Raw genomic sequence first — 114,339 nt, 5'->3', positions numbered from 1 at the left:
CGCGTTGCACTGCCGATCAGACAAGATAGACTGCCCCCTGATCCCCTCAGGGGGTTTTTTATTGACTTGGAATTGGAGTGCTTCATGGACGATCTGAAAACACGCGGCTTGGTTCTTTTGGGATGCGGCAAGATGGGATCTGCGATGCTCAAAGGTTGGCTGAAAGGCGGTCTGCCTGCCACGTCGGTGACTGTGCTTGATCCGCACCCATCTGATTGGCTGAAAAGCACAGGCGTGCATTTGAACGTTGATCTGCCCGCAAGCCCCGCCATCGTTTTGCTGGCTGTCAAACCGCAAATGATGGGCGATGCGTTGCCAAGCCTGCAAGCGCTGGGCAACAGCGATACAGTGTTTTTGTCTGTCGCCGCAGGCATCACGATTGCCACCTATGAAGACATGCTGGGGGCCAAAACGCCCATTATTCGTGCCATGCCCAACACGCCTGCCGCCGTTGGTCGTGGGATCACGGGGATCGTGGGCAATGCTGCAACCACCGCTGCGCAAGTCGATTTAGCGGATCAATTGTTGCAAGCTGTGGGTCAAGTGGTGCGCCTTGATGATGAGGCGCAAATTCGTGCTTTGACCGCTGTGTCTGGTTGTGGTCCGGCTTATGTCTTTCACCTGATTGAGGCCATGGCGGCTGCAGGCGAGGCGGCGGGCTTGCCTGCTGAAATGGCGTTGCAATTGGCAAAAGCCACCGTGGGCGGTGCTGGCGCATTGGCTGAGGACGCAGATGAATCTCCAACACAATTGCGCATCAATGTGACCTCACCCAATGGCGTTACGGCAGAAGCCTTGCGCGTGTTGATGAACAAAGACGACGGTTTCCCACCGCTGTTGGACCGCGCGATCAAAGCGGCTATGAAACGTGATGAGGAACTGGCGGGATGACTGAGGCGATCACCTTTGATGATTTTATGAAAGTTGATATCCGCGCAGGTGTGATCACCCGCGCGGAACCCTACCCAGAGGCGCGCAAGCCCGCGATCAAACTGTGGATCGATTTTGGTGATGAACTGGGCGAAAAGAAAACTTCAGCCCAGATCACTGCGCATTACACCCCTGAGACACTGATCGGCACGCAGGTTATGGCCGTGGTCAATTTTCCGCCCCGCCAAATCGGCAAATTTATGTCCGAAGTTTTGGTGCTGGGCGTGTCCGATGACACTGGCGGCGTGGTTTTGGCGCGCCCCGATCAATCTGTGCCACGCGGAGGACGATTGCATTGAAACTTTTGGTGACACAAACCCTGCCCGAGGCTGTTGAGACAGCGCTTAAAGACGTCTTTGAGACCACCTTTCGTGCCGGCGCCCCCATGACATCGGCTGAGGCAGCCGAGGCTTTGCAAAGCTATGACGCGATCCTGCCCACCTTGGGCGATCAATTCACCGCCAAGGCCTTCAAAGGCGATCTGCGCTGCAAGGTGCTGGCCAATTTTGGTGTGGGTTATAATCACATCGATGTTGAGGCGGCACAGGCCGCTGGCATTGCCGTCAGCAACACGCCCGGTGCTGTGACAGATGCCACCGCCGATATCGCCATGACGCTGATTTTGATGACAGCGCGGCGCGCATCAGAGGGCGAAGCGATGCTGCGCGCGGGCAAATGGACCGGATGGGCGCCAACGCAACTCTTGGGGATGCATATCACTGGCAAGACCTTGGGCGTGATCGGTATGGGTCGTATTGGCAAGGCCATCGCCAAGCGCTGTCATTTCGGCTTTGGCATGAATGTGGTCTGTTTCAACCGCTCCGAAGTGCAAGAATTCGAAGTGCCGTGCCATCAGCTTGATAGCATCGAAGAGGTGATGGAATTCGCCGATGTGGTGGTTCTGGCCCTGCCAGCCACGCCGCAGACGCGTCACATCATCGGGGCAGATCAGCTGGCTGAAATGCAATCTCATGCCATTCTCGTCAACATCGCGCGGGGCGATATTGTGGATGAGGCGGCTTTGATCGCGGCTTTGCAAACGGGGCAAATCGCAGGCGCAGGATTGGATGTTTACGAGTGTGAACCCGTGGTGCCGCAGGCTTTGATCGACTTGTCAAATTGTAGTCTTTTGCCGCATTTGGGCACCGCCGCGCTGGAAGTGCGCGCCTCGATGGGCTTTATGGCGTTCGAGAATCTGTCGGCCTTTGAGCAAGGCAAGCCTCTGCCAAACGCGATTTAATCGATTTTTGGCAATGGCGATAAAATTCTAGTCATTTTTTACGCTCTGGCTTTATGTGACGGCTGGGCATCCTAATCGGGCGTTTGATCGCCCATCTCTTCGCGCCAATGACGCCTGCACAGCGAGACATAGCGCTCGTTGCCGCCAATTTCGACCTGCGCACCAGATGTCAGCACCGTGCCGTCGTCGGTGGTGCGTACAACCATGGTGGCCTTTTTGCCGCAATGACAAATGGTGCGCACTTCACGCATCTCGTCGGCCAGCGCCAACAGCGCCGCTGATCCGGGAAACAAATTGCCCTGAAAATCGACCCGTAGACCATAGGCCATTACAGGTACGCCCAGATCATCCACCGCACGCGCCAACTGCCACACTTGGTCTTTGGTCAAGAACTGGGCTTCGTCGATGAATATGCATGCGATCGGCGATTTTGCCAAGCGGGCTTGGATTTTAGTGAAAATATCCTCATCAATGCCAAATGTATCAGCAGGCTCGCCTATGCCGATCCGCGAGGCGATACGCCCTTCGCCCGCGCGGTTGTCGAACTGCGCGGTGATCAAATAGGTGTCCATGCCGCGCTCGCGGTAATTGTGTGAGGCCTGCAACAGCAACGTAGATTTGCCGGCATTCATCGTGGAGTATTGAAAATAGAGTTTCGCCATAGATCACCGTTTGCCCAATGGCGTCGATTTGATCAAGTGCTCAGCCAGATTTTGTCCAAAAATTTGGACAGTACGGTGGGTGGAAGCTCTGCTACTGGTACTAAACATATGACCTCGCGCCGTCCTTGCGGACAATTGGGATGAGGGACGCAAAATCGACGCACTCGTTAAACACCTGTGGCGGGAACCACACAAAACTTCCACCCGAACGTATCTGCTTGGCAAAACAGGTGCCAAAACTCATAAACCCTTGCAACAGCAGGTAGACTATCTTTTGCCATGTGCTAATAAATTTAATAATGGGAAACGATGACAAGAATTCCCCCTAAGCTGGGGGTGATCGATGGTTTGAATTGGGGTTAATGATGAATGCTGCTGGCAACTATCTAAAGAAGCACGCAGAAGCGCTGGTCAAAGATGTAGGTCTAGAGGCCGCCTGTGCGTTGACAGGAAAATCGAAAGCAACACTTGGTCGGTATTATTCGACGTCTGACGAGCACGCGGACCGGTTTATGCCTGTGGACGCCGTGGCCCAGCTTGAGGCCGCGTCTAGCTATCCGCATGTGACATCGGCTTTGGCCGAGTTGCGCGGCATCACGATCTCTTATGATGTCACGAAAAAGAACACGCCTGAAAAAGAGGGCGGGGTGAATCACGACGTGATCGCTTTGTCGCAACGCTTTGCGATGTTGATGGGCGAATACACAGTCTCGATGGAAGACGGTATCATCACCATCAACGAGGCCAAACGCTTGCTGCGCGAGACGTTGGAACTGCAACAGGTTTTGATGTCTATGAAAATGCATTTGGAAGACGAAGCGACCTGATCGCATCTTTGCACAGCATTAGATACAAAAACGGCGTCTCAATTGAGGCGCCGTTTTCTTTTGTCTGAAAATGTCGCCCCACCCCTGAGACAGGGCCCCGTTTCAGGGAAAAGGGCGCAGCACTTTAAGCTGTAGCTTTGCGACGACGATTGCCGCCGCCAGAAGGCGCGCCACTTGGGCGTCCGCCACCGGATTTGAAACCACCGCCACCTGGGCCGCCACGACGTTGACCGCCGCCTGCGCCGCCGCCACCAGGGCCACCGCGACGATTGCCACCACCACCGCCACGTTTCGCGGCAGGCATCGCTTTGTCATCGGACCAAGAGGCCGGTGTCGCCACGGGAATAGAGATTTTCATCACTTTTTCGATGGCGCGAAATTCGCCAAGCTCTGCTGGTGAACAGAACGCCACAGCCTTGCCTTCGCGACCCGCACGCGCGGTGCGACCAATACGGTGTACATAGTTTTCAGGCACGTTTGGCAGCTCGTAGTTATACACGTAGCGCACCAGTGGAATATCGATCCCGCGGGCCGCAACATCTGTCGCAACCAAAACATCCAACTGACCATCGCGGGCCATCTTGAGCGTGCGCTCGCGCTGACCTTGGGATTTGTTGCCGTGGATCGAGCCAGATTTATAGCCTGCGGCTTCCAGCTGTTTCGACATCCGTTCTGCGCCATGTTTGGTGCGTGCAAACACAAGCGCCAATTCACCTTTGTGGGCGCTCAGGTGCTTTTTGAGCAACTCAGGTTTGTCGGATTGACCAACATAGTGCACTTCTTGGGTGATTTTATCCGCCGCTTTGCCCACAGGGGACACTTCGATGCGCACAGGAGACGTCAAATAGCTTTGCGCCATTTCGTTCATGTGTTTGTTCATTGTCGCAGAAAACAGCATCGTTTGACGCTCTTTGGCAAGCATTGGCACCAATTTGCGCAGCGCATGGATAAAGCCCATGTCGAGCATTTGGTCGGCCTCGTCCAATACCAAGAACGATGTCTCATCCAAACGGATAGCGCGACGATCGATCAAATCCATCAAACGACCCGGCGTGGCCACCAGCACGTCTGTGCCGCGCTCAAGGCGTTTGATCTGCGCATTGATAGACACACCACCAACCACGCGGTTGATTTTCAGGTGTGTGTCTTTCATGAACGGGAACAGGCTGTCTGCGATCTGGTTCACCAACTCGCGGGTCGGCGCCAAAATCAAAGCGCGTGTTGTTTTCGCGTTCGGCTTTGTGCCTGCACCCAAGAGCTGATCCATCAAGGGCAAACCAAAAGCAAGCGTTTTGCCTGTACCAGTTTGGGCCAAACCCATCACGTCGCGGCCGTTCATCACTTCTGGGATGGCACGGGCTTGGATCGGTGTCGGCTCTTTAAGGCCCATTTCGTTGAGAATAGTCAAAAGACGCGGCTTAAGGCCGAGCATTGTAAAATCAGTCATGTATCTCTTTCTGTGAGAAGAACCCACACGCAAAAAGAACGCCCCAATTGGAGCGTTTTATTAGGTCGCAGGAAAGGTCTCCGTCAATGCGCATCGCGCGCACCGCGTTATCCTGCCGGACCCCTTGCGTGACTGTGGGAACCATGGACGCGTTTGCGTCCGAAATCTTTACCTACGGCGCGGAGCATAGCTCAGAGCGGCTGCTCACGCGGCAGCATAGGATGTCGATGACTGCGCTATGCGCCTCAATGCGGCGTGAGTCAAGGATTTTCGCTGCGGGTGCAGTGTGGCGCAGGTGGGGGAGGCAGCGTATAATTTTTGTGAATTGCATTACGGTCTGCTTTGCAGGACTTTGCTGCCGCCCCCAGCCTTGCAGTCAACGTCCGCTTTTGCCCATGATCCGATATCGGGTGAGCTAAATTATGTTAAATATTAGGAGGCTGTTGAGGGCGGTTCCGCCTTGCTCGTATTCCACCATCCGTCAGTCCGGCTTTCACGGATGGTGTGGCCGCAATGCGCGCAATCAATCGGCTCTTGACAAGCGCCGCCGGGGACGCCCATTGCGTGCTCTGATACTGAAGACCAACAATCACACTTCGGGCATTGTTCCAAATCACTCATTCAACTGCACCTTTCTTCGAATTTTAAAAATATTGCGTCCAAAACTCAGTCTTTGGTTTGGCATGAGTGCAATCGTTTAGATACCGAGCCAACTCGATGAGCTGGATTTGGGTCTCATCTGAGCCTAGTTCATGGTTTCGCCACGCTTGCCAAACACGCTCGAGTAGACTTGGTAATACATGCGGCGGGTAAATACTATCATTACTCAGCATCTTAAAAATTGCTTTAACATCATCCCATTCTGGATCACAGCCTTCAATATTTGTTAACGTGGCCGCTGGAAATGCCCCATTTTTTTGCTTGAAAGTTAGCGTTTCACGCTCAAATTCCAACGAATATTTATCTGTGTGGCCCCATCTTGGGGAGTAAATCTCTATTTCAAAGTTCATCAATCCGTACCTTTCTTGGAAAAAGTTGAAAAAAAGATGCAACAGCACTAAATGTTCTAGACAGCATAAAAGCCCCTGTTTCTATCGTAAAATGGTGACTTTTATTGGAGTGTGTCAAGTTAACGACTGTTCACTTGACACACTGGGCCTTGCGCAAAGCCGACCTTTGCACAGCATGCAGCGTCGGTAACTTTGGGCTCTTTGCCGACTTTCGCTGCAACACCCCAACGAAAATGGGCACCCCGAAGGATGCCCATAAATTCATGTTATCAGCAACTGACTTAAGACAAAGCCTGCTCTTGCAAGCTTTCCACTTCGATTTCGCCTTCACCCCGTGATTTCATCGCCATGGCTGCTGCGTGCGCGCCGGCGGCTGTGGTGAAGTAGGGGATTTTATCGTAGAGGGCGACTTTGCGGATTTCGCGGCTGTCTTCAACGGCTTGTGTGCCCTCGGTGGTGTTTAAAACCAGCGCGATATCGTCGTTTTTAAGCATATCGACAATGTTCGGCCGCCCCTCGTAAACCTTGTTCACAATCGTGCTGGCGACACCTTTTTCGGTAAGGAAAGCCGCCGTGCCGCGTGTGGCGATGATTTCGAACCCAAGATCCACAAGCGTGGTGGCCGCTTCAATCGTGGCGTCGGTTTTGTCCATATCTTTGATCGACAAGAACACTTTGCCCTCGGTCGGCAGAACCGTGCCAGCGCCAAGTTGCGCTTTCAAGAACGCACGGGCGAAGGTTTTGTCCGATCCCATGACCTCGCCTGTTGAGCGCATTTCTGGGCCCAAGATGGTATCGACACCAGGGAAACGCGCAAACGGCAGAACCGCTTCTTTCACCGCGAAACGACCTGTTTTAGAGCTGTCGACCAGATCAAAGGTGTTGAGCTTTTCACCGGCCATAACGCGCGCGGCGATAGAGGCAATCGGCGAATTCACCGCTTTGGCGACGAAAGGCACGGTGCGCGAGGCGCGTGGATTGACTTCGATCAGATAGATCACATCGTCTTTCACCGCGAACTGGATGTTCATCAAGCCGACCACGTTCAAAGCCAAAGCCAAAGCGCGGGTTTGCACATGCAACTCGGCGATGATTTCTGCGGTCAGTGAATAAGGCGGCAAGGAACAGGCGGAGTCACCAGAGTGCACGCCCGCTTCCTCGATGTGCTGCATGATGCCCGCGACATGCACGTCGGTGCCGTCACAAATCGCATCGACATCGATCTCAACCGCGCCGGACAGGTAGCTGTCCAACAGCACAGGGCTGTCGCCAGAGACCACAACAGCGGACGAGATGTAGCGTTTAAGCTGCTCCATATCGCGCACGATTTCCATCGCACGACCACCCAAAACGTAAGAGGGGCGAATGACCAATGGGAAGCCGATAGAGGCGGCGATTTCAATGGCTTGTGCATCTGTGGACGCGATGCCGTTGTGCGGTTGTTTCAACCCGAGACGGTTCACGAGGTCTTGGAAGCGTTCGCGGTCTTCAGCCAAATCGATGGCGTCAGGCGAGGTGCCCAAAATCGGAATGCCTTCGGCTTCCAAAGCGTTGGCGAGCTTCAGCGGTGTTTGACCACCGAATTGCACGATCACGCCGTGCAATGTGCCGTTGTCTTGCTCAACGCGCAGGATTTCCATCACATGTTCGAACGTCAGCGGTTCAAAGTACAAGCGATCAGACGTATCGTAATCGGTGGACACGGTTTCGGGGTTACAGTTGATCATGATCGTCTCGTAACCCTGATCGGTCAGCGAGAAACAGGCGTGACAACAGCAGTAATCGAACTCGATGCCTTGGCCGATACGGTTCGGACCGCCGCCCAAGATCACGACTTTTTTGCGATCTGATGGACGCGCTTCACATTCCACGTCACCCATCATCGGCGCCTCGTAGGTGGAGTACATATAAGGTGTCTGCGCTTCAAATTCAGCCGCACAGGTGTCGATGCGTTTGAACACCGCGTTGACGCCCAAGTTGCGGCGCGCGCGGCGGATGTTGGCCTCGTCGCGACCTGTGAGCATTGCCAAACGTGCGTCTGTGAACCCGAGCATTTTCACGCGGCGCAGGCCGTCCTCAGAGACGGGCAAGCCTTCTTTGCGGATCACAGCTTCGGCATCAACGATTTCGCGGATGCGCTCGATGAACCAAGGATCATACGCGTTCGCCGCTTGGATTTCATCGTTCGTCAGACCGTAGCGGATGGCTTGGGCGATGACGCGCAGGCGATCTGGCGTGGCTTTGGACAGGGCTTTGATGACCGCCGATTTTTCTGGCGCGCCTTCGATTTCGATCTCGTCAAAGCCGCACAGGCCCGTTTCCATCGAGGCCAGCGCTTTTTGCATGGATTCGTGGAACGTGCGCCCGATGGCCATAACTTCGCCCACGGATTTCATCGCGGTGGACAGGTTTGGCTCTGAGCCAGCGAATTTTTCAAACGCAAAGCGTGGGATCTTGGTGACGACATAATCGATTGTTGGCTCGAAAGACGCAGGCGTCACTTTGGTGATGTCGTTGTCGAGCTCGTCCAATGTGTAGCCGACAGCAAGCTTCGCGGCGATTTTCGCAATTGGGAAACCGGTCGCTTTGGAGGCCAGCGCGGAAGAACGAGACACGCGTGGGTTCATCTCGATCACAACCATGCGGCCATCAGCTGGGTTCACAGACCACTGAACGTTTGATCCGCCAGTTTCAACGCCAATCTCGCGCAACACATTGATCGAATGGGTGCGCATCAATTGGTATTCTTTGTCGGTCAGCGTGAGGGCAGGGGCCACGGTGACAGAGTCGCCCGTGTGCACGCCCATCGGGTCGACGTTTTCGATGGAACAGACGATGATGGCGTTGTCGGCTGTGTCGCGGACCACTTCCATCTCGTATTCTTTCCAACCCAAAAGCGACTCATCCACAAGGATTTGCGCCATTGGGGACGCTTCCAATCCAGAGCGGCAGAAGTGTTCGTAATCGTCGCGGTTGTACGCCACGCCGCCGCCTGTGCCGCCGAGTGTGAACGCAGGGCGAATGATCGCCGGCAGGCCGATATCTTCAAGCGCCGCAAAGGCGTCTTGCATGCCGGCTGCGATGTTGAATTTGCCGTTTGGCAATTTAGGGGCTGCAACGATGGTTGCTTTGGGGTTCTCGATGCCAAGACGGTCCATGGCTTCGCGGAACAGTTTGCGATCTTCTGCCATTTCGATCGCTGCGCGCTTGGCGCCAATCAGTTCCACGTTGAATTTTTCCAAGATGCCCAAGTCGTCTAGCTCAAGCGCTGTGTTCAGACCCGTTTGTCCGCCCATGGTTGGCAGCAATGCGTCGGGGCGCTCTTTCTCGATGATCTTGGCGACAACTTCGGCTGTGATTGGCTCGATGTAGGTCGCGTCGGCAAGACCGGGGTCGGTCATGATGGTTGCAGGGTTGGAGTTCACCAAAATAACGCGGTAGCCCTCTTCGCGCAGCGCTTTACAAGCTTGTGCGCCGGAATAGTCAAATTCACAGGCTTGGCCGATAACAATCGGTCCCGCGCCAATGATCAAGATGGAGGAGATATCGGTTCTTTTAGGCATGGCAGACCCCAGTATTTTTTGCAGGCGCAATCCCTCCGCAAAAAGGCGGGGGAAGCAAATTGTCGTGAGTTATAGGCATGCGACGCCTATACGCAAGGGGCAGCGGCTGGCTTTTGGCACAAAGTTTGCGGATTCTTTTCAGCGCTATAGCGCCCGTTCTAGGAATGTTCAAAGGCAGGGCTCCTGTACCCTATATCATGTGTCGGTTTGGGCCGGATATAGTCTCAGCTTACCTGTGGTTTTGCGCTAATGATTCCCCGAGTAGACTTTAACAATTGACGGATTTATCCGGCTTAAACTGCGCAGGTCGCTCAAAACCCCCGAAACACCGCGCGATCCGCCCTGCAAGGCTTGACTTTCCGGCCCTATAACGGTGTATCAGCGCGACGACTAATATTAGTCCAAGACCTGAGGATTCCGAATTATGCACGCCTATCGTAGCCATACCTGCGCTGAACTGACCAAGGCCAATGTGGGCGACACCGTTCGTCTGTCTGGCTGGGTCCACCGTATCCGTGATCATGGCGGCATTTTGTTCGTCGATCTGCGCGATCATTACGGCATCACGCAGGTGCTTTGCGATCCTGACAGCCCTGTGTTCAAGGACATGGAAAAGGTACGCGCCGAATGGTGTATCCGCATCGATGGCACTGTCATGGCGCGCGATGAAAGCCTAGTGAACACCAAATTGCCAACCGGCGAAGTTGAAGTGTTCATCCGCGATCTGGAAATCTTGGGTGCCTCTGACGAGCTGCCATTGATGGTGTTCGGCGATCAAGAATACCCCGAAGAAACGCGTCTGAAGTACCGCTACCTTGATCTGCGTCGCGAGAAATTGCACGACAACATGATTATGCGCTCGAACGTGGTGAAAGACCTGCGCGAACGCATGTGGGCGCAGAACTTTAATGAGTTCCAAACGCCGATCATCACAGCTTCTTCTCCTGAAGGCGCGCGTGACTTTTTGGTGCCATCGCGTTTGCACCCCGGCAAATTCTACGCGCTGCCGCAAGCCCCACAGCAGTTCAAACAGCTGATCATGGTGTCTGGCTTTGACAAATACTTCCAAATCGCGCCGTGTTTCCGCGACGAAGATCCGCGCGCAGACCGCTCCCCCACCGACTTCTACCAGTTGGATGTGGAAATGAGCTACGTGACGCAGCAAGACATCTTTGACACTGTTGAACCCGTCATCGGCGGCATGTTCGAAAAGTTCGGCAAAGGTCGCAAGGTCAACAAAGACTGGCCACAGATTTCGTACAAAGACGCAGCGCTTTGGTACGGCTCAGACAAGCCTGACCTTCGTAACCCGATCAAAATGCAGGTCGTGTCCGAGCACTTTGCAGGATCAGGTTTTGCGATCTTCGCCAGCTTGCTGGAACAAGAAGGCACTGAGGTTCGCGCAATCCCAGCCCCCAAAGGCGGCTCACGCAAATTCTGTGACCGCATGAACAAATTCGCCCAACAAGAAGGCCTGCCTGGCATGGGCTACATCTTCTGGCGTGACCAAGGCGAAGGTCTTGAGGCGGCGGGTCCATTGGCGAAAAACATCGGACCAGAGCGCACAGAAGCCATCCGTCAGCAGCTTGGCCTTGGCCTTGGTGATGCGGCCTTCTTCTTGGGCGGCAAACCCAAAGCCTTCGAATCCGTTGCGGGCCGTGCGCGCAACGTGATCGGCGAAGAGCTGAAGCTCACAGACAAAGACAGCTTCCAATTCGCTTGGATCGTTGATTTCCCAATCTACGAGAAAGACGAAGAAACCGGCAAAATCGACTTTGAACACAACCCGTTTTCGATGCCACAAGGCGGCATGGACGCGCTTATGGGTGATCCGCTCAAAGTGCTCGGCTACCAATACGATCTGGCCTGTAACGGCTACGAATTGGTGTCTGGTGCAGTGCGCAACCACTCGCCTGAGATCATGTACAAAGCGTTCGAAATCGCAGGCTACGGCAAAGACGAAGTTGAAAAACGCTTCGGCGGCATGGTCAACGCCTTCCAATATGGCGCGCCACCCCACGGTGGTTGTGCGATGGGCATCGACCGCGCTGTGATGTTGCTCGCTGACGAGGCCAACATCCGCGAGGTTATCATGTTCCCGATGAACCAACGCGCCGAAGATCTGATGATGGGCGCGCCAAACGAGCCTATGAACGAACAGCTGCGCGAATTGCACCTGCGCGCGCTGCCTGCCGAAGACTAAGATCTCGGCACATCGACTTTAATCAGGCGCGGGGGCAACCTCGCGCCTTTTTTTATTGGAAAGCTTTGGGTAGTCTTTTGCAAAAGGGGGCCTCCATGCACAATGCGCAATCCATTATTGACACGCTTATCCATTATGTGGATCAAATCGAAAGCCTGCTGACCAAGATCGAACAGCGTCCCGATTGCGATGGGTTGCTGATGATGCGCGCCGCGCCCGATGTGTTTCCAGTTTGCCAACAGATGGCCATCGCAATTAATTTTGCCGCCCGCGCGGTTGCGCCCGTGACGGGACGTGCTTTGCCACATTTTCCAGATACGCCAACGCCACATGCGCTTCATAGTCTGACTGCAGATGTGCGCGAGCTGTTGCGGGATGTGACGCCATCAGACTTTATCGGCCAAACCGTCACGCACACCGCGGGCCACGCCGAATTGACCCAAAACAGCGACGATTTCATTCTGCGCTATGCCTTGCCCAATATGATCTTTCATTTCACCATGGCCTATGCGCCGCTGCGCGCCGCGGGACTGGATATCGGAAAATCTGATTTTGACGGGCAGCACAGCTATCCAGACGGTTTTTCTTTTGAGTGAGATGTCGTGCCATAGGCAATAAATCTCTCGCGAACAGCTGATCACAAAATCTTAAATCCCAAGGGTCAACTCTTGTGGTAATATTGGGGTATGCTTCATCACGCTGCCAAAAAGGTTGCCATTCACATGAGTTCTGCTTTTCCTAGAGCGCTTGCTCCCAAAGCCCTTGGTCCGATCCGCTTTGGCTATGGCCACGCGCCCAATGTCAATGTGCCTGCAACCGCGTCAAACATCTTTGCCTCTCTGTCCGTGCCTGAGTTCAATCCTGACGTCTATCGGCCGATGGCCTCTTATGAGACGGTTCTGGTCGAAATTGAGTCTGGAAAACTACGGTCAAAGGGTCAAAAGACAGGTGACGAAGACGCGCTGGAAAAGGGGATCGCGCTGCGCAGAACACAGCGCGCCAGTAATGTGAGTGACGCGGCGCGGGCTCTGGCTCGGATTGTTGACACCCCGTCGCCGTTGCGCAGTCGTTTGGAATGGCATTTTACCAATCATTTCTCACTGCGCCAACGCAACGGGCGTTGGGATGGAGCCATGCTTGGGTTTGTGGACGAGGCCATTCGGCCCCACATCATGGGATATTTCTCCGATATGCTGCGCGCCGTTGAAACCCATCCGGCCATGTTGATGTATCTCGATCAACATATTTCTATCGGCCCAAACTCTCGCGATGGCAAATCGCGCAAAAAAGGGCTGAATGAAAACTTGGCGCGTGAAATGCTAGAACTTCACACTGTCGGTACAGGGTACACGCAAACTGATGTGCGCCAATTGGCGCAGCTGTTGACGGGACAGATCATAAACGGGGCGCAGCGTTCTGATTTTAAACCCAATCGGGCCGAGCCCGGCGTCGCGACCGTGATGGGGCAGTCTTACGGCGGTGAGACCCCGCCAAGTTTCGCTGCGATCGAGGCCGTTTTATACGATCTTGCGAACCATCCTTTGACCGCCCGCCATGTGTCCTTGCGATTGGCGCAACATTTCGTGGCGGATGTGCCTGATCCTGATCTGGTCGACAGCATGGTGGATGCGTGGATGGCCTCAAACGGTTACTTGCCGCGTATTTACGAGGCCATGCTCGCGCATCCTGCCAGTTGGCGCGATTTTGGTGCCAAAGTGAAAACACCACTGGAATTTATCGCCTCAAGTTTTGTCGCCATCGGGGTGACGGGCGACGACGTGATGCAAGTAAAGCCCAATCAATACAAGAAACGCGTGCTGTCCCCTTTGCGATTTATGGGACAAATGTTTTTGTATCCTCCAAGCCCAGAAGGCTGGCCCGAAGATGCGGAAAGTTGGATTTCGCCACAACTGCTGTCCGAACGTGTGGCTTGGGCGATGAACGCGCCTTATTTGGATCGCATGGGCGGATTTCGCAGACCCAATATGTGGGCTGAAAAGGTTCTTGGCGAAGCCGCGCGTCCCGAGCTTTTAACAGCACTGACGCGAGCTTCTAATACGTCAGAAGGGGCTGGGCTGATGCTGGCCTCCCCAGATTTTCAACGTCGGTAAAGGCAAGGTGCTTATGATGACCAATATTTCGCGTCGAAATTTTGTACTTGGCACTGCTTGCTCTGTGGCAGCGCACCCTTTGATGTCGCGCGCCAGTTTTGCCTCGGTGCCCTCTGATAATCGCCTTGTGGTGATCATTTTACGCGGCGCAATGGACGGGCTTGATGTGGTGCGCCCTGTTGGCGCACCAGAATTTGAAAACTACCGCAAAGGCCTGCTTGAGGGCACGTTGCACACGGGCGGTTTTTTTGGATTTCACCCAAAGTTGGAACCGCTCATGCCGATGTGGGCAGACGGAGATCTATCGTTTATCCATGCCACATCAACACCTTATCGTGATGTTCGGTCTCATTTTGATGGGCAGGATATGCTGGAAACGGGTGGCGCAGATGGGATTGAAGGCGATGGTTGGCTCAACCGCGCGCTTGGGCAGATCCCTGGAGCGGCGCGCGAGACCGCCATTTCTGTTGGTCGGGAGCCATCGTTGATTTTAAGTGGCGACACACCGTCATTGTCTTGGGCGCCAAATGCAGATTTGGAAATGACGGGGCAAGCGCAGCAGCTGTTGGAATTGATTTATCACGATGATCCATTGTTTCGAAACGGATTGGAATTGGCCGAAATCTTGTCGCGAGATGAAGCCATGGGCGGGAACCGCGCTGGCAAACTGACGAAAAACATTCGTGGTACGCGCGAATTGGCCGAATACACAGCACTGCGATTGTTGGACGAAACACGAATTGCGAGTTTCTCTACCGCAGGATGGGACACCCATCGCAGTCAACGCAGTTCAATCAACAGGCCGCTGGAACAATTGGCGGATGTGTTGCTGACATTGAAGTCCGATTTGGGGTCAGTTTGGGATAAAACCACTGTGTTGGCGATGACTGAATTTGGCCGTACCGCGCGGGTCAACGGTGGGGGCGGAACAGATCACGGCACCGGTGGTGCGGCTGTTTTGGCAGGCGGAACTGTGCGCGGCGGACGTGTCTTTGGCACATGGCCAGGATTGGCTGAGGCCGATCTTTATAATGGTCGCGATTTGAAACCCACCAGTGATGTGCGCGCCCACGCGGGGTGGTTGTTGCACAGTCTGTTTGGTCTTGAGAAAAGCGTGATTGAAACCACAGTGTTTCCCAAATTGGATATGGGGCGCGCACCCGAATTGTTGTTGTAAGCTTGCGCTATACGACGCGTGCGTGATCGATACGGTCGTGAACTAGGCCTGCAATCCGTGCGATATCCGACCCAAAAGGCAGGCCTTGATTACGGTGGTCCGCCAATATTTTTGCTGCGTCTACTAATTCGGTGTCGCCCGCGGTGCGCGCGATTCCGGACAAGAATTGCGCGATATAATCCAACATGTCTTCGTCGCGGTTCAATGTCATCAAGTCTGAGATATGGATGAAATCGTCTTGCAGCGCGATGAGGTCAGGGGCGATCTCTTCGTCAGAGACCTTACGAATGCCGGTCAGCGTGGGGCGTGATCCTTTGGGCATGGCGCTGAGGATGATGTGTTGGAATTCAGCTAGGTTGGCAATGGGCTTGGCGATAAAACCATCGGCACCAGCCCCCCGCGCGAGGCTTTCGACACCGGTGTCGCCTGACATACCCAGCACGACATCGACGCGCGCACTTGCATGAGACAGCTCGTCAATCAGTTCCGCACCTGAGCCATCCGGCAGACCAAGATCAATGATCACCACATTGGGGCGAAACACCCGCAGATGTTTGCGCGCATGTGCCAAATTGTCCGCCCGTCTGATCCGTGCGCCAGAGCGCAGGCATAAAAGGCGCAGCGCCTCAGAGGCGAAACGGCTGTCTTCTACGATCAACACAGTTGTCCCAAGCAAAGGGCGTTCAGGGGTCGGCTTTTGAGGCGGCAATAGGCTTTCTAGGTCATCAGGCATGTCTAACAGCTCCACAGTGTTTGTGTCTGGTAGTTAAATCCATAAACGGTGAACGGAGCGTTAACCTTGCGGGGTGTCGTGACGGAAAGTCGCAATCACTTGCTATAGAGGCGCTAAAACTGCGTCGAAGCGCCGCTTGCAGGCAGGCATCAGCGCAGGTCATAACCGAATCTAAGAGTTTAGGAGAGGATAAGACATGATCGGACGTTTGAACCACGTGGCCATCGCCGTGCCAAATTTAAAAGCGGCGAGCGCGCAATACGCAGGCACTTTGGGCGCAAAAGTCGGCCCGCCCCAAGACGAGCCGGATCACGGCGTAACGGTCGTGTTCATCGAATTGCCCAACACAAAAATCGAATTGCTCTATCCTTTGGGTGACAATTCCCCGATTGCGAGCTATCTGGAAAAGAACCCAGCGGGCGGCATTCACCACATGTGCTACGAGGTGGAAGATATCGAGGCCGCGCGGGATAAATTGCTGGCAGACGGCGCGCGTGTTTTGGGCACGGGTGATCCGAAAATCGGTGCTCATGGCAAGCCTGTGCTGTTCTTGCATCCCAAGGACTTCAACGGCTGCCTGATTGAATTAGAGCAGGTCTGACCGGCTCAAAGATAGAGCAGATCTAGCCTGCTCGCAGATAAGGAAACGGCATTATGTCTATTGTCTCTGCTATCGTGCTTTATGCTGTGACGTGGTTCATGACCATGTTTGTAGCACTGCCCATTGGCCTGCGTACGCAAGGTGATGACGGAGTGATTGTTGAGGGCACGCACGCCGGCGCGCCCAACAATTACAACCCACGCCGCAAAGCAGTGATCGTCACGTTGGTGGCTTTCGTGATTTGGGGCATCATGGTTGGCGTGATCTATTCAGGGGTCTTTTCTTGGCATGATGTCGATTGGACCGCGCGCCTGCCTAAAGTTGGCGATACCTAAAGCGGGTTTTGCATGGGGGCGGCTAAGCGCGCGCCCTCAAGCCGCATGAACATATGCGTGAATGTGGCGGCCCCCAAAACGGGGATCAACAGGTTCACAATAGGGATCGACAAAGGCACCGCCATAAGAGCGCCTGCGATCCAAATTTTCGGCGCATGACGGGCGCGGGCGGCTTTTGCGCCCTCGCGCCCCAAACGCCGGATCGCGACCATTTGAAAATACTCACGCCCAAGCAAGAACCCGTTGAGGGCCCAGAAAATCAAAGGCGCTGCGACGTTAAGCAACACATACAGTACCAAGGCGATGAGATTGGCCACAATCATAAGGCCCAAAAATCCGATGGTGTCGCGCATCATATCGCCAAAGCTTTGGTGCGGGGCTGGGGGCAGGTGAGGATAGTGTTTGTCCTCGACCGCCTCAGCCACCTCTTCCAAAAAGATGCCGGTAAAGGCCGACGCCACAGGCACCATTAAAAACACTGACAGGCCTAGCATCACAAAAAACGACCCGATGGAGAGCACCAGCCCAAGGCCGATATCGCCCACAACTGGCAGGCTGATAGTGTCGGGCAAAAATAGCCCCAAAGTCCACACAAAAGCGATGTAAATGCCGATCAACAGCGCCACAGTCAGCCCGATACCTTTAAGTAGCACTGATTGAAACCGACTGTCGCCAAGCTGGCTGATGGCTTTGAAGAAGTCATCAAACATTACTCAGTCACCCAAGTTGTGATGGCGTCCAAATCAGGGCGTGGGCGTTCTGGTGGGGCGGTTTTTTCGGTTCCGATGTGGATGAAGCCTGCGATGACCTCGTGGTCTGCAAGGTCTAGCCCGCGCTTGCGAAATACTGGATCATGCGAGGCCCAGCCCGACAACCAGTTCGCGCCCCAGCCTGCCGCCAACGACGCATTCAGCAGCGCCAAACAGGCCGCCCCTGCGGAATAGACCTGTTCTATGTGAGGGACTTTTGGAGAGTCTTTCGGGGATGAAATCACCGCCACAGCCAAATCGGCATTGGCATATTGATTGATCGCCTTTTGGCGTTGATCGTCATCCAAATCGCGCCCCGCTGCCATGTCTGCAACCAAAATTGACAAGCGTGTCAGGGCAGGTTTTTCCAGCACGATAAAGCGCCAAGGTTCAAGCTTTCCGTGATCAGGCGTGCGCGCGGCCGCTTCCAGCAGCGGACCCAGCGCATCGCGGGTTGGCACAGGGCCAATCAGCGTTTTGGCAGGGCGAGACCGGCGTGAGAGCAAAAATTCAAGGGCAGCTGGATTTGGCGTCGGCATGTCATGGGCTTTCTTTTACGCGGCGTTATACGATATGTCGGTGTTTCGGGGCGGACAATCAACCACCTTTGTGAAAAAATGTAAAAGGTTATTACATGGGCGACGTGAGTTCCAACAATAAAGACACTCTACACGCCATATTGCGCGCCGATCTGATCGCGGCTTTAGACGGTGATCAATTGTCGGTGCGGGTGACGCCCAAGGCCTCGCGCAATGCTGTGATCGTGCAAGAGGGGCAAGTGCGGGTTTACGTGACCTGCGTGCCCGAAGACGGCAAGGCCACCAAAGAGGTGATCAAGCTTTTGGCCAAGGCGCTGGGGGTGTCAAAATCCAACGTCACCCTGCTGCGCGGCGCGATTTCGCGGGACAAACAGTTCACGATTTCAGGATTTTAAACACAGCCCTAAAAAACACAGCCTTAAACCTTGGCGGGCCCCAAAACATACGCGCCCTCTGGCAAATCCAAAGCCGCGCCCAAATCGCGCATCTGCGCCATCGACAGGGTGATTTTCTGGGTGCGTCCCGTGCGCGGATCATGTTGCTCGACGGTGATGCATTCCTCAAAGGCAGAGACGATAACGTCTTCTTGAAGCGGCGCTTCGCCATCATCCACCATCGTAATGACGGTCGCGTCAAATTCGTGTTCTATTGTAAACATAGGCTTTATGCTAACGGCGATGGGCAGATTTGCAAGTGCTTTGCTGGGGTTTAAAACTGCATTTTAAAGATCAATTTTCGCGCTGCATAACAGTCGCGCCGTTGCCACTGGTGTGATCTGTGGCATGCGGTTAAAATAAGCTGTAAATCTGCGCAGCTGTTTGACTTTTTTGCCCTGATCAAGGATATCGCCCGTGTTCAATCCCTTGCCTAAATCGCGGCTGCGCGTGTTTGTCAGTCTTTTGGCTGTCACAGGCTTGAGTGCTTGTGTGGATGTCAATGTGCCCAGCAGCACCTCTGCGCCAAGCACGCAGGTTCCAGACACGTCTTATGTGCAGCAGCCCGTAGCACGCGGCTTGCAATCGGGGCCTGTCACTGTGGAAAGCTTTGCCGCCATCGTGCGCCATGTGGAACCGATTGCGGAATCAGAATGTCGCGCACGCACCCAAGGGGCCAACTGCGATTTTAAAATCGTCGTGGACAGCGACCCGTCTGCGCCTGCGAACGCCTATCAATCCGTCGATAGCACAGGCCGTCCTGTACTGACCTTTTCCGTGGCTTTGCTGACAGATTTGCAAAACAATGATGAGTTGGCGTTTATTTTGGGCCATGAAGCGGCGCATCACATCCGAGGCCATTTGGATCGCAGTCAAGACAGCGCAATTCTTGGCGGCATTTTGGGTGGTGTTCTGGCCACTGCGATCGGCGCGGGTGCTTCTACGGTCGAGACGGTGCAAAACCTTGGGGCTACCGTCGGTGCGCGCCGCTTTTCCAAGTCTTATGAGCTTGAGGCCGACCAATTGGGCACCGTCATCGCCTACCGCGCAGGATATAATCCTATCCGTGGTGCGGCGTTTTTCACCCGTATTGCAGACCCCGGTGATCAATTCTTAGGCTCGCATCCGCCCAATGATCAACGCATCGAAACTGTCCGTCGTACCATGGCGACGCTCTAGCTGGTGGTGCTATAGTCCGGCGTGGTTGTGAAGAGCGCGGCGCTTTTGGGGGCAGGGCGCGGCACACCTCATTTGATCTCGATCAAAGACCTGCCTGCTAGGGTCCGGCAAAATCGTGGTGAGTTTTTGATGTTCACCACTTTGCCGTAAGGACCTGCTATGACCGATCTTCACAACACGCCCACAGTGTCTGACATTGATTTGCCCGTCGTGCCTCAACATGGCTCAGCCACTTTGATGCATGGCATGGGGGATCGTTTGGGGGTTGATGTCGATATGGCCGCGCGCAGTGGCATTATCGATGCGCCTGAGCTGACGCAGATGGTCACGCGTTGCGCAAAATGCACCCAGCATGATGCCTGCATTTTGTGGATGATCACGCATCAAGATAAGCAAGAACAGACCCCTGAGTATTGCTTGAACACCAATGAGCTTAACTACATCCGCGCGGTGAATAACGGCGCGCGTTGATCACTTTCGCCTCTGACTTTCGCGCCTGACATTTAGTCCCGCGCCATATATACGCGCTGCCATGCAAACCTTTGATGGCATCATATCGGATCGTGGATCGAAATACGCTGTTTCTGGCGGGGCTTGTGCCTCTGCCGATGAAGCTAAGGCTTTCCTGAAAAGCTTACGCAAAACCAAAAAATTCGCCAAGGCCACCCATAACACTTGGGGGCTTTTGGCAGGTGACATCCCGATCAAAAACGATGACGGCGAATCTGGCGCTGGCATGGTGATCTTGCGGATGCTGGAACGCGAAGGCCTGCGCGATCACATCATTGTTGTGACGCGCTGGTATGGCGGCAAGCACCTTGGTGGCGACCGCTTTCGTCATGTCCAAGACGCTGTGCGCCACTATCTGGACAATCGCATAGCTTAGGTCTCTCAGTCTAAACTGCGCTGCGTGCCTTTCGCCGAATATGCCAACGATAAATCATTGGCGCCAGCACCCGATCATACAGCCACTCACTGATAGGCAAGACCACCGGCCAGCCTGTTACGCGCGCCAACCACCTATATTTTGGCATCTGCGCCCAGAGCACGCGAAAGGCGGGAATGCCCGACACCAACTGGCCCTCGTGGGCCACGTAAAGCCTGCGCGCCGCCTGATCCGCTGTCAAATCCCACCGCTGCAAAGCGCAAGAATTCAGATCGTCAAAGCGAATTGGCAAGGCGTTTTTATCTGCGTATTGCGCGTAATGAGACATCTCGAAATTGCACACAGGGCAATCTGCGTTGAACAGCACGGTGGTCTGCTTTGCTGTCTGATCACCCGTCGTATCTGCGGCTGTTTGGTCTTTTGGGGCTTGCTCTGTCATACCCTCAACTTAGCGCGCTTCTGTAAAAGAACCATCTATTTCGCCGCGACATTTTCCACGGCGCCGCCAGCTTTCTGCCACGCGCCAAAGCCGCCTTCAATGTGGGCGATGTTATCAAACCCCATATCCTGCGCCGTTTTCGCCGCCAGCGCGGATCGCCACGCCGACGCGCAATAAAACACGATCTGTTTCGCCTGCGATAAAGCGGGTTTGTGATAGGGGCTGGTCGGATCAATCCAAAACTCAAGCATCCCCCGCGGACAATGAAACGCGCCGGTGATCTTGCCCTCCCGCTCCAACTCGCGCCTGTCGCGCAGATCGACAATTAGAGTATCTGGGTCGTCTACCAAATCGATAGCCAGCTCGGTCGGGATTGTGGTGATCTGGTCGTAGGCCTCACTCAGCAGGTCTTGGTAACTCTTGGTCATGCGGTGCTCCCCTTTGGGGCGAGCTTGGTCGATGGCGCATAGGTCCGTCAAGTGTTTCACCCGAGCGATGCTTGCATCGCTCAGCGCCTGACCCTCCCCGTCACACCAAAGGTGAGCAAGCACACAGGGGAGGGCGCTTTCAGCACCCACCCAGGGTCAGGTGCTGGGGCTTGTTTGTTCGTGGGCTGGGTTGCAGTTACGGACAATCCATTTAGGTTGGCCACATTCATTTGTTTTAGGAATTTGATATGGACGGATTGAAAGAAATTTACGACAGCATGACGTCTCGGTTGAAGAGCCACGTGTTTGGCTCAATCGCCGTCTCTTTCATTCTATGGAATTGGAAAGTGATTTACGTACTTTGCTTTTCCGAGATGCCGATTTTTTTCAGGTTCGCTTATTTTAACATGAATATGTCGAATGAGGACTTATATTACTGGCCAATCGGATTGGGCCTGATCTTAGGTTTGGGCGCACCTTGGGTGAATGCCGCAGCGCATTGGATTGTTAGTATTCCACTTAGTTACATCAAGTCACGGGATGAGCTTTCAGTTTTGATGAGAGAAGGATGGCTTGAGGATAAGAAGCTTGAGGTGGAGCGGAAGAAAACAGCGGTTCAAGATGAGAAGCTGAAAGCTGTAAATCTTGTGAAGAAACAACAAAGCGCGGAGAATTCACTGCGTGAACGGCAACGAGAATTAACCGATGCAGAGAAGAAACTAGATATGGTTCAAGGGCAAATTAATTCTCAAACACAAAAGCTTGAAGAACTGGAGCTACAGGTTGCGAAGGCCGAGATAAAAGACAAGGCGAGCGATGAGGCCGAAGGCTCGCCAAAGCTTTCCAAGATCGAAGAAACTATACTTGTTACCGCTTCTAGGCTAAATCAAGAGGTCTTTACTTTTGGGCCGGTCTCAAATTTACGCCAGTTTCAGAATGATTTAGGTGATGTCATCCCCGAAATAACATCAACGCGTGCTAAAGCAGAAGTTGATGACGCGCTTGTAAGGTTAAAAGCTCTCAAACTTGCCCAAAGTGGTAGGGACGGCAGCCACACCCTCACGAGCAAAGGGTACAAGCTGGCAGATGAACTTAAACAGTGAAGGCCTTTCTGGCTGGTAAATAACCCAGCGCTCCGACCCTGTCGGGTCTTACGCGCGTTGCCTCCGAAAAATGATCCCCCGGATCATTTTTTTGGCAGGCAACCCCACAAATCATACTCCCCAGCTTCATCAACCTCGACAGTCACCAAATCCCCAACATTCAAACCCTGAGTTCCCTCATCAATAAACAAGTTCCCATCGATCTCGGGCGCATCGGCTTTGGTGCGGCAGGTGGCGATGCCGTCCTCATCAATATCGTCCACGATCACTTGGCAAGTCTGACCGACTTTGGCCGCCAGTTTGGCCTCTGAAATCGCCTGCGAGGCTTCCATGAAGCGGTCCCAGCGTTCTTGTTTGACCTCTTCAGCGACGTGATCTGGCAAAGCGTTCGAGCGCGCGCCAGCGACGTTTTCATATTTGAAACACCCCACACGGTCCAGATTGGCCTCTTTCAGCCAGTCCAGCATATAGTCAAATTCCGCTTCCGTCTCGCCGGGGTAGCCGACGATAAAGGTGGACCGCAGCGTGATATCAGGACAGTCCGCGCGCCAAGCGGCAATCTCGTCCAGAACCTTGGCAGACGCCGCAGGGCGCGCCATGCGTTTGAGCACATCAGGGTGACCATGCTGGAACGGGATATCCAAATAGGGCAAGACAGCGTTGGTCGTGTCCGCCATCAGCGGGATCAGGTCGCGCACATGGGGATAGGGATAGACGTAATGCAAGCGCACCCACAGATCATCGGCCGAACCAAGCTGACCCAGCTCGCGCGTCAGATCGGTGATGTGGCTTTTGACGTCTCTGTCTTTCCAAGGATGCGTTGAATACCGACGATCAAGCCCGTAGGCCGAGGTGTCTTGCGAGATCACCAGCAATTCTTTGACGCCAGCCTCAACAAGCTTCTCGGCCTCGCGCAAAATCCCGTGCACAGGGCGCGACACCAATTTGCCGCGCATGTCAGGGATGATGCAGAATTTACAGGCGTGGTTGCAGCCTTCGGATATTTTCAAATAGCTGAAATGGCGCGGTGTCAAAGACACGCCACGCGCAGGCAGCAAATCGATAAACGGATCAGGCGCGGGCGGCACAGCCAGATGCACAGCGTCCAAAACCTGCTCGTATTGATGCGGACCAGTGACGGCCAAAACCTTGGGGTGAACGCCCGTGATGTATTCAGGTTCTGCGCCCAAACAGCCGGTCACAATGACCTTGCCGTTCTCTTGCAAGGCTTCGCCAATCGCTTCAAGGCTTTCGGCCTTAGCACTGTCCAAGAAGCCACAGGTGTTGACCACAACCGCATCCGCACCGACGTAATCGGGGGAAATGGCGTAACCTTCGGCGCGCAGCCGCGTCAAAATCCGCTCACTGTCGACCAGCGCCTTGGGACAGCCCAAAGACACCATGCCGATGGTCGGCTGGTCTTTGCGTTTTTTGGTAATCGCGGCGTCAACAAGAGGTTGCGGGGCGAGATCGGGGCGGAGGCTGGGTGGGTTCTGGCTCATATCCTCATGTAACCCGATTAAATGCAGCGCGAAACCCCTGTCATGCTTGGTTTTGCGCCTGTGAAGGTGATGAGGCGGCGTGTTATAAATAAAGGGGGCACGTGGCCCCCTTTGTGATCTATATGTGGTCCAGATTACTGCTTAAGACGCCATCCTGTTTTGAAAATCCAAGCCACGGCCGAGATGCATAAAAACAAAAAGATCGAAATCGCGGCCAAGGACACGGCGACAGGCACGTCTGAGACCTCGTAGAATGACCAGCGAAAGCCTGAGATCAGGTAAAGCACGGGGTTGAATTTGACCAAGACTTCCCAAAATCCGGGCAACATATCGGCTGTGTAAAACGCGCCGCCCAAGAACACCAAGGGTGTGACCACAAGCAGTGGGATGATCTGCAATTGTTCGAAATTGCTGGCCCAGATGCCGATGATAAAGCCCAAAAGTGAAAAGCTCACAGCGGTCAAAACCAAGAAGCCCAGCGCCCAAAACGGGTGGATGATGTGCAAATCGACAAAGAAGGTCGCGGTGGCCAAGATGACGAAAGCGATGATCATCGCCTTTGTGGCTGCTGCACCGACATAGCCGATCAGAATCTCGACAAAGGAAATCGGCGCTGTGAACAGCTCAAATATAGTCCCAGTGAATTTCGGGAAATAAATCCCGAACGAGGCGTTGGACAAGGATTGTTGCAACACGGTGAGCATCACCAGACCGGGCACGATGAAAGCGCCATAGCTGATGCCGCCGACCTCTTGAATGCGACTGCCGATGGCCGCGCCAAAGACCACGAAATACAATACCGTGGACATGACCGGCGACAAAATCGATTGGCTCAACGTGCGAAAAAACCGTTTCATTTCAGATATATAGATGGATTTAATGGCGAGCCAGTTCATGCTTTTTCCTCCACCAATGTTAAGAAGACGTCCTCAAGCGAACTTTGATGACTTTCCAAATCGCGCACGGAAATGCCCGCCGTCGCGAGATCAGAAATCAACCGCGTTATCCCTGTGCGTTCGGCGCGGGTGTCATAGGAATAGGTCAGCGTCATCTGGTCGTCGGATAGCGCAAGGTCGTAATCCGACAGCGACGCAGGGGTGTTCGCCAAAGGCTCTGCCAGCGACAGTTTCAACGTTTTCAGCCCAAAGCTTTGCATCAAGGTGGCAGTGTCTTCCACCAGCAGGATTTTCCCAGCATTGATCACACCGATGCGATCGGCCATTTCTTCGGCCTCCTCAATATAATGGGTGGTCAAAATGATGGTCACGCCCGCGTCACGCAGCTTGCGCACGACCTCCCACATGTCACGGCGCAGGGCCACGTCGACGCCCGCTGTCGGCTCGTCCAAGAACAACACTTTGGGTTCATGCGACAGGGCTTTGGCGATCATCACGCGGCGTTTCATACCGCCAGAGAGTTCCATGTTTTTGGCATCCTTTTTGTCCCACAAAGACAAGGACCGCAGGATGCCTTCAAGATAGGCGTCATCAGGTTTGTAGCCGAACAAGCCGCGGCTCATTTTCACCGAGTTCCACACGGTCTCGAAAATATCGAGCGCGATTTCTTGTGGGACCAGCCCGATTTGCGCGCGGGCCTTGCGCGGGTCGCGTTCGACATCGAAGCCACCAACGGTGACTGTGCCAGATGTGATTTTGACCATGCCACAAATCGCACCGATCAGCGTGGTTTTTCCTGCGCCATTGGGGCCAAGCAGGGCGATGATTTCGCCCTCAGCAATGTCCAAGTTCACCGAGTCGAGGGCAGGTGTGCCCGAGGCATAGGTCTTTGTCAGGTCTTTGATCGAGATAATGGGCGCCATGGGAGTTGGGCCTTTCAAACGTTTGAAATTGTTGTGTTGTGCGCAAAATAGGGGCGCAATCGGAATTAGGTAACCCCTTTGGCCGCACAGGTCAGGTGCGCTAGATGCACATAAAGGCGGTTTTGGGATATGTCTTGTGCGCAGGCGCAAGGCTGGCTGATGAGATTGGCCATGAAAAAAGCCGCCCATAAGAGCGGCCTTTAAACATTTTATACGGTGTGCAGTGCTTAGCGGCGGCGATCGCGACGTGATGACATCGGTTGGAAGGCCACGCCCACATGGGCTTCGCAATATGGCTTGCCGGTTTGCGATGGCAGGCCACAGAACCAAAATTCGTCTGTCGCGGGATCACCGATGGGCCATTTACAGGTCTTTTCAGTGAGCTCCATAACGGAAATCTTCTTGGCCTTTTTTTCGACCTCAGAGACTTTCGCCAAAGCTTCTGCCGGAATTTCATTGGCAGAGGGCTGAGGTGGCAAAGGCTGGCCCGCAGGAATAATTGCACGGCGCGCAGGCAGATTTGGTCTGGGCGCTGGGGCCGCTGGTTCTACAGGGGCGGCGGCGGCAGGTTTGGCTTTTGGTGCGGCAGTGCTTGCCTCGACCTTGGGCTTGGCGGCTGCCACTTTGGGTTTGGCCGCTGCCGGTTTTGCCGGCGACGTTGTGCCAGCACGATTGGACAGGCCAAGGCGATGCACTTTGCCGATCACGGCATTGCGGGTGACACCACCAAGTTCTTTGGCGATTTGCGAGGCAGATTGGCCCTCGCCCCACATTTTTTTCAACAGCTCGACGCGCTCATCGGTCCAGGACATGGTCGTTCCTTGTACTTCGCACGGCCAAATCAACCAAAGGCCGTGGGCTATGCATCATTCGTGTCGCGGGCGGGTTACCCGCGCAATTGGCCTGCATCTCTACACCCAGAGGGGCGGACGGGCAAGCGCAGTTACGCGAAAGCCAGCCTTGCGCCTTTGTGCAAAGGGCTTTTGCGCAGGAAACCCTTTTAGAAATCTTACTGCCTCTATTTTAAACACGCTGAGACAGGTTACAAGCGCATGCAGCGACTCAGCAGAGGAATAAACGATGACACAGGCAAATAATTCGACACAATCGGGTCTTGCGACGGGTCTGGACGCCGATCTTGGGATGGGGGTGCGCCGGTTTGGCCGCGTGAATTGGCTGGGCCTTTACACTTTGGCGCTGCGTGAGGTTGTGCGCTTTACCTCTGTTTGGACGCAGACCTTGCTGGCCCCCTTGATGATGGCGGGTTTATTTTTGGCGATTTTCACTTTGGCGATTGGCGCAAGCCGAGGCGATGTGATGGGTGTGCCGTTCATTCACTTTCTGGCGCCAGGCATTTTGACCATGACGGTGATTCAAAACGCTTTTACCAATACATCGTCGTCTTTGCTGGTGTCTAAAATCCAAGGCAATATCGTCGACACCTTGATGCCGCCTTTGTCGCCGCTCGAGTTGGTGCTGGGCTATATGGCGGGCGCTTTGGCGCGTGGGGTGTCCGTGGCTGTGATAATCTGGTTGGGTATGGCGGTGTCTGTTGGGCTTGGCTTGGCGCATCCTGTTTACGCGCTGGTGTTTGTCATGTTGGGTGCGCTTTTGTTGGGCGGTCTTGGCTTGATCGCGGGGATCGTGTCGCAAAAGTTTGACCAAATGGCCGCGATCACCAATTTCATCATCACGCCCTTAGCGTTTTTGTCGGGCACGTTTTATTCTGTCGAAGGCCTGCCTGCATGGTTTCGCACGCTTACCCACTTGAATCCTGTGTTCTATCTCATTGACGGTGTGCGCTATGGTATCATCGACCGCTCTGATACGTCGCCTGTTTTTGGTTTGCTGGTCGTTGGATCTGTGACGTTTGTGGTTTTGCTGATCTGTTGGGTGCTGTTCAAGCGCGGCACCAAGTTGAAGTCTTAACCGTATTTTCGCGGTCTAAAAAATGCGAGGCTGCGTGAAAATGTGTGGCCTCAACCCTATTCTTGCCAGATTTCCACTGCATACCGATCTTATTCATAGATGAGGACGCATGTTCGGCATGGCATTTTTAAGTATTTTGAACATCTCAAAGCGGGCTATTTTGCCCACTCTCATTGTGTGTGCGGGTCTGATCGGGTCGCAAAACACGCAAGCGGCGGACACCCAAGCCAAAGACCTAGACCGTCTGGACCGGCGTGCCGAATTGATCGGTTGGGAAGGCGTTGGGCGTTTGGACGTCTCAGGCATTGGCACCTGCAGCGGTGCCTTGATAGCGCCGGATTTGGTGCTCACCGCAGCGCATTGCGTGGTGTTTGAGAAAAGCAACAAAATCGTTGATCCGAAAAACGTCGTGTTCCGTGCAGGCCTGCGCAATGGAGCGTTTATTGCCGCCTCGCGGGGGCTGCAAGTGGCTGTGTCGCCCGACTATCGCAACGGCGCAAAAGTCACAGGCGCGATGGTACGCAAAGATGTTGCGCTGATCCAATTGGCCGATCCGATTGCGCGCTCTTTGGCGACACCTTTCGCGCTGCACAGCTCTGGCATTAAAAATGGTGAATTGGCCGTGGCGTCCTACGGGCAGGGTCGCAATGGCGCTTTGTCGGTGCAACGCGCTTGCAATGTGTTGGTCTATTCGAAAGGCCTGTTGGACTTTGATTGCGATATCACGTTTGGGTCGTCAGGCGCGCCTGTGTTCGCGCAAGAAGGGGGGCGCAAACGCATCGTATCGGTGGTGTCTGCCCTCTCGACCCGTGGCAACCGTAGCGTCGGTCACGGCATGTCTTTGCTCGACATCGTGCCCGCCTTGAAACGCCAGATCGCCAACGGTTCGTATAGCTCAGCCCCCAAACCCATGGTGACGCGGCGCATTTCTGTGGGCGGATCATCAGCGGGGGCGCGCACGGTGGGCAACTCGAAATTCCTCTCGGCCAATTGATGCGGGTGACGCTATATCCGGCATGATTTTGGGGGAAGGGTCACTTGGCCTTTCCCCTTAGATCGGCTTTGGGGTAACGCTATAAAAATGCGAACCACCGGAGTGCCCTATGACAGACCAAGCCACATCGCCTTTTCCCGCTGACTTTCCGCCCATCATACATCAGGCCTATGACTATTTTGATCAGGGAGTGGAGATGGCGAAAGGCTGGTTGTTCAGCCCCGCGGCTTGGTCGCAATTTGCGTTGCTTGTTGTGGCTTACGTTTTGGCGCGCTATTTGGCCGGAAAACTGACACCAAAGGTGAGCGTTTTTTTGACGCCAAAAGACGAGGGCGCCAAAGGAATCGTCAATGAGGTGCGCCGTTTTGCCGTGCTGTTCTTGCCACTTGGTCTGCCGCTTTTGGCTTATGTGCTCACTGGGCTTGGCGAAGGTGTCACGCGATCGATCTTTGGCTCTGGCGCTGTGATCGCCTTTGGCAAACGGGTGTTTTTGCTGTTGGCAGTGCGTGCTTTGGTGCACTCGATCCTCAAAGACCCTTTCCTCAAGCTTTTGGGAAAATACGCGTTGATGCCCATCGTTGTGCTCTACACTTTGGGCGTACTTGATCCGGTGATGGTGAAATTGTCGACGACCATCGTGGGCGCGGGCAATATTCAATTCTCATTGCTGTCCGTCATTCGCGGGCTTATCGCAGGGTCTATCCTGTTCTGGCTTGGGCGTTGGTCCACAGGGCAAAGTCGCAGCTATATCGTCGCCCAAGACAGCATGCGTCCTGCCACGCGTGAACTGGCGTCAAAAGCGGCCGAGGTCGCCATTTTCGGTCTGTCATTCTTGTTGCTGATGAACATCATGGGCATCAACCTGTCGACCTTGGCCGTGCTTGGCGGTGCCATTGGTGTGGGTATCGGTTTTGGTTTGCAGCGCATCGCCTCGAACTTTATCTCTGGCGTCATTTTGCTGATTGAGGGCCAAGCCACCGTGGGCGATTACGTTGAATTGGATGGCGGCGAAAAGGGCAAAATCGTCAAAATGACTGCCCGTGCTGCCATTCTTGAGACCTTTGATGGCCGCTGGATCGTGGTGCCCAACGAGGATTTTATTACCACCCGCGTGGTCAATTTCTCTGACAGCGGTTCTGCCAATCGCTTTGAAGTGGCCTTTTCCGTGTCCTATGACACCGATATCAACAAAGTGCCTGCTCTGATCGAAGCGGCTGTGTCCACCCATCCTGACATTCTTGATCTGCCATATCCTGCCGATTGCGAGCTGCGCGGCTTTGGCGATAGTGGCATCGATTTTGGGGTGGAATTCTGGGTCAACGGCTTGGATGACGGCGATAATAAATATTCGTCAGACGTGCTGTTCTTAATCTGGAATGCTCTCAAAGATAACAACATCGAAATCCCGTACCCACATCAAGTCGTCGAGTTCAAAAACGGCTTGCCGAGATAAGTCTGCCGCGCCGCCTAGACCTGCACGGTCACCGCATAGCCAAACGTAGCCTCACCACCCGCGGGCAGTGTGGTGCTGTTGGGGCGCTGATCAATTTGCGGTTCCGCACCAACATAAGGCGCTGTGCCGTGCCACGGTTCGATGCATAAAAACGGCGCCCCAAGGGGTCGCCAAAGCGCCAGATCGGGCAGGTTGGTGAATTCAAACGCAAGCGAGGGGCCATCAAGCGGACCGTATATCAACGATTGTGTGCCGTTTGGAAACACCAACGCATCCTCGGCAAACAGATCGTCACGCAGTTCCAAATCGCCCTCTGTGAAAGGACTTTCAACCACGTCCGCGCGCAGCAATCCACCATCGATTTTACGCATATCGGGGCTTGATTTGTCCGCCAGCGTCACATGATGCGCCTCTGAGCCTGTGTTGGGCAGGGGATAGGCAAAAGCGGGATGAAATCCAAACCCGAAAGGCATCGGACGGTCGCCTGTGTTGCGGACAACCGCTATAACATGCAAGGTCGCGCCTTCAATTTTATGGGTGATTTCCAGCTCAAAATCAAACGGATAGACTGCGCGGCTTTCATCGCTTTGGGTCAACAAATGCCGACACATCTGGTCGGTCTGTTCAACCAATTCAAACACCGACCGACGGGCAAAACCGTGCTGCTTCATCGGGCTGGTGTGATCGCCCACCGCGATGATGTCATCCGGCGCACGACCTACGATTGGAAACAAAACCGGGGCGCGTCCCGTCCAATGGGTCGCATCGCCAGACCAGAGCAGATCATCGTCAGATGCAGTGCGCAAATACTGCATTTCGGCCCCAAGGGGCGCGACAGATAAGGACAGCTGGTCGGTTTTCAACAGGCAATCAGAGGACATAAAGGGCGAGACCTTTTGTAGATGTTGGGAATGTTTCACCCCTTGCTTACCGCAGGTCCAATGGAGATCAAACCTGTATCAAACCGCCCAGTCCAAAAATGAACGCAGAGGGTGAATGTGCCGCTTTGCTGTGCAATACTAGTGTTTCAGTCAGGCTCATAGTCTCTATCCTCGTAATGCGCTTCGTGCGCACCGCACTTTAGACACATCATCCCACCTGCAGTTTCGACCTCTGTCCAACCGCAGGCCCAACCACAATTCCGGCAGAATTCGTCTACTGCGAACTCACCCCAGTGCCAGGGGCTTGCATACACTGGGATGGCATCGCGATCGAGACCAATGATTTCGAAAGGGTCGCCCTCCGTAGCAAGGAATGCGTCGTTGGAATATCGTCCGAAAAACCAACCTTGACTGAATAACGCCAGTCACCATCAGGATCTCGCTCAGCTAAAAAATATACAGCCACCCCAGTCATCCTCAAATACAAAAAATTATTGTCTCATATAGCGAATGAAAATGTGCGGTGGTCAAGGAGCTCATGCATCAGCGTCCGCAAAACAGACTTTAACCCAAATTCATGACGAGGCATCTCAAAAAACCTTTGACACAATGTCAACCTGTGCCTATCAGCAGCCTATGAACACAGCGCACACATACCTTCGCTCTATCCGACGAGGCCGATAAACCGGTTCGCGTTCGTTCATCCGTGCCGATTGCGGCACAATTCATGCGGAAAATTCCGCATACCCCATAAAAATCAATCTCCCATTGTTGACAGCCGTGTCTGCGCAGGTCACCCATTGATCTTTCTCAGGCGGCCAATACACCTTTAAAGGACCACGACCATGATTTCGTCCGTACTTCCGACCTACAACAGGGCTCCTCTTTCATTTGTCAAAGGGAGCGGCTCTTGGCTGATCGAGGCTGACGGACGACGCTTTTTGGACATGGGTGCTGGCATCGCGGTGAACACGCTGGGTCATGCCAATCCTGAATTGGCCGAAGTGCTTAAAGATCAAGCGGACACGCTGTGGCATGTCTCGAACCTGTATAAAATTCCCGCGCAGCAAAAACTGGCGGACAAGCTGGTCGATAGCACCTTTGCCGACACCTGTTTTTTCACCAATTCGGGCACCGAGACGGCGGAACTGGCGATCAAAATGGCGCGCAAATATTGGTTTGACAAAGGCCATCCTGAAAAGATCGAAATCATCAGTTTTCATGGCTGTTTTCATGGTCGGTCGACGGCGGCGATTGCTGCCTCTGAGGCCGAGAAGATGACCAAAGGGTTCGGCCCACTGATGCCCGGTTTTGTGCATCTGCCGTTCGGTGATCTGGACGCGCTGAAAACCGCGATCAATCCTAATACTGCGGCGATTTTGATTGAGCCTATTCAGGGCGAGGGCGGTATTCGCGCCTTGCCTGACGATATGCTCAAAGACATGCGCGCGCTGTGCTATGCGCAAAACGTACTGCTTGTGCTCGACGAAGTGCAATGCGGTGTGGCGCGCACAGGCAAACTGTTTGCCCATGAATGGGCGGGCATCACGCCAGACATTATGATGATCGCCAAAGGCATCGGCGGCGGCTTTCCTTTGGGCGCTGTTTTGGCCACCGAAGACGCCGCCAGCGGCATGATCGTGAGCACCCATGGGTCGACTTATGGCGGCAATCCTTTGGGATGCGCTGTGGGGTTGAAGGTCATGGAAATCGTGTCTGACCCTGCTTTTCTGGCCGAAGTGAACCGTAAGGCGGCTTTGCTAAATCAAAAACTTGAAGGCCTGATTGCAAGTCATCCCGACGTGTTCGAGAGCGTGCGCGGGCAGGGCCTTATGGTTGGTCTCAAATGCAAAATCGCACCCATCGATGTGGTCAACGCCGCTTATGCGCAAAATCTTTTGACCGTGCCTGCGGGCGACAATGTGCTGCGTATGCTGCCGCCGCTTAATATTTCCGACGAGGACATCGCCGAGGCCGTCAAACGCCTTGATGCGGCGGCCTCCTCCCTTTGATCCGCTGATAGAAACGAACATCCTATGAAACATTTTTTAGACATCCACACGACTGATCCTGCGGCCCTGCGCCAGATCATTGATACCGCGCGGGCCACCAAAGAGGCGCGCGCAGGTCTGCCCAAAGCGGCGCTTGATGCGGATCTGCCGCTCAAAGACAAAATGGTCGCGTTGATTTTCGAGAAACCATCCACCCGCACACGCGTGTCCTTCGATGTTGGTGTGCGCCAAATGGGCGGGCAAACCATGGTCTTGTCTGGCACTGATATGCAGCTGGGGCACGGCGAAAGCATAGCCGACACAGCCCGCGTTTTGTCGCGCTACGTCGATATGATCATGATCCGTACCTTTGATGAAAGCACTCTTTTAGAGATGGCCGAATACGCGACAGTGCCAGTGATCAACGGTCTGACCAATCGCACCCATCCTTGTCAGATTATGGCGGATATTTTGACCTTTGAAGAACACTGCGGGTCTATCAAGGGCAAAAAAGTGGTCTGGTGTGGCGATGGCAACAACGTGGCCGCGTCCTTTATTCATGCCGCTGGCCAGTTCGGGTTTGATTTCACTTTTGCGGGGCCAGAACAGCTGGATCCAGAAAAAGGGTTCATGGCCGATGCGCGCAAAAAAGGCGTTAAGGTCGAGGTCGAGCGCAACGCGGAAAAAGCAGTGCAGGGCGCTGATTTGGTGGTCACTGACACGTGGTTGTCCATGCACGACAGTCAATCCGCGCGCGAGCGGCGTCATGCGATGCTGCGCCCTTACCGTGTGGATCGCAAGCTGATGTCGATGGCCAATCCGGACGCTGTGTTCATGCATTGCCTGCCCGCGCATCGCGGCGAAGAGGTGACGAACAACGTGATGGATGGTCCGCAATCTGTGATCTTTGACGAGGCAGAAAACCGTCTGCACGCACAAAAAGCCGTCATGGGCTGGTGCGTGTCGTAACACTGCGCCGATCAGAATACCTTACGAAAAAGGCGCTCCAAATCAGTGGAGCGCCTTTTTTAATATCGATTGGCCGGTGCTTTTCAGGCTGGCGCCTTAGTGGAACAGGCTCGACAGCATTAAGAACACCAACCCCGACAGCAAAGCCGCCGCGGGCACAGTGATCACCCAAGCCGCGATGATGGTCATGAAATGTGAGCGACGCACAAGCTTGCGACGACGGCGTTCTTCCACCGCGATGCGTTGCTCAATGGGGCGCTTGGCGTTTGACGCACGTTTGCGACGCTCCAAATGCCATTCGCGGAAAAATCCAACCCCAAAAACACCACCCACGGCGATATGCGTGGACGACACAGGCAGACCCAACCAACTTGCGATAATCACGGTGATCGCCGCCGATAGCGCCACACAGTAAGCGCGCATCGGGTTCAATTTGGTGATTTGACTGCCCACCATTTTGATCAGCTTCGGCCCAAATAACAGCAGTCCGAATGAAATCCCGAAAGCGCCGATGATCATCACCCATTGTGGAATGTTCACCTTGCCCGCGAATTCGCCGAACTCATTGGCGTGCACGATCGCCGCCAGCGGGCCCACCGCATTGGCCACATCATTGGCCCCATGGGCAAAGGACAACAGAGCAGCAGATATCACCAAAGGCAGACCAAACAAAACCTTCAGCGACTTGTTGCGGTTCTCAAGGCCTTCAGATTGGCGACGGATCAAAGGCGCGGACACGATATACGACACAGCCCCCACGCCGACCCCGATCAACAGCGCTGTTGGGATGTCGATGGATACAAGTCGTTTGAGACCTTTGACTGCCAAATAGGCGGCAAATGCCCCCATCATAATGCCAACAAGAATGGGCACCCATTTGCGTGCGGCGGCGATTTTGTCGTCTTGATAGATGATCTTGGCTTTGATCAGCGCCAAAAAGCCCGCCGCGACCAAGCCGCCAAGCAACGGGGATATGACCCAAGAGGCCGCGATCTGGCTCATGGAGACCCAGTTCACTGCGCCAAATCCGGCCGCTGCGATTCCTGCGCCCATAACGCCACCCACAACCGAATGCGTGGTCGATACTGGCGCGCCGACCCAAGTGGCCAAGTTTACCCACAGCGCAGATGACAACAAAGCCGCCATCATCGCCCAGATAAAGATGCGCGTATCGGCCATCGATGCAGGGTCAATGATGCCTTTGGAAATGGTCGACACAACATCGCCGCCCGCCAAAAGCGCGCCCGCACTTTCGCACAGGGCCGCGATGACAATCGCGCCGCCCATGGTCAGCGCTTTCGCACCCACCGCTGGCCCCATATTGTTGGCCACGTCATTCGCGCCGATGTTGATCGCCATATAGGCGCCCAACGCGGCGGCTGCGATGATGATCATCGATCCGGGTTGGCTGCCAAAAATCAAACCGGCGATCAGACCTGCGATAATGATAAATGCTAAAGCCACACCAAGCCCCACCATGGGGCGGGCGACATAGGTTTGGGCGTATTCAAATTGGCTGATGCGGTTTAGATCTTTGTCCAGTGTCTTCCACTGATTGCCGTTTGGCGCGCTCATGGGTCACCCTTCAAATTTTACAAAACTGTTACGTTCCGAGCAGCGCTAAAGGTCCTAAGTCTTTGTATCAAGCTTTTTGGACTCTAAACGCGAGAATCCTTGGGTTTTTAACTGATTTTACAATTAGGGGCTGAGTTTTTCGTTGTGCAAGCGCGGGAAAACACTGCGCTTGCCACTATGTTGTGTGCTGTCGGTCCTAGGCCTCAGATAGCGGATCTAAAAAGCGCGTAAAATCGCTTTCAGGCCAGGTTCTTCCACAAGCTCTGCTGCTACTTTTGGGGCCATCCAGCCACGGGTCCGCTCATCCACTTCTGGATAGTTGTCCGCCAGCTTTTTCACTTCGATAGAATAGACATTCGCTTCAACGGGAGCTGACGCACCATTGTTCAAAATTTTGTCGTAATGAAACTGACCCACAGATTTTTTGTGGATTTTGAGGGGCTTCACGCCTGCCTCTTCCCATGCTTCTTGGGCGGCTGTGCTTGCGCCATCCAATCCGTTGATCGGCCAACCTTTGGGCAAAATCCAACGTCCGCGCTCACGCGATGTGATCAACAAGACCTCTTTGCCGCGTTTGCTTGTGCGATAGCAAAGTGCTGCTGATTGAATCCTATTGGGGCGTTTAATCATCGGGTCTATCACACCCGACCAAGCCGTTCTAAACAATGAAATCATGAACTAAAATTATGCCTATTTTATAATTATAATCTTAACCATAACGACTTTTCCCCAAAGAATCAACAATCTGCGATTTCCCAAAGCCTTGTTGCCCGATTTTGTGGCGTGCAGTGCCTGATTTTGTGGCATACTTTGGTACACAATTTGCTGAACTTGGGCAGAGCGGGCATGGCAATTCCCTATGTCATACGCTAACATATTAAGCATGACAAAATGCAAGCGACGCACGATTGAGCTGTCGCCGACACAATATGAAAGTGAATGACATATGGCACAAGCGCGCATCGGCCTGATCGGCCTTGGCGTTATGGGCGCAAACCTTGCGCTCAATATTGCTGAAAATGGGTTTCCTGTTGCAGTTTACAATCGCACGGGCTCGGTGACGGACGGTTACATCGCCTCCGCTGGCGATCTCGCAAAAAACTTGGTGCCGACGAAAACACTTGAAGATCTCGTGGCCTCGCTGACCAAACCCCGCGCCATTATCATCATGGTGCAAGCGGGTGGTGCTGTGGATTCCGTCATCGAAGGTCTGACGCCGCTGCTCGACAAAGGTGACATGATCATCGACGCGGGCAATGCCAACTTCCACGACACCCGCCGCCGCGATGCAGCCCTGTCTACCAGCGGTCTGAATTTCATCGGCATGGGTGTGTCGGGCGGTGAAGAGGGCGCGCGTCACGGTCCATCTATCATGGTTGGCGGCGACAAGACCTCCTTTGAGGTCATTCGCGACATCTTGGAAGCGATCTCTGCCAAGCACGACGGCGCGCCTTGTGCCGATCACTTTGGTCCAGATGGCGCAGGCCATTTCGTTAAAACTGTGCACAACGGTATTGAGTACGCCGACATGCAAATGATCGCCGAAGTTTACGGCCTCTTGCGCGATGGCGCAGGCCGCTCTGCTGCCGATATCGGCAAGTTGTTCGAGACTTGGGATCAAGGTCAGTTGAAGTCTTATCTCGTCGAAATCTCCGGCAAAGTGCTGCAGACAATTGACGAAAAATCCGGTCAGCCGATCGTTGACATCATCGTCGATAAAGCCGGCCAAAAAGGCACAGGCCGCTGGACAGCCATCGAAGCCTTATCTTTGGGTCAGTCCCCTTCCACGATTGAGGCTGCTGTTGCGGCGCGCTCTTGGTCTGCGGTCAAAGACACGCGTATCGCGGGCGAAAAACTCTTCGCCGATCTTGAAATGGATACGGCTGCGGCCCCTACCATTTCAGACGATGATCTGGAAAAAGCCCTTTTGGCGGCTAAAATTATCGCTTATGACCAAGGGCTTAACCTCTTGTCTGCAGCCTCTGATGAATACGACTGGGATCTGGATCTTGCCAGCTGTGCTGAAGTTTGGCGCGAAGGCTGCATCATTCGCTCTTCTATGCTAGACGAAATGGCCTCTGCCGTGCGCGAAGGTCTGCCCCATGGCAACTTGATTTTTGCACCGCGCTTTGCGCAGCGTATCGTTGATGGCGCCTCCGCTTTGCGTCATGTCGTGGCCTCGGCCGCGTTGCAAGGCCTGCCTGTGCCTGCCTTTGCTGCCGCACTCGCGTACTTTGACACCATGCGCCAAGGCCGTGGCACCACCGATTTGGTACAAGGCCAACGCGATTTCTTTGGCGCGCATGGTTTCGTCCGTGTGGACACTGGCGAAGAAAATCAGCACGGCCCATGGGCCTCAGACATCGCGCATTCCTAAGCGTATCAGTCTTATAAACGATCAAAAGCGCGGGGCTCGTCCCGCGCTTTTTTCATGTCTGATTTCTCAAGGACCTACTGATACTCAAAAGAGGTCAACTGCTTAGGTTTAAAGCATATTCTGTCTAAGACTGCCCGCCGCATTCCCATCCAGACCCCCTGATTTACGTTAACCTTAACCAGATTAACCTTAACGTTGGTTAAGGTTAATGCTCTGTCATAAAACGCAGTATAGGTCTTAATGCGCTGTCACATTTGTACGCGCTCGCCTGTCATAGTCTTTACTAAACCCTTACTTAACGCACCTTGCGTCACGTTCCGCGGCGTTTGGCGCGCAGGGTCGGGTCAGCAACTGTCGGGTCTTCTGGCCAAGGGTGACGCGGATATTGTCCACGCATGTCTTTGCGCACATCCGCGTAAGAGGTTTTCCAAAAATTCGGGATGTCCATCGTCACCTGCATTGGGCGATGCGCGGGCGAGGTTAAAACCACTTTCAACGGCACATGACGCGGCCCCACAGTTGGGTGGCGCGTGGTGCCAAACATCTCTTGAATACGCGCGGTGATTTCGGGGTGCTCGCCTGAATAGTCAATGGGCAGCTTGCGCCCCATGGGGCTGGTAAAAGACCCAGGGACTTCGGTGTCGAGGCGGTTCATTTGTGACCAATCCAGCATTGCGCGCAGGGCCTCGGTGGTGTCAAACCCGCGCAAAGCCCCTTCGGTTTTGGCGCCTTTAAGATGCGGCAAAAGCCAGTCTTCCAATGTGTTCAAAAGCGTCTCGTCGGACATGTCTGGATAGTCATCGCCCATCAGCGCCACACGGGCCGCAAAGCGCCGCGCCGCTGCCGTCCACGGTACGCCCATTTGGCGGATGCCGTCCAAAGCCCCAAGGGCGATCGCCGCACTTGGCGCATCTTTCCAAGGGCGATCATCCAAAATAAGCGCGCCAAACATTTCACGCTGACGCGCCACCACACGGCCCGCGCGTTTGTCCCAATGGCACAAATCGTGCCACGCGATTTGATCACTAAAAAGCCCGCGCAATTCGCTGTCACCCAGCGCCACAGCCTGTCTGATTTTGGCCTCTCGCGGGGCGCCGTCCGTATCGGTGATCACAATCAAACGCGTGGCGGCCATTGCATCGCCATCATCCATCACAGCACCCTTGCCACCAGACATGATATAGCGCGCTTGGTCGCCTTTGCGGCGCAATCCGATGCGGTCGGGATAGGCCAAAGCAGCCATTTCGCCCAAAGACATATCGGGGCCAGTGGGCAAGCCGTCGCGCAGGCGTTTGGCCTCGGTTTTGATCCGCTCAATTGCACCACGGTCCGCACGGGCGTCGCGATTTGATAGGGCAGAGAGCCTTAAGGCTAAATCCGCGCCTACCCCTCGCAGAGGGTCGCGTTCGTTCAATATTGCCGCCAGATTTGCAGCGCCTCTTCCCGATTTTTGCAGCATATGTGCAAGTCTCGGGTGCAGCGGCATGGCGGCGATTTTGCGACCGTGCGCGGTGATACGGTGCGCGGCATCAAGCGCGTCCAACCCGTGCAGCAAAGCGCGGGCCTCGGCCAATTGGCCGTGCGGCGGTGGGGTTAAAAACGCGAGTTCGGTTTCAGATGCGCCCCAAAGAGCCAGTTCCAAGGCCAAGCCGCTCAGGTCAGCGGCCTCGATTTCGGCGGGGGCAAACATCGGCATCGCGCCGTCTTCGCCGCGGGTCCATAGGCGGTAACAGATGCCGGTTGAAACGCGGCCCGCACGGCCTTTGCGCTGCTCGGCTTCGGCTTTTGAGGCGCGTTCGGTTACAAGGCGCGACATGCCAGAGCTTGGGTCAAATCGCGCGCGGCGCGACCGTCCGCCATCGACCACGATGCGCACATCTTCGATGGTCAAAGAGGTCTCAGCGATGGAGGTGGCCAGCACGATTTTACGGCCTGTTTTGCACGGCGCGATGGCAGCACGCTGCGCCTCAAACTTCATGGCCCCAAACAGGGGTCTGATGGCGCAGTCTTTCGGGACGCGGCCTGTAAGATGCTGTTCAACGCGGCGGATTTCGCCCTCACCAGGTAGAAACACCAAAGCGGATCCGTCTTGCGTGCTGACAGCTTGGATCACCAGATCGGCGATGGCTGCCTCGAAACGCGTGGTTTTGGGCACGGGTTTGTCGAGCCAGCGGGTCTCGACCGGAAAGGCGCGGCCCTCAGAGGTTACAATCGGTGCGCCGCCCAAAAGGTCGGCAACAGGCCCTGCATCCAAAGTGGCGGACATGACGACCAAGGCCAGATCGTCGCGCAAGGCCCCGCGCACCTCGACGATTAAGGCAAGGCCCAGATCGGCGTTCAAAGACCGTTCATGAAATTCATCGAAAATCACAGCGCCGATGCCTGTGAGTTCGGGATCCGATTGTAGCATTCGTGTAAGAATGCCCTCAGTTACGACTTCAATTCGGGTATTTTTGTTCGTTTTGTTCTCTCCGCGCATGCGGTAACCAACAGTCTGCCCCACAGGTTCGCCCAAGGTATCTGCCATACGTTCAGCGGCTGAGCGTGCAGCCAAGCGGCGTGGTTCCAGCATGATGATTTTGCCAGAAATAATTGGCAACAAAGCCAGCGGCACGCGTGTGGTTTTACCGGCACCGGGCGGGGCCATCAGCACAGCTTGGCCATGGGTTTGCACAGCGCTTACAAGCTCGGGCAAAACAGTATCAATGGGTAGGATCGTTTGGGTCATGGCTCTTTATGCGGGATTGGTTTGCGAAGGGAAAGAGGCCAACTGGCGCTTGAGTTTTGCGGGCTTTACCAAATGCCGCAGGCGGGCAATGCTGTCTGGACAGCGGACTGCCATGCAGGGCACACTCGGCAAAATTGCGTAGGAGATGCTGGACTTCGGTATGGATATTCAAGAACTAGCGGCAAATCTTTTGGCGGGCGACAGACGATCTTTGGCGCGGGCGATCACTTTGGTGGAAAGTGGCCGCGACGATCACCGTGTGCAGGCGCTTGAGCTGATGGAATTGGTGCAAAAGTCCAAACGCGAGGCTTTGCGCATTGGGCTGTCCGGCACGCCCGGTGTGGGGAAATCGACGTTCATCGAGAGCTTTGGCATGATGCTGGTCGGCCGCGGGCTGAAGGTCGCTGTTTTGGCGGTTGATCCGTCGTCTGCGCGCACTGGCGGGTCCATTTTGGGCGATAAAACCCGTATGGAGCTGCTGACGCGGGAGAGAAATGCCTTTATCCGGCCCTCGCCGTCGCAAACGGAATTGGGCGGTGTGGCGCGGCGCACGCGTGAGGCGACGCTTTTGTGCGAGGCGGCGGGCTATGATGTGGTGCTGATTGAAACGGTGGGCGTGGGGCAATCGGAAACAGTTGTGGCGCAAATGTCTGATCTGTTTTTGCTGCTGCTGGCGCCTGCGGGCGGGGATGAGTTGCAGGGTGTCAAACGCGGCATCATGGAGATGGCCGATTTGATTTTGGTCAACAAAGCCGATGGCGATTTGAAGGCGGCCGCACAGCGCACCCGCGCCGATTATGCGGGCGCTTTGCATTTGCTGCGCCGCCGCCCACAAGACCCCGATGGGTTTCCCAAGGCCGCGACTGTGTCTGCGATTGAGGACGCGGGTTTGGCTGAGGCTTGGGATGATATGCAGGCCCTCGTGGAGTGGCGTAAAACGCAAGGCTATTACGCCCAGACCCGCGCAGATCAAGCGCAATATTGGTTTGTGCAAGACATTCGCAATGGGCTTTTGGGGCAACTGGACCGCGAGCCTTTGAAATCAGCGATCAAAGGTTATGCAGCGCAAGTGTCCGAAGGCGAAATTTCTGCCAGTTTTGCAGCGCAAACGGTGTTGGATGCGTTGAAAGGTTTGCCTTGAAAGGGATGGCTGCCTTAGCGTATCCTTGTTATGTTTTGTTCGCAGAAAATAGATGGCATGGCCGTGCGGCAATGTGGGTATTGGGTTGTATTTTGAGATTGGGAAGAATTTATGTCTGTTAAAGTTATTGCACTGGTTACGATTAACGACGATCAACCGATGGCGTTGGCAACCTACCTTGCGGCAACAGGACCATTACTTGAAGCTGTGGGTGCCAAAATTATTCAACGTTTTTCAGTACAAGAGGTGGTCGTGGGGCGCAAGCCTGCGCAATCTGTGATGATTGTCGAATACCCCAATCGGCAAGCCGTGGACGCGGTGTTTGGCAGTCAGATTTACCAAGATATTGTGCCCATTCGCGACACAGCCTTTTCGACATATAATGTGTCAGTGGCCTCGATGGAGACAGATGTCGCGTAAAACATCTGTCAGGCGTTGAGGTCTTGGGGCAAAAAATGGCCTCTATGTCTTGCCTCAACGCCCTTCAAAACAAGCTTTAGTTGATCACAGCACGGCACAGTACAGTGTTGTCTGTTTCCAAATCCGTCCCCCAAATCAACTGCGCGGCCGCGTCCCATGTCACCTCTTCATAGCCGTCTTTGGGGCGTACAGCGCTTTCGGACCATTCCGTTGCCGCTTGCCAGTCCGAGGCGTCAAAATCTGCAGTGTCCCAACCTGTTGGTGTGTCTGTGGTCTCAAACCCGCAAGCGCCTGATCCGGCCACGGGATTGTCCTCGGAGGCGCAGGACTTTTGCAGGGGCGCCATATGGGTGACCAAGCATGACCAGCTGGCGTCGCTCACAGATACGATGTCACCGCCCGCGTCTTTGATCTGGAAAATGATGCCGCCGTCGCCCATCTGCTGACGGCCTGTGCCGATGTATTCTAGGCCTGTGTCGTTTTCTTTGAAATCCTTGGCCGTGACGCCGATCACGAAGGGGCGCGTGGCCTCAAACGTAAACTGTTCGGCGTTGAACGAGCGCTCCGTGGTGATAGGGACCGAATCTTCGGCCACTTGGGTGCCATTGACGGACATGGAAAACCAATTGTCGGCCCAAACATCGGCTGAAAAGGTCTCGGCCTGAGCGCCAAATGCGGTGAGAGTTGAAAGAATCGCGGCGGTGGTCGTGATACGTGCGAAGGTCATGGAGGATCCCTTTTATGTCTGTTCACCTTTATATACGCAGAGGCGGCAGAGTTCTGTCGCGTAAAATCTGTCTAAATGCACTAAAGATAAGGGGGCAGGGGCGTGCGAGGTCTTGACGACTCTTTCGATTCCTCCTATTCACCCGAAACTGAATTTCGGGCTCCGTTTTTTTGAACAGGCCCTTGGCTATTGAAATCAGTCTTATTTGTCGGCTTTTGAACGCGGGGTCTTGCACCTTTGTCGCCAAACCGTCATACGGGCGCGAATGATATAGACGACGAACAATTTCTAGGACGCGCCGCGTCTTGGTACCTAAACGAGGATGAACCCATGGCACGCCGCTGCGAATTGACTGGTAAAGGCCCAATGTCTGGCAACAATGTCAGCCACGCTAAAAACCGTACACGCCGCCGTTTTCTTCCGAACCTCAACGACGTGTCGCTGATGTCGGAAGCTCTCGGTCGCACTTTTAAACTGAAAATCTCTGCAGCTGCGCTGCGCTCCGTCGATCACCGTGGTGGTTTTGACGCGTTTTTGGCGAAAGCCAAAGATGAAGAGCTCTCTGCATCTGCATTGAAAATCAAAAAAGACATCGCGAAAGCTCAAGCCGCCGCTTAAGCCTTCTCGGAAGCCCTCTTTTGGCTGTCTTGACTGATTGAAACCCCGCTGGTTTTCCATGCGGGGTTTTCCCATGTGCGCGTGTCGCACGCATAGATTGGGGCAAGCGCCCCAAGCGCAGATCGGCTTACCGGTCAAAACGCTGCAAAATGTCGCTTTTCAATCTCGCGCCTTAGGCGGTATCAAGCGACATGCGTTTGTTGAAACCGATACTGGCCTTTGTCTTTGCCGCTGTGATCATTGCCACCTCTGGGGCGATGGCATCCGCGCGTGGCATGGCCCGCGATGCCTCTGGCGAGATGGTATTGTGTCTGGGCACTGGCTCGGTCACGGTTTTGATGGATGCGGATGGACAGCCCTTGGGCGCAGCACATTTTTGCCCCGACTGTGCGCTGGCATCATTGGCTGTGGCAGCCGCAGATGAGACGGCTCAGCTGCCCCTTGTCATCATCTCTGAGGTGTATGTCGCGCCTCATATTGCCCCAGTCGCGCCCTTCATGGGGTTTGGTGCGTCAGCGCGCGATCCTCCTGTTGGTTGAATATCGCCTTCATATCTAAAGATAATTTCAAATATTAGGAGGACACCATGTCCCTTAAATCCACACTTCTGGGCGGTTTCACCGCTATTCTTTTCGCGCTGCCTGCTGTGGCAGATATCACAATTGAGGACGCCTATGCGCGCTCCTCTGGTCCGTCGGCGAAAACAGGTGCCGCGTTTTTCGTGATCAAAAATACCAGCGCCGAAGAAGACCGCCTGATCGGGGCAACATCTGACGTGGCCAAAGTGGTCGAGTTGCACACCCATATCGAAGAAGACGGCATTATGAAAATGCGCAAAGTTGACGACGGCTTCGACGTGCCCGCCATGGGCGCGCATGCTTTGCAGCGCGGTGCGGATCACGTGATGTTCATGGGGTTGAATGCGCCAATGGTGCAAGGCGAGACATTTGATGTCACGCTGACGTTTGAGAACTCAGGCGACATCACCATAACAGTGCCTGTCGATCTGGAGCGCACGCCTGAGCAGGGTGCTATGGCGATGGATAAGGATAAAATGGACCACGCAAAATAGGCTGTTCTAAGCCATCAAACTCTACGCAGCGGCGCTCTTCGGGGCGCCGTTTTGCGTCAGCGTTATGGCGGCCTCAGTGTCAAAAAAAGAATTCATACAACACACTGCGAAAGGCAGGTTTGAGCCCATAACTACATCGGTTAGCGACCACTTGCTTCAATCCAACTTTCGATGGTCTGCCAACGTTTTTTCGGTCGATCCTGCAAATCAGAAAACTCAAATATGCATCCGCCCCCACCCGGCCCTTGGTCATATTCACGGCTTATCTCACGTCCGGACAGGTGGCAAAACAATAGCGTTCCAACGCCGCCATGTCCGACAAACAAAATGTCTCCGACCGGGTTTTTGCGCAGGCTGTCTTCGACTTCGGCAACAATTCGGGTTTGGGCTTCTTGGGCGGTTTCCCAACCCCTTACACTCTTAGTCGGTTGCGCAAAGAATTGATCTGCAACGGTTTCGAACTCAGCTGGCGGCAAGAACCCAGTCGCGCTTCGATCATTTTCGTGCATCTTCTCACGGATTTCGAAGTCACACTCGATGGCAGAAACCAGCGGTGTTGCGGTTTCGATGGCCTTCGTCTCTGCACTACTCACTATGAGCTTCGTGTCGGCTAGAACGCCCGACTTCGCTAGCACATCAACGCGAGCTTTCCCGACTTCATTGAGTGACCATTCAGGAACTGGCGTACTTGGATCGACAGAAACTTGGGGGTGTGAAAGATATCTAATTGTCCTTTGCATAAGCTGCTTATTTCACATTGGTCAATGTCTGAAAAGTCCACATAGCAGACATCGAGACAATAAACATTACAGGGCGGCTGTAAGCTCAACCTGTGCGAGGGTCGGATCAATCGTGCGTAGCATCACGCCATCATCCGCGCAAAATCTCATCCACCCAAGCGGGCACGATATCGCTGGCTTTACCCTCGCGTTGCACGTCAAAGGGGGCGTTTGAGGCTTCTAAGTTCAACTCAAGCGTCTTGATCCCCAAGTGCCGCGCCATTTGGCCAAAGCCCGCAGCCGGATAGACCGTGCCAGAGGTGCCGATCGACACGAACAGATCGCTGTCCTCGATTGCGTCTTGGATCACGTCCATGTGGTAGGGGATTTCGCCAAACCAAACGATATCAGGTCGCGTTTTCGGCTGACCGCAAGACGGGCAGGGGTCTGCCACCTGCATCTCACGCGGGGCCGTCCAACGATGCGCGCAGGCGGCGCACAGCGCATCTTTTACCGCGCCGTGCATGTGAATCACCTGTTCAGCACCGCTGCGTTCCAACAGATCGTCAACATTCTGCGTCACCAAATACACAGGCGCGTTATGGTTTTTCTGTAGCTTTGCCAAGGCCTTGTGTGCCGCATTCGGCTGGGCCTCAGCCGCTTGCCTGCGCCGCTCGTTGTAAAACCGTTGCACCAGCTTAGGATCGCGCTGAAACGCTTCGGGCGTGGCCACATCTTCGACGCGGTGATCTTCCCACAGCCCGTCTGCGGCGCGAAAGGTGCGTAAACCGCTTTCCGCTGACAGGCCTGCGCCTGATAGAATAAAGATCGCGCCAGTCATGCGTCTTTGTCCTCGCCTTGCGCGTCGGCATCTTGCAGCCCCAGCCAGCGAAAGGCGCGTTTCAGCTCTGCCGTGCCGTCTTGGGTGTACCAACGCCCATGCGAAATGATCACGCGCTCCGGCGCCCAAGAAATCAGCTCTTGGATCACAGCGCGGGCTTTATTTTTGTTCTTGAACGTCATGCGCATGTCCAGCGGCGCTTTGCCGTCAGGGTCTGCGTTGCCTGCGAGTTTGAACAGCAGGGCTTTAAACTTGCCGACTTTATGCGGCTCAAAGTTCTCGATCAGATCGGTCAAAACCAACGTGCTTGACAGCTCGTGATAAAACACCACTTCGTGCAAAAACTTATGTCCGTGCACCACGCGTTGACGGATCGCGCTGGCCCAATCCCATGGGGCCTCGTCGGTCAAAACCTCGTGCTGAGGCACCTTGATGTTGTACTCTTGCGCCCGCGCTTGCACGCCTGGGGCGGCATAGACATTTGCATCGGGAAAACGCTTTTTCCATGTGGTCAAAGACACGTAATGCAGCGGGTTTGGCCCGATCAACCAGCGCACAGGACCGAGCGCTTCCAATTCGATCTGTAGCTCAGAATCAATCGCGATGGGCGAATGCACCCACAGGCCGACAGTGCGCGTGCCTTTGTCGATACGGATCACGGTCATGCGGGTGGGAAAGCCCACGCCGTAAAATTGCACAGGTGGGCCATCGGCGATCCAGATTTCGGGACCGATTTGCTTGAGCGTGCCAAGCGGCTCGTACAGCGCGCTCACCTAGCTGCTACAATGCTGGGCGGCGGTGGTGCCGAAATTCTTGTAGCGTATCCAAAAGGTCTCGTTCGATGGCCCGTCCGCTTGGCGCAGCTCTTGCGCTTTGTGGGGGTCTTTGAAAAACTTGGCCGCTTTGCGCTGGTCTGAATTTTTCAGTGTCAAATCAGCGGCTTTCTGGATGCATCCGCATAAAGCCTGATTGGCCGCTTTGCGATCAGAGGCATTGCAGGCCCGTTCAATTGCGTTTGCCGAAGCCTTGGCTGGGATCATCGCTGGACCTGTAAACGCGATGGATGCTGCCAGTATTAGAATTGTTTTTTTCATATCTCTGCCTTTCGCCAACACCGCCACGTCTTATGCGCGATCTGATGTGTGGTTTACCTATAGGGGCAGTATGCCTGAAAGCTGTGCGCATTTCAATTTCCAGTTTTGACGCTGAGCGACTGCAAGCTGAGGTTTGCCTATGTTCTGATGTGACTAGGAAAAACGCTTGATTGTAAGTGCCATCACGCGACCGCACGGGTGGGGGCGTAAAACGCTCCCGTCCTCTTTGTTAGATGCACGCCTTTGGCGTGACGGGCGGGTTTCTCTGACCTATCGTGCCTTTTCCCGTCGATGCCTTGGCATCGACACGCGACCGCCCGCCCCAAGGCGGGAGCGTTCCGCCCCCACCCGTGCGGTCACGTGGGGCGTGCGTGTTTTCGGCGTGATTGTTGCCGATAAACTGGATATACTAGCCATTTCAAAGAACGCTTAGTTTCAAGGATGTATTCATGACTAAATTGGACGAACCCCAAAAGCTGTACCGGTTTAGGTCCATCAAAAATGACGAGACAAATGATGGTTTTGATAGGGCCAAAGGTGAGATTGAAAATGCCATTTTGGGTAAGGTTTGGTTTTCAAAATTGGATTCTCAAAATGATCTGCTAGATTCGAATTTTGTAATAGAAAATTCAAGCGATGAAGAGTTTTCTGAAGCTATATCCGCATTCCAAAAAATCCATGGAATGAACACTTCGTTGTATGGGCCTAAAATATACGACAATAGACTTTGGAAAAATCGACCTTGGCCTAAAGCCAAAAAACGCGAAATGTACTGGCAGGAGTGCAAGGATAACTCTTTGTCATGGGTGGACCGATTTAGAAAGAGTTCGATTTGTTGTTTTAATCTTGATTTGGCCTCAATGGTCATGTGGGGGCTCTATTCTGACTGTCATCGCGGTTTTGTGCTAGAGTTTCAAGTGACTGACAACGAGCTGCCCGTCAATTTCATTTCCGATAGGGTTAAGTATTTCTCACAAAGACCAATTGTGCGGTCACACGAATTTGTTGAACATTCGGCGGCTCATTTGGAACAAAAAAATGGCACAAAACGCCACGTGCCGCCTGCATTTTTCGATACATCTGTAAGGGGTATTCTTCTGGGGCATAAGTCTGAGGAGTGGAAGTTTGAGCAGGAATATCGTTTTTCGGATATTGAAGGGAAAACCGGTTTCCAAGATTTGATAAAATGGAAACTGGTTCGCATCATCGTCGGCAAAAACACACCAAATAAAATTGAAGATTGTATACGATCATGTGCTGGCGATATTCCTGTTATACGTGCTCGTCTCCACAACACCGAGTATAAGGTTGTTGTTGGCGATTAGTCGGCAACCACATTTCGAGCGATCCCCCCATCAGGGCTTGCCAATCCCCCCTATTTCCCCCATAGAAATCAGCTAAATCTGACGTCCTTCATTTTGCGCTAAAGGCCTGACATGACCGAGCTTAAAAACATCCGCAACTTTTCCATTGTTGCTCATATCGACCACGGTAAATCGACTTTGGCGGATCGTCTGATCCAGTCCACCAACACGGTTGCCGACCGCGATATGAAGGCGCAGATGTTGGACAGTATGGACATCGAGCGCGAGCGGGGGATCACCATCAAGGCCAACTCTGTGCGCATCGAATACAAGGCGCTTGATGGCGAATTGTACATTCTCAACCTGATCGACACCCCTGGTCACGTGGATTTTGCCTACGAAGTGTCGCGCTCTATGCAGGCGGTCGAGGGGTCTTTGTTGGTCGTGGATGCCTCGCAAGGGGTTGAGGCGCAGACCTTGGCGAATGTCTATCACGCGCTGGACGCGGACCACGAAATCGTGCCTGTGTTGAACAAGGTCGATTTGCCAGCCGCAGACCCCGACCGCGTGCGTCAAAATATTGAGGACGTGATTGGCATCGACGCCTCTGAAGCGTTGGAAATTTCCGCCAAGACAGGCATCGGCATTCCGGCGGTTTTGGAAGCCATCGTCACCCGTCTGCCCGCCCCCAAAGGCGACCGCGATGCGCCGCTCAAAGCGATGCTGGTGGACAGTTGGTACGACAGCTATCTCGGCGTTGTGGTGATGATCCGCGTCATCGATGGCACGATCAAAAAACACGACAAAATCCGCATGATGCAAACCGGCGCGCAATACGGCGTCGACAAGTTGTCCGTGCTCAAGCCGCAGATGGTCGACATCCCCGAACTTGGCCCCGGCGAAATCGGCATCTTTACGGCCTCGATCAAACAGGTGCGCGACACCCGTGTGGGCGATACGATTACCCATGACAAGAAACCCTGCGCCGAGGCCTTGCCGGGCTTTAAACCTGCGCAGCCTGTGGTGTTCTGTGGTCTGTTTCCTGTGGACAGCGCCGAATTCGAAGACCTGCGCAACGCCATCGAAAAGCTGGCGCTCAATGACGCGTCTTTCTCCTCTGAAATGGAAACCTCTGCCGCGCTGGGCTTTGGCTTTCGCTGTGGCTTCCTTGGCCTGTTGCACCTCGAGGTCATCCGCGACCGTCTAGAGCGCGAATACGACATCGATCTCATCACCACCGCGCCTTCCGTGATCTACCATGTTCACATGAAAGACGGCACGATGATCGAAATGCACAACCCCGCAGACATGCCCGACATGACCTACGTGGATCACATCGAAGAGCCGCGCATCAAAGCCACCATCATGGTGCCCGATGAATACTTGGGCGACGTCCTGAAACTGTGCCAAGACCGTCGCGGCACGCAAATCGATCTGACATACGCTGGCACCCGCGCCATGGTCGTCTACGATCTGCCGCTCAATGAGGTGGTGTTCGACTTCTATGATCGCCTAAAATCCGTAACAAAAGGTTACGCCTCTTTCGATTACGTCATGACCAATTATCAACAAGACGAGCTGGTCAAAATGTCCATCCTCGTCAACGACGAACCCGTGGATGCGCTCTCCACCATGGTCCACCGCCAACGCGCTGACGCCCGTGGTCGTGGCATGTGTGAAAAGCTCAAAGAGCTCATCCCGCGTCACATGTTCAAAATCCCTATTCAGGCGGCCATCGGCGGCAAAGTCATCGCCCGCGAGACCCTAGCCGCCCTGCGCAAAGACGTGACCGCCAAATGTTACGGCGGTGATGCGACGCGTAAGAAGAAACTGCTCGAGAAGCAGAAAAAAGGGAAAAAGAAGATGCGCCAATTCGGGCGTGTAGAAATCCCGCAGCAGGCGTTTATTAACGCACTAAAAATGGATGATTAAGTCACGTCTTTGGGCGCAGCCCAAAACGTGACGAAAGTGCTGTGCGTGGCAGCTTATTTTTCAAGGAAAAATACGCGAGAGCGCACGGCGCTTTTAAAGAACCGGAACAGCGCAGGTCCGCACAACAGCGCAAGACCCTATCGTGGCAGCATAGTTTTCAAAGAAAACTGTGCGAGAGCGGTGGGGGCTTTTGGAACTGGAACGGTTTTTAGGTTTAGCGCTGGACGCTTCAAGGAATCCTCGCCATGTTGGTGGGGATTTTACGGCGAGCAGGACTGGTGAGCATTTAACAAATCAGTCTGCTGTTCTTAATGTGATATGTCTCCGGCTCATATTGCCACTGGAGGATTAAATTTGGGAGATGAGTTTTGGCCGATTTTTCAGTTGGATTACACGTTTACAGTCTAAAGCTTCGTACCAAAGGGAAAAATCACAGAATCGTACCTTTTGGAACTTCGACTGAGGGTGAGCTTCTGAGACGAGCGGTCGAGCTATTGATTAACCTACATACATCACCGACTATCGAGGGATCAATAATTCCACGCCCTTGGTATTTTGAAAATAAAAAAACAGATGGGTTTTCGACTTACGGCTTAATCAAATACGGAAGTTCGGGTTTTGAATCGACAATCGTTGATGGCAAGACGCGTGATGTAATGTATGATAAGAAGGCTACCGACTTAGATGTAATTCCAATTTACTATCATTTTTGGGTTCCGGACTCGGGTGATCAAGCTTTTTTGGCAATACAAACAATTGGACTTCGATCATGCGTAAACAAGGTCCAAGATGCATTATCTAAGTCTGTGCGCATGCTGAGCGATAGGCATGTAGTTGATCAAAATCCCATAAGTTTGGCAGATACTAAAACCTTTGGTAACGCCCCGGTCACGACATTGAGTTTCGTCCAGAGGGAGGTGTCATCGGATGCCGCTTCCAATGCGATATTTGAAAACCAAGTTTTCGATGTTGGCTATACTTTGAAATCACAACCTAAAGAAAATTTAGGGACGTTTTCTCAAGTTAAGCAAAAGCTTTTTGGGCGTACAAGTGATGATCAAATCGAAATAAATAATGATAGCTACAGCGAAGCTACTGCTTCGGTAAAAATTGGTGGGAAAATTAGAAGAGTTGTTATCCTAGGAGTTTCAAAAAACTCTGGTAAGATTGACATAACCGAACATGTCGATTGCGATTTGACTGGGCATCCGAAGTTTGACTCAATTCATGAGGAAACCAAAAATGTACTTAAAGACATTATGGCTTAGCCAGCTATGAATAAAATTAATATCGCAAGTATTGTCGTTGAGCATTTTGCGACGTTAACAGATGATCGCTCAGGTAAGGTTTCCTTGGCCGACTGCCTTACTTTTGTCGGGTTACCCCTTGTGTTCGCCGCAGTCGCATATTTCTCAAATTTACCCATGCCCTCAGGATTGACTTCAATTCTCGTCGCGATTTTTTCGATCTTTGCAGCTCTTCTTTTTAGTTCTCAAATAGCTCTTTACTCATTAATGCCCAGACGGCCTTGCAGGGTTAATGATGAAATTTTACACGAGAAACGATTGAAAAAATTTAAAAGACAAAAAGCGTTTTTCAAACAGGTTAACGCAAACACTTCATATCTAATTTTGATTGCAACCTGTTCGTTGTTAGCTTTCTTAATTTTGGAGGTCTTGCCTATCAGGAGTTCCATTGAAGGAGCAGTCATGACTTTTGTTGTTGCGCATTTTTTTCTTACTCTAATCTTGATGATAAAACGAACTTCGATTGCATTTAAAATTGGGCATGAACTTAGAGAGTAAACTGCGCATAGCTAAGTACGTCGTTTTTGGACCACGGTATAACCTAACGCTAAACCTCGACTGGGGACGTGTTTGCTCGCGCAAACCCGTTCGCGGCTAAAACGCTGTCTTACAGCGTTTTACCTTTCGGCACTTTAGGTGCCAAAAGGCCCCCGCTCATCCACCACCCTGATGGGTATCGGCATCATCATCGCTGTGGTCACGGGCAATGACACCCTGAACCCCATCCTGATCGCCGCCGCCATAGGCTTTGTCGCGGCCATTCCTGTGACGTGGATTGTGACCAAGAAAATCGTCGAGGCGATGTGATCACGGCCCGTCGTGCAGCGATTTCACCCAAGCCCAGAACCCACTCCAGCGCTTGTCTTGCCCCAACGCGCGGTAGGCGTCTTTGTCGGCTTTGATCGCCGCCAGTTCTTGTTTGATCTCGGGGTGCTCTGCACTAGCGTACAGGCCGGTTTTGGGATCCCTCGGGCCGTCTATTTCTTCGGCCACGGCGTCCCAAATGCGAAACAGATCGTCAAAGCTGATCAGTGCTGCCCGTGCGCGCCCATAGCGTTTCACGATCACCTGCGCCTCGCCCGATTCCACCTTGTCCAACAGCTCGGTCAGGCGCGGGCGAAAGTCGGTGGTTTTGACGGTGATATAGTCCATGGCGAAAATCCCCTTAAAAATCTTGAAAACATGTAAAGCGGGCAGGGGCAAAAGCGTTAAACTTTTGCAACCTTGTGCCTTAATGTCGTGCAAAACTTTAAAAGAACTCTCAGCACAGCGTGCGTAGCGCGCCTGCGTGAGGTTTGAGGTTCTAGTCGTCGTAGCGCGACAGCCAAGCGGTCAATGCCGCTTCAAATTCACGTGGTTTTTCCGCGTGCAACCAATGGCCTGTGTCGGGCAGTGAGGCAAATTTTGCCTTTGGAAACAACGACTTCGTCGCTGCGCGGTGGTCGCGCAACACGTAATCGCTGTTAGCCCCCGACAAAAAGAACGTGTCTTTGTCGAAAGCACCAGTCACGTCACCACCCAAATCATCTGGCCAACCAACGATTTTGGGCATCTCGTTCGCCAAAACTTGCAAGTTCAGCAACCAATTTTTGTCTTTAACAACAAGGCTTTGAAGCAAAAACGCCCGCACACCTGCGTCAGGAATATCCGCCGCCAAAAGCGCATCTGCGTCGGACCGTTTCTCAACCTTCGACAGATCCAAAGCCTGCATCGCATCGATCAACGGCTTGTTGGTATGCTCATAGGTAACCGGTGAAATATCCGCCACAATCAATGACTTAACCAGATCAGGATGGGACAGCGCCAACATCATCGACGCCTTGCCGCCCATGGAATGCCCCAAAACATGGGTGCCATTCGGCGCGCCGTGCACGCGTAAAACCTCGGCCAAATCGCCAGCCATATCCGCATAAGTCATTGAATCGGCGCAAAAACTTGTGCCGTGATTGCGCATATCAACCGCAATCACTTGACGGTCTTGCGACATCCGTTTCGCAATCACCCCCCAATTGCGCGCAGACCCAAACAGGCCGTGCACGATTAAAAAAGGTGTTTTTTCAGTGGCTTGGCCAGTTATGACAGTGTTCAACATAAGATATTGATACAAGCTTGGCGGCGCGGCGAAAACCCCCTAAAACACATCCATGGAAAACAGTATCGCTCAAAAATCCGACCACCTTGCCACGCTTATATCCGAGCGTTTGGGCATTCATACGGGCACCGGATTTGAGGCGAAATTACGCAAAGCAGGGCGTGCTTTGCCCCGTTGGGCCCGTCGCGACGGCGCGGTGATTGTTGATGCTATGGCCTTGGAAACACACCCAAAATTGGCGCGCACGATCAATCAAAAACCCGTCGATCGCGCCATCCGAAATCTCACGGGCCATTTGGAAAGTATCGATCCGTTCAAGCGTCGGATGGGGCGTTTTTTGGATTTTCTCGCTTTGATTGCTTTGATCGCGATTCTGATTTTCGGGGCCGTCGTGACGATCTTGGTTTGGCGTGGGCTGGTTTAAGTTTCTCGTGGGCCGTTCAGTATAGGGCCTCACGCCCCATCAGGTTGGCCCATAAGAACAGGTTGGCCCATAGGAAAAGGGGCCCGAGGGCCCCTTTAAAATCATAAAATCAATGCTTTACAGGTTTGGGTAAAGCGGAAATTTTTCTGTCAAAGCCTCGACTTTGGCGCGTACAGTGGCTTCGACTTCAGCGTTGCCGTCTTCGCCATTGGCGGCCAAACCATCAACAACTTCGACGATCCAATCCGCAATCAAGCGGAACTCAGCTTCACCAAAGCCGCGCGTGGTGCCCGCAGGGGTGCCAAGACGCACGCCAGACGTGATCATCGGTGGCTCAGGGTCAAACGGGATGCCGTTTTTGTTACAGGTGATGTGAGCGCGCTCAAGAGCCGCCTCAGTGATCTTGCCGTTCACGCCTTTGGGGCGCAGGTCAACGAGCAACACGTGGGTGTCAGTGCCGCCAGTGACAATATCAAGGCCACCTTTCATCAGTTGATCAGACAGCGCTTGCGCATTCAAGATCACCTGTTTGGCGTATTCTTTGAACTCAGGACGCAAGGCTTCACCGAACGCAACGGCTTTGGCTGCGATTACATGCATCAAAGGACCACCTTGGATGCCTGGGAAGATGGCAGAGTTGACCTTTTTGGCGATCTCAACATCGTTGGTCAGGATCATGCCGCCACGTGGGCCGCGCAAGGTTTTGTGGGTCGTTGTGGTTGCCACATCTGCATATGGGAACGGGGACGGGTGCTGACCACCAGCCACGAGGCCCGCAAAGTGCGCCATGTCGACCATGAGGATCGCGCCAACAGAATCAGCGATTTCGCGCATCTTCTTGAAATCGACCTGACGTGGGATCGCAGAGCCGCCCGCGATGAGCATCTTTGGTTTGTGCTCATTGGCGAGTTCTTGGATTTGATCGTAGTCGATGCGTTGGTCTTGCATGCGCACGCCGTATTGGATGGCGTTGAACCACTTGCCAGACTGGTTTGGCTTAGCGCCGTGGGTCAAGTGACCGCCAGCGTCAAGCGACATGCCGAGGATCGTATCACCAGGCTGCAAGAGCGCAGTGAAGACACCTTGGTTGGCTTGTGAACCAGAATTTGGCTGAACATTCACATACTTAACGTCGAACAACTCTTTCGCGCGATCACGGGCGAGGTTTTCTGCGATGTCCACATATTGGCAGCCACCATAGTAACGACGCCCAGGGTAGCCTTCGGCGTACTTGTTGGTGAGCACTGAGCCTTGGGCTTCCATGACGGCGGCAGAGACGATGTTCTCAGACGCGATCAATTCAATTTCATTGCGCTGACGGCCAAGCTCTTTTTGCATTGAGCCGAACAGTTCAGGATCGCGGGAAGACAGGCTTTCAGTGAAAAAACCGGCGTCACGTACATTGGTTGTCATGGTGTGCTCCTTGGCAGCAGGGGAGTGTTGCCGCGTGTTTAGCTAAATCGTTACACTTGGGAAACCCTCGTCGTGCGCATAATGATGATGAATGCGTTGTTTGGTGTCGATTTCGTCTCAGTGGGCGTGCAATTCCTGTTACTTCGTGTCGTGCGTCGTTGGGTGGAAAAAAAAGGATTAAATTTGTTAGGCTTCGAAAAACGCGTGAATTCTGCGCTGTGATTTGCTACCCACAGCTGTGCGCCAGTTCGGATTTCTTGCAGGCGCGTATGGATCGGACATAAAACTATGGTCAAAATAGCCCTTGCAGCCAGCGACGCACAAATCGCGCAACGCGCGTTAGAGCGCCTGTCTGCGAAATACCCGAGCGTTCCAGCGCAAGAGGCCGATTTGATCGTCGCTTTGGGCGGCGATGGGTTTATGTTGCAAACGCTGCACAGCACGATGCATTTGGACACGCCTGTCTACGGGATGAATTGCGGCACCGTTGGGTTTTTGATGAACGAGTTTCGCGAAGGCGATTTGATCGATCGGCTGACAGTGGCAGAAGAAGAGGTGATCCACCCTTTGTCGATGGTCGCACAAGATGGCGATGGCGTGCAGCATAATATGTTGGCGATCAATGAGGTGTCTTTGCTTCGCGCCGGCCCACAAGCCGCCAAGCTGCGGGTTTCGGTTGATGGCAAAGTCCGGATGGAAGAGCTTGTGTGTGACGGTGCGCTTTTGGCAACGCCTGCAGGATCAACAGCGTATAACTATTCTGCACGGGGACCTATTTTGCCCATTGGATCTGATGTTTTGGCGCTCACAGCTTTGGCCGCATTTCGCCCGCGCCGCTGGCGTGGTGCGTTGTTGCCCAATACAGCCAAGGTGCGTTTTGACGTGTTAGAGCGCAGTAAGCGCCCTGTGATGGCGGATGCAGACAGCCGGTCAGTACGTAACGTGGATTGGGTCGAAATCACTTCGGTGCCTAGCGTCAAACATCGCATCTTGTTTGATCCTGGCCACGGCCTTGAAGAACGCCTTTTGACCGAGCAGTTTGTCTGATTTCGCCGCAGGTTTTGGCCTACGTACCGGTTCAGCCGCTCGCAAGTCAGGATGAGTCTGTTTTACGCGGGCCACGGGCTGGGCATCCCCAAGATTCCAGTTTTCGGTAGATCGTTGACGGTGATACATCCAAGTATTTGGATGCGAGCGGTATAGAGCCGCCAGCTCGCGCAATAGCGATTTCGATGATTTCACGCTCAATCTGGGCTAATGTTTTGCCCTGTATATACTGTAAAAGATCGACCTTCGTAGGGTGCTGTTGGCTGTCCTCTTCCGACGCGAGACTTATGTTTTGCATGTGGCTCGGCATGTGTTGCAATTCGATAGCCTGATCATTGCCGACGACGACACAGTGCCACAGCAGATTCATTAGCTCACGAATGTTGCCAGGCCAACTGTAGCTGAGAAACTGCGACTTTGCTTCTTGTGACAACATGCGGGCAGGGCGTTTTTCCTTGGCGGCATATCTTATCACCATCGCCTCAGCGATTTCTATCACATCCAGCCCACGGTCACGCAGAGGCGGTAGATTGATCGGCACGACGTTCAAACGATAGTAAAGATCGGCTCTAAATTTTCCTAACTTGACCTGTTCAAGCGGTTCTTTGGAAGAAGAGCAAATGATGCGGATTTTCACGCGGCGTGGTTTGGCTGCTCCGTGCGGGGTGACACTGGATGTTTGGAGCAGCTGTAACAATTGCGCCTGCGCCGAAGACTCCAACTCGCAGACTTCGTCCAAGAACAACGTGCCGCCATGGGCTTGCTCTGCAGCGCCAATTTTTTCTACGTTGTGCCCGTTCAATGCGCCTGCAACATGACCGAAAATTTCAAATCCGGAGCGTCCGTCCGTCATTGCGCTGCAGTTGACGGGAATGAAGGGGCTGGCAGAGATAGCCGATAAAGCATGTATGGCCTTAGCGCATTGCGCTTTCCCTGTCCCGTTTTCACCCGTGATAAAGACGGTAGCGACAGAACCAGCGACAGCTCTGATCGTCTCGCAAACCGTCTTCATCGCATCGCTTGAGCCAATTAAGCCTCCAAGAGCCGGAGAATCGTGAAACATTTGTTTGGGGTCGACAGAATGATTGCGATCAGAACGAGCGTTGGTCACAGCGTTGAGCAAAGTCTGCGGATCTACGGGCTTTACGAGAAAGTCAAAAACGCCCAAACGCATGGCTTCAATCGCGCGGTCAACCGACGGATAGGCCGTGACGACGATCACTCTAATGTCTGAGTTTTGTGCACGCAACGTCGTGATTAAGTCATTCCCTGTTCCATCTGGCAGAACTAAATCTACCAAAGCTATTCTGGGCTTGTGCAAGGCTGCAAGTGCTATGGCCTCAGCTATGGAACGGGCACAAACAGTTTGGAATCCAGCGTCGTTCAGAGCTGAATTGTACAGTGTTATGTGGCTTTCATTGTCGTCGATGATCAAAATCGGAGTGTGTGGCATTCCAACCTATTTCTTATGTTTGAGTAAATGAATTGTTTTTTTTATAATCTTTGCATCTTGGCTCAGAGTGTCCAGAAGCGCAATGACTTCTGAGCGGTGGGCGGTGAACACTTTGCGTTCCATATCGAGTGCCCGTTGGTGGGCTGCAGGGGCGTATGAGGTCGCGAAGAGGCCCGCAAGTGCATGTGCGCAGCGCGCAAATGCCTCCTTGTCAATCTGCGACATTTCGCGAGCCACTAAATTCTGAGCTGTCGTCAGTTGTGTCGAGAAGTCGTTTTCCAATTGAGATAAAAATGTTTGCCGCGCATCAGGATTTAATGCCTCAATCAGCGCCCCAAGGTTTTGGATGTGCGTTTCAGCACAGAATGCACCGATGCGGGTCTCGCTTAGAGTTCCGGGCGTGAAAGGTGGGGCAAGGTGCAGCGCTGATAGAATGGCGTTGTGCAAATAGGCTGCATTGGACACGGGCTTATTCAGCACAGACAGCGCGCCTGCCGCTTTGATGGCTGCGTGGTTGCGCTCAAAAACATGAACCGTAACACCAATAGTTGCTGGCAGGGTGATCTTGCGCTCTCTTAACGTCTGCAAAAGATCTATCCCCGAAAAAATTGGCATCTCGATATCTAAAAACATCAAATCAAATTTATGGCGCAGAAGCGCATCAATGGCTTCAGCACCGCCATCAGCTTCTTCAACCAACAGTCCTATGCCTTCCAACTGGGCGCGCAAAGAAATACGATGCACAGCACCGTCATCAACGATCAAGGCCGAACGCCCCTGAAGCAATGACATCACGGTGTCATTCTGCATATATGGAGCGATTTCAGGAATGGAGGGTGCCGGCAACTTCAAGGTCAAAATCGCCCCGCCGTCCTTTGCATTTTTGGCTCGCAACGTGCCACCCATGCTCTCACATAGGCTGTATGCAATGCGCAATCCGTATCCTGAGCCGGGCTCTCCTGCGCCCACAGGAGCAGGGGGGAAGTCAAATATTGTCGCGAGCTGTGCTTGTGTGAAACCGTCACCATGGTCGCGCACGGTTATGCAAAGCCCTTTTTGCTCGCAATACTCTGCATGAAGTTCAATTTTTCCTCCCTTTGCATGGCGCGCCGCGTTTGACACCAAGTTAGATAAGATGCGCTCCACCGCAAGCACGTCAATTTGAAGGCTCTGAGGCAGGGACGGGTGTGCATCGAATTCAAGGACCACGCCTGTATCGACGACAATTTTGTTCCATCTTAGAAAGAGCGTCGACAAAAACTCGCCTACATTGGTGTCACCAAATTCGGGGGGCTGTATTGCGTGTTCGCCAGCAACCATGGTTAGCGCGTCGCGCAACAGACGTCCCAAATGGTCGCTTGCGGCGATCAGTTGGCGAACGTCATTGCGTGATTGGGTATCTTTGAGTGAATAGGACAACGCGTTGAGGCCTGCGGATACTTCCGAAAAAGAGGACCGGATATCATGTGATAGAAACGAAAATAGCCCCGCGTCCGCGACTCTGACGGTTGTGGGGTGTCTCGCGATATCGTCTTTATGTGCCACTGTAGCGTACTTTCCGGTCTATAAAGTAGCATACTTTCCAGTCTATAAACCAAACATAGAAAAACGCGCCCCGACAAGGGAGCGTTTTGAAAGCTTACCTTGTGATTAATACTATTTTAACCACAAGGCTGCTGAGAAACAGGCATTCTGAGGTAAAATTTAGTCTTTTGCGTAACCGAGATCCTGCAAAGCTGCCTTAATCTCAGTTAAAATTTCAGGATCATCAATAGTTGCCGGCATTTTGAACGCGTCGCCGTCTGCGATCTTAGCCATGGTGGCGCGTAGAATTTTTCCGGATCGTGTCTTGGGCAAACGGTCAACCACGCAAGCCAATTTGAACGCCGCGACGGGTCCAATTTTTCCGCGCACATCGGTGACCACTTCGCGCACGATTTCCTCAACAGGGCGGTCTACGCCCGCGTTCAAACATAGAAACCCGAGAGGCATTTGTCCTTTAAGTGTGTCTGCAACCCCGATCACTGCGCATTCAGCGACGTCTGGGTGAGAGGCCAAAACTTCTTCCATCGCGCCGGTCGACAGACGGTGGCCCGCCACGTTGATCACGTCATCTGTGCGTGCCATGATGTACAGGTATCCGTCTTCGTCTTTGATCCCAGCATCACCCGTCTCATAATAACCTGGAAAATGTGATAAGTAACTGCTTTTGAATCGATCTTCGGCGTTCCACAGGTTGGGAAAAGTGCCTGGCGGCAAGGGCAACTTTACAGCGATCACGCCAAGCTCGCCAGCCGCAACCTCATGACCTGCTTCATCCAAAATATGAATATCGTAGCCTGGCATCGCCACAGAAGGCGAGCCAACTTTGACGGGCAGTTCTTCAATCCCAAGCGGATTTGCAGCGATACCCCAACCCGTTTCGGTCTGCCACCAATGGTCGATTACCGGCTTTTTCAGCAGGGTTTGCGCCCAGATAATCGTGTCAGGGTCAGCGCGTTCACCGGCCAAAAACAGAGATTGCAAGCTGCTCAGGTCGTAATCAGCAATCAATGCGCCTGTAGGGTCTTCGCGTTTGATGGCGCGGAAAGCTGTAGGAGCCGTGAACAGCACTTTGACGTTGTGATCTTCTATGACACGCCAAAAGGCGCCTGCATCCGGTGTGCCGACAGGTTTACCTTCGAACACCACGGTGGTGTTACCGTGAATAAGAGGTCCGTAGCAAATATAAGAGTGGCCTACGACCCAGCCCACATCAGAAGCCGCCCAGAAAACATCACCGGGGTTCACATTGTAAATGTTTTTCATCGTCCAATTGAGCGCGACAAGCTGCCCGCCCGTATGGCGAATAACGCCTTTTGGCGCACCTGTGGTCCCGGACGTGTACAAGATATAAGCAGGATGGTTGCCCTCAACTGGTACACAGTCTGCAGGCTCAACACCAAATTGGAACCCGTGCCAATCAAAATCGCGCTCTGGATTTAGGTCGGCAACCTCTTGTTCGCGTTGCAATATAACGGTGAAATCCGGTGTGTGCTGTGCAAGATCAATCGCATTGTCTAGCAGCGGCTTATAGTGCACCACGCGGTTTGGTTCGATCCCGCAAGAGGCCGCGATGATCGCTTTGGGGGTGGCATCATCAATCCGCACGGCCAATTCATTGGCTGCAAATCCGCCAAAGACCACGGAATGCACAGCCCCCAAACGGGCACAGGCCAGCATCGCTTCCAGTGCCTCAGGAATCATTGGCATGTAGATGATTACGCGGTCGCCTTTTTCGACGCCTTTTGCGCGCAAGGCACCAGCCAAACTGGCGACGCGATCTTGCAGATCGTTGAATGAAATTGTTTGCTTGGTGTTGGTCACGGGGCTGTCGTAAATAATGGCAGCCTGCGCGCCACGCCCGTCTGCGACATGACGATCCACGGCGTTGTAACAAGTGTTGGTCAATCCGTCAGAGAACCACTCATATATGGGTGCGTTTTCATCGAACAGCGCCTTTGTTGGCTTTTGAAACCAATGGATTTGTGTTGCAGCAGTCATCCAAAATGTTTCTGGATCTGCTTTCCAAGCGTCGTAAACGTCCGCGTAACTGCCGGTGTGGCCCATGACTTATCTCCTCGCTCATGTGCGCAGAAATAACGAGCGCTTGTGACTAGACTTGTCAAGAAGAGTGGCATCTCGCCACCGCAACCCTCCTCAGGAGACAAGTTTTTCACGCGCTCACTGCGCTATAACCACTGATAACAAGAAGGGCGCGAAATGTTGATGGAAATTCTGCAAATCTGTGTAGCGGACCAGTTTGCAAACTTTGCAATTCGCGGGTCTGTACAGTCTTTCTGGCAAAGGATACGCCCTCCCATCGGTAAATCTCATGGGAGGGCGTTTTGTGCTTAGCCGTAATGCGATACAGGCGTGCCAGCGATCGCGGACATATTCAACAGGCCGCGGGGCGTAATCGACGGGGTGACGACATGCGCTTTGTTGGCGAGGCCCATCAAAATCGGGCCGACTTCAAGTCCGCCACCTTTTGTTTTCAATATGTTGCGAACACCCGAGGCCGCATCCGCATTGGCGAAAACCAAAGCGTTGGCGGGTTCTGTCAGACGTGAGGCGGGGAAAATCCGGTTGCGCAACTCTGGATCCAAAGCTGAATCGATGTGCATTTCGCCCTCGTATGCAAAATCACGTGGCTCTGAGTCCAAAATCTCAAGTGCAGCCCGCATGCGACGCCCCGTATCGCAATCCAAATTTCCGAACTGAGAATGCGAACACAGCGCTATTTGCGGCTCGGCTCTAAAGCGGCGAATGTGGCGCGCTGTCGCGATAACCGTTTCGGCGATTTGCTGTGGGGTTGGCTCTGGATGCACATGGGTATCCGCTATAAACAGTGGCCCGTCTTCCAATATCATCAAAGACAAAGCCCCAATTGGATGCAATTCTTTGGTGCCCAAAATTTGGGTTAAGTAATTGAGGTGCCAAAGATATTGACCAAAGGTTCCGCAGATCAAGCTGTCGGCATGGTCTTGCTGCACCATGATCGCACCGATGGCTGTTGTGTTGGTGCGCATAATGGCTTTTGCCAAATCTGGTGTCACGCCTTTGCGCTCCATCAAGCCGTGATAAGCCTGCCAATACTGTCTGTAGCGGCTGTCGCTTTCAGGGTTCACGATTTCAAAATCGACACCTGGGCGAATTTTCAAACCTGCTCGCTCTGCACGCATTGCGATCACATCGGGACGGCCAATCAAGATCGGCATGTCTGTGGTTTCTTCGATCATCGCATTGGCGGCGCGCAGAACGCTTTCGTTTTCGCCCTCAGCAAAGGCGATGCGGCGTTCAACTTGTGATGCTGCCGCAAAGACAGGGCGCATGATCATAGCGGACTTGAACACGGAATGATCAAGCGAAGCTTTGTAGGCTTCGATGTCAGCAACCGGGCGTGTGGCCACACCGCTTTCCATCGCGGCGCGTGCTACGGCTGTGGCCACGACACCCATAAGGCGTGGGTCAAAAGGCTTGGGGATCAAATAGTCAGGACCAAAGGTCATGCGCTCGCCGCTGTATGCTGCCGCGGCTTCAGCTGATGTGGTGGCGCGGGCAAGGGCGGCGATGCCTTCGATGCAGGCGATTTTCATCTCGTCGTTAATCTCGGACGCGCCGACATCCAAGGCACCGCGGAAAATGAACGGAAAGCACAGCACGTTGTTGACTTGGTTCGGATAGTCGGAGCGCCCTGTGGCGATGATCGCGTCGGGGGCGACTTTGGCCAAGTCTGCAGGATCGATTTCAGGGTTCGGGTTGGCCAGCGCGAAAATGATCGGCGCTTTGGCCATCTTTGTGACCATTTCAGGTTTCAAAACGCCAGGGCCAGATAGACCCAAGAATAAGTCAGCGCCATCCACGACATCGTCCAACGTACGCAGGTCGCTTTTTTGCGCATAGGCTTCTTTTTGTGGCGTCATTTCTTCGGTGCGGCCCTCGTAAACAAGACCAGCAATGTCACAGAGCCAAACGTTTTCGCGTTTCACGCCCAGTTTTAACAGCATGTTCAAGCAGGCAATCCCGGCCGCGCCGCCGCCGGTTGACACCACTTTAATGTCTTCGAAGTTCTTCTTTTGAACCAAAAGCGCATTGGTCGCAGCGGCACCGACAACAATGGCTGTCCCGTGTTGGTCATCATGGAACACAGGGATGTTCATACGTTCACGACACAATTGCTCAACGATAAAGCAATCGGGCGCCTTGATGTCTTCCAAATTGATCGCGCCAAATGTTGGCTCAAGTGAACAGACAATGTCGGCCAATTTTTCGGGATCGCTTTCATTCACTTCAATGTCAAAGCAATCGATATTGGCGAACTTTTTGAACAGAACCGCTTTGCCTTCCATCACAGGTTTGGAGGCGGCAGCACCAATATTGCCCAACCCCAAAACAGCAGAGCCGTTTGAAATTACAGCCACAAGGTTGCCACGAGACGTGTAGCGACTGGATGTGCTTGGGTCGGCTTTGATCTCTAGGCAGGCTTCGGCGACGCCGGGGCTATAGGCCAATGAGAGGTCGCGTCCATTGGCAAGCGGCTTGGTTGCGCGAATTTCCAATTTTCCGGGTTTAGGGAATTCGTGGTAATCCAGAGCCGCCTTGCGCAGTGTGTCCTTGCGTGTGTCGTCCGCCATGTGTGCCTCCAAAGCTTTAGTTTAGTGTTAAACTATTTTTTTCGCTACGTCAAAGCTGACGCCATTGAGCATGCCTGTACGCTTGTCAGTGGGCTTCCTTCAAGCCCCTCCAACAAAAACTAGACGATGTTAGCGCAAACTATAACCGTTTTTGTGCGACGGTGCGTCATTTGATTGGTTCTGACTACAGATTTTTCCCAAGACTCTTGCATCCTGTTATCGAGCAGCGCACTCTAGACCAAACAGTCAAATTTATCAGGTAATCTCATGTCCTTATTAGCTGCCGCCCGAGACATCCGCGACAAAGCCTACGCACCTTATTCAAACTTTAAAGTTGGAGTTGCCTTGCGCAGCACATCTGGCGAGGTTTTCGTCGGGGTGAATGTCGAAAACGCGGCCTATCCTGAGGGGACTTGCGCCGAAGCTGGCGCAATTGCTGCGATGATCGCGGCAGGGCACACGCGGATCGCAGAAGTCGCAGTCATTGCAGATGCGCCTGTGCCCGTGCAGCCTTGTGGCGGATGCCGCCAAAAGCTGAGAGAATTCGCAGACGATGATGTCGTGGTGACGATGGCCAATCTCAATGGGGTCGAGGCGCAAACGACAGTTGGCGCGCTTTTGCCGGGGGCCTTCTCGAAAGATCAGTTGGAAACCTGATGTCCATGGATGCACGCGATATAATTGCAAAACTGCGTGATAAGCAGGGGCTTTTCGATTCCGAATTGAATTGGTTTGCCGCTGGTTTGGCGTCTGGTGTTGTGACCGACGCCCAAGCCGGTGCCTTTGCCATGGCTGCATTGCTCAATGGCATGTCTGATCCTGAACGTGTGGCGCTGACTTTGGCGATGCGTGACAGTGGTGATGTCATGCGTTGGGACTACTCCGAGCCAACCATCGATAAGCATTCCACCGGCGGCATCGGCGATTGCGTGTCTTTGTTGCTCGCGCCCGCTTTGGCCGCTTTGGGGGCTTATGTGCCCATGGTGTCAGGGCGCGGCCTTGGCCACACGGGCGGCACACTTGATAAATTGGAATCCATTCCTGGCCTGAAAACAGAAGTGTCAGAGGACAAGTTTCGCGATGTCGTCACCAAGGTGGGCTGTGCGATCGTCTCAGCCACGGGTGCAATCGCGCCTGCTGATAAGCGTTTGTACGGCATTCGCGATGTGTCGGGCACGGTGGAAAGCATCGATCTAATCACCGCATCGATCCTGTCCAAAAAACTGGCCGCAGGGTTGGAGGCTTTGGTCTTGGATGTGAAGTGCGGTTCTGGTGCGTTCATGACAACCATTGAAGAGGCGCGCACCTTGGCGCAAAGCCTTGTGACGACGGCGAATGGGGCAGGGTGCAAGACGTCGGCTTTGATCACTGATATGAACCAGCCATGTTGTCCATCTCTTGGCAATGCGCTTGAAATTATGGAAGTGATGAAGGCGCTGACGTCTGGTGAAGTTGATAACGATTTGTGCGACTTAACTTGCGCTTTGGGCGGAGAGTTGATGGTGCTAAGCGGTTTGTCTGACGATGTTGACGCCGCAAGTTGGGCTGTGCGCGATACTTTGACCGATGGATCCGCTGCAGAGCGGTTCGGCCAAATGGTCACTGCGCTGGGCGGACCTGCGGATTTCGTTGATCTCTGGCGGGATCGCCTGCCGTCGGCTCCTGTGGTGCGCGATGTCATGGCGCCGCATGCAGGGTTTGTCAGCGCGATGGATGGGCATGCATTGGGCATGGCTGTCGTTCATTTGGGGGGTGGTCGTACCAACGGTGGGGAACGGATTGATCCAGCGGTTGGTTTGACAAACGTTTGCGAATTGGGCGAGCCTGTGGATGGAGATGTTTTGATTGCAACCATCCATGCGCGCAATTTGGACGATGCGGATGCTGCTGAGGCTGCTTTGCTTTGTGCTATTGAAATTGGTAATACTGCGCCAGAACCGCTAAAACTTATTTTGGAAAAGGTGTCTGTATGACCCGTGCGTTTTTAATTGTTATGGATTCCGTTGGGGTTGGTGGCGCGCCGGACGCCGATACGTTTTTCAACGGCGATGTGCCCGATACAGGCGCCAACACCGTCGCACATATCGCACAGGCCTGTGCTGAGGGGCGTGCGGAAATTGGGCGCTCTGGTCATTTGAATATTCCGCATTTGGACATGATCGGTCTTGGCGCCGCGATGGCGCATGCGAGTGCGGATCCGGCCCCCGGTTTGACGGCCAAGCCTGAGGGCCTGTATGGCGTCGCCACTGAAGTGTCTCGTGGTAAGGATACGCCGTCTGGTCATTGGGAATTGGCAGGGGTTCCTGTGCCTTGGGACTGGCATTTTTTCCCCGATGAAGCGCCGGCCTTTCCCAACGATATTATGGATGAAACCGCACATTTATGTGGGGCTGGCGGGACCTTGGCCAATTGCCATGCCTCTGGCACGGATGTCATTGACCAATTTGGCGCGCAGCATGTCGAGACGGGCTGGCCGATTATCTATACCTCGGCTGACAGTGTTATGCAGATTGCCGCACATGAAGAGCATTTCGGGCTTGAGCGCTTGTTGCAGCTTTGCAAAGATCTTGCGCCTGTTTTGCATGAGATGAAAATCGGACGGGTGATTGCGCGTCCTTTTGTTGGTTCGGTTGACGAGGGATTTATACGCACCCAAAATCGCCACGACTATGCAATCGTGCCACCCAGCCCGACGCTGTTGGATTGGGCACAGGAGGCAGGCCGCAAGACTTATGCTATTGGAAAAATTGGAGATATTTTTTCAATGCGGGGCGTGGACGATCTGCGCAAAGGCACGGATGACGTTTTGTTTGACCATCTTTCCGACGTGATGGACGAGGCTCCGGATGGCGCATTTGTTTTTGCCAATTTTGTCGAATTTGACAGCAAATTCGGGCATCGCCGTGATGTATCTGGGTATGCACGCCATCTTGAATGGTTCGATGCGCAGATCGCGCGATTGTTGTTGCGCATAAGAGAGGGCGACCTGATTATATTCACTGCTGACCACGGCAATGACCCCACATGGGTCGGTACTGATCACACCCGTGAATGTGTGCCCGTTTTGGGTCTGGGCGTTGGTATGAAGCCCATTGGTAATGTGAGTTTTGTGGATGTTGCGGCTTCGATTGCCGAACATCTTGGGGTTCCCGCGCAAGGGCCTGGAAGGAGTTTTCTATGACAGTTCAGGACCTCAAAAAACTTGAGTTGCACTTGCACCTTGAAGGGGCTGCGCCGCCTGCGTTTATTCGCGGTTTGGCCAAGGAGAAAAAACTCGATATTGGCGGAATTTTTGACGAGAACGGCGCCTATAAATACAAAGACTTTTGGGATTTTCTCAAAGTTTATGAGGCCGCGACAACCGTGCTGCAAAGCCCGCAAGATTTTTACCGTCTGACCCGTGCGGTTCTTGAGGAATGCGCCGCCAATCAGGTGATCTATGCTGAGACTTTTCTAGCCCCTGATTTTTGTGGTGGCGGTGATTTGATCGCATGGAAAGACTATTTGGCCGCGATTGAACAAGCCGCCGATGAAATGCAGGCCGAGGCTGGAATTATCCTAAAGGGTATTCCCACCTGCGTGCGCCATTTTGGGCCTGATCAAGCGAAAAAGACCGCGATTTGTGCCGCTGAAACCGCCGGCGGCTTTGTTACAGGCTTTGGCATGGGGGGCGATGAAGTCTTTGGCGCGCAACGTGACTATGCCTATGCCTTTGATATGGCCAAAGAAGCAGGGCTTCAGTTGACATCGCATGCGGGCGAATGGGGTGGCCCTGACAGTGTGCGCGACGCGATCCGTGATTTGGGCGTGACGCGTATCGGGCATGGCGTGCGTGCTATTGAGGATGACGCGCTGATCGACGAAATTTTGGAAAAAGACGTGGTGCTCGAGGTCTGCCCCGGCTCGAACGTAGCGCTGGGCGTCTATGTGTCGTTGAGCGATCATCCGATTGCAAAACTGCGCGAGCGCGGCGTCAAAGTCACTGTATCGACGGACGATCCGCCCTTTTTCCACACCACAATGCGCAAAGAATTTGGGGATCTGTCCGATGCTTTCGGATGGGATGCTACCGATTTCACAGCGCTCAATCAAACAGCACTCGACGCAGCCTTTTGCGATAAAGCCACCCGCGCAGTCTTACAAAAAACTTTGGAGCAAAATGATGCTTGAGCACCTCACCGTCGTCACCCATCCTTTGGTGCAACACAAACTGACTTTGATGCGCGACAAGGCGACATCGACGGCAGAATTTCGCCAATTGCTGCGCGAGATTTCGCAACTTTTGGCCTATGAGGTCACGCGTGAATTGGACATGACAACCAAACGCATCGACACCCCGATGCAGCCAATGGACGCGCCTGTGCTGGCGGGCAAGAAACTGGCGTTGATTTCGATCTTGCGCGCAGGCAATGGCTTGCTGGACGGGGTGCTGGAATTGATCCCGTCTGCGCGTGTTGGATTTGTCGGATTGTACCGCGACGAGGAAACGTTGGAACCTGTCCAATATTACTTTAAGGTGCCGGAATCGCTGGAAGATCGCTTGGTGATCGCAGTTGACCCGATGCTTGCAACAGGTAATTCTTCGGTTGCAGCAATCGATTTGCTGAAGAAAGCAGGGGCCACGAATATTCGGTTCTTGTGCTTGTTGGCTTCCCCAGAAGGTGTGGAAACGATGAAAAAAGCACATCCAGATGTGCCAATCGTGACCGCCTCGGTGGATGAATGCCTGAATGACAAAGGATATATCATTCCAGGACTAGGGGATGCGGGCGATCGCATGTTTGGCACTAAATAGGCGATTTGGCTCTAGGAAAGATTGCTGATTTACGTTACTCTACACACTATATCTTGTGTGGGGGCACATAATGAAGACGATCAGAATTATTTCTATTGCCGTGTTGGCTGCGACGCTGGGCGTGACGGGCTTAAATGCGCGCACGTCACTGCGAAATGCAGACGAACCAACAGAGTTTCCGCCTGCCAGCTATAAAGCGAGCCAGTATGTGGACAGCGCTGGCTGTGCTTATGTGCGTTCTGGCCATAGTGGCCATGTCATCTGGGTGCCGCGTGTCTCACGTGATCGTAAGGTTTTATGTGGCTTCCAGCCGTCTTTGACAAATGCGCAGGCCAGTCTTCCGGTGATCCCAGACCCAGTTTTGCCGGCAGGTGCCAAAGCGCCATTGGCAACTGTGGCCACCACGACGACAATCCCTGAACAAGTGTCAGCCCCTTCGAAAAGAACATCTTTCCCTGCGGCGGCCCCCGTCAAGTTGGCACCTCAAGTCGAACCTGTAGCGCCTAAGCCCGTTGTCGCTGCTGCAAAAGCTGTTGTAAAATCAGCTCCTGTCAAACGCGCAACGCTGGCAGACGCTGAAATCGTGGGCCAGACTTGCGGTACAAATGCGGCGGGCCAACCTTTGCGCTGTACCGCGGCATCGACGCAATCCCCAGACTATATTTTGAAACGCTTGCCAGCTGGGATTACAGTGCGCAGAGCGGACGGTGGCACCTTGACCACGACAGAACCAACATTGGTGCGTGTGGCGATCAAATCACCAACGCCAGCCGTTGTTGCCCCCTCTGCGGTCTTACCTTTGCCACTCCAAAAAGCCCCGCAGACACAGTATCTGGTTGCTGCAACGGCGGCACCCGTCACATCCAATTGCAATGGCCTGAGTGGCAACGCTGCCCAGTACATGCGCACATCGTCAAAGCTCGCTGTGCGGTGTGGCCCTCAGGCTGTGCATCCCTCGGCCTATATTCAACGGGTCGCTCAAGCGAATGTCGATCTTGCTGAAGTCTCACGCAGAGGGCGCGAACTTGGTGTGGCGTATTCAGCGCCGGTGTCCGTGCAGACCCCTACGGGCTACCGCCGTGTATTTGACGATGGGCGTTTCAACCCAAATCGTGGTCCTCAAACTTTGGCAGGCGATTACCAACAAGCACAGGTTTGGACAAACACCGTTCCTTCCTATCCCGTCGAAACTGGCGTGCCACTGACATTCTGGCAGAAACTGTTTGGAATAGGTCCAAAGCCTGCGCAAGGCGTTGTAACTTATGCCCAGCCATCAGCGACAGAGACGTATCAAGACATTCGTGTTTCAACTAAATCCGTGGCACCGGTCATCACGCCCGTCGCGCGTCAGGCCGCCGCTAGCGGTCTGCGTTATGTGCAAGTTGGGACATTTGGCGTGCCGTCGAATGCAGATAAATCCATTGCACGTTTGTCAGCGATGGGGATGCCTGTGTCTTCACAGATCTTGAACCGCAATGGTAAGCAACTCAAAATGGTGCTTGCAGGGCCTTTCGCCAGCCCACAGCAAACCATGCAAGCTTTGGGGCAAGCACGGTCCGTTGGATATAGTGACGCTTTTGCACGTAAATAATGTCGTCGCACAGCGTTGTATTAAGTGAGAGAAGCCTCTGTTTTTGCAGGGGCTTTTATCGTTTTAGTATAGAAGACTGTGAACTCAACCCTCGCAGATGTTTTGCAAAGCGACCCAATCGCCGTCAACCAACACGGGGCGCGCAGACTGCACCCGTACGGCGTCTGCTTCGATCAATGGCAAAGTGCTGACGCCTGTGATGTCTTGGGCATAGGCATAGGGCGCGGTGCGGACTTCAGCTGTGGCAAAGCGGTCTATCAAACGCTCTGTGTCAATCGGCTCAAGGTCTTGACGCATCATCTCTTCGGCGTAGGCATCCAGTGCCTCGTCTGGAATTTCACCGCTGGTCAACAGCCGTAGTGATGTGATCAATCCGGCGCTGCGCAAAAGATGTTCAAGCGGGTCGGCATCTGCCGCACGTTGCTGCTCAGCCAAAACGAACCCTGCGACGACGTCGGGGTCTTCAAAGTCTTCGATCACGCTACGATTGAGCAAGATAATCCCGCCGGGCAGGTGTAGCGCAGTGTTGACGCCACTGCGTAAAACCACGATGTCGCCTGCTCCATTGGTCTGCAGCCTAGATTTAAGCGCCTGCAACGCGCGTGCACCATGCACAGTATCACATGGTTGACCGGACAGCCGCTCGATACGGGTAAGCAAAGCGTCACCAATCTGCGTGCGGGTGACGTTGGGAACAATTGTCACGGCTTGGCGCACTAATGCACCGGGCAGCCAAAAGATACCAAGTGCCAAAACGCTGAAACAGGCAGCGCCATACAAAATACCGCGCAACCGTCCATGATGCGACGACCCTTGAACAACAGCCCGTTGGATCTTCAAAATGGCCGCTATCATGGCCTCGTCTTCTGTTTCAAGACGTTCAGCGGTGTCTGGACCTGGGGCGAAAACAGCAAGACGTTCGGTAGCGCCATTCACGCGTTCGATTGCAGGCAAAGACCAATGCGACAGAGGCGTGTCGTTGGGATCACTGATCGTTAGCGTCGCTTCTCCCAAAGACACAATCACTTCCACCCGTTGGGTTTCCCCTTCAGGACGCCAAAGCGCTGATGCTTCGAGACGATCATATTCGGATAGCGCGGTCATGCGCGGGCTGCTCATTTATTGTTTCTTTGGAGCAATCTACCGTGGATTATGGTCCATAACAATCGACGGTCGCGTGATTTGGCGCTCGAAATGATGATTTGGCGGTTTTCGAAGTCCTCGGGTCAGGTTAGTTTGGGCCTATGATTATTTCACACGGTCGCAAATACATTTTTGTCCACATTCCCAAAACGGGTGGGACGGCGCTGAGTTTGGCGTTGGAGGGGCGTGCAATGGCGGATGATCTGCTCGTTGGCGATACGCCCAAGGCTGTGAAACGCCGAAAACGTATGAAAATGTTGAATTCGGATTGCAATTTAAGTAAACATGCGCGGCTTTCAGATATTGAGGCGGTGGTGCCGCAAAGCGCGTTGGATGCATATTTGGTCTTCACGCTGGTGCGCAATCCATGGGACAGGATCGTAAGCTACTATCATTGGCTTAAACTGCAAAATTGGGATCACCCTTCAGTGCATTTGGCCAAGACGGTCGATTTTTCGACGTTCTTGAATGATACGTCAACGCTCAAGTCCTTGGCGTTTCCTTATTCTTATTACGTGACCGACACTACAGGCGTAGAGCGCGCGGGACTTTTTATACGCCTTGAGACCCTTGATCAGGATTTGAGGCCTTTATGGGATCACCTTGGATTTTGCCTTAGTCCGATCGCGCGCAAAAACGCGTCACCGCGCATGCGTGATTTCAGGGGCTATTACACTGATGCTGATCGCGATGTTGTGGCAAAACTTTGCGCTACAGATATCGCGCGTTTTGGCTATGCATTCACGCAAACAGGTTTGCGCGATTAAAGAAATGATCTTATCTTCGTACCGTATATTTTTCTGGCTTGATCAGCATCAAACCGCGCGGCACTGTAGACGCTATCACGATATATTTTGACGCCGAACAGATTGTTTTTGTCAATGTCGGCGCCTTGGTTCATCGCCTGCCAGCGAAAGGCGATCTTGTGACGGGGCGGCCGGTGATGGCGCTGCCCTTTTGTCTATGACGGCGAGTCACGTCGCATAACATCTCGAGAATTTGACAGCAGGCCCATCAAAAACGCGCCTCGAATGTTCTGACTATTCGAGGCGCGTTTTGTTTTGGCTGGTAAAGGCCTAGGCCGCTTTGCTGTCTACGCCTGTGCCGAAACGTTCATAAAACGTCTCATTTGCGTCCGCGATGTCGCGCAGCAATGCAGGTGTTTCAAACCGCGAACCATGCGTCGCCGTAAGCTTGTCACACATGTCCACGGCTTTGGCGGCGCCGATGATGTCCAGCCAGCTGAAGGGCCCACCGGACCAAGGCATAAAGCCCCACCCCAAAATCGCGCCGACATCGCCTTCGCGAATATCCGTCAACACGCCGGCTTCCAAAGCACGCACGGCCTCAAGAACCTGCGCCATGATCAAGCGGTGCTGCACCTCATCCAATTCAGGCTGGCTTTCAGCCGTTGGGAACTCATTCGCAAAACCAGTCCAAAGCGCACCACGTTTGCCGCGTTCGTCGTAGTCGTAAAAGCCTGCGTTCACTTTGCGGCCCAACCGTCCTTGGTCTGCCATCCAGAACACAACCTCGTCCACGGCCTCGTCAGGGTAATCATCGCCCATGGCCTCCTTGGTGGCCTTGGCGATTTTCACGCCCAAATCCACAGAAGTCTCATCAATCAATTGCAACGGCCCAAGCGGCATTCCCAAAAGTTTTGCTGCATTCTCAATAAGCGGCAGCTCAACACCTTCGGCCGCCATGCGCACCCCCTCGTTGATGTAAGGGATGATGCAGCGGTTGGCGTAAAAGAACCGCGCGTCATTGACAACAATTGGCGTTTTTCGAATTTGTCTTACGAAATCAAGCGCTTTAGCCACGGCGATGTCGCCAGTCTTTTGACCTTTGATGATCTCGACCAATAGCATTTTGTCCACGGGGCTAAAGAAATGAATGCCGATGAACTGCTCAGGACGCATAGACGCCTTGGCCAATGCGGTGATGGGCAGGGTCGAGGTGTTGGTGGCAAAAATACAGTCTGCGCCAACGATTGCCTCAACTTTGGCTGTGACTTCGGCCTTGACAGACGGGTCTTCGAACACGGCCTCGACAATCAAATCACAGCCCGCAAGCGCGTTGTAATCGGTGGTTGCAGTGATGCGTGCAAGCACGTCGATTTTGCTGTCAGCGGTCTCTTTTTTGCGGGCGATGCCTTTGTCCAAAATACCTTCGGAATAGGATTTGCCTTTGTCTGCGCTTTCTTGTTTGGCGTCGATCAACACAACATCGATCCCCGCCTTGGCCGATACATAGGCGATGCCAGCCCCCATCATGCCAGCGCCGATGATGCCGACGCGTTTGACGGACTGATCGCTTACTTCGGGACGGTTGGCACCTTTTTCCAGCGCCTCTTTGTTGATGAACAAGGACCGGATCATTGCGCCAGACGAGGGGTTCATCAAGACATTGGTGAACCAACGCGCCTCGATCTTAAGAGCTGTGTCAAACGGCACTTGAGCGCCTTCATAGATTGCCGACAACATGGCTTTCGCCGCGGGATAGACGCCCTGCGTTTGGCCGTTGACCATGGCGGAGGCTCCGACAAAGGTCATGAACCCCGCAGGGTGGTAGGGCGCGCCGCCGGGCATTTTCCAACCCTTAGCGTCCCAAGGTTTCAAGATGTCAGCGTCCTTGGCCGAAAGCACCCAAGCCTTGGCCGATGACAATAGCTCATCCGCAGGCACAACCTCGTCGATGACGCCGCTGGCTTTCGCCTTTTTCGGGTCCATCATTTGGCCTTGCAACAAGATCGGCGAGGCTGCCATGGCGCCAAGTTTGCGTGAAATCCGCGTTGTGCCGCCCGCACCGGGAAAGATTCCGACTTTGATCTCTGGCAGGCCGATTTTGGCTTTCGCATTGTCCGCCGCGAAAATGCGGTGACAGGCCTGTGGCAATTCCAACCCGATGCCAAGCGCCGTGCCAGTCAGAGCCGCTGCAATCGGTTTGCCGCCTTTGTTGGTCTTGGGGTCCATGCCTGCGCGCTCAATCTTGCGCAAGATTGCGTGCATCGCCATCGTGCCCTCGAACAGCCCTTTGGCGGGGTTGTCGCCCGCGCTGTTTTTCATCGCGGCGATGATGTTCAAATCCATCCCGCCCGCGAATGTGTCTTTGCCCGAGGTGATCACCACGCCTTTGACGCTATCGTCTGTCAGGGCTGCATCGATATGAGCGTCCAGATCCGCAAGGCCTTCGAGCGAGAGGACATTCATGCTTTTGGCGGTGACGTCCCACGTGATAACGGCGACGCCGTCTGTGTCGATTTCATATGTAAAATCTGTCATCTGTTACATCCGTTCAATGATGGTTGCAGCACCCATGCCAGAGGCAATGCACAGCGTCGCCAAGCCCACGCCTTTGCCGGTGCGTTCCAGCTCGTCCAAAAGTGTGCCGATGATCATCGCCCCTGTGGCCCCAAGTGGGTGACCCATGGCAATCGATCCGCCGTTGACGTTAACTATGGAGCTGTCGACATCAAAGGCCTGCATAAAGCGCAAAACGACAGAGGCAAATGCTTCGTTCACCTCAAACAAATCGATATCAGAAATAGTCATGCCATTGTCGGCAAGAATTTTTTGTGTCGCGGGCACGGGGCCTGTCAGCATGATGGTGGGGTCTGTGCCGATTTTCGCGGTGGCACGAATACGCGCGCGAGGTTTTAGTCCGAATTTTTCACCAAATTCTTTGTTGCCGATCAGCACAGCGGCGGAGCCATCAACGATGCCCGATGAGTTGCCCGCATGGTGGATGTGATTGATCGCTTCCAAATGGGGGTATTTCATCAAGGCGACTCTATCAAAGCCGGGCATCACTTCGCCCATGTCTTTGAACGCAGGTCTTAACTTGGTAAGTGCTTCGATATCGGTGCCTGGGCGCATGTATTCGTCTGTGTCCAAAATGGTCAAGCCGTTTTGGTCCAGCACTGGCACGATTGAGCCCTTGAAACGACCGTCAGCCCAAGCCATTGCCGCACGCTTTTGCGACTCGACCGCCAAAGCGTCGGCATCTTCGCGGGTGAAGCCAAATTCGGTGGCGATGATATCGGCGGAAATGCCTTGGGGGACGAAATAGGTGTCCATCGCGATGCTCGGGTCGACCGCAATCGCCGCCCCGTCAGAGCCCATGGGCACGCGACCCATCATTTCTACACCGCCAGCGATATAGGCCATGCCAGCCCCGCCTTTGATTTGGTTTGCGGCCAGATTGACAGCTTCCATGCCTGAGGCGCAAAACCGATTGATCGCAAGGCCAGGGATGCGTTCATCAAGATCTGAGGCCAAAACTGCCGTGCGTGCCAAGCAGCCGCCTTGTTCACCAACTTGGGTCACATTGCCCCATATCACGTCCTCGACGGCGTGGCCGGTCAGCCCACTGCGGGTCTTGATGGCGTTGAGCATCTGCGCAGACAGGCGCGCGGCGGTGACCTCGTGCAGGCTGCCGTCTTTGCGGCCTTTGCCACGGGGGCTGCGCACCGCGTCGTAAATATATGCCTCAGTCATGTGTTCCTCCTCAGGCCCGATCCGCAGGGGATCCGGGCATCATATCGTAGGGGTGTTTCCAACCGGCAAGGCTTTCGATATTTCCCAGCCAGTGGTCAATATTGGGCCATTCGGCCCGTTTGAACCCAAAGGGTTCAGGGTAAAACAAGTAGCCGCAGCAAGCCGTGTCAGCGATGGTGACATCGTCGCCAACCAACCAGTCGCGGCCTTCCAGTGCTTTATCGAGCACCTTGAGTGCAGCCATCATACGACCCGTCGTAAAGGCGATCACATCAGGTGAGCGTTTCTCGGGGGCTAGGAAGTTGGTTAAAAACCGCAAGCCGCCAGCCGTGCCGGACATTTTTTGATTGTCCCACAGCACCCAGCGCAACACTTCGCGCGCGTCTGTGGGTGTTTTGCCACCCAGCTTGCCGGATGTATCGACCGAGTAGTGTTGGATCACACCAGATTGGCTTAGCTTGACATCGCCATCAATGAAATAGGGGACTTCGCCCATGATATTCATTTCAAGATATTCAGGTGTGCGCGCAGCACCGTTGAAAAAATCGACATAGACCGGTTCCCAGTCGATGCCGCATAAAGTGAGTGTGAGCGCCGCCTTGTAGGCATTGCCGCTTTCGCCGAAGCAATAAAGTTGAGCTGTCATTATTGGCCCTCCGTTTGAATATACATAGGGATGATCCGGCACGATATTAGGGGCGCGGTCAAGAAACTAGAGGCCGAATTGCCGTGAGGATCGGAAGCGATATAGTGCGTGGCGCGTCTCATTTTTTCCGTTCCTCCAAATCCGAATTGAACACCCGTAAGCGATGCTCAAGCTTTTCTTGATGCGTCACGGAAGAGAAGTTTTCGAAAAGAAAAGACAGTGCCTCTCCTTCATCCAAACCCGCCTCCCGCGAGAATGACTTGAGACGACGATAGCCATCTTCGGTCATTGAAACAGAAAAACGCCGCGTCATTCTAAATCGTTTGGGCATTGTAACGCTCCGTCATTTTTCAAAGGTTTGGTTGCTTATCACGCCGGTCGAATATGTTTCGATCTGGGGCAGATCGTTGAGGCCCGCAAGCCACGGGCACCGCGAGTCTACCCCGTGCTGACGTATAGGGGTATATGAGAAATCCGCTGGCAAAGTGGCGGCTGTAATTTCAATGCTATCACTGTCGTGAAAATTGAAAAACAGCGGTGTGCCGCAGGTGCCGCAAAATCCACGATCTGCGCGGTTGGATGAGGCAAAGCGAACAGGGGTGCCGTGCCAGATGATCCGATCTTGCGGGATTTCTAGAAAGGCCGCAAAAGGCGCAGCCATCGCGCGTTGACACATGCGACAATGACACAAAGTGGCTTTGGTGGGGCCTGCGGATATATCGTAGCGGACTGCGCCACATTGGCATCCGCCTCTTGTTGCGGGTGTGTCGCGCCAAAGGTCTGGGTCGTTCATTTGGGCTCCTGACATCAAAGCGCCCCGCCGAAACGGAGCGCTGTTTGTGTCAGCTTAGAATGCTTCTGTGGACAATGCCATGACAGGATCAGCACCACTCTCAACACGTTTCAACAGTGTCGTTGTCATCGGCAACTGACGGGCCATGAAGTAGCGCGCCGTGATCAGTTTGTTCTTGTGGAACTCGGGGTCTTCAGTGCCGTTTGCCAGCGCGTTCAGCGATGCTTGCGCCATGCGGCCCCACATCAACCCCAATGAGACATACCCAAACAGATGCATAAAATCATAGGACCCAGCCAGCGCTGCATTTGGATTTTTCATACCGTTTTGCATGAAATACATGGCCGCGGCCTGAAGGTCTTTTGAGGCGGCCTTAAGTGGAGTTGTAAAGTCTTCCATCTCAGGCGCATCAGCCGATTTGCAGAATGATTTGACCATATCGAAATAGGCCATCACATGTTTGCCGCCGTCTTGGGCCAGCTTGCGCCCGACAAGATCAAGCGCTTGCACGCCATTGGCACCTTCATAGATCATCGCGATACGCGCATCGCGGGTGAATTGCGACATGCCCCATTCTTCAATGTAGCCGTGACCACCAAAGACTTGCTGCGCATTCACGGTCGCTTCATAGCCCTTGTCCGTCAGGAAACCTTTGAGCACAGGGGTCATCAGCGAGATCAGCCCCTCGGCGTCTTTGTCTCCGCCTTTGTGCCCTGCATCAATCATAGACGCGCCCCAAAGCATAAACGCCCGCGCGCCCTCGATGAAAGACTTTTGATCCATCAAGTTGCGGCGAATGTCTGGGTGGACGATTAAAGGATCGGCAGGGCCAGTTGGATTTTGGGCGCCTGTCACAGCGCGCCCCTGCAGGCGATCTTTGGCGTAGATGACGGCGTTTTGATAGGCGGCTTCCGCTTGGGCCAGCCCTTGCATCGCCACGCCAATCCGCGCCTCATTCATCATGGTGAACATGGCGCGCATGCCTTTGTTCAGATCACCCAGCAAATAACCCGTTGCGCCGTCGTAGTTCATCACGCATGTCGAATTGCCGTGAATACCCATTTTTTCCTCGAGCGATCCCACTGAGACACCATTGCGATCGCCAAGGCTGGCGTCCGCGTTCACGTTGAACTTCGGGACGATAAACAGCGACACGCCTTTGATGCCTTCCGGTCCACCAGGTACTTTTGCAAGCACAAGATGAATAACGTTGCTCGACATGTCGTGATCGCCAGAGGAGATGAAAATCTTTTGTCCGGACAGTTTGTAAGACCCGTCATCTTGCGGCTCGGCTTTGGTGCGCATCAGCCCCAAATCGGTCCCGCAATGAGGTTCTGTCAGGTTCATCGTGCCGGTCCATTCGCAGGACACCATTTTTGGCAGATAAGTCGTCTTTTGATCGTCTGTGCCGTGCACCAAGATTGCGGAGGCAGCACCATGGGTGAGGCCGTGATACATGGTGAAAGCTTGGTTCGCCGCTGAAAACAGCTCGCCCACAGCTGTGGCCACCACATAAGGCAGGTCTTGGCCGCCGAAGTCTTCGGGCATGTCCAAACCCGGCCAGCCCCCATCTTTGATTTGCGCGAAGGCCTCTTTAAACCCTGTCGGCGTGATCACCACGCCATTCTCCAATCGGCACCCTTCTGTGTCGCCTGTGCGATTTAGGGGCGCAAGCACATCTGAGGCCAACGCACCAGCGGCCTCTAAAACGGCTAGGGTAAACTCTGCATCCAGATCGCTATATCCCGGCGTCGGGGCACCTGAAATATTAAGCACATCGTGCAAGACATATTGAATGTCTTTGGTCGGAGCTGTGTAATTGGGCATGTCGGCCTCCCTGTTTTTTTTCGGCGGGAGGGCCTAGTCTGCCGTCTCCCGTACAAGTGTGTTGTCGAGCGTGCTTTGCACCCACGCCATTTGTTCATCCAACTCGGCAAGAACCTGTTGAAGGTCCTCAACCTGTTGTTCAAGGTCGGTCTTGCGCGTTTTATAGGCGTCAAGCGCGCCCTCAAGTTGTTTTTTCCCTGCGTCTTCTTCGCTGTATAGTTCCAGAAGTTGACGAATTTGTTCCAGAGCGAACCCAAAACGTTTTCCGCGCAAGATGAGTTTCAATCGCGCCCGATCCCGGCGCGTGAACAGGCGCCTTTGGCCCTCTCGGATTGGAAACAAAAGTTCCTTTGCTTCATAAAATCGCAAGGTGCGCGGCGTCACATCATATGCGTCGCACATCTCGCGAATGGTCATCACCTCGTTAGTCATAATCAGTTCGCTCCAGTTCGGGTGTGCGTTAGCTTGGTCGGGCTCTTGCGGCCATCTGGTGCGGAATGATTTCTCTCGCTCGACACTACAAGCTTCGTCAGCACAGATGTAAACGTAACGTGACGTCATTCTCTACATGGTAAAATTTTCGACTCATTCCTTACAGAGCCTGCGAAACATTATTCCCCGTCAAGTCACAAAAACGGTTTGGGTGAAAAGGTCTATTTGGCCGAAATTCCTGAGATTTTGGTGTTTATATCGATTTGCTCAGTATCGAGTTTGGCCTGACCAACGCATGGAATCAAGCCTCAATGGCGATGCCCGATGTGCTCAAAACGGTGGTCTCCTTAAAAACGACGTTGCGTCGTTTCGCGCAAGTGTTGAAGGTCTTTGGTCCTTCAAAGGCAGTCGGGCTGCTTTTAGTGCTTTTCGATCATATTTTGGCGCAGCTGACTCAGCTCAGAAATAGCAGATTCGATTTCTAGTTGTTGACGTTGCAATTCGGTCAGCTGGCGATCTGCAAGGGCGACAAAAGCGTCAGATTGCGCGACCGTGCCCTCTTCATTGTAAAGCAAAAGCCACTGACGTATTTCTTCAAGTGAAAATCCATACTTTCGCCCGCGCAAAATCAATTTCATTCGTGCCAATTCGCGGGTCGTATAAAACCTGCTGCGCCCCTCTTTTTCAGGCGATAGCAATTCGATGTACTCGTAGTAACGCAGTGTGCGTGGAGTCACATCAAACTTGGAACACATCTCTTTGAACGTGAGGCGTTCGTTTGGCATAGGCGAATTCTCCTTGTATTAAAACTAAACCTTCTCGCGCCTGCTTGCAATGTGGTTCGACAATTTTCGAACGAGACATATAGAAACTAGCGCACAGTTCGCTGGTCATATATGGATCATACTTGACGCAAGTTTGCGTAGCTCACCCTGTCGACGCAGTCTAAATTATTGCGACCAACGGCGGGGGCACACTATCAATGGTCGTAATTGTAACTTGAATCGGATCTCATGGCACAATCTCGCACAAACACTGCCGCGCAGTTCATTTCCGCTTTGCCGCACGCGCAGGCTCTTGGGCTGTCGCTCACCCGTATCGGTTCTGGCGATGCTGAAATCAGTTTGCCCTATGACGAAGCCTTGATTGGTGACCTTGAAACGGGTGTGATTCATGGCGGGGCCGTCTCTGCGCTGATGGACACTTGTTGTGGCGCGGCAGTGATGGCACATCCAGACGCAGGGACTGCCACAGCCACGATCGATTTGCGCATCGACTATATGCGTGTGGCTGTGCCGAAGACAACAATTGTGGCCTTTGCCGAGTGTTTTCACATGACCGGCTCGGTCGCCTTTGTGCGAGCGACGGCGCATGACGGGACATCCAAAACCCCAGTTGCAACCGCGACGGGTACATTTGCAGTGGAGCGTGGAATGTGAAGCGCGCTGCACCCGAACCTGTAAAAGTCGTCAAAATCCGACGCAATTCTGCGCTCGAAGCTCTCAAAGCACGCGCGCCCTATGCGGCCTATCTTGGGGTCGAGTTTGAACGTCATGGCGATGAGTTGACCACGGTTTTGCCATTTCGTGCCGATCTTGTCGGCAATCCTACCCTACAAGCGCTCCATGGTGGCGCCATCGCGGCTTTCTTGGAAATTACGGCGCAAGTCGTACTCAGTTGGTCCGTTATGTGGCCGATGATTGAGGCTGGCGGTATAGTTGAGACTGTGCCTGCCTTGCCCAAAACCATTGACCTCACTGTGGACTATCTGCGATCCGGATTGCCACGCGATGCCTATGCGCGCGCACAGATAACACGTGCGGGACGTCGATTTTCATCGGTCCATGTTCATGCGTGGCAGGACAATTTTGATCGTCCTTTCGCTATGGCAACGGGACATTTTATGATGCCGACTTATGGCTGATGCAACTTCGCTAACGGGCGAGCTTACTCATAAACGTGTGCTCTCAATTGCGGTGCCTATCGTGTTGTCCAATGCGACAGTGCCAATCCTTGGCGCCGTCGATACAGGCGTCGTCGGGCAGTTGGGCGAAGCGGTGCCGATTGGTGCTGTGGCGATAGGCACGGTTATATTGTCGTCGATTTTTTGGCTGTTTGGGTTCTTGCGCATGGGCACCACAGGGCTTGTGGCGCAGGCGCGCGGCGCAGGGGATGCCGGTGAAGTGTCCGCGCTATTGTCGCGTGTCCTGATGATTGCTTTTTCGGCAGGTGTGGTGTTGATCGTGTTTCAAGTTCCGATCTTGTGGGCTGCGTTTCGATTGGCGCCTGCGTCAGCCGAAGTGGAAACGCTTGCGCGCAACTATATTGGCATCCGTATTTGGTCTGCGCCTTTTGCCATTGCGATTTTTGGCTTCACGGGTTGGCTGATCGCGTCCGAGCGCAGCCGTTCGGTTTTGATGCTGCAACTGTGGATGAATGGACTGAATGTCGTATTGGATTTGTGGTTCGTTCTTGGACTTGATTGGGGGGTGCAGGGCGTTGCCATCGCCACCGTTGTCGCCGAAGTCACCGGTGCGATGTTTGGCCTATATCTGTGTCGTTCTGCGCTAGGGCATCCTGATTGGAAATCCGTGGCCAAGGTCTTTGACATGGCGCAGTTGACCAATATGGCCCGCGTGAACACTGACATCATGATCCGGTCCATTTTGCTTTTGTCCATTATGGTGAGCTTTGCATTTTTCGGTGCAGGCTTTGGCGATCTGACTTTGGCGGCCAACCACATTTTGATGCAATTTATCTCGATCACGGCCTATGCTATGGATGGGTTCGCCTTCACCGCAGAAGTGATTGTGGGACAAGCCTTGGGGGCACGATCCCGAAGCGCCTTGCGACAAGGCGCGATCATGTCGTCGATATGGGGTTTGGGCTCCGCAATCCTTATGACCTTGGTGTTTGCAGTGTTCGGCGGCGCGATTATCGATACCATGACCACCGCGCCAGACGTGCAGTTCGAGGCGCGCAGGTTCCTGCCGTGGATGATCGCCGTGCCTCTCGCTGGTATTGGCGCATGGATGCTCGACGGTATTTTTATTGGCGCGACCCGTACCCGCGATATGCGCAATATGAGTGCGCTCAGCTTGCTGATCTATCTTGGGGCGGTTTATGCACTGACGCCGCTGTTTGGCGCGCATGGGCTTTGGGCGGCTTTGCTGATGAGCTATCTGGCACGCGGTGCGACTTTGGCGTGGAAATATCCTGCACTGGAATATGATGCGGAGCGCTAGACGCTCCGCATTTTAGTGGCTTTGTTTGGGCTGCAGGGCTTTACAGCCAGTCGCTGCGTTTTGTTCCAACGGCGTCCGACACATGTTCAAACCCACCGGCCTTTAGCAAATCGTCCAAGCCACGGGCAATTTGGGGCGCGAGCGACAATCCCGAATAGACCATAGCAGAATACAGCTGCACCACGGATGCACCTGCGCAAATTTTGGTATAGGCATCTAGGGCAGAGGACACGCCGCCAACCCCGATCAAAGGCACTTCGTCGCGCAAAATATTGGACAGTTGCGCAAGTACTTTTGTTGACTTTTCGAACAATGGGGCGCCCGAAAGTCCGCCCATTTCTCCTTTATGAGCACTTTTCAAACCGTCGCGCGATAGCGTGGTGTTGGTCGCAATTACGCCATCGATACCAGAAGTCTTGGCGACCTCTGCGATTTCAGCGATCTCAGTCGCATCGAGATCAGGGGCAATTTTGAGGAACACCGGCACCTCATGATCAAGACCTTTACGCGCATCCATAACGCCCGCAAGCAGCGCTTGAAGTGCTTCAGGACCTTGTAAATCGCGCAGTTTTTCGGTGTTGGGAGACGACACATTCACTGTCGCGAAATCAACGAAATTTCCGCAATGGGCCAAGACTTGCGCGAAATCTGCGGCGCGATCTTCGCTGTCTTTGTTGGCTCCTAGATTTAACCCAACAGGCACGTCAGAGTGATTGTTAGACAGGCGGCAGCGGGCAAGACGGCTGGCGATAGGCTCCATGCCTTCGTTATTAAACCCAAAGCGATTGATCACGGCGCGGTCTTCGGTCAGGCGAAACAAGCGCGGTTTAGGATTCCCAGGTTGGGCGCGCGGCGTTGCGGCCCCAATTTCGATAAACCCGAACCCTGAACGTGATAGCTGTGCGACGGCTTCGGCGTTTTTGTCAAAACCCGCAGCCAAACCGATGGGGTTTGGCATCTCTAGGCCTGCAAAACTTGTTTTGAGGCGCGACGATGTCACTGGTCCCGGCAATGGTGCGAGACCTGCGCGCAAAGCTGTCAGCGCAAAGTGATGCGCTTTCTCAGGATCGACTTTTCGCAGGACCTTCAGGCCAAGTTGTTCTGTTAGGCTCATAGCATGTCCTTTGGAAAAACATGGGTGTCGCCATCGATTGGCAAAGGTTTAGACCAGACCACGTCGTCAAGGCGTAACTTGCGATACAAATGTGGAAACAGCGCGCCCCCGCGTGAGGGTTCCCATTTCAATTCGCCTACCATGCCGTCTGTGTCGCAGGCCAGTAAGACCAGGCCTTCGATGCCTGAAAACCATTTGGCTGCGGTCTCAACGGCTTGATCAGCTGTTGAGAAATGCACAAAGCCATCGGCCAAATCAACGGGCGCACCTGCCGTTTCGCCGGCGGCTTTTAGTGCTGCCCATTCATCTGAGCGGAATATTTTATAAATTAACATATCCGCGTGATGCCAGCGTGCAGCGGAACCGTCAATAAAAATTAAAGCCAGCGGCTCAGGTGCTTTTGGATGAAAGGAATGATCAGATAGACCATTGTCATCACGATGATCGGGACCATGATCACGTTTCGTTGCCAAATACCCCAGCCTTGAGTGACAGGCATGAGCGTATAAAGAAGCAGTGTGACGAAGGGGTAGACGAAGATGAGCACGAAGGCTGCAAATCGAAGTCGGGAGGGTTTACGAGATGTGTTTGTCATGGGATACCCTTAATGGAACGGTGTGTCTCGTTTTATATGAACGATTCGTCTCGTTAAGTAAAGGGCAAAAAAAATGACGCAAAATGCAGTCGGTAAAAATGAAGTCGGTAAAATCGCACAACGTCGCTCGATTGGGGCACGTAAAAATCCCAATGCTGAAGCAGCCATTTTGGATGCAGCTTTGACACTTTTGCAAAGCAAAGGGGTTAAAGGACTGACCATGGATGCTGTCGCGAAAGAGGCAAAGGCAGGAAAAGCAACGATTTATCGTTGGTGGCCCACAAGAGGCGCGCTTTTGCTTGGGATCTATGCCCGTATAAAAGGACCACACACGCATTCGGATACAGGGCATATCGAAACCGACATCGCAGCTTTTTTGGACTATGTCTTTGAATTTTGGCGTGGTGACGCAGGCCCCGTGTTCGCATTGATTATCGCTGAGGCACAAAGTGATGCAAGTGTGGCCGAGGCTTTGGCTCAGTATCGCGCGGAACGGATTAAAGACTGGCTTGTTGTCATTGACCGTGCAGCAGAGCGCGGCGAATTGAATGTGACATTGGAGCGAGAGCAGATCGCGGATGCCATCATCGCTGTGGCATGGCACCATCTTTTGACCAACCGCTTGCACGTCAAGGGGGCCGAGCTTGTTCAGGTCCTAGGTTTTGGTATTTTGAAGTGACGGAAAACTGCCTGTCATATAGGCGTTGCAGGGTTGTGCCACAGCTTGGCGTAACGGCATCTTTGACTCAACGGTCAGACATGCCGCAGGTTAAGGAATCAAACAATTAGGGGGGCAGTTTTATGCTCAAAAAAATTCTCACAACATCTGCGATCGTCGCGCTGTCAACAAGTGCAGCCCATGCCGATTACACGCTGCATGTGCTTCATATCAACGATCAGCACAGCCGGATCGAACCGATAACCAAATACGACAATACGTGTTCTGACGAAGACAACACCGAAGGCAAATGCTTTGGTGGCTCCGCGCGTATTGCGACGAAGATCAACCAACTGCGCGATGAGTTGGCCGGTGAAAACGTGATCGTTTTGGATGCGGGGGATCAATACCAGGGCTCCTTGATGTACACGACCTACAAAGGCGACGTGGAAATCGAGATGATGAACCGGATCGGTTTTGACGCCATGGCTGTGGGTAACCATGAGTTTGACGATGGCGACGCGGGCCTTGAAAAGCTTGCGACACATGCTGAATTCCCAGTGGTTTCCGGCAACATCGACGTGTCTGCCTCCAACATGCTTGCGGGCAAGATTAAAGATCACGTCGTGCTTGAAATCGGCGGCGAAAAGATCGGGATCATCTCTGCTCTGTCCACCGATACTGTCGAAACCTCCAGCCCGTCTGAGGCTGTTATCTTTTCTGATGAGATCGAAAGCCTGCAAGAAGACGCGGACGCGTTGACAGCAGAAGGCGTGACCAAAATCATCGCCCTGAACCACGTCGGTGTGACAAAAGATCTTAAAATCGCTGAGCAAGTCTCCGGTCTCGATGCTGTCGTCGGCGGCCACTCCCACACGAAATTCTCAAACGAAAAAGACGCCAATGGCTATGCCTATGAGGGCGTTTACGCTTACCCAACCATGGTTGGCAACGTGCCTGTGGTTCAGGCTTATGCCTATTCCAAATATGTCGGCCATCTCGTCCTGACATTCGATGATAACGGCACGCTTTTGTCCGCAACCGGTGACACCATCTTGCTCGACGATTCCGTGGCAGAAGATGCCGCGATCAAAACACGCGTTGCCGAGCTCGCAGGTCCGATCCAAGAGCTTAAAAACAAAGTCGTGGCTGATGTGTCCGGCGATATCGACAACTCCGTTTGCCGTGCAGAAGAATGTCAGATGGGCACGCTCGTGGCAGACGCCATGCTCGATCGTGTGAAAGATCAAGGCATCGAAATCGCACTTCAAAACGGCGGCGGCGTCCGCGCGACGATTGGTGCTGGCCAAGTCACAATGGGCGCAGTGCTCACAGTTCTGCCATTCCAAAACACATTGTCCACATTCCAAGTGACTGGCGCGACCATGGTTGAAGCACTTGAAAACGGCGTGTCTCAAATTGAAGAGGGCGCAGGCCGTTTCCCACAAGTGGCCGGCATGGCCTTCACTGTGGATCCTGCAGCTGAGGCTGGCGCGCGGATCTCCGACGTGATGGTTGGCGGTGCGCCGATTGAGATGGACAAGCTTTACGGCGTTGTGTCCAACAACTACGTGCGCAATGGCGGCGACGGTTACAAAATGTTCGGCGATGCGGTGAATGTCTATGATTTCGGCCCAGACCTTGCTGATGTTCTGGCCGACTACTTGATCGAACATGCCCCTTACCAGCCCTACACAGATGGTCGCATCACTGTGAAATAAGCGCATCTGATTTGCGTCTAGAAACGATGGAAAGCTCCCGCTACACTGTGGGGGCTTTTTCTATGGAGACCGCCCATGAAACACCCGCTTGAAGACCTGATTGAGGCTAAAATTGCTGCGGCCCAAGCTGACGGCGCCTTTGATAATCTTGAGGGCATGGGCAAGCCACTTGCGCCTTGTGATGATCCTGAAAACATCTTGTTTTCACGCGTGGTGCGCGATCACGGTGGCGCGCCTGAGTTTGTGATTTTGGCACGTGAATTGGCGGATATGCGTATCGTGCTGACTGAGACTGGTGATCGCACGCGGCGCTATGAAATCATGAAAGAGATGTCGATGATGGAGGCCAAAATCGACATCGCCCGCAAGCAGTTCAGCCGCTAGATCATGTGTGGTCGCTACGCCTATACCTTGCCACATGAGGCGATGCGCCAGATGTTTGGCGCTGTGGTGGCGAATGATTTGCCCATAGTGCCGAATTTCAATGTCTGCCCGACGGATCAAGTGCATGTGGTCTATTCATCGGGTGATATCCGCAGACTTGGTGCGATGCGCTGGGGTTTTACGCCCTCGTGGTACAGGGCTTTGAATGATGGGCCGTTACTGATCAATGCGCGGGCCGAAACTATTGCGGACAAACCTGCCTTTCGCGAGGCGTGTCGGACACGACGCTGCATCATTCCGATGTCAGGGTTTTATGAATGGGACCGCGCAGGCGATGAAAAATTGCCGTGGTACATTAGGCCGTCACATGGTGGTGCCTTTGCTTTCGCGGGGATCTGGCAAGACTGGAAGCAGGCGGGCGATCAGGGCGGTGAGCGACGGCAAACCTGCGCAATGGTCACGACAGGCGCCAATGCCGCGATGGGCAAAATTCACCACAGGATGCCTGTGTTTTTGGCTGAAAAAGATTGGGGATTGTGGCTGGGTGAACAGGGCCACGGTGCGGCCACTTTAATGCGCCCTGCTGATGAAGACGCGATGCAGTTTCATCGTGTTAGCACTGAAGTAAATTCAAATCGTGCCTCAGGGCCGCAGCTGATTGAGCCCATTTAGCCGAACGCAATTAATCCAGCGGTGTTGCAAAGCTAACTAACAATGTCAGGGGATATATTGGAGCGGGCGACGGGAATCGAACCCGTGTCATCAGCTTGGAAGGCTGAGGTCTTACCATTACACAACGCCCGCTCTGTGCCCCGTGATTATTTCAAAGGGGATGGGGCGTCAAGCAAGATGTCGGACCTTTTTGCATATGCTTATGTGTAAGCTTGCCACAATATGTCATCAATCTACGATCAAACCGCTATTGAGGCCAACAAAACAAATCCCACTATCAAAAAACCACAGACGCGGCTGATGCGGTCTTTCACGGCATAAACGATCGGATCATCATGCATTTCGCCGCGGTGGGTGACCATGGCGACCCACGAGAGCCAAAACAATAACACCAAACAGATGCCCCAAAGCACAGGCGGATTTGCATATAAAAGCGACACAGAGGGCGAATTGATGTAGAGTGCCAAAACCATCACCGAGACATAGCCAGAGGCGATCGACATTTGCGACACGATGGCCAAATCATCAACGCGGTAGCCGCGCCCTGATGGGGCTAACTTGCCGGCTTTCGCGTTATCAACCAATTCGCCTTGGCGTTTGATTGCCGCCAAGGCGAAGAAAAAGAATACGGAAAAGGCCAAAAGCCACACTGAAATGACCACGCCTGCAGCGACACCGCCTGCGATGATGCGCATGGTGTAGAGACCAGACAGGACGCAGATATCGATCACCATGCGGCGTTTGAAATAGAACGAATACCCTGTGGTGGCGGCGAAATAGAGCGCCAGAACCAGTAAAAACACTGGCCCAACCAAAAGCGATAGGACTGCGCCAGCGCCCAGCAATCCTGCGGCCATGCCGGTGCCGTGGCGCATGGGAACGCTGCCTGCCGCAAACGGTCTTTGGCATTTGCGTGGATGCGCGCGGTCGGCATCAAGATCCAGCAAGTCATTGATTACATAAACAGAGGATGCGATTAGGCTAAAGGCCATAAACGCCATGATCCCCAAAAATAGTGTGGCCATATCCAATTGATGCGCCAAAAAAATTGGCACAAACACAAGGATATTTTTCACCCACTGATGGGGGCGCAAGGCTTTTAAATAGGGTTTGATGTCTACGGTGTCTCGGCCAAGATGGGTGATGTCTTTGCCCAAGGATTCTGCCTTTATGCGCAGCGCTTTGTGGGCATTGACGGTGACGATCTTGGTTGCTGCTTGCCAAACAGGTAAATCCGCATCGGTGTCACCCATATAGGCAAATCCAACATCACCGTAAGTCTTGGCCAAAAATTCGGCTTTGTTCGGACCTTTAAGGTTAATCGAGTCGCTTGACCCGTGCACTGCATCAAACACACCCAAATGAGCCGCAATTTGATCGGCTAGACTTTGATTGGTAGCTGTCACCAAAGCGACTTTTCCGCCACCTGACTTCCATGATGCAATATAATCCAAAACGTCTGAATTATAGGGCAGGGTGGTCACGTCTACATCGCTGGCGTCCGTCAATTCTGCTTTGAGTGCTGCTTTGCCTTTGCTCAAAGATCGGACAGCCTTGATGGCCGATCCCCAGTCTTTAGACGCTGCATTCCAAAAGGTTTCCAGCAGCATATCTGAATTGAGCAATGTCCCGTCAAGGTCCACGGCCAGCATCATGGTGGTGTCTGAGATCTCGCTCACTGCCTCGTATCCTTTTGCTGCTATCAGCTGTCGCGGTCTGTTGCCGCCGTTTTCTGCAGTTTGCCCGAATTTTTGCCCAAGCGCAAAGGGGATACGTGGGCAAGATGTGCATTGCCAGCCAGCGCAGTATTTCCGCCACGCCGTTTTGCCTGTGGATAGCTTGAAAATTCCGCTTGGCCCGCTGGTGTCAGCCCGCTATCACAGTGATCCAGCGTCATGAGGAGACTAGGTTTGGACCAAACAGCGCAGCGCATTGCCCGTATCATTGCCACTGAAATCGGTGCCGCCGCCACGCAAGTGGCTTCTGCAACAGATTTGCTTGATGGTGGTGCGACTGTTCCCTTCATCGCACGGTATCGTAAAGAGGTCACAGGCGGCTTGGACGACACGCAACTGCGCAATCTGGCCGAACGCCTGACGTACCTGCGCGAGTTGGAAAAACGTCGCAGTGCGATTGTCTCTTCGATCGATGAGCAAGGAAAACTGACGGCTGAGTTGTCGAAATCCATTGCCAGTGCCGACACCAAAGCCGCGCTTGAGGACATCTATCTTCCGTTCAAACCCAAACGTCGCACCCGTGCGATGATTGCCCGTGAAAATGGGCTTGAGCCCTTGCTGCGTGCTATTTTGGCGGATCGCAATGCAGATCCAGAGGTTCTGGCCGCAGCGTATCTAAGCGAAGCCGTCGTGACCACAAAAGACGCGCTTAATGGCGCGCGCGATATTTGCACCGAAGAGCTGTCAGAACGCGCTGGTTTGATCGGACGCTTGCGCGATTTCATGCGCCGCGAGGCGGTGATGTCCGCGCGTGTCAAAGACGGGATGCAGGACAAAGGCGCTAAGTTTTCCGACTATTTTGATCACAAAGAAAAGTGGTCTCAGATTGCTTCTCATCGCGCACTGGCAATCCTGCGGGCTTCGAAAGAAGACATTTTGACTGTCGATATTGCCCCTGACGCAGAAGAAGGCTTGCCGCGCGTCATCGCGATGGTTGAAGCGGAAATTGGCATCACCGGCAGTGGCAAAGGCGATACTTGGCTGCGCACTGTCGCCTCTTGGACGTGGCGTTTGAAGCTTGGGATGACCATGTATACCGAGCTTTTGGGCGATTTGATGCGTCGCTCGCACCAAGATGCCATCGATGTTTTTGCTCGTAATTTGAAAGACCTACTTTTGGCTGCCCCTGCGGGCCCGCGTGCCACGCTGGGTCTTGATCCGGGCATTCGCACGGGCTGTAAAATTGCCGTTGTAGACGCGACGGGCAAAGTTTTGGCGACAGAAACCATTTATCCCTTTCAGCCCAAAAACGATGTGCGCGGCTCAGAGGCTGCGATCTTGCGGCTGGTGCAAGCCCATGATGTCGATCTGATCGCCATCGGCAATGGCACAGGCAGCCGCGAAACAGATCGCTTGGTGGCCGATACGCTGAAACATCTGCCGCGTGGTGTCAAAGCCCCAACTAAGGTGATCGTGTCCGAGGCGGGGGCGTCTGTTTATTCAGCGTCGGAACTGGCGGCAAAAGAGTTCCCCGATTTGGATGTGTCGCTTCGCGGCGCGGTGTCAATTGCGCGGCGGTTGCAAGACCCACTAGCGGAGCTGGTGAAAATCTCGCCCGAGGCGATTGGAGTTGGGCAATATCAACACGACGTGGATCAACGTAAACTCGCGCAGGCCTTGGAAGCCGTGGTCGAGGATGCGGTGAACGGCGTCGGGGTAGATTTGAACATGGCCTCAAGCGCGCTCTTGTCACATGTGGCGGGGCTTGGGCCTTCAATTGCGCAAAACATTGTGGACCACCGCGATGCCAATGGGGCCTTTGCCTCGCGCAAAGCCTTGTTGAAAGTTGCAGGGCTTGGGCCAAAAGCGTTCGAGCAAGCGGCAGGATTTTTGCGCGTCTCAGACGGGACCGAGCCGCTGGATGCCTCATCCGTACATCCCGAGGCGTATGGCGTTGCGCGCAAAATCGTATCGGCGTGTGGGCGCGATATTCGGGCTATTATGGGCCAGCCTGAGGCGCTCAAAGGCTTGCGGGCCGAAGATTTCGTGGACGATAAATTCGGTCTGCCAACTGTGTGCGATATTTTGAGCGAGCTGGAAAAACCGGGTCGTGACCCGCGTCCGAGCTTTGTCACCGCCACTTTCGCCGATGGTGTGAACGAGATCAAAGACCTGAAACCCGGCATGCTGCTTGAGGGTACCGTGACAAATGTCGCCGCCTTTGGCGCTTTCGTAGACGTCGGCGTTCACCAAGACGGGTTGGTGCATATCAGTCAGTTGGCGGACAAATTTGTCAAAGATCCGCACGAGGTGGTCAAGGCTGGCGATGTTGTAAAAGTACGTGTGACCGAAGTGGACGCGCCGCGCAAACGTATCGCTTTGACCATGCGCAAAGACGGCATGGGCAAAGACGGCATGGGCAAAGACGGGGGTGGGGCGCAGGATGATAGCAAGTCTGGCGGTGCAAAAGCGGCGGCACCGCAAGGGCGTGGCGGTCCAGCCAAAGGGCATACCCGCGGATATCAGGGCAAAACCTCGGCCAGCCCGAAACCCAAAACGAACGTGCCTGCGGCCAGCACTGGGGCCTTTGGTGCTGCTTTGCTTGATGCGATGAAAAAGAAATAAACGTATTGTAAGACGCTTCTATCGACGTTGAGCTGACGCCGCGCACTTTGGTTTGCGCGGCGTTTTTTATGGCGCCCGCTGCGCTGTGCCATCTTTGTTCACGAAGACGTGGTCAAGGCACTGTACTCTATCATGTGGGCCTATCTGGGCTTAGGCTAAGTGAACGAAATCACCTGAGGCGCATCACATGACTGAGTTTTTTCTAAGCCACGAGCCCGTAACGCGCATGTCCGTATTTTTGACGGTGCTGCTGGTCATGGCGATTTGGGAAGTTTGGTCCCCGCGCAGACGTGTTGAGGTGCCGCGCCTGCTGCGCTGGTCCAACAATCTGGCTTTGATTGTCGTGGACAGTATCGCCGTGCGATTGCTTTTTCCGCTGGCCGCTGTGGGCCTTGCGCTCACAATGCAGGCCAAAGGCTGGGGGCTGTTCAATGTGATTGGTCTGCCAGTGTGGTTAGAGGTTCTGTTCAGCGTGGTGCTTTTAGATTTCGCGATTTATCTGCAGCATGTGGTGTTCCATCATGTGCCAGTGCTTTGGCGCCTGCACAGAATGCATCACGCCGATATCGAGATTGATGTCACCACCGGCTTGCGTTTTCATCCGCTGGAAATCGTGCTGTCGATGGCGTTCAAACTGCTACTTGTCTTGGTGCTCGGCCCTGCTGCCATCGCGGTGTTGATTTTCGAAGTGGTGCTGAATGCCAGCGCTTTGTTCAATCACTCAAACATTCGCCTGCCCAAACCCGTTGATGCGGTTTTGCGGTTGATCATTGTCACGCCTGACATGCACCGCGTTCACCATTCGATTGACCCCAAAGAGACGAATAGCAACTACGGGTTTAACGTGCCGTGGTGGGACAGGTTACTGGGAACATACATCGCGCAGCCCAAAGCAGGGCATGATGATATGCTGATCGGAATCGAGCTGTTTCGCGCCCGTCGCGAGCTGTGGGTCGACCGGATGATTTTGCAGCCTTTGCGGCGCGAAAAAGTCACGCGGCCGGGCAAGCCTGAGTGAGTTCAATGAGACGTTCAGGCCGTATCACGGCAGATGCTGCGTCGTGTCAATCGGATGCTCGAAGGCGTCTTTGAGTGTCTTGCGCAGTATCGCTTCAAAAGCGGCCGACAACGGATTGACCGCAACGCCTGCGCGTCGGACGAGGCCGATTTGGCGTTCAAATTGAAAGTTTTTGATCTCGAACGAGGCGACGCCAAAGTTCTGATACTCATAGAAGCTGCCCGACGGAGACAGGCTTAACAGGTTGAAATCGCGCACAAAACGTCCCACTACATCGGGGATGTTTGTCACCACTTTAAAGCGGGGCAAGGGTTCACGATTGAGCAGATAAAAGGCTTCAAGCGCAGAGCGCACAACCTCACCACGCTCAGGCACGACCCAATCTTGACCGCGAAGTTGTTCCAAAGACACCTCTAGGCCCGCAAGTGGGTGGGACTGATGACACAAGCCAACGATGTGATCATTCGCGACGATTGTGGTCTCAAACTCTTCGTCGTCTACCAAGCGATTGACCATGCCCAACACGACATCGACACGGTTTTCTTGTAGCGCCAATCGCAGACCTTCGGCGTAACTGGTGATCACTGTGTGATTGGCGTCGGGGAAATCGGTTTCCAACTCTACCAAAGCATCCTCAACAAATTTGATCAGCGCTTGCCCAACACCGATGCGCACCCGACCACTGGACCCAGATTCAAGCGCGGTTAAATCGTGTTTGGATTGTTCAATGTCGAACAAAATACGCCGCGCGTGGTGCTCTAAGGCTTGTCCGTAAACCGTCGGCATCAGGCCTCTGGGATGCCTGTCAAAAAGTTTGACGCCGTACTCATCCTCAAGCGTCAATATGCTTTTCGACAGTGCAGGTTGGCTAAGGTTCACCATTTGCGCGGCCCCCAGCAGGGTGCCTTGTTCCAAGACGGCGATGAAATGTGCGTATTGGCGGGGGTTTGCCATCATATCCTCATTCTGTTCACATTTCAGGTATTTCCAAAAGTTTCATTAGTCAAAAGAAAAGAAGATTGTTTTGTGGGTTGGGACATGTGAACCTTTGCGAAATTACCCGTGGAGGAGGACGTGTGATGATGCAATTTAGACAGGGGACTTTTAAGTCTCTCTCAAAAATCGGCGGTGCTGCAATGCTTGTGTCGCTGCTGGGTGCAACTGCGCTGACGGCCGAGACGCAAGTGCCCGTCAATGTGGTGATCAACCAGTCGCCGTGGCTTGAAGGATTCGCGGCCGTGGCTGATCTTTACCAAGACGAAACAGGTAATGAGGTCACTCTTGATGTGAACCCCTATGCGGGCAGCCTTGAAAAGCAACGCAACGCTGTGCGCTCTAGTGAAAGCGAATATGATCTTTTAATCATCAACGGGATTTTCTATCCAGAAATGTACCATGGTGGTTTCTTGGAGCCGTTGAAAAACATCGATCCCGATTTTGATCTCGATCCGCAAGTCTATGAATATGGCGGCACGCCTTGGTTCAATGCCGAGACAAAATCCATCGGCAAAGACACCGGTGATTTGCTGACTGTACCAGTCAATCCGAACGTGACACTTATGTTCTACCGTGCGGATCTGTATGAAAAAAATAGCTGGTCAGCACCGACAACCTTTGAAGAGCTTGCTGTAAATGCACGCGCTTTAAAGACCGACAAAATGTACGGCATCGCGCAACGCGCTGGTCGGGCTACTGTGTCGATCACTTGGGATTTCTTCCCCTATATCCAAGGCTTCGGCGGAGCTTACTTTCGCGATTCCGATGGCGGTGATTACTTTGTAACCATCAACAGCGAAGAGGGCCGCAAGGCGCTTCAAACCTATGTTGATTTGGCCACAGAACTGGGTCCTGAGAACTCTGCAAACTTGACGCAGGGCGATTTGATCCAGCTCTTGGTGACAGGCAAACTTGCGCATTCGGTTCTGCCGGCTGCAGCTTGGGCGCAAATGGATGATCCAAATAAATCCGCTGTCGTTGGCAAGATTGGCTATGCGACGTTGCCATCTGCTGAAGGATTTACATCTACACCAGCGCTTGGTCACTGGCTTGGCGGCATTCCGAAAAACATCCCTGACGCCAACAAAGAGGCAGCCCTTGCCTTTCTTGATTGGTTCCAACAGCCAGAAACGCAAATTCATTATGCTGAGCTTGGTGGCGCACCAGTGTCTGCCGCAGCCTATGAATCTGACTTCGCGGATCTTCCAGCGAACCGCTACATGCAAGCGATGCGTGTGGCCTCTCCTTTGGCGAAAGGCATGTGGACCATACCTGAGGGGGCCGAATTGGCTGCTATTATGGAGTTGGGTTTGAACCGTGCGGTTGCTGGTGAAATCTCGGTCGTAGACGCGCTCAATTCTATGGCCGCGGATCTCGAAAAAATCCTAGCAGATGCAGGGTATGAAACGGGACGCCTTCCTGATCTAAAGTAACGTTTTGTCACTGTTTGAGGGGCGCTGTGCGCAGTGCGGCGCCCCTTATTCGACCGCAATGATTACTACCGCTTTGCTAATATGTGGTGCGCCAGTCGATGCAATCTTTACCATGCAGCGCATCATTCCCTTTCTTTTTCACGGAGCAGCCGTTTACCCATGGCCCATCACAATTCCCTTGGGAAAGTCTTGTCCCTGACCCCCGCGGTTCTGATCTTTGCGGTTCTTGCCTTACTGCCGGTCATCAATCTTTTCATTGTGAGTTTTCATGAGGTTTCATGGCTTGGGGGTGCCAAGCAAATGGAATGGGTGGGCGTCGACAATTACATAGCCATCGGCGATGATCCGCTTTTCAAAGCAGGCGTGTTCAACACGATCATTGTGGTTTTGGTGGCCACGACAGCGCAGGTTGTTATCGGTCTTGGTTTGGCGCTGGCTTGCTCGTCTGTGGGGGACAAAAGCAGACCGTTTCGCGCGCTGCTTATCTTGCCGCTTTTGATCCCCGGTATTGTTATTGGCGCGATCTGGCGGTTGATGTACAATTCCGAGTTCGGGATTTTCAATCTGATTTTAGAATCCATAGGTCTGTCGGGCCATGACTGGCTTGGGTCGTCAAGCACGGCGCTGGCGGCGGTGATCGTTGTGGATGTGTGGCACTGGATGCCGTTCGCGTTTTTGTTATTGCTGGCGGCAGTGGAATCTTTGCCCCGCGATGTGTCAGAAGCGGCCAAAATCGATGGGGCAACAGCGTGGCAAGAGTTTCGCAAAGTGACGCTGCCGCTGTTGTATCCGGCTATTTTTATGACCTTTTTGTTCCGTGCCGTCATGGCCTCCAAAATCTTTGACGAGGTGTTTTTGCTCACAGCAGGCGGTCCGGGCACCTCAACAGAAGTGGTCAGCTTTACCATCTTTCAGCGCTATTTCTTGCAAGACAACGCAGGCTATGGATCGGCCTTGTCGGTGTCGATCATCTTCGTCGTCTCCGTCATCATCGTGATCGCCTTGAATGCCAACAAAAGCAAAGGGATGTCGCAATGAGCCACGCTGTTTCCAAACGCTACAACCGCACGACCAACTACCTGATCGGATTTTTGGTATTGGCTGTGTTCACCACACTTGCGCCTTTTGTCTATATCGCGATGTCGTCGTTTAAGACACAGATTTCGCTGCTGATGGGCGATGTCAAATTTACGCCGACATTGATGAATTACAACGAAGTGCTGTTCGACCGTACATCTGACTATTTGCGGAACTTTACCAATAGCGTTGTGGTCACGTCGATCAGCACATCACTGGTGATCGTGATCGCCTTCTTCGCGGGATATTCCTTGTTTCGCATGCGCTGGCCCACCTATGTGGTGAATATCTTTTTGATCTGGTCGATGGCCTTTAACCTGATCCCATCGGTGACACTGGCCAGTGCGTGGTACGATCTGGCGCGCTCCGTGGGGTTGAACAACGATTACATCGCTTTGATCCTTGCGCATATGACGCTGCATTTGCCGATGGCGTTGTGGTTATTGGCGTCGTTTTTCCGCGAAATCCCACGCGAGTTGGAAGATGCCGCCTATGTGGACGGGGCGTCATTTGTAACGCTGGTGCGCCGCGTCGTGGCACCTTTGATGATGCCGGGATTGATGGCGACGGGCATTTTGATTTTCGTGTTCAGTTGGAATGAATTCCCCGTCGCGCTTGCCTTGACCAACAATGATACGGGCACTGTGCCTGTGGCCATCGCCAAATACGCGCAAGAAGAAGAAATCAAATACACGCAAATGGCGGCGGCCTCGGTTCTGTCAGCTGTGCCAGCCTTGCTGGTGTTGCTGTTCGGGCAACGGTTTATCGTGCGCGGTTTGACGGCAGGGGCGGTTAAATGAGCCACACAATCGCAGGTCAGAACCTAAGCACACTGCACGAGGTGAGTGCGGGCATGAGCACCTTCGCAGGCGCGCGCCTTGTGACTTTGGAGGATGGTGCCGAACGGGGCATGCGCGTGATTGAAATGCGCTCAGGCGGGGGGCTTGAGTTTGATGTCATCGTGGATCGTTGTGGCGACATAGGACGGCTGTCTTGCGACGGGCAAACTCTGTCGTGGCACGCCGCAGGGGGGCTGCGGTCGCCGTGGCTGATGGATGCTGAGGGTGACGCAGGCCAAGGATTCTTGCGCGGCTATGGCGGATTCTTGAACACCTGCGGGTTTGATCATATCCGCCAGCCAGATTGGGATAACGCCCTATCTGATGTGCCTGTTGAATTGGCGCAGCAAAGCTTTCCGCTGCACGGCAAAGGTGCGTTCCAACCCAGCGTGATCCGCGGCTATGGCGTGAATGATGATGTCGAAATACCTTATGTTTTTTGCGAGATCGAATGCGTCCAAGCGATCAGTTTTGGCACCACATTGCGGTTGCGCAGGCGTATTGAGACAGCTGTCGGATCGCGCAAAATCACCATCCACGATGAGGTGCGCAATATTGGTACCGTGGCTGCGACGCATATGCTGCTTTATCATTTCAACCTCGGCTTTCCTTTAGTGGCCGCGGGCTCAGGGGTAAATGTGGGGAACAGCGCGCCGATTTGGCACTCCGCCCCGCATGACGCGTTGGCGCCTTTTGTGGCTCCTGATCCAGAGGTGCAAAACCTGATTTCGGTTTTCCAACACACGGATGAGACAGCGCAGGTGCGTGTCGATAATATCGTCGCCAATCTTGGCGTTCTGTTCGAATACCCATCCGCACAGCTGCCTTTTTGCCAGTTGTTGCGCATGCAAGGGCCTGGTGTCTACGGCATCGGGATCGAGCCTTGCACAGCAGGCGGGCGCACACGGAAAGACGCGCGCGACGCTGGCGATATGATCATCCTGCAGCCCGCGCAAAAACGACAGTACCATCTTTCAATGAGCCTCACCAAACCGCAGACCACTTAGGGGAATACCTTTATGCGTGCCATTTTACTCATCTTTGATTCCCTCAATCGCCACGCCTTGCAGTGCTACGGCGGCACCGAGATTGCCACGCCCAATTTCGATCGCTTGGCGCAGAAAACCGTGACTTATGACAATCACTATGTCGGCAGCCTGCCTTGCATGCCCGCGCGACGTGATATTCATACGGGGCGCTTAAGTTTCCTGCATCGCAGTTGGGGTCCACTGGAGCCTTTCGACACATCCGTGTTTGAAACGCTACGCGAAAAGGGCGTCTATTCGCACCTGATCACCGACCATTATCATTATTTTGAAGACGGCGCGGGCAACTACCACACGCGCTATGATTCCTATGATTTCTTGCGCGGGCAAGAGGGCGACAAATGGGTGCCAACGCTTGATCCACCGATTGAGAAATGGAAGACCCAGTACCACGAAAAGCAGCAAAACTTCACGCCAGGATCTTTGCAAATGCAAAACATGGCCAATCGCGAACGCATTGAAGGCGAAGAAGATTTTTCATCCACCCAGTGTTTCGACGACGCTGAAGGGTTCTTGGACGCCTATGCAAAAGCCGACAATTGGGTGTTGCAGATCGAAACCTTTGATCCGCATGAGCCTTTCATAGCGCCCCCCGGATACCGCGCGGAATTTCAAACAGACAAGGAACCGATTTTCGATTGGCCGCATTATGATCGCTATATCGATGGGTTGCCGGAAAACGAGCTTTTGCGGAACAACTACAAAGCTTTGATTGCACATTGTGATGCCCAACTTGGTCGGTTGCTGGACAAGATGGACGCCTTGAATATGTGGGACGATACGATTTTGATCGCGACGACAGACCATGGCTTCTTGCTGGGCGAACATGAATGGTGGGCAAAAAACCGGATGCCGTGTTACAATGAAGTGGCGCAAATTCCGCTGTTTGTGCATCATCCCGACCATGTGAACCAGGCCGGCACCCGCCGGGCAAGCCTGACGCAGACCATCGATATCATGCCTACTTTGCTTGACTGTTTTGAGCAACCTTGCGACATCGGGTCAACCGCGCGATCCATCTTGCCGACGCTGAAAAATCCGCAGGAAAAACTGCGCGATGTCATCATCTATGGCTATTTCGGCGGGGCTGTGAATGTCACGGATGGGCGCTATACTTATATGCGCTATCCTGAAAATATGTCGGCGACGAACCTCAACGAATACACGTTGATGCCTGCGCATATGTTGGCGCCTTTTTCAAAGGACGAGCTGAAACAGGCGACGTTCTGCGACGATCTAGACTATGCCAATGGTTACCCCGTATTGCGTGTGCCTGTGCATGAAAATTCCCATTGGTTCAATTCGCATGGACCGGGGGGGATGGCTGATTGCAATAGCGTTCTGTTCGATTTGGACACAGACGCAGGCCAGTTGTCGCCCTTGCAAGACGCCGATTTAGAAGCGCGCTTAGCGGCTGAGATCAAAGACCAAATGCAAAAGAATGCAGCGCCCCAAGAGGCGTTCACCAGACTTGGATTTTAACTGAGGTTGCCCTCGTTAGATCACCCAAAAGACACTGCAAGGAGAGAACATGTCGTTTGTCACACTTAGGAACGTTCGAAAGTCCTACGGGGCGTTTCCGGTTCTGCATGGCTTAAATGCCTCGATCCAAGAGGGAGAATTCGTGGCGATTTTGGGCGAAAGCGGCTGTGGAAAATCGACCTTGCTGCGCATGATCGCAGGACTGGAAGACATCACTTCAGGCGAAGTGGAAATTGGTGGCAAGGTCGTCAATGATCTGTCGCCGCGGGATCGCGATATCGCCATGGTGTTTCAAAGCTATGCGCTTTACCCGCATATGACCGTGGAAAAAAACATCTGTTTTCCGCTCGAACTGGCCGGCATGTCGGATGCCGAGCAAAAGAAACACCTCAGCCGTGCTGCCGATATGCTCAACTTGGGCGATTACCTTCAGCGCAAGCCAAAAGATCTGTCTGGCGGGCAACGCCAGCGGGTCGCCATGGGGCGTGCCATCGTGCGCGATCCCAAGGTGTTCTTATTTGACGAACCCCTGTCCAATCTTGATGCTAAACTGCGCGTTCAAATGCGCTCTGACATTCGCACATTGCAGCAAGAGCTTGGCACCACGGCCATTTATGTGACCCACGATCAGATCGAGGCCATGACAATGGCGGACCGGATCATGTTGATGAACGCAGGCAAAATCGAACAATTTGGCCCACCACTTGACCTGTATGATCACCCAAGCAGCACCTTTGTCGCCGCTTTCGTTGGCTCGCCGCCGATCAATTTGGTCAAAGGGGAAATCAAGTCTGGTGCGCAAAGTGCGTTTGTCACTGACGGTATTCGGGTGCCCTTGCCGCCGAACACTTGGGCGGCGGGACCGGTAACCATGGGCATTCGCCCCGAAGATATTTCGATCGCTCAAGACAATCAGACTGCCAATGCCGAAGGCCGTGTCGAGGCGATGGAATGCACAGGGGAACGGACGATTTTAGAGGTCCGCGTTGGTGACAACAGCATCAATCTGTCGGTTGTCGAACGTCTGCCGCTTGCCAAAGGGGCCATGGCGACATTGAGCATTAAACCCAATAAATGCCTCTTTTTCGCGCCCGATGGTCAAGCCATTCAGGCTGCATGATTGGTGGTTCTATGGCCGCTTTTAGGGCAGCGTCATTTGACTAAAATGAGCGCTTTTCAAGTTGAGATTTAAAAACGAATACACACAGAAATCAGGAGAAATAGGCATGGCTGCGCGTCACCAAAATTACATTAATGGCACTTTTGTCGATTCGAATGACGGTGGATGGATCCCCGTTTTGAACCCTGCGACGGGAGAAGCCCTGTCTGAAATTCCAAACACGCAGAGCAGCATTGTCGGTGATGCAGTGGACGCCGCAAAGTCCGCGCAACGTGCATGGGAAGCAACGCCTGCGATTGAACGCGCAGGGCATTTGCGGGCCATTGCGCAAAAGCTACGCGAAAACGTGCCACTGCTTGCTGAGACGATTGTAAAAGAGCAGGGCAAAACCATGGGCTTGGCGGAAGTCGAGGTCAATTTTACCGCCGACTACATGGATTACACCGCTGAATGGGCGCGTCGTTTGGAGGGCGAAATCCTGCCGTCTGACAATCGTGGCGAAAACATCTTTATGTTCCGTCAGGCCATTGGGGTCGTGGGCGGCATTTTGCCTTGGAATTTCCCGTTTTTCTTGATCGCACGCAAATTGGCGCCAGCGTTATTGACGGGCAATACCATCGTCATAAAGCCGTCGGAAGAAACGCCAAACAACGCGGCCTTATTCGCCAAACTGATGGACGAGACAGATTTGCCCAAAGGTGTCGCGAACTTTGTCTACGGGGCAGGGGGATCAACGGGTGCTGCGCTGTGCGACAACCCTGATGTCGGGCTTTTGACCTTTACAGGATCGGTTGGCACAGGCTCACAAATCATGCGCGCTGCCGCGAACAATATCACTAAGGTTAACTTGGAACTGGGCGGCAAAGCTCCGGCGATTGTGATGGCCGACGCGGATATGGACAAAGCTGTTGCAGCGATCGTCGCGTCGCGGGTGATCAATTCAGGCCAAGTGTGCAACTGCGCTGAGCGCGTTTATGTCGAAGCCGCCGCCGAAGATGAATTTGTGACAAAGCTCACCAAAGCCATGGCTGCGACCAAATTTGGTGATCCGATGCAAAATCGCACTGTCGATTACGGCCCTATGATCAACAAAGCAGGTCTAGATAAAGTTGCGGGTCTGGTCGAGCGCGCCAAGACCGCAGGTGGTACGGTTACCACAGGGGGCGAGGTGGCGGACACAGCGTGCGGCAACTACTATCAGCCAACGGTGATCACCGGAGTCGCACAAGATGCTGAGATTATGCAAAAAGAGGTCTTTGGTCCTGTGTTGCCGGTTAATGTTGTCAGCGGCATGGACGAGGCCATCGCGCGTGCGAATGACAGCGAATACGGCCTAACATCGTCTATTTACACCAAGGATATCAGCAACGCGATGCGCGCTGCGAATGAGTTGAAGTTCGGCGAGACCTATATAAATCGCAACAATTTTGAGGCGATGCAGGGCTATCACGCAGGCGTGCGCAAATCGGGCATTGGTGGCGCCGATGGCAAGCATGGCTTGTTGGAGTTTACGCAGACACACATGGTGTATCTGCAAACGTGATCCGGCTTTCGGCACGCCCTACAGCTTTGGGGGTGCCGAACACCTATTGCGGTGTGTCTAAGGGGCTTCTTCACCGTTTCTGAAGGGACTCAGGGTGTCGACAATGAGGTTGCGTACGCGGTCTTGCACCACTGAGCCACGCCCAGGGCGCGAAATCAAAAACATGTCTGATCGAAACTGCATCGGTAAATCGACTTCGCGGTAGATCACGTCATTCATCTGTATGACCCGCGCAGATCGAGGTACGACCGCGACACCAAGGCCATGGTTTACAAGGCTCACCACAGCATGTGTTTGGCTGACCTCAAAACGCGTGTCGGGAACGACATCACAGGCGTAGAACAAAGCGTTCAAAGTCTCTTTCAAGTAACCGCCTCGGTCCCTTGTGAAAGAAATATAGGGTTCACCGTCAAAATCTGCCAGCGAAAGGTCTTCTTTTTGTGCCAAATGGTGTGCTTTGGGAATGGCCAGAACGAAGGGCTCACTGATGACTCTGATGCGATCCAGTTCGCCTCTTGGGGCTTCCATCCGCGTTAGTCCCAAATCAATGCGACCAGACCTTTGCGCTTCTATGACCTCGTACCCCATCATTTCGACTGGGGACAAAGACACATTGGGCATCTCGGTGGCCATGCGTTGGGCAATCAAAGGCATGAATTTAAAGGCCGCCGAGGGCACAAATCCCAATGCGACATTGCCAGTTTCACCCCGTTCAGCCTGACGAGCATTTAGGACAGCGTGTTCAGATCGTTGAATAATATCTACTGCACTGTGATAAAAGCTTTCACCTGCGGATGTTAAGCGCACATGCCGTGTGCTGCGTTCCAGTAGGACCAAATTTACCCGTTCTTCCAAAATTTTTATCTGGCGCGACAGGGGGGGCTGAGTCATGTTCATCCGCTCGGCTGCGCGCCTAAAGCTCAGTTCTTCTGCGACGGCAACAAAGCATCGCATTTGAAAGTACTCGAACTGTCCTTGTGCCATTGAACTTCCTTAAGGTTGGTGAGTTGTCAAAAAATATTGATCTAATTAGTGTATCATTGCAATCCACATTTGGAATTTACATGTCGATGTTCATCCTCAATCGTAGGGTTGGGGAGCGGCATTCATAAAAAAAATGACTTTTAATCACATTTTTGAATGCCTGGTCTCCATTCTTTAGGGAGGATAAATATGACTATTAAAACACACCTTTTCATAGCGTCGGCGCTTGCGTCCGCTGTAACATTCGGTGCGCAAGCTCAAGATAATTCCGTGACGGTTGTGCTGTCAGAAGAACTTGAAATTGTAGAACCGTGCTCGTCGACCAAATCGAATGTTGGTCGTGTAATTTTCCAAAACATTTCGGAAACTGTGACCGAGATGGATCCAAAGACAGGCCTTGAGCCACGCTTGGCTGAAAGCTGGGAAGACATGGGCGACGGCACATGGCGTTTCAATTTGCGCCATGATGTCGATTTTAGCGACGGCACACAGATGCGTGCGGATGATGTTGCACATTCGCTTGTTCGTATGAAATCGCCGGCAATTGCTTGTGAAATTGGCGCCAAATTCTTTGGCGGCATCGACATCACGTCTAATGTGATCGACGAATACACAATCGACGTGACAGCAAACCCAGCCCAGCCGATTTTGCCGATGTTGATGTCAACTGTGACTGTTACACCCGCCGAAACGCCGCTGGACAGTTTTGTCGATCATCCGATCGGCACAGGTCCATACACGTTCGACGAATATGTGCGTGGGCAATCCATCACGTTGACTGCCAACCCAGACTATTGGGGCGCGCAACCAACTGTGCAATCCGCGACATATGTGTTCCGTGCAGACAGTGCAGTGCGCGCCGCTATGGTTGCCGCTGGCGAAGCTGACATTGCGCCAAACATCGCTCTTCAGGATGCGACGGACGCTGCAATGGACTTTTCTTACCCCAACTCGGAAACTGTTTTCTTGCGTATTGAGCACGCACAGCCGCCACTCAATGATCGTCGCGTCCGTGAAGCTTTGAACCTTGCAGTTGATCGTGAGGCCTTTGTTGGCTCCATTCTTGCCAACGGCACATTGTTGGCGACGGGTATCACACCGCCTTCCACGATTGGCTATAATTCGGACCTAAAACCCTACCCATTCAACCCTGATCGTGCCCGCGCGTTGCTTGACGCAGCGCGTGCTGATGGCGTGCCTGTGGATATGGAAATCACTTTGATCGGTCGGACCAACAATTTCGCCAACGTGTTGGAAACGATGGAAGCACTGCTTGCCATGTACCAAGACGTGGGCTTCAACATGAAGCTTGAAATGGTCGAAGTTGCAGAATGGCTTGAGCGCTATGCCAAACCGTTCCCTGAAAATCGTGGTCCTCAGTTGATTGAAGCACAGCACGACAATGCCAATGGCGACCCCGTGTTCTCTATGTACTTCAAGTATCATTCTGAAGGTCAGCAATCCGGTCTGACAGATCCTATCGTTGATGCAATGATCGCCGATGCAACGGCTGCGACAGGTGACGAACGTGCTGAGAAATGGAGCGCGCTTTTCGCGTACATTCACGAGGAATCAATCGCAGACGTTATGTTGTTCCACATGGTTGGGTTTAGCCGCGTCAATGAACGTCTGGACTTCACACCATCGATCCGGACCAACAGCGAACTGCAGCTTTCGCAGATCCAGTTCAAGTAAACTGACTTTGGAACAGGCAGCCTGTCTGCCTGTTCTCGCCTCATTCAAGGATCAATTGTTATGCTGAAATTCTTGGGAACCCGCGCGGTTGCTAGCGCCATTTCCCTTGTCGGGTTGGTCTTGCTGGTTTTCTTTTTGAGCCGCCTGACGGGTGACCCCACCGGATTGTATCTGCCGCTTGATGCATCCGAGGAAGCCCGAAACCAGTTCAGAGAAATCCATGGTCTAAACGACCCGATATTTATACAGTTCCTCAACTACTTGGGCGATCTCATACGTCTTGATTTCGGCGAGTCCATTCGCCGGTCTGAACCGGCCATCGATGTCGTCATGCGCGGCTTTGGTTGGACCTTGCAGCTGGCTGCTGTCACTATGTCATTGGTCGTTGTCTGCGCTGTTATCGTCGGCTCGCTGGCTGCGTTTCATGTTGGAGGGGTCTTTGATCGCATCGCGACATTCTTTTCGCTGATCGGCGCAAGCGCCCCTGACTTTTGGATTGCCATTGTCGCAATCGTTATTTTTTCCGTAAACTTGGGCTGGGTGCCGACATCTGGCACGGGCACCGTGTGGCACTGGATTTTGCCAGTGTCGGTGTTGTTCATCCGACCTTTTGGTCTCATTTTGCAGATTGTGCGCGGATCGATGATCACGGCGCTGAGCTCTGCCTATGTGAAGACCGCCCGCGCTAAAGGCATTAAGAACCGCACCATCATCTTCGTGCACGCCCTTCGCAACGCCTTGTTGCCTGTGATCACCATCATTGGCGATCAAGCGGCGGCGTTGTTGAACGGTGCAGTTGTTGTCGAGTCCATTTTTGGTTTCCCAGGTGTTGGTAAACTGATGATCGATTCAATTTTGCAACGGGACTTCACCGTCGTTATGGCCGCAATCTTGGTCACCGCGACCGCGATCTTTGTAATGAATCTCTTGATCGACATTCTTTACTCGATCCTCGATCCTCGTATCAGGTACTGACCCATGACAGATCCTACACTTCATACTCCGATCCTTCCGGATGTCCCCGAAGCCCCCAATCCGGTGACGCAGATGTTGCGGATGCTTTGGAACGATAAATTCGCCTTTGTCTCTGTGGTCATTCTGTTGATCATTTTGGTTTGCGCCATCACCGGTCCGTTGTGGTTGGAAGATATCGCGACGAAACAAAACCTTCGGGGACGTAACGCGCCGCCGTTTGATTTCTCAACAAGCTGGCCATATTGGCTGGGCGGGGACGCATTGGGTCGTCCTTTGCTCGCACGGATCATCGTCGCGGCGCAAAACACAATTTTTGTCGCCGCAGGGGCGGTATTTTTCTCATTGACCATCGGAACTGTGCTTGGGTTGATTGCTGGCTATACCTCTCGGATTATCAGCCAAGTGATCATGCGCCTTGCCGATATCGTGATGTCGTTCCCGTCGCTTTTGCTGGCTGTGATCGTTTTGTATACGCTCGATAGTTCGGTGTTCAACTTGGTGATAGTCTTGGCAATTACGCGCATTCCGGTTTATCTGCGCACCGCGCGCGCCGAGACATTAGAGGTGCGTGAGAGGATGTTTGTTCAGGCCGCACGTGTCATGGGGGCCTCGAATGGTCGGATTATTTTCCGTCATATCCTGCCGATCGTCTTTCCCACCTTGGTCACAATCGCAACGCTTGATTTTGCCTTTGTTATGCTTGCTGAATCGGCACTGTCTTTCCTCGGCATTGGCATTCAACCGCCTGAAATCACTTGGGGTCTTATGGTGTCACAGGGACGTCCCTATTTGACCTCGGCGTGGTGGCTGTCGTTTTGGCCAGGGATAGCGATCATCCTGACGACCTTGTCTTTGAACCTTGTGTCGCATTGGCTGCGCACGGCGCTTGACCCTGCACAACGTTGGCGTTTGGAAAATGTGAGGAAGAAAAATGGGTGAACGTCTTTTAGAAGTTCGGAATCTTTCGGTAGATTTCCACACGTCTCATGGCACGGTGCACGCTGTGCGCGATGTAAGCTGGCATCTGGAACGCGGTGAAACTTTGGCCATTTTGGGCGAATCCGGTTCGGGCAAATCAGTCTCTGCATCAGCGATCTTAAACTTGATCGATATGCCACCGGGTGAAATCACTTCGGGTCAGATAGTGTTTGAGGGCAGGGACCTGCTGACCATGTTGCCTGAAGAGCGGCGGCAGTTGAATGGCCACCGCATCGCGATGATCTTTCAAGATCCGCTCAGCCATCTCAATCCCGTTTACTCTATCGGCTTTCAGATTGCAGAGGCGATGACCGCGCATGGTGTCAACAAGGGGCAAACCCGCGCCAGAACCATCGAGCTGTTGAAACGTGTTGGCATTCCAAATGCTGACACGAAAGTGGACGCTTATCCGCATCAGTTCTCAGGGGGACAGCGTCAGCGGATCATGATCGCTATGGCGCTTGCGCTCAAGCCTGATATCTTGATCGCTGACGAGCCGACAACCGCACTGGACGTGACCGTGCAGGCCGAAATTCTTGCCTTGCTGGAAGAACTGCAAACTGAGACTGGCATGGGCTTGTTGTTGATCACCCATGACCTTGGTGTGGTTGCTGAAGTTGCGGATCGCGTTGTCGTCATGAACAGCGGTGAAATTGTTGAAACCGGCAGCGCAAGTGACGTCTATCACAACCCTCAGCATCCTTATACGCAGCAGTTGATCGCCGCGATTCCTGGCAATGGCCAAATGGCGAGCCAATTGGCCCAGACCACGCCCATGCTTGAAATCAAAGGGTTGTCGAAACACTATGGTGCGTTCATCGCCCTAGAGGACGCGAACCTGACGGTCCTTCCGGCTGAATCTGTTGCCATCGTTGGCGAGTCGGGTTCTGGCAAATCTACATTGGCGAAAACAATTCTGCGACTAGAGGATGCGACGGCTGGAGAAGCCTTGTTCGAAGGGCGAGACCTTGTGAAGATGGCGCCTAAAGAGTTGTTCAAGATGCGGCGTGACGTGCAAATGGTGTTTCAAGACCCCACGCAATCACTCAATCCGCGAATGTCGATTTATGACATCATCTCAGAGGCTTTTGTGATTCATCCTGAGATTTTGGACAAGCAACACTGGAAAGCTCGGGTCTGCGAATTGCTGGAACAGGTTGGGTTGAAAGCCGATCATATGTATCGTCACCCGCACCAGTTTTCTGGCGGCCAAAGACAACGTATCGCGATTGCGCGAGCTTTGGCGTTGGAACCGAAATTGATTGTCTGCGACGAAGCCGTATCCGCCTTGGATGTTTCGATTCAGGCGCAAGTGCTGGCGCTTTTGACGCGATTGCAAAATGAATTGGGGCTGAGTTACCTCTTCATTGCGCATGACCTGCTGCTGGTGCGTGACTTTGCGCATCGCGTGATCGTTATGCAAAACGGCAAGATCGTCGAGCAAGGGCCGGTCGATCAAATCTTCGATGCCCCACGCGAGCCCTATACGCGCAACCTGATTGCCGCGAGTCTGAGTCCCGATCCTACGATACAGGCGGCGCGGCGCGAGGCTTTGATCGCGTTACAGGGGGAACGGGTATGATCACCACGCGCATCACTTTGCCTAGGGCTCCTTCAATCCACAGATCACTTCACAGGCGAGGGATGTCTTCATGAAATCGTCACTAACATACTTTCGCTTGCCGTTTGCGTTCACCCTTATCGGATTGGCCATGACCTATTGGCTGGGGTATCAAACGACAGGGACAGTCGCCGGCGCTATGTCGTTTTTTCTGATAGGCAGTATTCTGGCGATCCTTGAGATTTCGCTGAGCTTTGACAATGCTATCGTCAACGCCAACATCTTGAAGACTATGGATCCGAAGTGGCAATACAGGTTTCTGACTTGGGGTATCGTGATTGCTGTGTTTGGAATGCGCATCGTTTTCCCGCTGGCCGTCGTCGCTGTGGCCGCAAAAATAGGGCCTATCGAAGCAGTTGTTTTGGCTGCAGGCAATCCTGAAGAATATGCACGTATCATGGACGAGGCCCATATAGGGATTTCCGCCTTTGGTGGGACGTTCTTGATGATGGTCGCTTTGACATATTTTCTGGACCAAACCAAAGAGGTGGACTGGGTCAAAGGGATTGAACGCCGTCTTCGCCGCTGGGCGTCCATTCGCGGGCTCGAAATTGCGTTTGTTCTAAGTTCTGCTTTGGTGGTGTCGGTGGCGCTGCCGGCAGCTGAAAGTGCTACTTTTTTGTTCGCTGCGATTTGCGGCCTTGTAACTTTTCTAGCCGTCGAACTTGTGGCGCATTTTTTGGACGCAGCAAAGGAAACGCGGGCAGCTGCGGCCAAGGGTGGTTTAGGCGCGTTTTTGTACCTCGAAGTGCTTGATGCCAGCTTTTCATTCGATGGAGTGATCGGCGCGTTCGCTTTGACCCAAAATCTGTTCTTGATCGCAATTGGGTTGGGCATTGGCGCATTTTATGTGCGCGCGATGACCATCATGTTGGTTGAACGCAACACGCTGTCGCAATTTAGATACTTAGAACATGGCGCGTTTTATTCCGTGTTGGCGCTGTCCGTGATTATGTACGCACAGTCCCTTTTGCATGTCCCAGAGGTCATCACCGGCCTGATCGGCGCTGGGATCATCGCGCTCTCGCTTATCTCCTCAATGAGACACAACAAATTGGCAGACACAGCATGACCCGTTTGGCGTGCCTCAAAAACCATACTTCGACATAAAAGGAAATCCGATGTCTGAACATCCTCTCTCCCCCGAAACAAAAGAGCGCCTGATGGCGGTTTCAGTGGCAACGCTTGCGACTGCACTCTATAAGCGCGGATTGCGTCATCAAGTAATTCAAGACGTCCACCCTGTGTCACCCAAAGGTAAGAACATGGTTGGCCCCGCGTTTACATTGCGCTACATGCCTGCACGCGAAGATCGCAACCAATTGGTCGAGTTTAGAAATCCAGAACACCCTCAGCGCCTTGCTGTTGAAATGTGTCCCGAGGGGCACATTATGGTGATGGACAGCCGCAAAAGTGCTTATGCAGCCTCGGCTGGTGACATCTTAATCACGCGTTTGATGATGCGCGGCGCGGCTGGTGTCGTGACCGATGGCGGTTTTCGCGACGCGATGAACATCGGCCAACTAGATATGCCTGCGTATCACAACCGTCCTTCTAGCCCGACCAACCTGACAACCAACGAGGCCATCGACATCAATGTCCCAATCGGGTGTGGCGACGCGCCTGTGTTTCCCGGTGATATTGTGGTGGGCGATGATGACAGCATCATCGTGATCCCTGCTCATTTGGCCAATGAAGTGGCCGAAGAAGCTGTGGAGATGACCGCCTATGAAGACTTTGTTCTTAGCAAAGTTCAATCAGGGGCCACGATCATTGGTCTTTACCCTGCGACGAAGGATGAAAACCTAGAAGAGTTTAAAGTCTGGCGCGAACAGAACGATCGATAACTCCGGCGCTAAGGCAAGCTGGAGCTCGATCTTACAGATCTTCGGTCCGCTAGACGCGGGCCGATTTTGGTAAAAATCTGCGGATAAAGTTGAATAGCGCTGACAAAGTGTACGTGAATTGTATCCACAGACAGAACGGGTAGAAAAACGAGCATTGAGGCGTATCATCCAAATGATGTTCGTCATTTATGATCCAAGAATAGTATGCATCGGTAGCTTATCTACGTGAAATTTCATGTAATATAGAAGACACTTCCAGACCTATTCTATCAAGAAGTACTTCTGCCTTACATTGGCCGGTTACTCAGGTCTTATGTTCGTTGGACTTAAGCCGATCTATACCTTCATTTTCGTTTGAGTCGCTTTGTTGGTGCTGCGTAGCAGGCACAAGACAAAGTATTCATATATTTCTTTTTGGCATTTTGTTCTTTGAGCAGTTAAAAAATTACCCAGTTTCGCTTAAGTCAGCCAAAGTTTGGTCTGCAGACTCCGTATCCGCCCAGCTGCCTTGAGCGGCATAAGCTTCAGGTTCCTCTTTGTTGCCTGTCTTCGATGGGGTGCCGATTTTAAATCCAGATATCTCATCTGATAGTTTTCGTGCTTCTTGGGCAAGGGATTGGGTGGCCGCAGTTGTTTCTTCAAACATGGCGGCATTTCGTTGCGTGGCCTGATCCATGTCTGTAACACTTTGATTTATTTCTCTAATGCCAATAGCTTGTTCTTCTAGTGTCGTGGCAATGCCTGATACGTGCGACGAAACTTCGGTAACAGAGTCGACGATGCTAGTCAGCGAACTTCCAACGCGGTCAACCAAATCCACGCCTTGACCAACCTGAATACCGCTTTCAGAAATTAGGTCACTAATTTCACGTGCAGCTTCGGAAGATCTTTGCGCAAGGGCGCGAACTTCTGAAGCCACAACCGCAAAACCTCGTCCAGCTTCCCCTGCACGCGCAGCTTCTACCCCTGCATTGAGGGCTAGTAGATTTGTTTGGAATGCTATGTCGTCGATGACAGTCGTGATTTTCGAAATCTCTGACGACGAGTTTTTAATTTTATCCATCGCACTTACAGCTTTTTCGACGATTTCGCGGCCACTTTCAGAAGCGCCTCTTGTCTTTTGAACCAAAGATGCAGCTTCGGATGCTCCATTGGACGCGGAATTTACGGAAGCTGTCATTTGTTCTAGTGCCGAAGAGGTTTCCTCAAGCGACGCGGCGGAGCGTTCAGTTCGAATCGACAAGTCATTTGCTGCAGCGCTCAATTCAGCGACGTTGTCTGCAATCGTAAGACCACTTCCAGAGATGGCTTGCATGACAGTAGAAAGAGTCTCTACGGTTTCATTGAAATCTTGGCGCAGCGTTTCGTATTCCTCAGGAAATGGCTCAACGATGTGAGCCGAAAGGTCCTGCATCTTCAAAGAATGCAAAGCTTCCCCCAACGTATCAACGACTTTTTGCTGTTCAGCATTTCGCATTGCGCGCTCGGTTTGACGCTCTTCTTCTTGCTTTCGTTCGCTAGCACGGCGTTCGCGTTCAATTTCATCACGCTCATTTTTAAGGCGAAGCTCTACTTTCTCCCGCTTCCGTTCTTCTTCTTCATTCTTTTTCTCAAGCGCCCGTTGGGCTTCATCTGCAGCTAGTTTTTCATGTTGAAGTCTTTTGGACTCTTGAATTGATTCCTTGAAATCGAGCAGGGCGCGGCCCAGACGTCCAAGTTCATCTCCTCGGCTTGCCGCGGGAATTTCTGTCTCCATGTCGCCTTTTTGAAGACCATCGATTGAAGAAATCAATCCTTCAATAGGTCTCGATACAGACCGTGTGACCAGTTGAAGCATAATCGCGAACAAAACGAATGAAACGGTGCCAATAATACCCGCTAATATGTGCGCTTGCTTTACGTGATCCTGAATCTCTGTGGTAGAAAAACCAGTTGATAGATAACCCGCCAGCTCCCCATCTTCATTTATCAATGCCGAAACGAAGATACGTAAATTGCCAATTTGAGCTTCTTGTTTGATCTCAGGGTTTGGGATGATCTTTGCAAGAGATTCGTCCCAAAGGTTTTCCCATGTTTCTGAAGTGTGAAACTTCGCAAATTCTTCTCCATCAGTCGTTAATTGTGCGAACCGAAACGATGGCATTATGCTTAAACCATTTAAAGATGATTGGGCCAATTCGGTGTCAAAATCCCAAACCGCTTGCACGAGCGGCTTAGACACAAAGAACTGCGCATTTTCGACCGATGTTTCGAAACTTGCGTTCAGTTGATTGTCATACCGAGAGGCCCAAAACGAGGTAATGGACACAACAAGCATTAGCAAACCCAGTAGGCTTGGGACCATAAGCCTTTGTTTGATAGAAATTCTATTTAGCATTTTGCGACCTCTCTATAGGAACTGGCGCTCAAGCTATCTTACAAATATTTATTTTCTCTAACGCCGCGCTATTTCTTGGGATGGGGGAGATGATCTAGTTTGTACTATTTAATTAAAATTATATGATTTTGAAATTGTGTTTCGTATCAATCAAACGGTCGATGGACTGAAGCGTCTGTCCGTCGTCAGAGTTTTTGGCACCAAAGGCGGCCTAAACTAAGTGGACCTGTCACGTTTCTGTGCCGCCCCAAGTGCTCGTTTAGGCCACTTTCCGTTCGAATGCGACGGGGCTTTTCCA

At 53.4% G+C, this 114,339-nt stretch carries 107 protein-coding genes and 1 tRNA gene; 62 read left to right on the top strand and 46 right to left on the bottom strand.

Going from position 1 to position 114,339, the window contains the following annotated elements:
* The first annotated feature begins 84 nt into the window (after positions 1-84).
* Genes proC through WNY38_RS03400 form a run of 3 tightly spaced genes read left to right on the top strand, consistent with a single transcriptional unit; the run spans position 85 to position 2,170 of the window.
* Positions 85-891 (top strand): pyrroline-5-carboxylate reductase, encoded by an 807-nt coding sequence (proC, locus tag WNY38_RS03410; protein WP_342855919.1) that lies wholly within the window; start codon positions 85-87, stop codon positions 889-891.
* The gene (locus WNY38_RS03405; protein ID WP_342855918.1) at positions 888-1,229 is read left to right on the top strand and encodes a tRNA-binding protein; all 342 of its coding nucleotides are present in this window, start codon (positions 888-890) and stop codon (positions 1,227-1,229) included. The genes proC and WNY38_RS03405 overlap by 4 nt, the downstream gene beginning before the upstream one ends.
* On the top strand, positions 1,226-2,170 hold the full coding sequence (locus tag WNY38_RS03400) for a D-glycerate dehydrogenase (RefSeq protein WP_342855917.1): 945 nt from the start codon (positions 1,226-1,228) through the stop codon (positions 2,168-2,170). Before WNY38_RS03405 ends, WNY38_RS03400 begins: the two co-directional genes overlap by 4 nt.
* Before the next feature lie 71 nt (positions 2,171-2,241).
* Here WNY38_RS03400 and WNY38_RS03395 read toward each other — a convergent pair whose 3' ends face one another.
* A complete protein-coding gene (locus tag WNY38_RS03395; protein ID WP_342855916.1) occupies positions 2,242-2,832 on the bottom strand; it encodes a thymidine kinase in 591 nt (196 codons plus the stop codon).
* A gap of 365 nt (positions 2,833-3,197) precedes the next feature.
* Here WNY38_RS03395 and WNY38_RS03390 point away from each other — a divergent pair, with 365 nt between their 5' ends.
* The gene (locus tag WNY38_RS03390) at positions 3,198-3,659 is read left to right on the top strand and encodes a hypothetical protein (protein WP_342856084.1); all 462 of its coding nucleotides are present in this window, start codon (positions 3,198-3,200) and stop codon (positions 3,657-3,659) included.
* A gap of 124 nt (positions 3,660-3,783) precedes the next feature.
* On the opposite strand, the gene WNY38_RS03385 is transcribed toward WNY38_RS03390, so the two are convergent.
* From WNY38_RS03385 to carB, 3 genes are all read right to left on the bottom strand, one after another.
* Positions 3,784-5,106, bottom strand: a complete 1,323-nt coding sequence (locus tag WNY38_RS03385) for a DEAD/DEAH box helicase (RefSeq protein WP_342855915.1) — start codon at positions 5,104-5,106, stop codon at positions 3,784-3,786.
* Between the two features lie 644 nt (positions 5,107-5,750).
* On the bottom strand, positions 5,751-6,116 hold the full coding sequence (locus tag WNY38_RS03380; protein ID WP_342855914.1) for a hypothetical protein: 366 nt from the start codon (positions 6,114-6,116) through the stop codon (positions 5,751-5,753).
* Positions 6,117-6,397: 281 nt separating this feature from the next.
* Positions 6,398-9,679, bottom strand: a complete 3,282-nt coding sequence (gene carB / locus WNY38_RS03375; RefSeq protein ID WP_342855913.1) for a carbamoyl-phosphate synthase large subunit — start codon at positions 9,677-9,679, stop codon at positions 6,398-6,400.
* 424 nt (positions 9,680-10,103) lie between these two features.
* Here carB and aspS point away from each other — a divergent pair, with 424 nt between their 5' ends.
* The 4 genes from aspS (at position 10,104) to WNY38_RS03355 (ending at position 15,170) form a co-directional block, all read left to right on the top strand.
* Positions 10,104-11,882 (top strand): aspartate--tRNA ligase, encoded by a 1,779-nt coding sequence (gene aspS / locus WNY38_RS03370; RefSeq protein WP_342855911.1) that lies wholly within the window; start codon positions 10,104-10,106, stop codon positions 11,880-11,882.
* A gap of 95 nt (positions 11,883-11,977) precedes the next feature.
* Positions 11,978-12,478 carry a DUF1993 family protein gene (locus WNY38_RS03365; protein WP_342855910.1) on the top strand — a complete coding sequence of 167 codons (501 nt, stop codon included), beginning with the start codon at positions 11,978-11,980 and terminating at the stop codon, positions 12,476-12,478.
* 126 nt (positions 12,479-12,604) lie between these two features.
* Complete coding sequence (locus tag WNY38_RS03360; protein WP_342855909.1) at positions 12,605-13,993, top strand: DUF1800 domain-containing protein; 1,389 nt, start codon at positions 12,605-12,607, stop codon at positions 13,991-13,993.
* A gap of 13 nt (positions 13,994-14,006) precedes the next feature.
* A complete protein-coding gene (locus WNY38_RS03355; protein WP_342855908.1) occupies positions 14,007-15,170 on the top strand; it encodes a DUF1501 domain-containing protein in 1,164 nt (387 codons plus the stop codon).
* A gap of 7 nt (positions 15,171-15,177) precedes the next feature.
* On the opposite strand, the gene WNY38_RS03350 is transcribed toward WNY38_RS03355, so the two are convergent.
* Positions 15,178-15,903, bottom strand: coding sequence for a response regulator (locus WNY38_RS03350; RefSeq protein ID WP_342855907.1), 726 nt, complete (start codon positions 15,901-15,903; stop codon positions 15,178-15,180).
* A 196-nt stretch (positions 15,904-16,099) separates the two neighbouring features.
* On the opposite strand from WNY38_RS03350, the gene mce reads away from it, so the two are divergent.
* Both mce and WNY38_RS03340 read left to right on the top strand, forming a co-directional pair.
* Positions 16,100-16,504, top strand: a complete 405-nt coding sequence (gene mce / locus WNY38_RS03345) for a methylmalonyl-CoA epimerase (protein WP_342855906.1) — start codon at positions 16,100-16,102, stop codon at positions 16,502-16,504.
* A 53-nt stretch (positions 16,505-16,557) separates the two neighbouring features.
* Positions 16,558-16,839, top strand: coding sequence for a DUF1467 family protein (locus WNY38_RS03340; RefSeq protein ID WP_342855905.1), 282 nt, complete (start codon positions 16,558-16,560; stop codon positions 16,837-16,839).
* On the opposite strand, the gene WNY38_RS03335 is transcribed toward WNY38_RS03340, so the two are convergent.
* Positions 16,836-17,549, bottom strand: coding sequence for an EI24 domain-containing protein (locus WNY38_RS03335; RefSeq protein WP_342855904.1), 714 nt, complete (start codon positions 17,547-17,549; stop codon positions 16,836-16,838). The genes WNY38_RS03340 and WNY38_RS03335 overlap by 4 nt on opposite strands.
* Positions 17,549-18,127, bottom strand: coding sequence for a nitroreductase (locus WNY38_RS03330; protein ID WP_342855903.1), 579 nt, complete (start codon positions 18,125-18,127; stop codon positions 17,549-17,551). Before WNY38_RS03330 ends, WNY38_RS03335 begins: the two co-directional genes overlap by 1 nt.
* 95 nt (positions 18,128-18,222) lie before the next feature.
* Here WNY38_RS03330 and WNY38_RS03325 point away from each other — a divergent pair, with 95 nt between their 5' ends.
* A complete protein-coding gene (locus tag WNY38_RS03325; protein ID WP_342855902.1) occupies positions 18,223-18,522 on the top strand; it encodes a DUF167 domain-containing protein in 300 nt (99 codons plus the stop codon).
* A 23-nt stretch (positions 18,523-18,545) separates the two neighbouring features.
* On the opposite strand, the gene WNY38_RS03320 is transcribed toward WNY38_RS03325, so the two are convergent.
* Entirely contained in the window at positions 18,546-18,785 is a 240-nt protein-coding gene (locus WNY38_RS03320; RefSeq protein WP_342855901.1) for a hypothetical protein, read from the bottom strand.
* A 193-nt stretch (positions 18,786-18,978) separates the two neighbouring features.
* Between WNY38_RS03320 and WNY38_RS03315 the strand changes: the two genes are divergently transcribed.
* The 3 genes from WNY38_RS03315 (at position 18,979) to WNY38_RS03305 (ending at position 20,626) form a co-directional block, all read left to right on the top strand.
* A complete protein-coding gene (locus tag WNY38_RS03315) occupies positions 18,979-19,740 on the top strand; it encodes a M48 family metalloprotease (protein ID WP_342855900.1) in 762 nt (253 codons plus the stop codon).
* Positions 19,741-19,899: 159 nt separating this feature from the next.
* The gene (locus WNY38_RS03310) at positions 19,900-20,211 is read left to right on the top strand and encodes a DUF6455 family protein (protein WP_342855899.1); all 312 of its coding nucleotides are present in this window, start codon (positions 19,900-19,902) and stop codon (positions 20,209-20,211) included.
* A 61-nt stretch (positions 20,212-20,272) separates the two neighbouring features.
* Positions 20,273-20,626 (top strand): YigZ family protein, encoded by a 354-nt coding sequence (locus tag WNY38_RS03305; RefSeq protein WP_342855898.1) that lies wholly within the window; start codon positions 20,273-20,275, stop codon positions 20,624-20,626.
* Between the two features lie 10 nt (positions 20,627-20,636).
* On the opposite strand, the gene WNY38_RS03300 is transcribed toward WNY38_RS03305, so the two are convergent.
* Together WNY38_RS03300 and WNY38_RS03295 are read right to left on the bottom strand one after the other, a co-directional pair.
* The gene (locus tag WNY38_RS03300; protein ID WP_342855897.1) at positions 20,637-21,065 is read right to left on the bottom strand and encodes a DUF393 domain-containing protein; all 429 of its coding nucleotides are present in this window, start codon (positions 21,063-21,065) and stop codon (positions 20,637-20,639) included.
* Between the two features lie 35 nt (positions 21,066-21,100).
* Positions 21,101-21,493: a rhodanese-like domain-containing protein gene (locus tag WNY38_RS03295; RefSeq protein ID WP_342855896.1), complete on the bottom strand. Its 393-nt coding sequence runs from the start codon at positions 21,491-21,493 to the stop codon at positions 21,101-21,103.
* Positions 21,494-21,741: 248 nt separating this feature from the next.
* Between WNY38_RS03295 and WNY38_RS03290 the strand changes: the two genes are divergently transcribed.
* Positions 21,742-22,596, top strand: a complete 855-nt coding sequence (locus WNY38_RS03290) for a hypothetical protein (protein WP_342855895.1) — start codon at positions 21,742-21,744, stop codon at positions 22,594-22,596.
* An 83-nt stretch (positions 22,597-22,679) separates the two neighbouring features.
* Here the strand turns inward: WNY38_RS03290 and rimO are convergent, their stop codons facing one another.
* From rimO to WNY38_RS03270, 4 genes are all read right to left on the bottom strand, one after another.
* Positions 22,680-24,098, bottom strand: coding sequence for a 30S ribosomal protein S12 methylthiotransferase RimO (rimO, locus tag WNY38_RS03285; RefSeq protein ID WP_342855894.1), 1,419 nt, complete (start codon positions 24,096-24,098; stop codon positions 22,680-22,682).
* 134 nt (positions 24,099-24,232) lie between these two features.
* Entirely contained in the window at positions 24,233-24,994 is a 762-nt protein-coding gene (locus tag WNY38_RS03280) for an ABC transporter permease (protein ID WP_342855893.1), read from the bottom strand.
* Positions 24,991-25,917: an ABC transporter ATP-binding protein gene (locus WNY38_RS03275; RefSeq protein WP_342855892.1), complete on the bottom strand. Its 927-nt coding sequence runs from the start codon at positions 25,915-25,917 to the stop codon at positions 24,991-24,993. The genes WNY38_RS03280 and WNY38_RS03275 overlap by 4 nt, the downstream gene beginning before the upstream one ends.
* A gap of 227 nt (positions 25,918-26,144) precedes the next feature.
* A complete protein-coding gene (locus WNY38_RS03270; protein WP_342855891.1) occupies positions 26,145-26,729 on the bottom strand; it encodes a GcrA family cell cycle regulator in 585 nt (194 codons plus the stop codon).
* Positions 26,730-27,060: 331 nt separating this feature from the next.
* Between WNY38_RS03270 and WNY38_RS03265 the strand changes: the two genes are divergently transcribed.
* The 3 genes from WNY38_RS03265 (at position 27,061) to WNY38_RS03255 (ending at position 30,293) form a co-directional block, all read left to right on the top strand.
* Entirely contained in the window at positions 27,061-27,846 is a 786-nt protein-coding gene (locus WNY38_RS03265) for an ABC transporter permease (protein ID WP_342856083.1), read from the top strand.
* 118 nt (positions 27,847-27,964) lie between these two features.
* Positions 27,965-28,840: a trypsin-like peptidase domain-containing protein gene (locus WNY38_RS03260; RefSeq protein ID WP_342855890.1), complete on the top strand. Its 876-nt coding sequence runs from the start codon at positions 27,965-27,967 to the stop codon at positions 28,838-28,840.
* 196 nt (positions 28,841-29,036) lie between these two features.
* A complete protein-coding gene (locus WNY38_RS03255; RefSeq protein WP_342856082.1) occupies positions 29,037-30,293 on the top strand; it encodes a mechanosensitive ion channel domain-containing protein in 1,257 nt (418 codons plus the stop codon).
* Between the two features lie 14 nt (positions 30,294-30,307).
* On the opposite strand, the gene WNY38_RS03250 is transcribed toward WNY38_RS03255, so the two are convergent.
* Positions 30,308-31,174 carry an aldose 1-epimerase family protein gene (locus WNY38_RS03250; protein ID WP_342855889.1) on the bottom strand — a complete coding sequence of 289 codons (867 nt, stop codon included), beginning with the start codon at positions 31,172-31,174 and terminating at the stop codon, positions 30,308-30,310.
* 845 nt (positions 31,175-32,019) lie between these two features.
* Between WNY38_RS03250 and WNY38_RS03245 the strand changes: the two genes are divergently transcribed.
* Both WNY38_RS03245 and argF read left to right on the top strand, forming a co-directional pair.
* Entirely contained in the window at positions 32,020-33,186 is a 1,167-nt protein-coding gene (locus WNY38_RS03245) for an aspartate aminotransferase family protein (protein ID WP_342855888.1), read from the top strand.
* Positions 33,187-33,210: 24 nt separating this feature from the next.
* Positions 33,211-34,134: an ornithine carbamoyltransferase gene (argF, locus tag WNY38_RS03240; RefSeq protein ID WP_342855887.1), complete on the top strand. Its 924-nt coding sequence runs from the start codon at positions 33,211-33,213 to the stop codon at positions 34,132-34,134.
* A gap of 96 nt (positions 34,135-34,230) precedes the next feature.
* Here argF and WNY38_RS03235 read toward each other — a convergent pair whose 3' ends face one another.
* Both WNY38_RS03235 and WNY38_RS03230 read right to left on the bottom strand, forming a co-directional pair.
* A complete protein-coding gene (locus WNY38_RS03235) occupies positions 34,231-35,709 on the bottom strand; it encodes an inorganic phosphate transporter (RefSeq protein WP_342855886.1) in 1,479 nt (492 codons plus the stop codon).
* A 216-nt stretch (positions 35,710-35,925) separates the two neighbouring features.
* Positions 35,926-36,339, bottom strand: coding sequence for an NUDIX hydrolase (locus WNY38_RS03230; protein WP_342856081.1), 414 nt, complete (start codon positions 36,337-36,339; stop codon positions 35,926-35,928).
* 316 nt (positions 36,340-36,655) lie between these two features.
* On the opposite strand from WNY38_RS03230, the gene gndA reads away from it, so the two are divergent.
* Positions 36,656-38,086, top strand: a complete 1,431-nt coding sequence (gene gndA, locus WNY38_RS03225; protein ID WP_342855885.1) for an NADP-dependent phosphogluconate dehydrogenase — start codon at positions 36,656-36,658, stop codon at positions 38,084-38,086.
* Positions 38,087-38,396: 310 nt separating this feature from the next.
* On the opposite strand, the gene hrpB is transcribed toward gndA, so the two are convergent.
* Positions 38,397-40,814, bottom strand: coding sequence for an ATP-dependent helicase HrpB (gene hrpB / locus WNY38_RS03220; protein ID WP_342855884.1), 2,418 nt, complete (start codon positions 40,812-40,814; stop codon positions 38,397-38,399).
* Between the two features lie 160 nt (positions 40,815-40,974).
* On the opposite strand from hrpB, the gene meaB reads away from it, so the two are divergent.
* Together meaB and WNY38_RS03210 are read left to right on the top strand one after the other, a co-directional pair.
* Positions 40,975-41,955, top strand: coding sequence for a methylmalonyl Co-A mutase-associated GTPase MeaB (meaB, locus tag WNY38_RS03215; RefSeq protein ID WP_342855883.1), 981 nt, complete (start codon positions 40,975-40,977; stop codon positions 41,953-41,955).
* A gap of 111 nt (positions 41,956-42,066) precedes the next feature.
* Positions 42,067-42,375 carry a DUF1330 domain-containing protein gene (locus tag WNY38_RS03210; RefSeq protein ID WP_342855882.1) on the top strand — a complete coding sequence of 103 codons (309 nt, stop codon included), beginning with the start codon at positions 42,067-42,069 and terminating at the stop codon, positions 42,373-42,375.
* Positions 42,376-42,451: 76 nt separating this feature from the next.
* On the opposite strand, the gene WNY38_RS03205 is transcribed toward WNY38_RS03210, so the two are convergent.
* Entirely contained in the window at positions 42,452-43,102 is a 651-nt protein-coding gene (locus WNY38_RS03205; RefSeq protein WP_342855881.1) for a PEBP family protein, read from the bottom strand.
* Between the two features lie 330 nt (positions 43,103-43,432).
* On the opposite strand from WNY38_RS03205, the gene rpmB reads away from it, so the two are divergent.
* The 3 genes from rpmB to WNY38_RS03190 all read left to right on the top strand — a co-directional run bounded on the left by rpmB (position 43,433) and on the right by WNY38_RS03190 (position 44,792).
* Positions 43,433-43,720, top strand: coding sequence for a 50S ribosomal protein L28 (rpmB, locus tag WNY38_RS03200; RefSeq protein ID WP_342855880.1), 288 nt, complete (start codon positions 43,433-43,435; stop codon positions 43,718-43,720).
* 191 nt (positions 43,721-43,911) lie between these two features.
* Complete coding sequence (locus WNY38_RS03195; protein ID WP_342855879.1) at positions 43,912-44,259, top strand: hypothetical protein; 348 nt, start codon at positions 43,912-43,914, stop codon at positions 44,257-44,259.
* 47 nt (positions 44,260-44,306) lie between these two features.
* Positions 44,307-44,792, top strand: a complete 486-nt coding sequence (locus tag WNY38_RS03190; protein WP_342855878.1) for a copper chaperone PCu(A)C — start codon at positions 44,307-44,309, stop codon at positions 44,790-44,792.
* A gap of 140 nt (positions 44,793-44,932) precedes the next feature.
* Here WNY38_RS03190 and WNY38_RS03185 read toward each other — a convergent pair whose 3' ends face one another.
* From WNY38_RS03185 to WNY38_RS03170, 4 genes are all read right to left on the bottom strand, one after another.
* A complete protein-coding gene (locus WNY38_RS03185) occupies positions 44,933-45,532 on the bottom strand; it encodes a histidine phosphatase family protein (RefSeq protein WP_342855877.1) in 600 nt (199 codons plus the stop codon).
* A 130-nt stretch (positions 45,533-45,662) separates the two neighbouring features.
* Positions 45,663-46,352: an NAD-dependent deacylase gene (locus WNY38_RS03180; protein WP_342855876.1), complete on the bottom strand. Its 690-nt coding sequence runs from the start codon at positions 46,350-46,352 to the stop codon at positions 45,663-45,665.
* Positions 46,349-47,125, bottom strand: a complete 777-nt coding sequence (locus tag WNY38_RS03175; RefSeq protein WP_342855875.1) for a DUF4336 domain-containing protein — start codon at positions 47,123-47,125, stop codon at positions 46,349-46,351. The genes WNY38_RS03180 and WNY38_RS03175 overlap by 4 nt, the downstream gene beginning before the upstream one ends.
* The gene (locus WNY38_RS03170; protein ID WP_342855874.1) at positions 47,126-47,446 is read right to left on the bottom strand and encodes a hypothetical protein; all 321 of its coding nucleotides are present in this window, start codon (positions 47,444-47,446) and stop codon (positions 47,126-47,128) included.
* A gap of 449 nt (positions 47,447-47,895) precedes the next feature.
* Here WNY38_RS03170 and WNY38_RS03165 point away from each other — a divergent pair, with 449 nt between their 5' ends.
* The 5 genes from WNY38_RS03165 to WNY38_RS03145 all read left to right on the top strand — a co-directional run bounded on the left by WNY38_RS03165 (position 47,896) and on the right by WNY38_RS03145 (position 52,796).
* Entirely contained in the window at positions 47,896-48,771 is an 876-nt protein-coding gene (locus WNY38_RS03165; RefSeq protein ID WP_342855873.1) for a DUF2971 domain-containing protein, read from the top strand.
* A gap of 111 nt (positions 48,772-48,882) precedes the next feature.
* Positions 48,883-50,682: a translation elongation factor 4 gene (gene lepA / locus WNY38_RS03160; protein WP_342855872.1), complete on the top strand. Its 1,800-nt coding sequence runs from the start codon at positions 48,883-48,885 to the stop codon at positions 50,680-50,682.
* 368 nt (positions 50,683-51,050) lie between these two features.
* Positions 51,051-51,950 carry a hypothetical protein gene (locus tag WNY38_RS03155; protein WP_342855871.1) on the top strand — a complete coding sequence of 300 codons (900 nt, stop codon included), beginning with the start codon at positions 51,051-51,053 and terminating at the stop codon, positions 51,948-51,950.
* 6 nt (positions 51,951-51,956) lie between these two features.
* On the top strand, positions 51,957-52,487 hold the full coding sequence (locus tag WNY38_RS03150) for a hypothetical protein (RefSeq protein WP_342855870.1): 531 nt from the start codon (positions 51,957-51,959) through the stop codon (positions 52,485-52,487).
* A 171-nt stretch (positions 52,488-52,658) separates the two neighbouring features.
* On the top strand, positions 52,659-52,796 hold the full coding sequence (locus WNY38_RS03145; RefSeq protein ID WP_342856080.1) for a CTP synthetase: 138 nt from the start codon (positions 52,659-52,661) through the stop codon (positions 52,794-52,796).
* On the opposite strand, the gene WNY38_RS03140 is transcribed toward WNY38_RS03145, so the two are convergent.
* Entirely contained in the window at positions 52,797-53,141 is a 345-nt protein-coding gene (locus tag WNY38_RS03140) for a type II toxin-antitoxin system Phd/YefM family antitoxin (protein ID WP_342855869.1), read from the bottom strand. It abuts the gene before it with no gap.
* Between the two features lie 151 nt (positions 53,142-53,292).
* Entirely contained in the window at positions 53,293-54,081 is a 789-nt protein-coding gene (locus WNY38_RS03135; protein WP_342855868.1) for an alpha/beta fold hydrolase, read from the bottom strand.
* A 52-nt stretch (positions 54,082-54,133) separates the two neighbouring features.
* Between WNY38_RS03135 and WNY38_RS03130 the strand changes: the two genes are divergently transcribed.
* The gene (locus WNY38_RS03130) at positions 54,134-54,505 is read left to right on the top strand and encodes a hypothetical protein (protein WP_342855867.1); all 372 of its coding nucleotides are present in this window, start codon (positions 54,134-54,136) and stop codon (positions 54,503-54,505) included.
* A gap of 117 nt (positions 54,506-54,622) precedes the next feature.
* Here WNY38_RS03130 and glyA read toward each other — a convergent pair whose 3' ends face one another.
* Entirely contained in the window at positions 54,623-55,918 is a 1,296-nt protein-coding gene (gene glyA, locus WNY38_RS03125; protein ID WP_342855866.1) for a serine hydroxymethyltransferase, read from the bottom strand.
* A 288-nt stretch (positions 55,919-56,206) separates the two neighbouring features.
* Here glyA and WNY38_RS03120 point away from each other — a divergent pair, with 288 nt between their 5' ends.
* Positions 56,207-56,965: an NAD kinase gene (locus WNY38_RS03120; protein ID WP_342855865.1), complete on the top strand. Its 759-nt coding sequence runs from the start codon at positions 56,207-56,209 to the stop codon at positions 56,963-56,965.
* Positions 56,966-57,011: 46 nt separating this feature from the next.
* Here WNY38_RS03120 and WNY38_RS03115 read toward each other — a convergent pair whose 3' ends face one another.
* The 4 genes from WNY38_RS03115 to WNY38_RS03100 form a co-directional block, all read right to left on the bottom strand.
* Positions 57,012-58,418: a sigma-54 dependent transcriptional regulator gene (locus tag WNY38_RS03115; RefSeq protein ID WP_342855864.1), complete on the bottom strand. Its 1,407-nt coding sequence runs from the start codon at positions 58,416-58,418 to the stop codon at positions 57,012-57,014.
* 6 nt (positions 58,419-58,424) lie between these two features.
* The gene (locus WNY38_RS03110) at positions 58,425-59,963 is read right to left on the bottom strand and encodes a hybrid sensor histidine kinase/response regulator (RefSeq protein ID WP_342855863.1); all 1,539 of its coding nucleotides are present in this window, start codon (positions 59,961-59,963) and stop codon (positions 58,425-58,427) included.
* 159 nt (positions 59,964-60,122) lie between these two features.
* Complete coding sequence (locus WNY38_RS03105) at positions 60,123-62,027, bottom strand: propionyl-CoA synthetase (RefSeq protein ID WP_342855862.1); 1,905 nt, start codon at positions 62,025-62,027, stop codon at positions 60,123-60,125.
* Positions 62,028-62,311: 284 nt separating this feature from the next.
* Positions 62,312-64,594 (bottom strand): NADP-dependent malic enzyme, encoded by a 2,283-nt coding sequence (locus WNY38_RS03100; RefSeq protein ID WP_342855861.1) that lies wholly within the window; start codon positions 64,592-64,594, stop codon positions 62,312-62,314.
* Positions 64,595-64,861: 267 nt separating this feature from the next.
* Here WNY38_RS03100 and cdd point away from each other — a divergent pair, with 267 nt between their 5' ends.
* The 6 genes from cdd (at position 64,862) to WNY38_RS03070 (ending at position 70,980) form a co-directional block, all read left to right on the top strand.
* Positions 64,862-65,251, top strand: coding sequence for a cytidine deaminase (gene cdd, locus WNY38_RS03095; RefSeq protein ID WP_342855860.1), 390 nt, complete (start codon positions 64,862-64,864; stop codon positions 65,249-65,251).
* Positions 65,252-65,256: 5 nt separating this feature from the next.
* Entirely contained in the window at positions 65,257-66,567 is a 1,311-nt protein-coding gene (locus WNY38_RS03090) for a thymidine phosphorylase (protein ID WP_342856079.1), read from the top strand.
* Positions 66,564-67,775 (top strand): phosphopentomutase, encoded by a 1,212-nt coding sequence (locus WNY38_RS03085; RefSeq protein WP_342855859.1) that lies wholly within the window; start codon positions 66,564-66,566, stop codon positions 67,773-67,775. Before WNY38_RS03090 ends, WNY38_RS03085 begins: the two co-directional genes overlap by 4 nt.
* Positions 67,772-68,764 carry an adenosine deaminase gene (locus WNY38_RS03080; RefSeq protein ID WP_342855858.1) on the top strand — a complete coding sequence of 331 codons (993 nt, stop codon included), beginning with the start codon at positions 67,772-67,774 and terminating at the stop codon, positions 68,762-68,764. Before WNY38_RS03085 ends, WNY38_RS03080 begins: the two co-directional genes overlap by 4 nt.
* Positions 68,757-69,389: a uracil phosphoribosyltransferase gene (gene upp / locus WNY38_RS03075; protein ID WP_342855857.1), complete on the top strand. Its 633-nt coding sequence runs from the start codon at positions 68,757-68,759 to the stop codon at positions 69,387-69,389. Before WNY38_RS03080 ends, upp begins: the two co-directional genes overlap by 8 nt.
* 70 nt (positions 69,390-69,459) lie before the next feature.
* The gene (locus tag WNY38_RS03070) at positions 69,460-70,980 is read left to right on the top strand and encodes an SPOR domain-containing protein (RefSeq protein ID WP_342855856.1); all 1,521 of its coding nucleotides are present in this window, start codon (positions 69,460-69,462) and stop codon (positions 70,978-70,980) included.
* A gap of 84 nt (positions 70,981-71,064) precedes the next feature.
* Here WNY38_RS03070 and WNY38_RS03065 read toward each other — a convergent pair whose 3' ends face one another.
* On the bottom strand, positions 71,065-72,099 hold the full coding sequence (locus WNY38_RS03065) for a hypothetical protein (RefSeq protein ID WP_342855855.1): 1,035 nt from the start codon (positions 72,097-72,099) through the stop codon (positions 71,065-71,067).
* A gap of 125 nt (positions 72,100-72,224) precedes the next feature.
* Here WNY38_RS03065 and WNY38_RS03060 point away from each other — a divergent pair, with 125 nt between their 5' ends.
* The gene (locus tag WNY38_RS03060) at positions 72,225-72,890 is read left to right on the top strand and encodes a sulfotransferase family 2 domain-containing protein (RefSeq protein ID WP_342855854.1); all 666 of its coding nucleotides are present in this window, start codon (positions 72,225-72,227) and stop codon (positions 72,888-72,890) included.
* 309 nt (positions 72,891-73,199) lie between these two features.
* On the opposite strand, the gene WNY38_RS03055 is transcribed toward WNY38_RS03060, so the two are convergent.
* The 8 genes from WNY38_RS03055 to WNY38_RS03020 all read right to left on the bottom strand — a co-directional run bounded on the left by WNY38_RS03055 (position 73,200) and on the right by WNY38_RS03020 (position 81,105).
* Positions 73,200-75,407, bottom strand: a complete 2,208-nt coding sequence (locus WNY38_RS03055) for an FAD-dependent oxidoreductase (RefSeq protein WP_342855853.1) — start codon at positions 75,405-75,407, stop codon at positions 73,200-73,202.
* Positions 75,408-75,410: 3 nt separating this feature from the next.
* Positions 75,411-76,622 carry an acetyl-CoA C-acetyltransferase gene (locus WNY38_RS03050; protein ID WP_342855852.1) on the bottom strand — a complete coding sequence of 404 codons (1,212 nt, stop codon included), beginning with the start codon at positions 76,620-76,622 and terminating at the stop codon, positions 75,411-75,413.
* 10 nt (positions 76,623-76,632) lie between these two features.
* Entirely contained in the window at positions 76,633-77,268 is a 636-nt protein-coding gene (locus WNY38_RS03045; RefSeq protein ID WP_342855851.1) for a glutathione S-transferase, read from the bottom strand.
* A 118-nt stretch (positions 77,269-77,386) separates the two neighbouring features.
* Positions 77,387-77,599, bottom strand: coding sequence for a hypothetical protein (locus tag WNY38_RS03040; RefSeq protein ID WP_342855850.1), 213 nt, complete (start codon positions 77,597-77,599; stop codon positions 77,387-77,389).
* A 12-nt stretch (positions 77,600-77,611) separates the two neighbouring features.
* Entirely contained in the window at positions 77,612-78,061 is a 450-nt protein-coding gene (locus WNY38_RS03035; protein WP_342855849.1) for a GFA family protein, read from the bottom strand.
* 54 nt (positions 78,062-78,115) lie between these two features.
* On the bottom strand, positions 78,116-79,888 hold the full coding sequence (locus WNY38_RS03030; protein ID WP_342855848.1) for an acyl-CoA dehydrogenase C-terminal domain-containing protein: 1,773 nt from the start codon (positions 79,886-79,888) through the stop codon (positions 78,116-78,118).
* A gap of 33 nt (positions 79,889-79,921) precedes the next feature.
* Entirely contained in the window at positions 79,922-80,320 is a 399-nt protein-coding gene (locus WNY38_RS03025) for a MerR family DNA-binding transcriptional regulator (RefSeq protein WP_342855847.1), read from the bottom strand.
* 419 nt (positions 80,321-80,739) lie between these two features.
* The gene (locus WNY38_RS03020; RefSeq protein ID WP_342855846.1) at positions 80,740-81,105 is read right to left on the bottom strand and encodes a MerR family DNA-binding transcriptional regulator; all 366 of its coding nucleotides are present in this window, start codon (positions 81,103-81,105) and stop codon (positions 80,740-80,742) included.
* A gap of 228 nt (positions 81,106-81,333) precedes the next feature.
* On the opposite strand from WNY38_RS03020, the gene WNY38_RS03015 reads away from it, so the two are divergent.
* From WNY38_RS03015 to WNY38_RS03005, 3 genes are read left to right on the top strand one after another with little or no spacing between them, the layout of a single operon-like run.
* Positions 81,334-81,759 (top strand): PaaI family thioesterase, encoded by a 426-nt coding sequence (locus WNY38_RS03015; RefSeq protein WP_342855845.1) that lies wholly within the window; start codon positions 81,334-81,336, stop codon positions 81,757-81,759.
* Positions 81,756-82,244 (top strand): PaaI family thioesterase, encoded by a 489-nt coding sequence (locus tag WNY38_RS03010; protein ID WP_342855844.1) that lies wholly within the window; start codon positions 81,756-81,758, stop codon positions 82,242-82,244. The genes WNY38_RS03015 and WNY38_RS03010 overlap by 4 nt, the downstream gene beginning before the upstream one ends.
* Positions 82,237-83,565, top strand: a complete 1,329-nt coding sequence (locus tag WNY38_RS03005) for an MATE family efflux transporter (protein ID WP_342855843.1) — start codon at positions 82,237-82,239, stop codon at positions 83,563-83,565. The genes WNY38_RS03010 and WNY38_RS03005 overlap by 8 nt, the downstream gene beginning before the upstream one ends.
* Before the next feature lie 40 nt (positions 83,566-83,605).
* Here the strand turns inward: WNY38_RS03005 and WNY38_RS03000 are convergent, their stop codons facing one another.
* Together WNY38_RS03000 and WNY38_RS02995 are read right to left on the bottom strand one after the other, a co-directional pair.
* Complete coding sequence (locus tag WNY38_RS03000) at positions 83,606-84,679, bottom strand: quinone-dependent dihydroorotate dehydrogenase (RefSeq protein WP_342855842.1); 1,074 nt, start codon at positions 84,677-84,679, stop codon at positions 83,606-83,608.
* The gene (locus WNY38_RS02995; RefSeq protein ID WP_342856078.1) at positions 84,676-85,014 is read right to left on the bottom strand and encodes a DUF952 domain-containing protein; all 339 of its coding nucleotides are present in this window, start codon (positions 85,012-85,014) and stop codon (positions 84,676-84,678) included. The genes WNY38_RS03000 and WNY38_RS02995 overlap by 4 nt, the downstream gene beginning before the upstream one ends.
* 333 nt (positions 85,015-85,347) lie before the next feature.
* Between WNY38_RS02995 and WNY38_RS02990 the strand changes: the two genes are divergently transcribed.
* The 4 genes from WNY38_RS02990 to WNY38_RS02975 all read left to right on the top strand — a co-directional run bounded on the left by WNY38_RS02990 (position 85,348) and on the right by WNY38_RS02975 (position 88,709).
* Positions 85,348-85,953, top strand: coding sequence for a TetR/AcrR family transcriptional regulator (locus tag WNY38_RS02990; protein WP_342855841.1), 606 nt, complete (start codon positions 85,348-85,350; stop codon positions 85,951-85,953).
* 122 nt (positions 85,954-86,075) lie between these two features.
* Positions 86,076-87,653 (top strand): bifunctional metallophosphatase/5'-nucleotidase, encoded by a 1,578-nt coding sequence (locus WNY38_RS02985; RefSeq protein ID WP_342855840.1) that lies wholly within the window; start codon positions 86,076-86,078, stop codon positions 87,651-87,653.
* Positions 87,654-87,728: 75 nt separating this feature from the next.
* On the top strand, positions 87,729-88,037 hold the full coding sequence (locus WNY38_RS02980) for a DUF1992 domain-containing protein (RefSeq protein ID WP_342855839.1): 309 nt from the start codon (positions 87,729-87,731) through the stop codon (positions 88,035-88,037).
* A 3-nt stretch (positions 88,038-88,040) separates the two neighbouring features.
* Positions 88,041-88,709 (top strand): SOS response-associated peptidase, encoded by a 669-nt coding sequence (locus WNY38_RS02975; RefSeq protein ID WP_342855838.1) that lies wholly within the window; start codon positions 88,041-88,043, stop codon positions 88,707-88,709.
* A 58-nt stretch (positions 88,710-88,767) separates the two neighbouring features.
* Here the strand turns inward: WNY38_RS02975 and WNY38_RS02970 are convergent.
* Together WNY38_RS02970 and WNY38_RS02965 are read right to left on the bottom strand one after the other, a co-directional pair.
* A tRNA-Gly gene (locus WNY38_RS02970) sits at positions 88,768-88,841 on the bottom strand.
* A 107-nt stretch (positions 88,842-88,948) separates the two neighbouring features.
* Entirely contained in the window at positions 88,949-90,388 is a 1,440-nt protein-coding gene (locus tag WNY38_RS02965; RefSeq protein ID WP_342855837.1) for a UbiA family prenyltransferase, read from the bottom strand.
* Between the two features lie 231 nt (positions 90,389-90,619).
* Between WNY38_RS02965 and WNY38_RS02960 the strand changes: the two genes are divergently transcribed.
* Positions 90,620-93,010 carry a Tex family protein gene (locus WNY38_RS02960; protein WP_342855836.1) on the top strand — a complete coding sequence of 797 codons (2,391 nt, stop codon included), beginning with the start codon at positions 90,620-90,622 and terminating at the stop codon, positions 93,008-93,010.
* A gap of 187 nt (positions 93,011-93,197) precedes the next feature.
* Positions 93,198-94,028: a sterol desaturase family protein gene (locus WNY38_RS02955; RefSeq protein ID WP_342855835.1), complete on the top strand. Its 831-nt coding sequence runs from the start codon at positions 93,198-93,200 to the stop codon at positions 94,026-94,028.
* A gap of 24 nt (positions 94,029-94,052) precedes the next feature.
* Here the strand turns inward: WNY38_RS02955 and WNY38_RS02950 are convergent, their stop codons facing one another.
* Positions 94,053-94,982, bottom strand: coding sequence for a LysR family transcriptional regulator (locus tag WNY38_RS02950; RefSeq protein WP_342855834.1), 930 nt, complete (start codon positions 94,980-94,982; stop codon positions 94,053-94,055).
* Positions 94,983-95,107: 125 nt separating this feature from the next.
* Between WNY38_RS02950 and WNY38_RS02945 the strand changes: the two genes are divergently transcribed.
* The 7 genes from WNY38_RS02945 (at position 95,108) to aldA (ending at position 103,564) form a co-directional block, all read left to right on the top strand.
* The gene (locus WNY38_RS02945) at positions 95,108-96,457 is read left to right on the top strand and encodes an extracellular solute-binding protein (protein ID WP_342855833.1); all 1,350 of its coding nucleotides are present in this window, start codon (positions 95,108-95,110) and stop codon (positions 96,455-96,457) included.
* Positions 96,458-96,616: 159 nt separating this feature from the next.
* Positions 96,617-97,495 (top strand): sugar ABC transporter permease, encoded by an 879-nt coding sequence (locus tag WNY38_RS02940; RefSeq protein ID WP_342855832.1) that lies wholly within the window; start codon positions 96,617-96,619, stop codon positions 97,493-97,495.
* Positions 97,492-98,334 (top strand): carbohydrate ABC transporter permease, encoded by an 843-nt coding sequence (locus WNY38_RS02935; protein WP_342855831.1) that lies wholly within the window; start codon positions 97,492-97,494, stop codon positions 98,332-98,334. Before WNY38_RS02940 ends, WNY38_RS02935 begins: the two co-directional genes overlap by 4 nt.
* A complete protein-coding gene (locus tag WNY38_RS02930; RefSeq protein WP_342855830.1) occupies positions 98,331-99,380 on the top strand; it encodes a DUF4432 family protein in 1,050 nt (349 codons plus the stop codon). Before WNY38_RS02935 ends, WNY38_RS02930 begins: the two co-directional genes overlap by 4 nt.
* A 12-nt stretch (positions 99,381-99,392) precedes the next feature.
* On the top strand, positions 99,393-100,901 hold the full coding sequence (locus tag WNY38_RS02925; protein WP_342855829.1) for a sulfatase: 1,509 nt from the start codon (positions 99,393-99,395) through the stop codon (positions 100,899-100,901).
* A gap of 49 nt (positions 100,902-100,950) precedes the next feature.
* The gene (ugpC, locus tag WNY38_RS02920; RefSeq protein WP_342855828.1) at positions 100,951-102,021 is read left to right on the top strand and encodes a sn-glycerol-3-phosphate ABC transporter ATP-binding protein UgpC; all 1,071 of its coding nucleotides are present in this window, start codon (positions 100,951-100,953) and stop codon (positions 102,019-102,021) included.
* Between the two features lie 106 nt (positions 102,022-102,127).
* Positions 102,128-103,564 (top strand): aldehyde dehydrogenase, encoded by a 1,437-nt coding sequence (aldA, locus tag WNY38_RS02915; protein WP_342855827.1) that lies wholly within the window; start codon positions 102,128-102,130, stop codon positions 103,562-103,564.
* A gap of 57 nt (positions 103,565-103,621) precedes the next feature.
* Here aldA and WNY38_RS02910 read toward each other — a convergent pair whose 3' ends face one another.
* Positions 103,622-104,548 carry a LysR family transcriptional regulator gene (locus tag WNY38_RS02910; RefSeq protein WP_342855826.1) on the bottom strand — a complete coding sequence of 309 codons (927 nt, stop codon included), beginning with the start codon at positions 104,546-104,548 and terminating at the stop codon, positions 103,622-103,624.
* Positions 104,549-104,737: 189 nt separating this feature from the next.
* Between WNY38_RS02910 and WNY38_RS02905 the strand changes: the two genes are divergently transcribed.
* The 6 genes from WNY38_RS02905 (at position 104,738) to WNY38_RS02880 (ending at position 111,664) form a co-directional block, all read left to right on the top strand.
* On the top strand, positions 104,738-106,243 hold the full coding sequence (locus tag WNY38_RS02905; protein WP_342855825.1) for an ABC transporter substrate-binding protein: 1,506 nt from the start codon (positions 104,738-104,740) through the stop codon (positions 106,241-106,243).
* 60 nt (positions 106,244-106,303) lie between these two features.
* Positions 106,304-107,218 (top strand): ABC transporter permease, encoded by a 915-nt coding sequence (locus tag WNY38_RS02900; protein WP_342855824.1) that lies wholly within the window; start codon positions 106,304-106,306, stop codon positions 107,216-107,218.
* A 3-nt stretch (positions 107,219-107,221) separates the two neighbouring features.
* Entirely contained in the window at positions 107,222-108,157 is a 936-nt protein-coding gene (locus WNY38_RS02895; protein WP_342855823.1) for an ABC transporter permease, read from the top strand.
* Entirely contained in the window at positions 108,150-109,778 is a 1,629-nt protein-coding gene (locus WNY38_RS02890; RefSeq protein WP_342855822.1) for an ABC transporter ATP-binding protein, read from the top strand. Before WNY38_RS02895 ends, WNY38_RS02890 begins: the two co-directional genes overlap by 8 nt.
* A 70-nt stretch (positions 109,779-109,848) precedes the next feature.
* Entirely contained in the window at positions 109,849-110,889 is a 1,041-nt protein-coding gene (locus tag WNY38_RS02885) for a DUF475 domain-containing protein (protein ID WP_342855821.1), read from the top strand.
* A gap of 49 nt (positions 110,890-110,938) precedes the next feature.
* Positions 110,939-111,664, top strand: coding sequence for a ribonuclease activity regulator RraA (locus tag WNY38_RS02880; protein ID WP_342855820.1), 726 nt, complete (start codon positions 110,939-110,941; stop codon positions 111,662-111,664).
* A 445-nt stretch (positions 111,665-112,109) separates the two neighbouring features.
* On the opposite strand, the gene WNY38_RS02875 is transcribed toward WNY38_RS02880, so the two are convergent.
* Positions 112,110-113,981 (bottom strand): methyl-accepting chemotaxis protein, encoded by a 1,872-nt coding sequence (locus tag WNY38_RS02875; protein ID WP_342855819.1) that lies wholly within the window; start codon positions 113,979-113,981, stop codon positions 112,110-112,112.
* Positions 113,982-114,339: the final 358 nt, after the last annotated feature.

Source organism: Pacificibacter sp. AS14, from assembly GCF_038899935.1.
In the GTDB taxonomy this organism is placed as follows: domain Bacteria; phylum Pseudomonadota; class Alphaproteobacteria; order Rhodobacterales; family Rhodobacteraceae; genus Celeribacter.
This window is presented reverse-complemented; position numbering and strand designations above follow the sequence as displayed.

What these genes read in the sequence shown, in the direction of transcription:
- WNY38_RS03040 (WP_342855850.1), bottom strand. Translation starts at nt 77,599, where the DNA reads ATGCCCAAACGATTTAGAATGACGCGGCGTTTTTCTGTTTCAATGACC.
- WNY38_RS03355 (WP_342855908.1), top strand. Translation starts at nt 14,007, where the DNA reads ATGATGACCAATATTTCGCGTCGAAATTTTGTACTTGGCACTGCTTGC.
- WNY38_RS03300 (WP_342855897.1), bottom strand. Translation starts at nt 21,065, where the DNA reads ATGACAGAGCAAGCCCCAAAAGACCAAACAGCCGCAGATACGACGGGT.
- upp (WP_342855857.1), top strand. Translation starts at nt 68,757, where the DNA reads ATGCTTGAGCACCTCACCGTCGTCACCCATCCTTTGGTGCAACACAAA.
- WNY38_RS03205 (WP_342855881.1), bottom strand. Translation starts at nt 43,102, where the DNA reads ATGACCTTCGCACGTATCACGACCACCGCCGCGATTCTTTCAACTCTC.
- WNY38_RS03325 (WP_342855902.1), top strand. Translation starts at nt 18,223, where the DNA reads ATGGGCGACGTGAGTTCCAACAATAAAGACACTCTACACGCCATATTG.
- WNY38_RS03195 (WP_342855879.1), top strand. Translation starts at nt 43,912, where the DNA reads ATGCGTTTGTTGAAACCGATACTGGCCTTTGTCTTTGCCGCTGTGATC.
- WNY38_RS03290 (WP_342855895.1), top strand. Translation starts at nt 21,742, where the DNA reads ATGGACGGATTGAAAGAAATTTACGACAGCATGACGTCTCGGTTGAAG.
- WNY38_RS03280 (WP_342855893.1), bottom strand. Translation starts at nt 24,994, where the DNA reads ATGAACTGGCTCGCCATTAAATCCATCTATATATCTGAAATGAAACGG.
- WNY38_RS03245 (WP_342855888.1), top strand. Translation starts at nt 32,020, where the DNA reads ATGATTTCGTCCGTACTTCCGACCTACAACAGGGCTCCTCTTTCATTT.
- WNY38_RS03015 (WP_342855845.1), top strand. Translation starts at nt 81,334, where the DNA reads ATGGCACAATCTCGCACAAACACTGCCGCGCAGTTCATTTCCGCTTTG.
- WNY38_RS02900 (WP_342855824.1), top strand. Translation starts at nt 106,304, where the DNA reads ATGCTGAAATTCTTGGGAACCCGCGCGGTTGCTAGCGCCATTTCCCTT.
- cdd (WP_342855860.1), top strand. Translation starts at nt 64,862, where the DNA reads ATGTCCTTATTAGCTGCCGCCCGAGACATCCGCGACAAAGCCTACGCA.
- ugpC (WP_342855828.1), top strand. Translation starts at nt 100,951, where the DNA reads ATGTCGTTTGTCACACTTAGGAACGTTCGAAAGTCCTACGGGGCGTTT.
- carB (WP_342855913.1), bottom strand. Translation starts at nt 9,679, where the DNA reads ATGCCTAAAAGAACCGATATCTCCTCCATCTTGATCATTGGCGCGGGA.
- WNY38_RS03170 (WP_342855874.1), bottom strand. Translation starts at nt 47,446, where the DNA reads ATGAAAAAAACAATTCTAATACTGGCAGCATCCATCGCGTTTACAGGT.
- WNY38_RS03130 (WP_342855867.1), top strand. Translation starts at nt 54,134, where the DNA reads ATGGAAAACAGTATCGCTCAAAAATCCGACCACCTTGCCACGCTTATA.
- WNY38_RS03295 (WP_342855896.1), bottom strand. Translation starts at nt 21,493, where the DNA reads ATGACCAAGAGTTACCAAGACCTGCTGAGTGAGGCCTACGACCAGATC.
- WNY38_RS03150 (WP_342855870.1), top strand. Translation starts at nt 51,957, where the DNA reads ATGAATAAAATTAATATCGCAAGTATTGTCGTTGAGCATTTTGCGACG.
- WNY38_RS03210 (WP_342855882.1), top strand. Translation starts at nt 42,067, where the DNA reads ATGTCTGTTAAAGTTATTGCACTGGTTACGATTAACGACGATCAACCG.
- WNY38_RS03405 (WP_342855918.1), top strand. Translation starts at nt 888, where the DNA reads ATGACTGAGGCGATCACCTTTGATGATTTTATGAAAGTTGATATCCGC.
- WNY38_RS03140 (WP_342855869.1), bottom strand. Translation starts at nt 53,141, where the DNA reads ATGGACTATATCACCGTCAAAACCACCGACTTTCGCCCGCGCCTGACC.
- WNY38_RS02910 (WP_342855826.1), bottom strand. Translation starts at nt 104,548, where the DNA reads ATGGCACAAGGACAGTTCGAGTACTTTCAAATGCGATGCTTTGTTGCC.
- WNY38_RS03330 (WP_342855903.1), bottom strand. Translation starts at nt 18,127, where the DNA reads ATGCCGACGCCAAATCCAGCTGCCCTTGAATTTTTGCTCTCACGCCGG.
- WNY38_RS03350 (WP_342855907.1), bottom strand. Translation starts at nt 15,903, where the DNA reads ATGCCTGATGACCTAGAAAGCCTATTGCCGCCTCAAAAGCCGACCCCT.
- WNY38_RS03365 (WP_342855910.1), top strand. Translation starts at nt 11,978, where the DNA reads ATGCACAATGCGCAATCCATTATTGACACGCTTATCCATTATGTGGAT.
- WNY38_RS02945 (WP_342855833.1), top strand. Translation starts at nt 95,108, where the DNA reads ATGATGCAATTTAGACAGGGGACTTTTAAGTCTCTCTCAAAAATCGGC.
- WNY38_RS03390 (WP_342856084.1), top strand. Translation starts at nt 3,198, where the DNA reads ATGAATGCTGCTGGCAACTATCTAAAGAAGCACGCAGAAGCGCTGGTC.
- WNY38_RS03185 (WP_342855877.1), bottom strand. Translation starts at nt 45,532, where the DNA reads ATGCAAAGGACAATTAGATATCTTTCACACCCCCAAGTTTCTGTCGAT.
- WNY38_RS03090 (WP_342856079.1), top strand. Translation starts at nt 65,257, where the DNA reads ATGGATGCACGCGATATAATTGCAAAACTGCGTGATAAGCAGGGGCTT.
- WNY38_RS03030 (WP_342855848.1), bottom strand. Translation starts at nt 79,888, where the DNA reads ATGCCCAATTACACAGCTCCGACCAAAGACATTCAATATGTCTTGCAC.
- WNY38_RS02935 (WP_342855831.1), top strand. Translation starts at nt 97,492, where the DNA reads ATGAGCCACGCTGTTTCCAAACGCTACAACCGCACGACCAACTACCTG.
- WNY38_RS02925 (WP_342855829.1), top strand. Translation starts at nt 99,393, where the DNA reads ATGCGTGCCATTTTACTCATCTTTGATTCCCTCAATCGCCACGCCTTG.
- WNY38_RS02940 (WP_342855832.1), top strand. Translation starts at nt 96,617, where the DNA reads ATGGCCCATCACAATTCCCTTGGGAAAGTCTTGTCCCTGACCCCCGCG.
- WNY38_RS03360 (WP_342855909.1), top strand. Translation starts at nt 12,605, where the DNA reads ATGAGTTCTGCTTTTCCTAGAGCGCTTGCTCCCAAAGCCCTTGGTCCG.
- WNY38_RS02890 (WP_342855822.1), top strand. Translation starts at nt 108,150, where the DNA reads ATGGGTGAACGTCTTTTAGAAGTTCGGAATCTTTCGGTAGATTTCCAC.
- WNY38_RS02905 (WP_342855825.1), top strand. Translation starts at nt 104,738, where the DNA reads ATGACTATTAAAACACACCTTTTCATAGCGTCGGCGCTTGCGTCCGCT.
- WNY38_RS03260 (WP_342855890.1), top strand. Translation starts at nt 27,965, where the DNA reads ATGGCATTTTTAAGTATTTTGAACATCTCAAAGCGGGCTATTTTGCCC.
- meaB (WP_342855883.1), top strand. Translation starts at nt 40,975, where the DNA reads ATGGATATTCAAGAACTAGCGGCAAATCTTTTGGCGGGCGACAGACGA.
- WNY38_RS02980 (WP_342855839.1), top strand. Translation starts at nt 87,729, where the DNA reads ATGAAACACCCGCTTGAAGACCTGATTGAGGCTAAAATTGCTGCGGCC.
- argF (WP_342855887.1), top strand. Translation starts at nt 33,211, where the DNA reads ATGAAACATTTTTTAGACATCCACACGACTGATCCTGCGGCCCTGCGC.
- WNY38_RS03270 (WP_342855891.1), bottom strand. Translation starts at nt 26,729, where the DNA reads ATGTCCTGGACCGATGAGCGCGTCGAGCTGTTGAAAAAAATGTGGGGC.
- WNY38_RS03115 (WP_342855864.1), bottom strand. Translation starts at nt 58,418, where the DNA reads ATGCCACACACTCCGATTTTGATCATCGACGACAATGAAAGCCACATA.
- WNY38_RS03060 (WP_342855854.1), top strand. Translation starts at nt 72,225, where the DNA reads ATGATTATTTCACACGGTCGCAAATACATTTTTGTCCACATTCCCAAA.
- WNY38_RS02930 (WP_342855830.1), top strand. Translation starts at nt 98,331, where the DNA reads ATGAGCCACACAATCGCAGGTCAGAACCTAAGCACACTGCACGAGGTG.
- hrpB (WP_342855884.1), bottom strand. Translation starts at nt 40,814, where the DNA reads ATGACCCAAACGATCCTACCCATTGATACTGTTTTGCCCGAGCTTGTA.
- WNY38_RS03165 (WP_342855873.1), top strand. Translation starts at nt 47,896, where the DNA reads ATGACTAAATTGGACGAACCCCAAAAGCTGTACCGGTTTAGGTCCATC.
- WNY38_RS02880 (WP_342855820.1), top strand. Translation starts at nt 110,939, where the DNA reads ATGTCTGAACATCCTCTCTCCCCCGAAACAAAAGAGCGCCTGATGGCG.
- WNY38_RS03255 (WP_342856082.1), top strand. Translation starts at nt 29,037, where the DNA reads ATGGCGAAAGGCTGGTTGTTCAGCCCCGCGGCTTGGTCGCAATTTGCG.
- gndA (WP_342855885.1), top strand. Translation starts at nt 36,656, where the DNA reads ATGGCACAAGCGCGCATCGGCCTGATCGGCCTTGGCGTTATGGGCGCA.
- WNY38_RS03320 (WP_342855901.1), bottom strand. Translation starts at nt 18,785, where the DNA reads ATGTTTACAATAGAACACGAATTTGACGCGACCGTCATTACGATGGTG.
- WNY38_RS03275 (WP_342855892.1), bottom strand. Translation starts at nt 25,917, where the DNA reads ATGGCGCCCATTATCTCGATCAAAGACCTGACAAAGACCTATGCCTCG.
- WNY38_RS03020 (WP_342855846.1), bottom strand. Translation starts at nt 81,105, where the DNA reads ATGCCAAACGAACGCCTCACGTTCAAAGAGATGTGTTCCAAGTTTGAT.
- WNY38_RS03180 (WP_342855876.1), bottom strand. Translation starts at nt 46,352, where the DNA reads ATGACTGGCGCGATCTTTATTCTATCAGGCGCAGGCCTGTCAGCGGAA.
- WNY38_RS03340 (WP_342855905.1), top strand. Translation starts at nt 16,558, where the DNA reads ATGTCTATTGTCTCTGCTATCGTGCTTTATGCTGTGACGTGGTTCATG.
- WNY38_RS02875 (WP_342855819.1), bottom strand. Translation starts at nt 113,981, where the DNA reads ATGCTTGTTGTGTCCATTACCTCGTTTTGGGCCTCTCGGTATGACAAT.
- WNY38_RS02950 (WP_342855834.1), bottom strand. Translation starts at nt 94,982, where the DNA reads ATGGCAAACCCCCGCCAATACGCACATTTCATCGCCGTCTTGGAACAA.
- rimO (WP_342855894.1), bottom strand. Translation starts at nt 24,098, where the DNA reads ATGAGCCAGAACCCACCCAGCCTCCGCCCCGATCTCGCCCCGCAACCT.
- WNY38_RS03105 (WP_342855862.1), bottom strand. Translation starts at nt 62,027, where the DNA reads ATGGGCCACACCGGCAGTTACGCGGACGTTTACGACGCTTGGAAAGCA.
- WNY38_RS02975 (WP_342855838.1), top strand. Translation starts at nt 88,041, where the DNA reads ATGTGTGGTCGCTACGCCTATACCTTGCCACATGAGGCGATGCGCCAG.
- WNY38_RS03235 (WP_342855886.1), bottom strand. Translation starts at nt 35,709, where the DNA reads ATGAGCGCGCCAAACGGCAATCAGTGGAAGACACTGGACAAAGATCTA.
- WNY38_RS03080 (WP_342855858.1), top strand. Translation starts at nt 67,772, where the DNA reads ATGACAGTTCAGGACCTCAAAAAACTTGAGTTGCACTTGCACCTTGAA.
- WNY38_RS03305 (WP_342855898.1), top strand. Translation starts at nt 20,273, where the DNA reads ATGCAAACCTTTGATGGCATCATATCGGATCGTGGATCGAAATACGCT.
- WNY38_RS03145 (WP_342856080.1), top strand. Translation starts at nt 52,659, where the DNA reads ATGGGTATCGGCATCATCATCGCTGTGGTCACGGGCAATGACACCCTG.
- WNY38_RS03045 (WP_342855851.1), bottom strand. Translation starts at nt 77,268, where the DNA reads ATGACAGCTCAACTTTATTGCTTCGGCGAAAGCGGCAATGCCTACAAG.
- WNY38_RS03035 (WP_342855849.1), bottom strand. Translation starts at nt 78,061, where the DNA reads ATGAACGACCCAGACCTTTGGCGCGACACACCCGCAACAAGAGGCGGA.
- WNY38_RS03380 (WP_342855914.1), bottom strand. Translation starts at nt 6,116, where the DNA reads ATGAACTTTGAAATAGAGATTTACTCCCCAAGATGGGGCCACACAGAT.
- WNY38_RS03120 (WP_342855865.1), top strand. Translation starts at nt 56,207, where the DNA reads ATGGTCAAAATAGCCCTTGCAGCCAGCGACGCACAAATCGCGCAACGC.
- WNY38_RS02955 (WP_342855835.1), top strand. Translation starts at nt 93,198, where the DNA reads ATGACTGAGTTTTTTCTAAGCCACGAGCCCGTAACGCGCATGTCCGTA.
- WNY38_RS03055 (WP_342855853.1), bottom strand. Translation starts at nt 75,407, where the DNA reads ATGACAGATTTTACATATGAAATCGACACAGACGGCGTCGCCGTTATC.
- WNY38_RS03395 (WP_342855916.1), bottom strand. Translation starts at nt 2,832, where the DNA reads ATGGCGAAACTCTATTTTCAATACTCCACGATGAATGCCGGCAAATCT.
- rpmB (WP_342855880.1), top strand. Translation starts at nt 43,433, where the DNA reads ATGGCACGCCGCTGCGAATTGACTGGTAAAGGCCCAATGTCTGGCAAC.
- WNY38_RS03085 (WP_342855859.1), top strand. Translation starts at nt 66,564, where the DNA reads ATGACCCGTGCGTTTTTAATTGTTATGGATTCCGTTGGGGTTGGTGGC.
- WNY38_RS03070 (WP_342855856.1), top strand. Translation starts at nt 69,460, where the DNA reads ATGAAGACGATCAGAATTATTTCTATTGCCGTGTTGGCTGCGACGCTG.
- WNY38_RS02895 (WP_342855823.1), top strand. Translation starts at nt 107,222, where the DNA reads ATGACAGATCCTACACTTCATACTCCGATCCTTCCGGATGTCCCCGAA.
- WNY38_RS02885 (WP_342855821.1), top strand. Translation starts at nt 109,849, where the DNA reads ATGAAATCGTCACTAACATACTTTCGCTTGCCGTTTGCGTTCACCCTT.
- WNY38_RS03265 (WP_342856083.1), top strand. Translation starts at nt 27,061, where the DNA reads ATGGGGGTGCGCCGGTTTGGCCGCGTGAATTGGCTGGGCCTTTACACT.
- WNY38_RS03310 (WP_342855899.1), top strand. Translation starts at nt 19,900, where the DNA reads ATGACCGATCTTCACAACACGCCCACAGTGTCTGACATTGATTTGCCC.
- WNY38_RS02985 (WP_342855840.1), top strand. Translation starts at nt 86,076, where the DNA reads ATGCTCAAAAAAATTCTCACAACATCTGCGATCGTCGCGCTGTCAACA.
- WNY38_RS03230 (WP_342856081.1), bottom strand. Translation starts at nt 36,339, where the DNA reads ATGATTAAACGCCCCAATAGGATTCAATCAGCAGCACTTTGCTATCGC.
- aspS (WP_342855911.1), top strand. Translation starts at nt 10,104, where the DNA reads ATGCACGCCTATCGTAGCCATACCTGCGCTGAACTGACCAAGGCCAAT.
- WNY38_RS02995 (WP_342856078.1), bottom strand. Translation starts at nt 85,014, where the DNA reads ATGTTAATTTATAAAATATTCCGCTCAGATGAATGGGCAGCACTAAAA.
- aldA (WP_342855827.1), top strand. Translation starts at nt 102,128, where the DNA reads ATGGCTGCGCGTCACCAAAATTACATTAATGGCACTTTTGTCGATTCG.
- WNY38_RS03000 (WP_342855842.1), bottom strand. Translation starts at nt 84,679, where the DNA reads ATGAGCCTAACAGAACAACTTGGCCTGAAGGTCCTGCGAAAAGTCGAT.
- WNY38_RS03065 (WP_342855855.1), bottom strand. Translation starts at nt 72,099, where the DNA reads ATGAGCAGCCCGCGCATGACCGCGCTATCCGAATATGATCGTCTCGAA.
- WNY38_RS02990 (WP_342855841.1), top strand. Translation starts at nt 85,348, where the DNA reads ATGACGCAAAATGCAGTCGGTAAAAATGAAGTCGGTAAAATCGCACAA.
- proC (WP_342855919.1), top strand. Translation starts at nt 85, where the DNA reads ATGGACGATCTGAAAACACGCGGCTTGGTTCTTTTGGGATGCGGCAAG.
- lepA (WP_342855872.1), top strand. Translation starts at nt 48,883, where the DNA reads ATGACCGAGCTTAAAAACATCCGCAACTTTTCCATTGTTGCTCATATC.
- WNY38_RS03050 (WP_342855852.1), bottom strand. Translation starts at nt 76,622, where the DNA reads ATGACTGAGGCATATATTTACGACGCGGTGCGCAGCCCCCGTGGCAAA.
- WNY38_RS03100 (WP_342855861.1), bottom strand. Translation starts at nt 64,594, where the DNA reads ATGGCGGACGACACACGCAAGGACACACTGCGCAAGGCGGCTCTGGAT.
- glyA (WP_342855866.1), bottom strand. Translation starts at nt 55,918, where the DNA reads ATGACAACCAATGTACGTGACGCCGGTTTTTTCACTGAAAGCCTGTCT.
- mce (WP_342855906.1), top strand. Translation starts at nt 16,100, where the DNA reads ATGATCGGACGTTTGAACCACGTGGCCATCGCCGTGCCAAATTTAAAA.
- WNY38_RS03025 (WP_342855847.1), bottom strand. Translation starts at nt 80,320, where the DNA reads ATGACTAACGAGGTGATGACCATTCGCGAGATGTGCGACGCATATGAT.
- WNY38_RS03385 (WP_342855915.1), bottom strand. Translation starts at nt 5,106, where the DNA reads ATGACTGATTTTACAATGCTCGGCCTTAAGCCGCGTCTTTTGACTATT.
- WNY38_RS03335 (WP_342855904.1), bottom strand. Translation starts at nt 17,549, where the DNA reads ATGTTTGATGACTTCTTCAAAGCCATCAGCCAGCTTGGCGACAGTCGG.
- WNY38_RS03250 (WP_342855889.1), bottom strand. Translation starts at nt 31,174, where the DNA reads ATGTCCTCTGATTGCCTGTTGAAAACCGACCAGCTGTCCTTATCTGTC.
- WNY38_RS03005 (WP_342855843.1), top strand. Translation starts at nt 82,237, where the DNA reads ATGGCTGATGCAACTTCGCTAACGGGCGAGCTTACTCATAAACGTGTG.
- WNY38_RS03190 (WP_342855878.1), top strand. Translation starts at nt 44,307, where the DNA reads ATGTCCCTTAAATCCACACTTCTGGGCGGTTTCACCGCTATTCTTTTC.
- WNY38_RS03135 (WP_342855868.1), bottom strand. Translation starts at nt 54,081, where the DNA reads ATGTTGAACACTGTCATAACTGGCCAAGCCACTGAAAAAACACCTTTT.